The sequence below is a fragment of the Caldicoprobacter algeriensis genome (assembly GCF_023838525.1).
GTDB lineage: Bacteria > Bacillota > Clostridia > Caldicoprobacterales > Caldicoprobacteraceae > Caldicoprobacter > Caldicoprobacter algeriensis.
In genome coordinates this window covers 1-111,117 of sequence record NZ_JAHUQD010000008.1, presented here as the reverse complement: position 1 = coordinate 111,117, position 111,117 = coordinate 1, and the positions used below count along the sequence as shown (strand labels likewise).

122 protein-coding genes are annotated in these 111,117 nt (G+C 45.8%); 110 read left to right on the top strand and 12 right to left on the bottom strand.

Features of this window, described 5'->3' with window-relative positions; genetic code table 11:
- Window positions 1-211 precede the first annotated feature (211 nt).
- The 81 genes from hslV (at window position 212) to KVG29_RS06450 (ending at window position 69,780) form a co-directional block, all read left to right on the top strand.
- Window positions 212-742 carry an ATP-dependent protease subunit HslV gene (hslV, locus tag KVG29_RS06850; protein ID WP_252227491.1) on the top strand — a complete coding sequence of 177 codons (531 nt, stop codon included), beginning with the start codon at window positions 212-214 and terminating at the stop codon, window positions 740-742.
- 13 nt (window positions 743-755) lie between these two features.
- Window positions 756-2,141 carry an ATP-dependent protease ATPase subunit HslU gene (gene hslU, locus KVG29_RS06845; protein ID WP_252227490.1) on the top strand — a complete coding sequence of 462 codons (1,386 nt, stop codon included), beginning with the start codon at window positions 756-758 and terminating at the stop codon, window positions 2,139-2,141.
- Window positions 2,142-2,230: 89 nt separating this feature from the next.
- Window positions 2,231-2,962 carry a GTP-sensing pleiotropic transcriptional regulator CodY gene (gene codY, locus KVG29_RS06840; protein ID WP_252227489.1) on the top strand — a complete coding sequence of 244 codons (732 nt, stop codon included), beginning with the start codon at window positions 2,231-2,233 and terminating at the stop codon, window positions 2,960-2,962.
- Between the two features lie 25 nt (window positions 2,963-2,987).
- Entirely contained in the window at window positions 2,988-3,443 is a 456-nt protein-coding gene (locus KVG29_RS06835; RefSeq protein ID WP_252227488.1) for a Fur family transcriptional regulator, read from the top strand.
- A 160-nt stretch (window positions 3,444-3,603) separates the two neighbouring features.
- On the top strand, window positions 3,604-6,030 hold the full coding sequence (locus KVG29_RS06830) for a sugar phosphate nucleotidyltransferase (RefSeq protein WP_252227487.1): 2,427 nt from the start codon (window positions 3,604-3,606) through the stop codon (window positions 6,028-6,030).
- Window positions 6,031-6,188: 158 nt separating this feature from the next.
- Entirely contained in the window at window positions 6,189-7,850 is a 1,662-nt protein-coding gene (locus KVG29_RS06825; RefSeq protein WP_252227486.1) for a ribonuclease J, read from the top strand.
- A gap of 36 nt (window positions 7,851-7,886) precedes the next feature.
- Window positions 7,887-8,261, top strand: coding sequence for a YlbF/YmcA family competence regulator (locus KVG29_RS06820; protein ID WP_252227485.1), 375 nt, complete (start codon window positions 7,887-7,889; stop codon window positions 8,259-8,261).
- Complete coding sequence (locus KVG29_RS06815; RefSeq protein ID WP_252227484.1) at window positions 8,258-8,740, top strand: QueT transporter family protein; 483 nt, start codon at window positions 8,258-8,260, stop codon at window positions 8,738-8,740. Before KVG29_RS06820 ends, KVG29_RS06815 begins: the two co-directional genes overlap by 4 nt.
- A 92-nt stretch (window positions 8,741-8,832) precedes the next feature.
- A complete protein-coding gene (gene mltG, locus KVG29_RS06810) occupies window positions 8,833-10,035 on the top strand; it encodes an endolytic transglycosylase MltG (RefSeq protein WP_252227483.1) in 1,203 nt (400 codons plus the stop codon).
- 180 nt (window positions 10,036-10,215) lie between these two features.
- On the top strand, window positions 10,216-11,466 hold the full coding sequence (locus KVG29_RS06805) for a peptidase U32 family protein (RefSeq protein WP_276576435.1): 1,251 nt from the start codon (window positions 10,216-10,218) through the stop codon (window positions 11,464-11,466).
- Between the two features lie 150 nt (window positions 11,467-11,616).
- Window positions 11,617-12,336, top strand: a complete 720-nt coding sequence (sigK, locus tag KVG29_RS06800; protein WP_252227482.1) for an RNA polymerase sporulation sigma factor SigK — start codon at window positions 11,617-11,619, stop codon at window positions 12,334-12,336.
- A gap of 59 nt (window positions 12,337-12,395) precedes the next feature.
- Entirely contained in the window at window positions 12,396-12,920 is a 525-nt protein-coding gene (locus tag KVG29_RS06795; protein WP_252227481.1) for a YqeG family HAD IIIA-type phosphatase, read from the top strand.
- On the top strand, window positions 12,917-13,774 hold the full coding sequence (gene aroE / locus KVG29_RS06790; RefSeq protein WP_252227480.1) for a shikimate dehydrogenase: 858 nt from the start codon (window positions 12,917-12,919) through the stop codon (window positions 13,772-13,774). Before KVG29_RS06795 ends, aroE begins: the two co-directional genes overlap by 4 nt.
- A gap of 100 nt (window positions 13,775-13,874) precedes the next feature.
- Complete coding sequence (gene gspE / locus KVG29_RS06785; RefSeq protein WP_252227479.1) at window positions 13,875-15,569, top strand: type II secretion system ATPase GspE; 1,695 nt, start codon at window positions 13,875-13,877, stop codon at window positions 15,567-15,569.
- A gap of 73 nt (window positions 15,570-15,642) precedes the next feature.
- Window positions 15,643-16,698 carry a type IV pilus twitching motility protein PilT gene (locus KVG29_RS06780; protein ID WP_252227499.1) on the top strand — a complete coding sequence of 352 codons (1,056 nt, stop codon included), beginning with the start codon at window positions 15,643-15,645 and terminating at the stop codon, window positions 16,696-16,698.
- 77 nt (window positions 16,699-16,775) lie between these two features.
- Window positions 16,776-17,954: a type II secretion system F family protein gene (locus tag KVG29_RS06775; protein ID WP_252227478.1), complete on the top strand. Its 1,179-nt coding sequence runs from the start codon at window positions 16,776-16,778 to the stop codon at window positions 17,952-17,954.
- Window positions 17,955-17,987: 33 nt separating this feature from the next.
- Window positions 17,988-18,347 carry a type II secretion system protein gene (locus KVG29_RS06770; RefSeq protein WP_252227477.1) on the top strand — a complete coding sequence of 120 codons (360 nt, stop codon included), beginning with the start codon at window positions 17,988-17,990 and terminating at the stop codon, window positions 18,345-18,347.
- A gap of 232 nt (window positions 18,348-18,579) precedes the next feature.
- Entirely contained in the window at window positions 18,580-19,338 is a 759-nt protein-coding gene (locus KVG29_RS06765) for a prepilin peptidase (RefSeq protein WP_252227476.1), read from the top strand.
- A gap of 7 nt (window positions 19,339-19,345) precedes the next feature.
- On the top strand, window positions 19,346-19,828 hold the full coding sequence (locus tag KVG29_RS06760; RefSeq protein ID WP_252227475.1) for a prepilin-type N-terminal cleavage/methylation domain-containing protein: 483 nt from the start codon (window positions 19,346-19,348) through the stop codon (window positions 19,826-19,828).
- On the top strand, window positions 19,825-20,592 hold the full coding sequence (locus KVG29_RS06755; protein WP_252227474.1) for a type IV pilus modification PilV family protein: 768 nt from the start codon (window positions 19,825-19,827) through the stop codon (window positions 20,590-20,592). Before KVG29_RS06760 ends, KVG29_RS06755 begins: the two co-directional genes overlap by 4 nt.
- A 35-nt stretch (window positions 20,593-20,627) precedes the next feature.
- Window positions 20,628-21,083, top strand: a complete 456-nt coding sequence (locus KVG29_RS06750; RefSeq protein ID WP_252227473.1) for a prepilin-type N-terminal cleavage/methylation domain-containing protein — start codon at window positions 20,628-20,630, stop codon at window positions 21,081-21,083.
- Between the two features lie 11 nt (window positions 21,084-21,094).
- On the top strand, window positions 21,095-22,417 hold the full coding sequence (locus KVG29_RS06745; RefSeq protein ID WP_252227472.1) for a DUF7305 domain-containing protein: 1,323 nt from the start codon (window positions 21,095-21,097) through the stop codon (window positions 22,415-22,417).
- Window positions 22,418-23,389: a type IV pilus biogenesis protein PilM gene (gene pilM / locus KVG29_RS06740; protein ID WP_252227471.1), complete on the top strand. Its 972-nt coding sequence runs from the start codon at window positions 22,418-22,420 to the stop codon at window positions 23,387-23,389.
- Window positions 23,390-23,393: 4 nt separating this feature from the next.
- On the top strand, window positions 23,394-23,924 hold the full coding sequence (locus KVG29_RS06735; protein WP_252227470.1) for a PilN domain-containing protein: 531 nt from the start codon (window positions 23,394-23,396) through the stop codon (window positions 23,922-23,924).
- Window positions 23,925-23,954: 30 nt separating this feature from the next.
- Window positions 23,955-24,566 (top strand): hypothetical protein, encoded by a 612-nt coding sequence (locus KVG29_RS06730; RefSeq protein WP_252227469.1) that lies wholly within the window; start codon window positions 23,955-23,957, stop codon window positions 24,564-24,566.
- A 113-nt stretch (window positions 24,567-24,679) separates the two neighbouring features.
- Window positions 24,680-25,012 carry a late competence development ComFB family protein gene (locus KVG29_RS06725; protein ID WP_338084625.1) on the top strand — a complete coding sequence of 111 codons (333 nt, stop codon included), beginning with the start codon at window positions 24,680-24,682 and terminating at the stop codon, window positions 25,010-25,012.
- Window positions 24,984-25,532, top strand: coding sequence for a shikimate kinase (locus KVG29_RS06720; protein WP_252227468.1), 549 nt, complete (start codon window positions 24,984-24,986; stop codon window positions 25,530-25,532). Before KVG29_RS06725 ends, KVG29_RS06720 begins: the two co-directional genes overlap by 29 nt.
- Complete coding sequence (locus KVG29_RS06715) at window positions 25,516-26,406, top strand: TIM barrel protein (RefSeq protein WP_252227467.1); 891 nt, start codon at window positions 25,516-25,518, stop codon at window positions 26,404-26,406. Before KVG29_RS06720 ends, KVG29_RS06715 begins: the two co-directional genes overlap by 17 nt.
- A gap of 46 nt (window positions 26,407-26,452) precedes the next feature.
- Entirely contained in the window at window positions 26,453-26,917 is a 465-nt protein-coding gene (gene aroQ / locus KVG29_RS06710; protein ID WP_252227466.1) for a type II 3-dehydroquinate dehydratase, read from the top strand.
- Entirely contained in the window at window positions 26,914-27,315 is a 402-nt protein-coding gene (locus tag KVG29_RS06705) for an aminopeptidase P family N-terminal domain-containing protein (protein WP_252227465.1), read from the top strand. Before aroQ ends, KVG29_RS06705 begins: the two co-directional genes overlap by 4 nt.
- Window positions 27,316-27,338: 23 nt before the next feature.
- The gene (efp, locus tag KVG29_RS06700) at window positions 27,339-27,896 is read left to right on the top strand and encodes an elongation factor P (RefSeq protein WP_252227497.1); all 558 of its coding nucleotides are present in this window, start codon (window positions 27,339-27,341) and stop codon (window positions 27,894-27,896) included.
- Between the two features lie 73 nt (window positions 27,897-27,969).
- Entirely contained in the window at window positions 27,970-28,386 is a 417-nt protein-coding gene (locus KVG29_RS06695; RefSeq protein WP_252227464.1) for a CD1247 N-terminal domain-containing protein, read from the top strand.
- A gap of 105 nt (window positions 28,387-28,491) precedes the next feature.
- Window positions 28,492-29,484 carry a stage III sporulation protein AA gene (gene spoIIIAA / locus KVG29_RS06690; RefSeq protein WP_252227463.1) on the top strand — a complete coding sequence of 331 codons (993 nt, stop codon included), beginning with the start codon at window positions 28,492-28,494 and terminating at the stop codon, window positions 29,482-29,484.
- A 19-nt stretch (window positions 29,485-29,503) separates the two neighbouring features.
- Window positions 29,504-30,028 carry a hypothetical protein gene (locus tag KVG29_RS06685; RefSeq protein WP_252227462.1) on the top strand — a complete coding sequence of 175 codons (525 nt, stop codon included), beginning with the start codon at window positions 29,504-29,506 and terminating at the stop codon, window positions 30,026-30,028.
- Between the two features lie 21 nt (window positions 30,029-30,049).
- Window positions 30,050-30,247: a stage III sporulation protein AC gene (spoIIIAC, locus tag KVG29_RS06680; RefSeq protein ID WP_025746493.1), complete on the top strand. Its 198-nt coding sequence runs from the start codon at window positions 30,050-30,052 to the stop codon at window positions 30,245-30,247.
- A gap of 12 nt (window positions 30,248-30,259) precedes the next feature.
- Window positions 30,260-30,652 (top strand): stage III sporulation protein AD, encoded by a 393-nt coding sequence (spoIIIAD, locus tag KVG29_RS06675; RefSeq protein WP_252227461.1) that lies wholly within the window; start codon window positions 30,260-30,262, stop codon window positions 30,650-30,652.
- A gap of 13 nt (window positions 30,653-30,665) precedes the next feature.
- Window positions 30,666-31,859 (top strand): stage III sporulation protein AE, encoded by a 1,194-nt coding sequence (spoIIIAE, locus tag KVG29_RS06670; RefSeq protein ID WP_252227460.1) that lies wholly within the window; start codon window positions 30,666-30,668, stop codon window positions 31,857-31,859.
- A 108-nt stretch (window positions 31,860-31,967) separates the two neighbouring features.
- Window positions 31,968-32,633 carry a stage III sporulation protein AF gene (spoIIIAF, locus tag KVG29_RS06665; protein WP_252227459.1) on the top strand — a complete coding sequence of 222 codons (666 nt, stop codon included), beginning with the start codon at window positions 31,968-31,970 and terminating at the stop codon, window positions 32,631-32,633.
- Window positions 32,630-33,232, top strand: a complete 603-nt coding sequence (locus KVG29_RS06660) for a hypothetical protein (protein ID WP_252227458.1) — start codon at window positions 32,630-32,632, stop codon at window positions 33,230-33,232. The genes spoIIIAF and KVG29_RS06660 overlap by 4 nt, the downstream gene beginning before the upstream one ends.
- Window positions 33,233-33,237: 5 nt before the next feature.
- On the top strand, window positions 33,238-33,807 hold the full coding sequence (locus KVG29_RS06655) for a SpoIIIAH-like family protein (protein WP_252227457.1): 570 nt from the start codon (window positions 33,238-33,240) through the stop codon (window positions 33,805-33,807).
- 71 nt (window positions 33,808-33,878) lie between these two features.
- Window positions 33,879-34,274: an Asp23/Gls24 family envelope stress response protein gene (locus KVG29_RS06650; RefSeq protein WP_252227456.1), complete on the top strand. Its 396-nt coding sequence runs from the start codon at window positions 33,879-33,881 to the stop codon at window positions 34,272-34,274.
- Window positions 34,275-34,416: 142 nt separating this feature from the next.
- Window positions 34,417-34,968, top strand: coding sequence for an alkaline shock response membrane anchor protein AmaP (amaP, locus tag KVG29_RS06645; protein WP_252227455.1), 552 nt, complete (start codon window positions 34,417-34,419; stop codon window positions 34,966-34,968).
- Between the two features lie 13 nt (window positions 34,969-34,981).
- The gene (locus KVG29_RS06640; RefSeq protein ID WP_252227454.1) at window positions 34,982-35,206 is read left to right on the top strand and encodes a DUF2273 domain-containing protein; all 225 of its coding nucleotides are present in this window, start codon (window positions 34,982-34,984) and stop codon (window positions 35,204-35,206) included.
- 46 nt (window positions 35,207-35,252) lie between these two features.
- Window positions 35,253-35,804 carry a transcription antitermination factor NusB gene (gene nusB, locus KVG29_RS06635; protein ID WP_252227453.1) on the top strand — a complete coding sequence of 184 codons (552 nt, stop codon included), beginning with the start codon at window positions 35,253-35,255 and terminating at the stop codon, window positions 35,802-35,804.
- Entirely contained in the window at window positions 35,801-36,778 is a 978-nt protein-coding gene (locus tag KVG29_RS06630) for a tRNA (adenosine(37)-N6)-threonylcarbamoyltransferase complex transferase subunit TsaD (RefSeq protein ID WP_252227452.1), read from the top strand. The genes nusB and KVG29_RS06630 overlap by 4 nt, the downstream gene beginning before the upstream one ends.
- A 274-nt stretch (window positions 36,779-37,052) precedes the next feature.
- Window positions 37,053-37,904, top strand: a complete 852-nt coding sequence (folD, locus tag KVG29_RS06625; RefSeq protein WP_252227451.1) for a bifunctional methylenetetrahydrofolate dehydrogenase/methenyltetrahydrofolate cyclohydrolase FolD — start codon at window positions 37,053-37,055, stop codon at window positions 37,902-37,904.
- Window positions 37,892-39,115 (top strand): exodeoxyribonuclease VII large subunit, encoded by a 1,224-nt coding sequence (gene xseA, locus KVG29_RS06620; protein ID WP_252227450.1) that lies wholly within the window; start codon window positions 37,892-37,894, stop codon window positions 39,113-39,115. The genes folD and xseA overlap by 13 nt, the downstream gene beginning before the upstream one ends.
- A complete protein-coding gene (gene xseB / locus KVG29_RS06615) occupies window positions 39,112-39,372 on the top strand; it encodes an exodeoxyribonuclease VII small subunit (protein WP_252227449.1) in 261 nt (86 codons plus the stop codon). The genes xseA and xseB overlap by 4 nt, the downstream gene beginning before the upstream one ends.
- Complete coding sequence (locus KVG29_RS06610; protein ID WP_252227448.1) at window positions 39,369-40,259, top strand: polyprenyl synthetase family protein; 891 nt, start codon at window positions 39,369-39,371, stop codon at window positions 40,257-40,259. Before xseB ends, KVG29_RS06610 begins: the two co-directional genes overlap by 4 nt.
- A gap of 10 nt (window positions 40,260-40,269) precedes the next feature.
- Window positions 40,270-40,713: a divergent PAP2 family protein gene (locus KVG29_RS06605; protein WP_252227447.1), complete on the top strand. Its 444-nt coding sequence runs from the start codon at window positions 40,270-40,272 to the stop codon at window positions 40,711-40,713.
- 92 nt (window positions 40,714-40,805) lie between these two features.
- A complete protein-coding gene (locus KVG29_RS06600) occupies window positions 40,806-41,081 on the top strand; it encodes a hypothetical protein (protein WP_252227446.1) in 276 nt (91 codons plus the stop codon).
- Between the two features lie 300 nt (window positions 41,082-41,381).
- On the top strand, window positions 41,382-42,086 hold the full coding sequence (locus KVG29_RS06595; protein WP_252227445.1) for a CNNM metal transporter family protein: 705 nt from the start codon (window positions 41,382-41,384) through the stop codon (window positions 42,084-42,086).
- A 15-nt stretch (window positions 42,087-42,101) separates the two neighbouring features.
- Window positions 42,102-43,985, top strand: coding sequence for a 1-deoxy-D-xylulose-5-phosphate synthase (gene dxs, locus KVG29_RS06590; RefSeq protein WP_420840536.1), 1,884 nt, complete (start codon window positions 42,102-42,104; stop codon window positions 43,983-43,985).
- A complete protein-coding gene (locus tag KVG29_RS06585; protein ID WP_252227443.1) occupies window positions 43,972-44,796 on the top strand; it encodes a TlyA family RNA methyltransferase in 825 nt (274 codons plus the stop codon). Before dxs ends, KVG29_RS06585 begins: the two co-directional genes overlap by 14 nt.
- Window positions 44,797-44,807: 11 nt before the next feature.
- Window positions 44,808-45,695 carry an NAD(+)/NADH kinase gene (locus KVG29_RS06580; protein WP_252227442.1) on the top strand — a complete coding sequence of 296 codons (888 nt, stop codon included), beginning with the start codon at window positions 44,808-44,810 and terminating at the stop codon, window positions 45,693-45,695.
- Entirely contained in the window at window positions 45,692-46,150 is a 459-nt protein-coding gene (locus tag KVG29_RS06575; protein WP_252227441.1) for an arginine repressor, read from the top strand. Before KVG29_RS06580 ends, KVG29_RS06575 begins: the two co-directional genes overlap by 4 nt.
- Window positions 46,151-46,196: 46 nt before the next feature.
- Window positions 46,197-47,945, top strand: coding sequence for a DNA repair protein RecN (gene recN / locus KVG29_RS06570; protein WP_252227440.1), 1,749 nt, complete (start codon window positions 46,197-46,199; stop codon window positions 47,943-47,945).
- A 135-nt stretch (window positions 47,946-48,080) separates the two neighbouring features.
- Entirely contained in the window at window positions 48,081-49,379 is a 1,299-nt protein-coding gene (spoIVB, locus tag KVG29_RS06565) for a SpoIVB peptidase (RefSeq protein WP_252227439.1), read from the top strand.
- Between the two features lie 157 nt (window positions 49,380-49,536).
- Window positions 49,537-50,376 carry a sporulation transcription factor Spo0A gene (gene spo0A / locus KVG29_RS06560; RefSeq protein WP_252227438.1) on the top strand — a complete coding sequence of 280 codons (840 nt, stop codon included), beginning with the start codon at window positions 49,537-49,539 and terminating at the stop codon, window positions 50,374-50,376.
- 192 nt (window positions 50,377-50,568) lie between these two features.
- Window positions 50,569-51,687 carry a putative cytokinetic ring protein SteA gene (steA, locus tag KVG29_RS06555; RefSeq protein WP_252227437.1) on the top strand — a complete coding sequence of 373 codons (1,119 nt, stop codon included), beginning with the start codon at window positions 50,569-50,571 and terminating at the stop codon, window positions 51,685-51,687.
- An 11-nt stretch (window positions 51,688-51,698) separates the two neighbouring features.
- On the top strand, window positions 51,699-52,535 hold the full coding sequence (locus KVG29_RS06550; RefSeq protein ID WP_252227436.1) for a copper transporter: 837 nt from the start codon (window positions 51,699-51,701) through the stop codon (window positions 52,533-52,535).
- A gap of 42 nt (window positions 52,536-52,577) precedes the next feature.
- A complete protein-coding gene (locus tag KVG29_RS06545) occupies window positions 52,578-53,285 on the top strand; it encodes a glycosyltransferase family 2 protein (protein ID WP_252227435.1) in 708 nt (235 codons plus the stop codon).
- Window positions 53,272-54,117, top strand: a complete 846-nt coding sequence (locus KVG29_RS06540) for a hypothetical protein (protein WP_252227434.1) — start codon at window positions 53,272-53,274, stop codon at window positions 54,115-54,117. Before KVG29_RS06545 ends, KVG29_RS06540 begins: the two co-directional genes overlap by 14 nt.
- Window positions 54,089-55,189, top strand: a complete 1,101-nt coding sequence (locus KVG29_RS06535; protein WP_252227433.1) for a DUF3866 family protein — start codon at window positions 54,089-54,091, stop codon at window positions 55,187-55,189. Before KVG29_RS06540 ends, KVG29_RS06535 begins: the two co-directional genes overlap by 29 nt.
- 98 nt (window positions 55,190-55,287) lie before the next feature.
- The gene (gene spoIIM, locus KVG29_RS06530) at window positions 55,288-55,962 is read left to right on the top strand and encodes a stage II sporulation protein M (protein WP_252227432.1); all 675 of its coding nucleotides are present in this window, start codon (window positions 55,288-55,290) and stop codon (window positions 55,960-55,962) included.
- 95 nt (window positions 55,963-56,057) lie between these two features.
- Complete coding sequence (locus KVG29_RS06525; RefSeq protein WP_420840535.1) at window positions 56,058-56,870, top strand: purine-nucleoside phosphorylase; 813 nt, start codon at window positions 56,058-56,060, stop codon at window positions 56,868-56,870.
- A gap of 145 nt (window positions 56,871-57,015) precedes the next feature.
- Window positions 57,016-58,203, top strand: coding sequence for a D-alanyl-D-alanine carboxypeptidase family protein (locus KVG29_RS06520; protein ID WP_252227430.1), 1,188 nt, complete (start codon window positions 57,016-57,018; stop codon window positions 58,201-58,203).
- Between the two features lie 249 nt (window positions 58,204-58,452).
- Window positions 58,453-59,097: a site-2 protease family protein gene (locus tag KVG29_RS06515; protein ID WP_252227429.1), complete on the top strand. Its 645-nt coding sequence runs from the start codon at window positions 58,453-58,455 to the stop codon at window positions 59,095-59,097.
- Between the two features lie 26 nt (window positions 59,098-59,123).
- Window positions 59,124-59,867 carry a segregation and condensation protein A gene (locus KVG29_RS06510; protein ID WP_252227428.1) on the top strand — a complete coding sequence of 248 codons (744 nt, stop codon included), beginning with the start codon at window positions 59,124-59,126 and terminating at the stop codon, window positions 59,865-59,867.
- Window positions 59,849-60,370, top strand: coding sequence for an SMC-Scp complex subunit ScpB (gene scpB / locus KVG29_RS06505; RefSeq protein WP_252227427.1), 522 nt, complete (start codon window positions 59,849-59,851; stop codon window positions 60,368-60,370). The genes KVG29_RS06510 and scpB overlap by 19 nt, the downstream gene beginning before the upstream one ends.
- A gap of 54 nt (window positions 60,371-60,424) precedes the next feature.
- Entirely contained in the window at window positions 60,425-61,036 is a 612-nt protein-coding gene (locus KVG29_RS06500) for a DUF2953 domain-containing protein (RefSeq protein ID WP_252227426.1), read from the top strand.
- A 15-nt stretch (window positions 61,037-61,051) separates the two neighbouring features.
- A complete protein-coding gene (ytfJ, locus tag KVG29_RS06495; RefSeq protein WP_252227496.1) occupies window positions 61,052-61,501 on the top strand; it encodes a GerW family sporulation protein in 450 nt (149 codons plus the stop codon).
- Between the two features lie 118 nt (window positions 61,502-61,619).
- Window positions 61,620-62,342 (top strand): pseudouridine synthase, encoded by a 723-nt coding sequence (locus KVG29_RS06490; RefSeq protein ID WP_338084623.1) that lies wholly within the window; start codon window positions 61,620-61,622, stop codon window positions 62,340-62,342.
- The gene (locus tag KVG29_RS06485; RefSeq protein WP_252227425.1) at window positions 62,339-62,746 is read left to right on the top strand and encodes a GNAT family N-acetyltransferase; all 408 of its coding nucleotides are present in this window, start codon (window positions 62,339-62,341) and stop codon (window positions 62,744-62,746) included. The genes KVG29_RS06490 and KVG29_RS06485 overlap by 4 nt, the downstream gene beginning before the upstream one ends.
- A gap of 97 nt (window positions 62,747-62,843) precedes the next feature.
- The gene (gene speE, locus KVG29_RS06480; RefSeq protein WP_252227424.1) at window positions 62,844-63,680 is read left to right on the top strand and encodes a polyamine aminopropyltransferase; all 837 of its coding nucleotides are present in this window, start codon (window positions 62,844-62,846) and stop codon (window positions 63,678-63,680) included.
- Between the two features lie 88 nt (window positions 63,681-63,768).
- Window positions 63,769-64,626 (top strand): agmatinase, encoded by an 858-nt coding sequence (gene speB, locus KVG29_RS06475; RefSeq protein WP_252227494.1) that lies wholly within the window; start codon window positions 63,769-63,771, stop codon window positions 64,624-64,626.
- Window positions 64,627-64,745: 119 nt separating this feature from the next.
- Window positions 64,746-66,296, top strand: coding sequence for an acyl-CoA carboxylase subunit beta (locus tag KVG29_RS06470; RefSeq protein WP_252227423.1), 1,551 nt, complete (start codon window positions 64,746-64,748; stop codon window positions 66,294-66,296).
- Window positions 66,297-66,321: 25 nt separating this feature from the next.
- Complete coding sequence (locus tag KVG29_RS06465) at window positions 66,322-66,696, top strand: OadG family protein (protein WP_252227422.1); 375 nt, start codon at window positions 66,322-66,324, stop codon at window positions 66,694-66,696.
- A gap of 29 nt (window positions 66,697-66,725) precedes the next feature.
- Window positions 66,726-67,157 (top strand): biotin/lipoyl-containing protein, encoded by a 432-nt coding sequence (locus tag KVG29_RS06460; RefSeq protein ID WP_252227421.1) that lies wholly within the window; start codon window positions 66,726-66,728, stop codon window positions 67,155-67,157.
- A 23-nt stretch (window positions 67,158-67,180) separates the two neighbouring features.
- On the top strand, window positions 67,181-68,350 hold the full coding sequence (locus tag KVG29_RS06455) for a sodium ion-translocating decarboxylase subunit beta (RefSeq protein WP_252227420.1): 1,170 nt from the start codon (window positions 67,181-67,183) through the stop codon (window positions 68,348-68,350).
- A gap of 32 nt (window positions 68,351-68,382) precedes the next feature.
- Complete coding sequence (locus KVG29_RS06450) at window positions 68,383-69,780, top strand: oxaloacetate decarboxylase subunit alpha (RefSeq protein WP_252227419.1); 1,398 nt, start codon at window positions 68,383-68,385, stop codon at window positions 69,778-69,780.
- Between the two features lie 158 nt (window positions 69,781-69,938).
- On the opposite strand, the gene KVG29_RS06445 is transcribed toward KVG29_RS06450, so the two are convergent.
- Window positions 69,939-70,577, bottom strand: coding sequence for a hypothetical protein (locus KVG29_RS06445; RefSeq protein ID WP_252227418.1), 639 nt, complete (start codon window positions 70,575-70,577; stop codon window positions 69,939-69,941).
- A gap of 310 nt (window positions 70,578-70,887) precedes the next feature.
- On the opposite strand from KVG29_RS06445, the gene surE reads away from it, so the two are divergent.
- The 10 genes from surE (at window position 70,888) to KVG29_RS06395 (ending at window position 78,834) form a co-directional block, all read left to right on the top strand.
- Window positions 70,888-71,658: a 5'/3'-nucleotidase SurE gene (gene surE, locus KVG29_RS06440; protein WP_252227417.1), complete on the top strand. Its 771-nt coding sequence runs from the start codon at window positions 70,888-70,890 to the stop codon at window positions 71,656-71,658.
- Between the two features lie 47 nt (window positions 71,659-71,705).
- Entirely contained in the window at window positions 71,706-71,882 is a 177-nt protein-coding gene (locus tag KVG29_RS06435; RefSeq protein WP_252227493.1) for a YpmA family protein, read from the top strand.
- 81 nt (window positions 71,883-71,963) lie between these two features.
- Complete coding sequence (locus KVG29_RS06430) at window positions 71,964-72,830, top strand: MurR/RpiR family transcriptional regulator (protein WP_252227416.1); 867 nt, start codon at window positions 71,964-71,966, stop codon at window positions 72,828-72,830.
- Between the two features lie 13 nt (window positions 72,831-72,843).
- Entirely contained in the window at window positions 72,844-73,452 is a 609-nt protein-coding gene (locus KVG29_RS06425) for a histidine phosphatase family protein (RefSeq protein WP_252227415.1), read from the top strand.
- A gap of 97 nt (window positions 73,453-73,549) precedes the next feature.
- Window positions 73,550-73,963: a HutP family protein gene (locus KVG29_RS06420; protein WP_025746545.1), complete on the top strand. Its 414-nt coding sequence runs from the start codon at window positions 73,550-73,552 to the stop codon at window positions 73,961-73,963.
- A 16-nt stretch (window positions 73,964-73,979) separates the two neighbouring features.
- Entirely contained in the window at window positions 73,980-74,342 is a 363-nt protein-coding gene (gene aroH, locus KVG29_RS06415; RefSeq protein ID WP_252227414.1) for a chorismate mutase, read from the top strand.
- Between the two features lie 19 nt (window positions 74,343-74,361).
- Window positions 74,362-75,042 (top strand): (d)CMP kinase, encoded by a 681-nt coding sequence (cmk, locus tag KVG29_RS06410; protein WP_252227413.1) that lies wholly within the window; start codon window positions 74,362-74,364, stop codon window positions 75,040-75,042.
- A gap of 21 nt (window positions 75,043-75,063) precedes the next feature.
- Window positions 75,064-75,645 (top strand): lysophospholipid acyltransferase family protein, encoded by a 582-nt coding sequence (locus tag KVG29_RS06405; RefSeq protein WP_252227412.1) that lies wholly within the window; start codon window positions 75,064-75,066, stop codon window positions 75,643-75,645.
- 27 nt (window positions 75,646-75,672) lie between these two features.
- On the top strand, window positions 75,673-77,856 hold the full coding sequence (locus KVG29_RS06400; protein WP_252227411.1) for a bifunctional 4-hydroxy-3-methylbut-2-enyl diphosphate reductase/30S ribosomal protein S1: 2,184 nt from the start codon (window positions 75,673-75,675) through the stop codon (window positions 77,854-77,856).
- A gap of 204 nt (window positions 77,857-78,060) precedes the next feature.
- On the top strand, window positions 78,061-78,834 hold the full coding sequence (locus tag KVG29_RS06395) for a CheR family methyltransferase (protein ID WP_252227410.1): 774 nt from the start codon (window positions 78,061-78,063) through the stop codon (window positions 78,832-78,834).
- A 3-nt stretch (window positions 78,835-78,837) separates the two neighbouring features.
- On the opposite strand, the gene KVG29_RS06390 is transcribed toward KVG29_RS06395, so the two are convergent.
- Entirely contained in the window at window positions 78,838-79,857 is a 1,020-nt protein-coding gene (locus tag KVG29_RS06390; RefSeq protein WP_420840534.1) for a protein-glutamate methylesterase/protein-glutamine glutaminase, read from the bottom strand.
- A 297-nt stretch (window positions 79,858-80,154) separates the two neighbouring features.
- Between KVG29_RS06390 and KVG29_RS06385 the strand changes: the two genes are divergently transcribed.
- From KVG29_RS06385 to KVG29_RS06370, 4 genes are all read left to right on the top strand, one after another.
- Entirely contained in the window at window positions 80,155-80,391 is a 237-nt protein-coding gene (locus tag KVG29_RS06385; RefSeq protein WP_025746552.1) for a hypothetical protein, read from the top strand.
- Window positions 80,392-80,518: 127 nt separating this feature from the next.
- Window positions 80,519-81,259 carry a L,D-transpeptidase family protein gene (locus KVG29_RS06380; RefSeq protein WP_252227408.1) on the top strand — a complete coding sequence of 247 codons (741 nt, stop codon included), beginning with the start codon at window positions 80,519-80,521 and terminating at the stop codon, window positions 81,257-81,259.
- 51 nt (window positions 81,260-81,310) lie between these two features.
- Window positions 81,311-82,306: a lipoate--protein ligase gene (locus KVG29_RS06375; RefSeq protein WP_252227407.1), complete on the top strand. Its 996-nt coding sequence runs from the start codon at window positions 81,311-81,313 to the stop codon at window positions 82,304-82,306.
- Between the two features lie 14 nt (window positions 82,307-82,320).
- Window positions 82,321-83,034, top strand: a complete 714-nt coding sequence (locus tag KVG29_RS06370) for a tetratricopeptide repeat protein (protein ID WP_252227406.1) — start codon at window positions 82,321-82,323, stop codon at window positions 83,032-83,034.
- On the opposite strand, the gene KVG29_RS06365 is transcribed toward KVG29_RS06370, so the two are convergent.
- Entirely contained in the window at window positions 83,013-85,529 is a 2,517-nt protein-coding gene (locus KVG29_RS06365; RefSeq protein ID WP_252227405.1) for a transglycosylase domain-containing protein, read from the bottom strand. The genes KVG29_RS06370 and KVG29_RS06365 overlap by 22 nt on opposite strands.
- 99 nt (window positions 85,530-85,628) lie before the next feature.
- Window positions 85,629-86,006 carry an adenosylmethionine decarboxylase gene (speD, locus tag KVG29_RS06360; RefSeq protein ID WP_252227404.1) on the bottom strand — a complete coding sequence of 126 codons (378 nt, stop codon included), beginning with the start codon at window positions 86,004-86,006 and terminating at the stop codon, window positions 85,629-85,631.
- A 314-nt stretch (window positions 86,007-86,320) separates the two neighbouring features.
- Between speD and ftsH the strand changes: the two genes are divergently transcribed.
- From ftsH to spoVAE, 14 genes are all read left to right on the top strand, one after another.
- Window positions 86,321-88,123 (top strand): ATP-dependent zinc metalloprotease FtsH, encoded by a 1,803-nt coding sequence (gene ftsH, locus KVG29_RS06355; RefSeq protein ID WP_252227403.1) that lies wholly within the window; start codon window positions 86,321-86,323, stop codon window positions 88,121-88,123.
- An 80-nt stretch (window positions 88,124-88,203) separates the two neighbouring features.
- Complete coding sequence (locus KVG29_RS06350) at window positions 88,204-88,635, top strand: hypothetical protein (protein WP_252227402.1); 432 nt, start codon at window positions 88,204-88,206, stop codon at window positions 88,633-88,635.
- A gap of 136 nt (window positions 88,636-88,771) precedes the next feature.
- Window positions 88,772-89,317 (top strand): 50S ribosomal protein L25, encoded by a 546-nt coding sequence (locus tag KVG29_RS06345; protein WP_252227401.1) that lies wholly within the window; start codon window positions 88,772-88,774, stop codon window positions 89,315-89,317.
- Window positions 89,318-89,400: 83 nt separating this feature from the next.
- A complete protein-coding gene (locus KVG29_RS06340; protein ID WP_252227400.1) occupies window positions 89,401-89,625 on the top strand; it encodes a hypothetical protein in 225 nt (74 codons plus the stop codon).
- A 148-nt stretch (window positions 89,626-89,773) separates the two neighbouring features.
- Window positions 89,774-90,124: an anti-sigma F factor antagonist gene (gene spoIIAA, locus KVG29_RS06335; protein ID WP_252227399.1), complete on the top strand. Its 351-nt coding sequence runs from the start codon at window positions 89,774-89,776 to the stop codon at window positions 90,122-90,124.
- Window positions 90,124-90,573 carry an anti-sigma F factor gene (gene spoIIAB / locus KVG29_RS06330; protein ID WP_420840533.1) on the top strand — a complete coding sequence of 150 codons (450 nt, stop codon included), beginning with the start codon at window positions 90,124-90,126 and terminating at the stop codon, window positions 90,571-90,573. The genes spoIIAA and spoIIAB overlap by 1 nt, the downstream gene beginning before the upstream one ends.
- On the top strand, window positions 90,573-91,337 hold the full coding sequence (gene sigF, locus KVG29_RS06325; RefSeq protein ID WP_252227398.1) for an RNA polymerase sporulation sigma factor SigF: 765 nt from the start codon (window positions 90,573-90,575) through the stop codon (window positions 91,335-91,337). Before spoIIAB ends, sigF begins: the two co-directional genes overlap by 1 nt.
- A gap of 106 nt (window positions 91,338-91,443) precedes the next feature.
- Window positions 91,444-91,611, top strand: a complete 168-nt coding sequence (locus KVG29_RS06320) for a hypothetical protein (RefSeq protein WP_252227397.1) — start codon at window positions 91,444-91,446, stop codon at window positions 91,609-91,611.
- Window positions 91,612-91,639: 28 nt separating this feature from the next.
- On the top strand, window positions 91,640-92,260 hold the full coding sequence (locus KVG29_RS06315) for a stage V sporulation protein AA (RefSeq protein ID WP_252227396.1): 621 nt from the start codon (window positions 91,640-91,642) through the stop codon (window positions 92,258-92,260).
- The gene (locus tag KVG29_RS06310; RefSeq protein WP_252227395.1) at window positions 92,257-92,682 is read left to right on the top strand and encodes a stage V sporulation protein AB; all 426 of its coding nucleotides are present in this window, start codon (window positions 92,257-92,259) and stop codon (window positions 92,680-92,682) included. Before KVG29_RS06315 ends, KVG29_RS06310 begins: the two co-directional genes overlap by 4 nt.
- Before the next feature lie 58 nt (window positions 92,683-92,740).
- Window positions 92,741-92,887: a hypothetical protein gene (locus KVG29_RS06305; protein WP_252227394.1), complete on the top strand. Its 147-nt coding sequence runs from the start codon at window positions 92,741-92,743 to the stop codon at window positions 92,885-92,887.
- A gap of 47 nt (window positions 92,888-92,934) precedes the next feature.
- On the top strand, window positions 92,935-93,387 hold the full coding sequence (gene spoVAC / locus KVG29_RS06300; RefSeq protein WP_252227393.1) for a stage V sporulation protein AC: 453 nt from the start codon (window positions 92,935-92,937) through the stop codon (window positions 93,385-93,387).
- Between the two features lie 9 nt (window positions 93,388-93,396).
- The gene (gene spoVAD, locus KVG29_RS06295; RefSeq protein WP_252227392.1) at window positions 93,397-94,413 is read left to right on the top strand and encodes a stage V sporulation protein AD; all 1,017 of its coding nucleotides are present in this window, start codon (window positions 93,397-93,399) and stop codon (window positions 94,411-94,413) included.
- A 3-nt stretch (window positions 94,414-94,416) separates the two neighbouring features.
- Complete coding sequence (spoVAE, locus tag KVG29_RS06290) at window positions 94,417-94,773, top strand: stage V sporulation protein AE (RefSeq protein ID WP_252227391.1); 357 nt, start codon at window positions 94,417-94,419, stop codon at window positions 94,771-94,773.
- 14 nt (window positions 94,774-94,787) lie between these two features.
- Here the strand turns inward: spoVAE and KVG29_RS06285 are convergent, their stop codons facing one another.
- Complete coding sequence (locus KVG29_RS06285) at window positions 94,788-97,697, bottom strand: transglycosylase domain-containing protein (protein WP_252227390.1); 2,910 nt, start codon at window positions 97,695-97,697, stop codon at window positions 94,788-94,790.
- A gap of 204 nt (window positions 97,698-97,901) precedes the next feature.
- On the opposite strand from KVG29_RS06285, the gene yunB reads away from it, so the two are divergent.
- Window positions 97,902-98,564: a sporulation protein YunB gene (gene yunB, locus KVG29_RS06280; RefSeq protein WP_252227389.1), complete on the top strand. Its 663-nt coding sequence runs from the start codon at window positions 97,902-97,904 to the stop codon at window positions 98,562-98,564.
- A gap of 273 nt (window positions 98,565-98,837) precedes the next feature.
- Here yunB and KVG29_RS06275 read toward each other — a convergent pair whose 3' ends face one another.
- The 7 genes from KVG29_RS06275 to KVG29_RS06245 all read right to left on the bottom strand — a co-directional run bounded on the left by KVG29_RS06275 (window position 98,838) and on the right by KVG29_RS06245 (window position 110,850).
- Window positions 98,838-99,932: an IS30 family transposase gene (locus KVG29_RS06275; RefSeq protein WP_252227388.1), complete on the bottom strand. Its 1,095-nt coding sequence runs from the start codon at window positions 99,930-99,932 to the stop codon at window positions 98,838-98,840.
- A 405-nt stretch (window positions 99,933-100,337) separates the two neighbouring features.
- The gene (locus KVG29_RS06270) at window positions 100,338-102,605 is read right to left on the bottom strand and encodes a helix-turn-helix domain-containing protein (RefSeq protein WP_252227387.1); all 2,268 of its coding nucleotides are present in this window, start codon (window positions 102,603-102,605) and stop codon (window positions 100,338-100,340) included.
- A gap of 707 nt (window positions 102,606-103,312) precedes the next feature.
- A complete protein-coding gene (locus KVG29_RS06265) occupies window positions 103,313-104,575 on the bottom strand; it encodes an FAD-dependent oxidoreductase (protein WP_252227386.1) in 1,263 nt (420 codons plus the stop codon).
- 78 nt (window positions 104,576-104,653) lie between these two features.
- Window positions 104,654-106,207, bottom strand: coding sequence for an extracellular solute-binding protein (locus tag KVG29_RS06260; RefSeq protein WP_252227385.1), 1,554 nt, complete (start codon window positions 106,205-106,207; stop codon window positions 104,654-104,656).
- A gap of 26 nt (window positions 106,208-106,233) precedes the next feature.
- Entirely contained in the window at window positions 106,234-107,070 is an 837-nt protein-coding gene (locus tag KVG29_RS06255) for a carbohydrate ABC transporter permease (RefSeq protein ID WP_276576436.1), read from the bottom strand.
- Window positions 107,071-107,445: 375 nt separating this feature from the next.
- Window positions 107,446-108,405: an ABC transporter permease gene (locus KVG29_RS06250; RefSeq protein ID WP_252227383.1), complete on the bottom strand. Its 960-nt coding sequence runs from the start codon at window positions 108,403-108,405 to the stop codon at window positions 107,446-107,448.
- A 243-nt stretch (window positions 108,406-108,648) separates the two neighbouring features.
- Window positions 108,649-110,850 (bottom strand): glycoside hydrolase family 3 C-terminal domain-containing protein, encoded by a 2,202-nt coding sequence (locus tag KVG29_RS06245; protein ID WP_252227382.1) that lies wholly within the window; start codon window positions 110,848-110,850, stop codon window positions 108,649-108,651.
- Window positions 110,851-111,117 lie beyond the last annotated feature (267 nt).

Below are 111,117 nucleotides of genomic sequence, written 5' to 3'. Positions count from 1 at the left end.
GAGGGGGGAAGTATACCTAAAAACCGGAGTTTATGGGCTTTTCAAATTCCAAAATTGTAACAAAATGGAAAAACATTAATTCCATATTCAAAAAAATTTACACTGGAAATTAGATGCGAAATTTCTGGATTCTGTCAGAATACATTGAAATTTTTGAAAAATTATGATAATATTTGTATGTTTAGTAAAGAGGGAAGGGGAAGCTGTTGTTATGCTTAGAGGGACTACAATTATCGCAGTGCGAAGAGGCGACAAAGGCGCCATTGGCGGCGATGGCCAGGTAACGCTGGGACAGAGCACCATCATGAAGCAAGGTGCGCGCAAGATACGCAGGTTGTACCACAACAGGGTAGTGGTGGGATTTGCCGGATCAGTGGCAGACGCGTTTACATTGAGCGAGAAGTTCGAAACCAAGCTGGAGGAGTATTCTGGTAACTTGCAGAGAGCGGCCGTAGAACTGGCCAAAGAGTGGCGTGCCGATAAAGTGCTAAGGAAGCTCGATGCAATGCTGATTGCCATAGATTCAAAGGATTTGCTCATAATTTCAGGTACCGGTGAGGTCATCGAGCCCGACGATCAAATTGCTGCCATAGGGTCGGGGGGTAATTATGCTTTAGCAGCTGCCAGAGCGCTTGTCAACAATACCCAGCTTGAGCCGGTGGAGATAGTCAGGAAGTCGCTGGAGATCGCTTCTTCGATTTGCGTTTACACCAACGACAATATCTATGTAGAAGAGGTATAGGAGGGGGAGACCGTTGGCTGAATATTACACTCCGAGAGAGATAGTCGAGCAGCTTGACAAGTACATAATCGGGCAGGGCAAGGCCAAAAAGGCTGTTGCCATAGCTTTGAGGAACCGGTATCGCCGGAGCAAACTCGACCCAAAATTGAGGGACGAGATCACGCCGAAGAACATAATCCTGATGGGGCCTACCGGTGTGGGTAAAACGGAAATTGCGCGGCGTTTGGCCAGGCTTGTGAATGCGCCCTTCATAAAGGTGGAAGCTACTAAATACACCGAGGTAGGGTATGTGGGCCGAGACGTGGAATCGATGGTTAGAGACCTAGTTGAAGAGGCCATCCGCATGGTCAAAAACCAGAAAATGGAAATGGTTAAGGAAAGGGCGGCTCAGGCCGCCGAGAATCGCATACTGGACATACTCCTCCCTCCTAAAAGGAAGAGGGCCCAGAATCCACTGGGCATGCTGTTTCCAGTGGATCATCCAACGGTTGAGGAGCATGAAGAGGCCGACGATTCCATGGCGCACACCAGAGAAAGGCTGAGGGAAAAGTTGCGCAGCGGTGCTCTGGAGGATAGCCCTATAGAGATCGAAGTGGAGGACTCCACGTTTGCCAGTTTCGGATTCATTCCCGGTATGGGCAATGAAGAGGTGCTCATACAGATACAGGATGTATTCGGCAATCTGTTTCCCAAAAAGCGTAAGAAGAAAAAGACCACCGTCCGAGAGGCACGGCGTATATTTGAACAGGAAGAGGCGCAAAAGCTAGTTGACATGGACGAGGTTGTGGAGGAGGCCATTCAGGCTGTAGAACAGCACGGGATAATATTCATCGATGAGATCGACAAGATCGCCGGGCGTGAGACCGGGGTAGGCCCCGATGTCTCCCGTGAAGGGGTGCAGAGGGATATACTGCCGATTGTAGAGGGTACCACGGTGATGACCAAATATGGCCCGGTGAAGACTGACCACATACTGTTTATTGCGGCTGGAGCCTTCCATGTATCCAAGGTGTCCGACCTCATACCCGAGCTGCAGGGCCGCTTCCCCATAAGGGTGGAACTGGAAGCTTTGACAAAAGAGGATTTCAAGCGCATACTCACTCAGACCGAGAATGCCATCATCAAGCAGCAGATCGCGCTTCTCAAAGTAGAGGGTGTGGAACTTGAATTTACTGAGGATGCCATCGACGAGATAGCCGACATCGCCTATATAATGAATCAGACCAGCGAGAACATAGGCGCACGGCGTCTGTATACCGTGGTTGAAAAGTTGATGGAGGATATATCCTTTAACGCAGATAGCCTGGCGGGGCAAAAGGTTGTGATAGACAGGGAATACGTGAGAAACCGACTCCAGGATATAGTAAAGCAGAATGACCTTCACAAGTTCATACTGTAGATGCCTTATTGCTGTGTGGCAAGGCTTTGTAAGGGGAAAAGGATTTTGTGAGGCGGCATTTACTTATTCGGCAGAAAGTGGGGCTAGATATGTCAGATAGTTTGCTGGAGCGAATAAGAAGATTCAATCAGATATTTCAGAGCAGCGAGGCCTGTGGGATAGATTTGACGTATTTATGTGAGATGCTGAGCGAGCTGCTTGAAAGCAGCGTACTGCTGCTGGATGAGGGTGGCCGTGTTATAGGTTGTGCACCTGCGCGTTCAGGTGAGAACACTGCCCAGAGGATGCATGTTTCGGCTGATTACAATAACAGCTTACTGTGGATTCGCAGCACCATGGCAAATGTTGTGGAGGATACTCAGGAAGGCAAACAAAAGCTCACCATTGTTCCGATATACTGCAGGGGCAAGAGGTTGGGAACTCTTATTTTCCGGCGTCCCGACCTCAAAGAATTTGTGGATGATGACCTGGTGCTGGCCGAGTACGGCGCTACCGTGGTCGGGTTGGAGATAATGCGCTTGAAGATGGAGCATATGGCGGAGGAGGTGCGAAAGAGGTCGATGGCCGAAATGGCCATAGGCACCCTTTCCTACTCCGAACGCGAAGCTGTGGAGCAGGTATTCAAGGAGCTGGATGGTACTGAGGGCCTGCTGGTGACCAGCAGGATAGCTGACCGGGCGGGGATTACGCGCTCTGTCATAGTAAACGCCTTGAGGAAACTTGAAAGTGCCGGAATAATCGAATCCCGGTCGTTGGGGATGAAGGGCACTTATATCAAGGTGCTCAACGACAAGTTCTTATCGCAGCTACATAAGGCATAAATAACTTTAAGAAAGAAGTGAATTTATGTCCAACGACGATATGAACAGGATCAAAGAAATTCTTAAGGAAAAAGGATATAAATTGACTCCGCAACGCAGGGCTACCCTTGAGGTGATCATGAATAACAAGGGCAAGCACATGAGCACAGAGGAGATCTACTTTAATGTGAAGAAGATATGCCCTGAAATCGGTTTGGCTACCGTATACCGTACCATGCTCTTGTTCGAGGAGCTGGGAATACTCTATAAGCACAACTTTGATGATGGCAAAAATCGCTATGAGCTGAGTACCATGAACGACGATCACCACCATCATCACCTTGTGTGTTTAAGCTGTGGTCAAGTGATAGAGGTAGAAGAAGACCTGCTGGATTCGCTGGAGGAGAAAATCGAGGAAAAGCATAGATTTAAGATTGTCAATCACAACGTGAAATTTTTTGGTTATTGTTCAAAATGCAGGCATGATGAAGGCTCCGTTTAAATGGAGCCTTTGCCATTTTTGGATTATAGTTGGAGCCCGGCCAGATGTTGCAAAAGCGATTTTCCAGTTTAAGGGTTTGAATAAGCCGTTCGGCTAATACGCATACTAAAAATACGCTTCTACACAGCACTGTTTGACAATAGCTAGAAAGGATGATACGGTGAAAGGGATTATTATGGCTGGAGGCTCTGGCTCTCGCCTGCGACCTCTCACCTGTGATTTGCCCAAACCGATGGTACCTGTGATGGCCAAGCCTGTCATGACATACAGCATAGAGCTGTTAAAAAAATATGGCATTAAAGATATAGGGATAACCCTTCAATATCTTCCGCAGGTAATAGAGGATTATTTTCAAGATGGTTCTACGTTTGGGGTCAAGCTCCATTATTTTGTGGAAGAAACTCCGCTTGGGACAGCAGGCAGCGTAAAAAATGCTGAAAAATTTTTGGATGAAACCTTTGTCGTGATCAGCGGAGACGCCCTGACCGATATTAACATAAGTAAGGCAATAAACTTCCATAGGGAGAAAAAGGCCATAGCCACCCTTGTCCTCAAGAAGGTGCAAGTGCCTTTGGAATACGGCGTGGTGATCATCGATGAGAGCGGAGCAGTCACTCGCTTTCTAGAAAAACCCAACTGGAGTGAAGTCTTCAGCGATACCGTAAATACCGGGATATACATTTTAGAGCCTGAGGTCCTTACCTATTTCAAGGCGGGGCAAAAGTTTGACTTCAGCCAGGACCTGTTTCCACTGCTTCTTGAAAAAGGCAAGCCTATGTATGGTTATATAACCGACGAGTACTGGTGCGATATAGGAAACCTTCAAACCTATCTTCAGGCCCATTACGATATGCTGTCTGGCAAGGTTAGATTCCCTATACCCGGCCAGAAGATAGGCGAGAATATATGGGTGGGAGAAAATGTTGATATAGCTCCTGAGGCCAGGCTGGAAGGCCCCTGCTATATCGGAGACTACACCCGTATTAGAGAAGGGGCTTACGTTGGGCCGTTTACTGTGATCGGACGCTATAATGACATCGGGCCCCATACCAGCATAAAGAGGAGCGTGCTGTGGGATTACAATACCTTGAGCAGGTGCGTTGAGATACGCGGTGCTGCCGTGTGCAACAAGGTAGACATAAGGGAAAGGGTATCGATATACGAAGGGGCAGTAGTTGGCAATGGTTGTACTTTAAAGCCCAGGGTTAGCGTCAAGCCTGACGTGAAGATATGGCCAGAGAAGGTAATCGAGCATGGAACTACGGTACAGTCCAATGTGATATGGGGTACGCGATTCAGCAAGACCTTGTTCGGGAAAAACGGCATAACGGGAAAGCTCAACGTAGATCTGGACCCGCGCTTTGCTGTGCGGTTGGGTGCGGCTCTGGGAGCTGAGCTTAAGCCCAACAAGCGTGTGGCGATAAGCTGCGATGATAATACCGGCAGTGCCATGTTAAAATACGGCATAATATCTGGTTTGTTGTCTTCGGGAGTAGAGGTGCTGGACCTGGGAATGCTCACAACCCCCATTTTGAGGTATATGGTACCATATTTCGGCTTGGAGGGAGGGATACACGTCTTTGAAGACAAGAAGGTGGATGGCAATGTGGGCATTCATTTTATCGACAGGGACGGGGGCAACTTTTCGCCAGCTTTTGAGCGCCAGATTGAGAATGCATTTGTGAGGGAGGATTTCCAAAGGGTTGCAGCAGATAAAATACCTAAAGTGCAAAACTTCTTCAACGTTCCACTGTTTTACGCCAAGGCCCTCGAAAAATTGGTGGATGCGGATGTCATAAGGAATTACGGCTTCAAGGTGCTATTTTCCACTCCTAGCAGACTGGTTGCCTCAATTGCCGAGACCATATTCAGCGATGTGGGTTGTGAGCTTCATATAGCCAAGGATGACATACCACTTGAACTTGAAAAAGCGGAGCGGGGACAGTATAGCCTGGCATGCCATGTGGACAGCAACGGTGAAGAGCTGGAACTGTATGACGAGAAGGGCAAGCGGGTCTCACGAGAGATGTGCGGTGCTTTAAGGGTTTTTTTGTGTTTAAACGCAAACGATAAGAAAGAAGTGGTAGTGCCTTATACAGCTCCTACCGCCATTGAAACAATGGTACAGTCGCTTCAAGGAAAGGTCATACGCACCAAGACAAGCCGGTATGCCCTAATGAACGAGGTAATAAAGCGGGAAGGGAATGGCAGCGGGGTATTTTTGCTGTACGCCGATGCTATTGCCATGCTGCTCAAACTCCTGGAGGTTTTAGCTAAAGAGCACAAGATGTTGTCCGAGCTTACCAGTGCCATACCAAGATTTTATATGAAAGAAAAGGTCATAGAATGCCCATGGGAGGAGAAGGGAAAAGTGATGCGCTGGCTTATACAGGAAGAGACCAAAGGGAACAACGTGGTTGAGCTCTTTGAGGGGGTAAAGGTGCATCACAAGAACGGCTGGGCTCTGGTGCTGCCAGATTCTGAAGAAGCAGTGTGTAGGATTTACAGCGAAGGTGTGTCGGAGGAATACGCTGAAGAATTGACAAAGTTTTATGAGGACAAGATCAACTGCGCCAAAAAGCAATGATGGACAACATGAGCTCAATGAATAGGAAGCTGACTCATCCCCAGAGTTGGCTTCCTCCTTTTTTGAGTTGCACAGCCAATGTAAATACTGTATAATTGAAATTATGATAGCAATGTTCGGTAAAAAATATAAAAATTGAAGGAGGATAAAGGGTATTTGTGGCGTCAAAGAATCTACTGAAGATTATACCACTGGGTGGGGTAAACGAGATAGGCAAAAACATGACTGTTTTTGAGTACGGCAATGATATCATAGTTGTGGACTGCGGGGTCAGCTTCCCTGAAGATGATATGCTGGGCGTCGATCTTGTCATACCCGATATATCCTATTTATTGAAAAATAAGGACAAAGTAAGAGGTTTTATTCTCACGCACGGGCATGAGGACCACATTGGTGCATTGCCCTATGTGCTCAGAGAGATGAACGTTCCGGTTTACGGTACCCGTTTAACCCTTGGGCTGGTTGATATTAAGCTAAAGGAACACGGCATCAATAAGGCGATTTTTCAGACGGTCAAGGCCAATGATACGTTAAAGCTGGGCGCTTTCACCGTGGAGTTTATCAAGACCAGCCACAGCATAGCTGATTCGGTAGCTCTGGCCATACATACCCCGGTGGGGGTGGTGGTACATACCGGCGACTTTAAGATAGACTATACTCCAATAGATGGCCAGGTCATAGATTTAGCCAAGTTTGCCTTATTGGGCAAAAAAGGTGTACTTGCCCTCCTGGCTGACAGCACAAATGTGGAAAGGCCAGGCTATACCATGTCCGAAAAGACGGTGGGTCAGACCTTTGAGTCCATCTTTGCCGACGCACCGGGCAGGATCATAGTGGCTACTTTTGCGTCCAACATACACAGGATTCAGCAGATCGTCAACGCGGCTATCAAGTACGGGCGAAAGGTGTGTATATCTGGCCGTAGCATGGCCAACGTGGTAGCAGTCGCTATGGAGCTGGGCTACCTCAATATACCTAAAAAGACGTTTATAGAAGTGGACAAGGTTGACAGCTATCCCAACGATAAAGTGGTTATAATTACTACCGGTACCCAGGGTGAGCCCATGTCTGCATTGACGCGTATGGCTGCTGCCGAGCATAAAAAGCTGGAAATCATACCTGGGGACCTGGTCATAATATCGGCAACGCCCATACCCGGCAATGAAAAGCTGGTGTATAAGGTGATAAACCAGCTGTTTCAAAGAGGAGCCAATGTCATATATGAGTCTCTGGCCGATGTCCACGTGTCAGGTCATGCCTGCCAGGAGGAGCTCAAGTTGATACATACCTTGGTGAAGCCCAAGTTCTTTATCCCGGTGCACGGCGAATTTCGTCACCTAAAGCAGCATGCGCTGTTGGCAGAGTCTCTTGGTATGCCTGGAGATAACATATTCCTGGTGGATATAGGCACTGTGCTTGAGCTTACCCATAACTCCTGCAGAGTGGCGGGAACGGTCACTGCAGGGAGGGTATTGGTGGATGGATTGGGCGTTGGAGATGTAGGCAATATCGTTTTGCGCGACAGAAAACACCTGTCACAGGATGGCCTTATCGTTGTGGTGGTCACCATTTCAAGGGAGACCGGCGGCGTCATTGCTGGGCCTGACATCATATCCAGAGGTTTTGTCTACGTGAGGGAATCTGAGGGGCTTATAGAGCAGGCACGGCAGGTGGTGAAAGAGACGCTGGACAAATGCGAGCAGCAGAACATCACCGATTGGGCTACTTTGAAAACCAATATAAGGGATGAGCTGAGGAATTTCCTTTATGAGAAAACCAAGAGAAATCCGATGATACTGCCTATCATCATGGAGATATGAGGATTTTATAATCCATGAGGATGGGAGGGTGTTGACATGAATGTATACGATAAGGCGCATGAATTGGCCAGGGCGCTTTCGGCAAGCAAGGAGTACAGGGACTACAAGGCCGCAAAGGAAAAGATTTATCAGGATGAAGCGAATAAAAAGATGCTGAAGGACTTTAAAAAACGGCAGTTTCAGCTGCAGGCAGTATTTTTGAGCGGCAAGCAGCCCGATGAGCAGGAGCTCGATAGGTTCAAGAAGCTTTCGGAGCTCATACAGCACTCACCCGATATAAGCAATTTTTTGCAGGCCGAGTATCGTTTGAATACGCTTATGTCGGATATATACAAGATATTGAGCGAAGCTGTGGATATGGACCTGGATTTTATGCGGGAAGATGAGAAAGAAGGGGATAAAGAGAAGTGAAGCGGTTTAAAATTTCTGCTCATTTTATTGCAAGGGCGGGTATCATTGCAGCCGTATATACGGTATTGACGTTAGCCCTTCAGGGGATATCCTATGGGCCCGTTCAATTCAGGATAGCCGAGGCTTTGACGGTGCTTCCGTTTGCGGATGTGGCTGCCATCCCTGGAGTTGCACTGGGGTGCCTGTTTGCCAATCTGGGCAGCCCATTGGGATTGGTGGATATTTTGGGTGGCAGCTCCATCACGTTGATATCGGCATACCTGACGCATAAAGCGCCCAACCGCTATGTGGCTTTGCTGCCCCCTATAGTTTTGAATGCCATCGGTGTACCCATTTATCTGGCGCCAGCCGTTGGACTGCCCTACTGGCTGGTTGCCCTGCAGGTGGGATTGGGGCAGCTTGTCGTAATAGGTGTGCTGGGCCTTCCCGTATTGTCGCTCTATCAAAGAATAATGAGCAGGTTTCCTATCAAAGATTAACACAATTTTAATATTTTATTAACCTCCTCCACCTTGTCAAAAGATATATAAACCTATATAATTAAGATGACAATACAGGTGGAGGTTGGAAGATGTCTCAAATTGCGGTTACCCGAGACCAAAAGAACAAAAAGGGTATGCATCCTTTTGTAAAATACCTTTTGAGGAATTTATTGATATATTTCATCAGCCTGGGGATAGTAATAGGTACTGTTTTGTGGGCAGTACGCCAAGTTCAGCTGTTGTTGTTTGAACCGGTGGATGTTAAGGACAAGACTAGTGTAACAGTGGATATACCAATGGGGACTTCTGTCCGTGGCATTGCTGAAATACTCCATGAGAAGGGCCTAATTCGCAATACCGGGGTTTTTAGATTTTACGTTGAGCTTACCGATAAGGCCTCAAAACTCAAAGCGGGACGGTATATGCTTTCCAGGAGCATGACCCCTCAGCAGATTCTGGATGAGCTGATAACAGGCGAGGCGGCGGTGGACACAGTCAAGGTTACCATTCCAGAAGGGTTTAGCATACGCGATATAGCAAATTACCTGCAGAATTTTGAGAAGGACGGCCAAAAGGTTTTTCAATTTACGGCCGAGCAGTTCATTGATGCCGCTAAGCAGTTTGATAAGTTTGCAGAAGATTATACCTTCTTGTATGAGATACCCGAGGCCAGAAGAAGCGGGGAATATCCTCTGGAGGGTTACTTGTTCCCCGACACCTATATAGTCTATGTTGACTCTACCCCCGACGATATCATAAGAAAGATGCTGTCGACCTTTGAAAGGAAAGTGTATTTTGCCGAATTTCGAAACGTCCCTCTTCTTACAAGGATAGAGGAGCTGGGGATGACTCTGGATCAGGTCATCACTCTGGCTTCCGTAGTTCAGGAAGAGGCCGCTGTAAAGGATGAATTCTATAAGATCTCTGCGGTGTTTCACAACAGGTTGAATATCGATATGCCCCTTCAGTCCTGCGCGACGGTGCAGTATGCTCTGGGAAGTTCCGAAAGGAAGCCATTCCTGACTAATGAGGAGATATCAGTAGACTCGCCTTACAACACATATAAGCACAAGGGGTTGCCTGTGGGGCCCATCGCTTCACCAGGGCAGCTGGCTGTAGAAGCGGTGCTGTATCCAGAGGAGGAGTTCATGAATCCCGAAAAGCCCGTGCTGTTCTTTGTGTACGCCGGAGATAACCGGCACGAGTTTAGTTACACGGCGGAGGAGCATGCTAAAGCTAAACAGAAGTATGAGAGGCGGTGGAAGGAAAGCCAGAATCAAAATCAGGAATAGCGCGAGTATATGGAGCTCACTCTAATGAGTGGGCTCTGTTAATTTGAGGTATTAATTTATGGAAAGACCAATTCGTATGTGCTCTTGCTTGAGAAGCTGTGCATCAAGACGGGATTTTTGTTTTTTGCAAAGCAGGAGCTGATTGGGATTTTGCACAAGAATTTGTCATTTTAAGAAAGGATGGGAACCAAGGTGAAAATACCCGAGCTTTTGGCACCGGCAGGTGACCTGGAAAGGTTAAAGATTGCGGTGGCGTATGGTGCCGATGCCGTGTATATAGGCGGTAAAAGGTTCAGCCTGAGAGCATTTGCCGACAATTTTGAACGGGATGAAATAAGGGAAGGCGTGGAATATGCCCATAGATATGGGCGCAGGGTATATGTCGCATTGAACATATTTGCTCACAACGAAGATTTAAACGGCATTGATGATTACATTCGCTTCCTTGCAGATGTTGGGGTGGATGCGGTTATAGTCTCGGATCCGGGGATCTTGTCCATAGTAAAGGACGTAGCGCCTGACATGGCGATACACCTGAGCACGCAGGCAAATACCACAAACTGGCGGAGCGCTGTTTTCTGGCATAAGCAGGGGGTAAAGAGAATAATAATGGCGAGGGAGCTCAGTCTAGATGAAATAAAGGAAATAAGGGATAAAATTCCCGATACCCTTGAGCTGGAGGTATTCGTTCACGGCGCCATGTGCATTTCCTACTCCGGCAGATGTTTGATCAGCAACTACCTTGCCGGGAGGGATTCGAACAGAGGAACGTGTGCCCACCCGTGCCGTTGGAAGTATTACCTTATGGAGGAGAAAAGGCCGGGGGAGTACTTGCCGGTTATGGAGGATGAGAGAGGGACTTATATACTCAACTCTAAGGACCTGTGCATGCTGGGCCACATCCGAGAACTGATAGATGCAGGGGTTGATGGCTTTAAAATTGAAGGAAGGATGAAGAGCAGCTATTATGTCGCCGTTACTGTAAAGGCTTATCGCCAAGAACTGGATAAATACAAGAGAGACCCAGAAGGTTATCGCTTTGATCCGCAGGCTCTTGAAGAGGTGAAAAAGGCCAGCCATCGTCCCTTTACTACAGGGTTTTATTTTGGCAAACCTTCATCCGATGCGCAAGAGTATTCAAGCAGCCATTACATCAGGGAATACGACTTTGTAGGGCTGGTGCTGGGTTATGATGAACAGAGGAGTATGGCTCTGGTTGAACAGCGCAATCCCTTCAAAAAGGGGGATAAGGCTGAAATTCTCCGCCCTCATGGGGAACCATTAAGCTATACCATTGATCAAATATTTGATATTGATGGGCAGCCTATAGATAGCGCTCCGCATCCCCAGCAGAAGGTGTATATTCCCATGTCGTATCGGCTTGAGAGGTATTCCATGCTGAGGAGAAAAAAGGAACATAAAGAGGCATAAAGTATTGTCATCCTGTATAAATGCAGGCGAAACGATAAAAAGTTGCTGGGCGGTCAGAAAAGATACAAGCACATTCCCCGTTGCAGTTACATATTATATAAGGTGACCTGTTTTCTCTGGAGGGTGTAACTGCATTTCAGGGGGTGTTATATGGTGTTATCCCTCATTGGGGGTCTACTTTATCTGTTACGTTATGCCTATCTGCTTGTATCCCACATATCGGGTGGCGGTTCTTTTCCCCGGCCATTAAGCCCTGAGGAAGAGGAATATTATCTGAAAAAATTTATGGAAGATGGAGATGAGAAGGCCAGAAATATTCTCATAGAACACAATCTCAGATTGGTAGCGCATATTGTAAAGAAATACAGCAATTCTAGCAAGGATGTGGATGACCTCATCTCGATAGGAACCATTGGACTCATAAAAGCCATATCCACTTTCGATTCAAGCAAGAAGACCAGGCTTGCCACCTATGCAGCCCGCTGCATTGAAAACGAAATTCTTATGGCTATCCGTGCGGATAAAAAGACAAAGGGAGAGGTATCGCTTCAAGAACCCATAGGCATGGACAAAGAGGGAAATGAAATATCGCTTATGGATGTCCTGGGTACTGATCCTGATTCGGTGATAGACGAGGTTGAACTAAAAATGCAGATCAGAAACCTGTACAAGAAGATGAATGCGGTATTGAAAAAGAGAGAGAGAATGGTCATTGAAATGAGATATGGCCTGCTCAACGGTAAACACAGAACGCAGAGGGAAATAGCCCAGATGCTAGGCATTTCAAGGTCGTACGTATCCAGGATTGAGAAAAGGGCTTTATCGAAACTGAGCAAGGAATTTGGTGTTGGGGGCTGTCATTCAAGTTGACAGCCTTTTAACTTTTTTATTAATATTACATTATAAAGTACGGTTTTGCTATCGGATATATGGGCCATGATACTATTTTAGAAGGGATTGGGATGTTTAGAAGGCTTAAACCTGATCAGATGGTAGAGTGTGTTTGCAATGTAAGGCTGGAGGAGTTAATAAGACGGGGAATTTTCAATATAATCATAGACCTGGATAATACTCTGATTCCCTGGGGCGAAGACCAGATTATTCCTGAGGTTTATCAGTGGGTTAAGGCCGGCCACGAGATGGGTTTTAAGTTCTGCATTGTATCTAACAGCAGCTTCAAAAGAATACGCTATTTTGCCTCAAAATTCGGAATGCTGGTCGCTCCCAAAAGAGGCAAGCCCCTGTCTCGGGCTTTTAAAAGTGCTATGGTGAAGTTAGATGGCAATCAACATAATACCGCAGTAATAGGCGATCAGATTTTTACCGATATCCTTGGGGGAAACAGGCTCAACCTCTACACCATTCTGGTTGAGCCTATATCAAAGAAGGAGTTTATAGGAACCAGGGTCATGAGGTTTCTGGAAAAAACTGTTGCAAAGAGGAGGAAGCCATGAACATATCTCCGCACACAAAGCTGGTGGGGCTCATCGGCCATCCGGTAGAGCATTCGCTGTCGCCCAAACTGCACAATGCCCTGTACGAAAAATATGGGCTTGATTATGTGTACCTGGCCTTCGATATCGCCCCTGATGATATTGCCAGGGCGGTAGAGGCGCTCAAAACGCTGTCATTCAGAGGGTTTAATGTGACCATTCCGCATAAAGAAAGAATCATCTGGTTTTTGGATGCGCTAGATACCGAAGCTGCAATTATCGGAGCGGTAAACACTGTGAAAGTAGAAAATGGGAAGCTTATAGGTTACAACACCGACGGGATGGGTTTTGTAGATTCTCTCAAGCGCCGGGGAATAGTGCTTAAGGATAAAGTTGTACTGGTGCTGGGGGCAGGTGGCTCGGCAAGGGCAATATGCGTATATCTGCTCAAAGAAGGCGTAAGGAAGCTTTATATTCACAATCGGACTAGGGAAAGGGCTTCTGAACTCATCAAGCACCTGGAGCGATTTTTTCCAGGCGTTTGTTTGAATTGCATTGCTCAAGAGAATATAAGGGATATACACCCCGACCTGGTGGTTAACACCACGCCGCTGGGCATGTGGCCTCACACTCACATCATGCCCATAGAAGATTATGATTTTTCACCCAGCATGACCGTTGTGGATATCATCTACAACCCTGTTGAAACCGCTTTTTTGAGAAAGGCGCGGCAGGCCGGGTCCCTTACAATAAACGGCCTTGATATGCTGGTGGGCCAGGCCATAAAAGCAATCGATATTTGGACCGGTGTGAAGATGGATTACGATGAAGCCATCAGCATTTTGAGAAACGATAAAAATAAATTATTGTTGTAAAATGACAATTTGCGGTATATAATTTAAGTACAAATATATATAGGGAAGATTTACTATATTTTGAGACTTATTTACTATTAATATTTAGGTGGAACGGTTTATGGGGGTTTACAGAAAAAGGCTGGGAGAGTTGCTACTTGAAAAAGGCATAATAACGCAGGAGCAGCTAAAAAATGCGCTTGCTATGCAAAAGTCCACCGGTAAAAAGCTGGGTGAAATACTCATCTCTCAAAATTTGATTTCAGAGGCCAAGATGGCCGAAGTTTTACAGGAACAGCTGGGCATTCCATTTGTCGATTTGAACAAAGTAGCGTTGGACCCAAAGCTTACCGAATATGTCCCCTTCATTCTTGCAAAAAGGCATTCCCTTATCCCTATAAAGCTGGAAGATGGAAAGCTGTACATAGCCATGGAGGATCCGCTGGATTTTGCGGCCATTGATGATGTAAAGCGCGTATCCAGGATGGATGTGGTGCCAGTCATTTCGTTTGGTGAAGCCATCAAGAATGCCGTGCACAGGCTGTACAGCATGGAGTATGCCGAACGAGCTGTTCAGGATTACACAAAAGAGGTAAAGCTGGAGCAGCTTGCACAGGAAGTACAAAACAGCCCGCTGGATGATGATGTCAGTAATGCTCCGGTGGTAAGGCTGGTGAATTCCATTATCCAGCAGGCAGTCAACATGGAGGCCAGCGATATCCACGTCGAACCGCTGGATAACGAGACACGGATTAGATTTCGAATTGATGGGATGCTGCAGAAAATACTCACCATACCCAAATATGTCCATCCGGCTTTGGTTACTCGCATAAAGATCATGGGCAATATGGACATCGCTGAAAGAAGGCTTCCGCAGGATGGTCGCGTGGATATGCGCGTCTCCGAGAGGGACATAGATGTGCGGATCTCTACCATGCCTACTATTCACGGCGAAAAGGTAGTTTTGAGGATTTTGGATCAAACCAATTTTCTTCTTTCTAGGGAAAAATTAGGATTTACAGAGGAGAATCTGGAGAAGTTTGACCAGCTGCTCAAAAATCCACACGGCATCATACTTGTTACAGGCCCAACCGGCAGCGGTAAATCAACCACACTTTATGCCATGCTAAATGAGCTTAACGATGAATCGGTAAACATCATAACTATAGAGGACCCGGTGGAATACCGTATGGAGGGGATAAACCAGATTCAGGTTAACCCAAAAGCGGGTTTGACCTTTGCCACAGGCCTTCGCTCTATCGTTCGCCAGGATCCTGATATAATTATGGTTGGAGAGATTCGCGACAGTGAAACCGCCGAGATTGCTATTCGTTCGGCCATTACCGGGCATCTGGTGCTGAGCACGCTGCATACCAATGACGCCGTCAGCGCAATTTCTAGGTTAATGGACATGGGCATAGAGCCCTATCTTATATCCGCTTCTCTTGTGGGGGTTATATCCCAGAGGCTTTTGAGAAGGGTGTGCAGCAACTGTAGGGTTCCCCATGATATTGAACCCCATCAACTGGCTGCATTGGGGCTTAATAGCTTGTCTGGGATGACGCTGTACAAAGGGGAAGGGTGCAGTGCTTGCAACTATACTGGGTACAGAGGACGGATACCCGCTCATGAGATTCTCGTGGTGTCAAAAGCACATCGCCAGCTGATAACACAAAAGGCCTCAATTGACGAAATCAGAGATCTGTCCATAAAAATGGGAATGAGCACTTTGAAGGATGAGTGCATAAAGCTGATGCTTAAAGGCTTGACGACGGTTGATGAGGTTATACGCGTATCTTATAGCCAGGATGGCTGACACAATGGTTTTTGGCACCTCATCATCTGTACCATTAGCTTCTAGAAACGCCACGGAAGGGGTACATGGACTTATGGATATATACGACATACTCAGGAAAGCAGTTGAACTCAAGTGCTCCGATGTGCACATATCCGTCGGCATGCCTCCTGCCGTTCGACTCAACGGAAGCCTTATGCGGATATCTGATGAGCCTTTAACTTCCGATCAAACCCAGCAGTTTGCAAGAGCGCTTTTGAATGACGAGCAATGGAAGGTTTTTCAGGAAAGGGGTGAGATTGATTTCTCGCTTTCCATAGCAGGAGTGCACAGGTTTCGCGTAAACGCGTATAAACAGAGAGGCAGTTGCAGCCTGGCCATAAGGTTGGTCAACTCAAGGATTCCCAGCTTTGAGGAACTGGGATTGCCGCCGGTGGTACAGGAGTTTGCCTACAAGAAAAGTGGGCTGGTATTGGTAACCGGACCTACAGGCAGCGGCAAATCCACCACTTTGGCTGCAATAGTTAACAAGATAAACATGGAAAGGGCTGTTCATATCATTACTCTGGAGGAGCCCATAGAGTATCTGCATCGACACCAAAAAAGCATAGTCAATCAGAGGGAGGTGGGCAGCGACACCAAGAGCTTTGCTGCAGGGTTGAGAGCGGTATTGCGTCAGGACCCAGATGTTATCTTGATAGGAGAGATGCGGGACCTGGAGACCATATCCATAGCCCTTACAGCTGCCGAGACTGGTCATCTGGTGCTGTCCACACTGCACACCATCGGAGCGGCCAAGACCATAGACAGGATCATAGACGTCTTCCCGCCGCATCAGCAACAGCAGGTCAGGTTTCAGCTATCGACGGTGCTGGAAGGGGTCATCAGCCAGCAGCTTATTCCGCAGAAAGATGGCTCGGGTAGGGTAGCAGCTGTGGAGGTCATGGTGGTCACGCCCGCCATACGCAATCTGATTCGCGAAGGCAAAACCTATCAGATAACCAACGTCATTCAGACGGGTGCCAGGTTGGGCATGAGGACAATGGACCAGGCGTTGCTGGAGCTGTATAGCAAAGGGGTTATATCAAAGGAGGATGCGCTGGTTTATTCGGTGGATATGGAGCACATGAAAGCTTTGATAAACGGTTAATGCTGTTGCTGTAACTAAGGGTTCCTATGAGGAAGGGGTGATATAGTATTGCCAGGTATAAATACATAGCCAAAAACATGCAAGGGGCTACAACCAGCGGGACGCTTGAGGCTTCTACCAGAATGGATGTCTACCGCCTGCTCAGAGAGAGGGATTATTACCCTATTAAGGTAGAAAAGGTGCTTCAAGTCAAGGATATAAAGGACTTGAGCATCAGAACGAAAATTGCCTCAAAGGATATTGCCGTGCTGTGCAAGCAGTTTTCTACTATGCTTGGGGCGGGTATTCCCATAGTGAGGTGCCTGGACATACTCTCGAAACAGCTATCCAACAGGGTTTTGCGCAGGCTATTTGCCGAGATGTATGCCGAGGTGCGCACCGGCAGGACGCTTACCGAGGCGCTTGTACGTCGAAGCCAGTACTTCCCATCTCTGTTTATAAGCATGATTGAAGCCGGCGAAACCAGCGGAACGCTGGATGTGGTTTTAAACAACTTGGCACAACACTATGAGAAGGATTACAAGCTAAGGCAAAAGGTAAAAAATGCAATGACATATCCTGTCATAGTGCTCATAGTAGCGGTAGCGGTGGTGTATTTCCTGCTTACCGTTGTTGTTCCTACGTTCATAAGCATTTTCAACCGGGGAGATATGGCGCTTCCTCTGCCGACGCGTATGCTTCTGTCTTTGAGCGACTTTGCGACCAGATACGGCATGATTGTATTGTTATGCATCGTATTGATGGTTTTTATCCTTTATATAGTTCTTTCAAGGGGTAAAGGACGTTTAAAGTGGCATGAATTTTTGCTAAAAATGCCTGTAATGGGCACTGTGATAACCTATGTGATTTCAAGTCGGTTTTCTGCAACGCTGGGTATACTGCTCAGGACTGGGATCCCGCTTGTCCAGGCATTGGACATAGTCAAGAAAGTTGTAGGAAACGAGGTAGCGCAGAAAGGGCTGCAGCAGGTGCAGGACATGGCCAGAATGGGAGGAGGTATATCAATACCTCTTGAACAGCTCAAACTGTTTCCTCTCATGTTGATACAGATGCTGAAAATTGGTGAGGAGTCGGGAACGCTGGATGAGATGCTTCTCAAGACGGCAGAGTTTTACGAAGGCGAGCTGGAGGCCAGCTTAGTCAGGTTGACCACTCTACTTGAACCAATGCTTATAGTGTTGCTGGGCGGCGTGGTTGCATTCATAGTGCTGTCCATAGCCTTGCCCATGTTCCAAATGACCAATATTTTGGGTTAAATAAACTTATTAAATTGAAAGGAGAGGAGAAATATGTTTAAGAGGTTTAGGAAAAACAAGAAAGGTTTTACTCTTATTGAGTTGGTTGTGGTGATAGCCATACTGGGCGTTCTGGCATTGCTTATAACGCCAAATGTGGTGAATAGGATTGATGAGGCTGAAAAGGCTGTGGATAAGGCAAATTTGGAGATGATACAAAAGGCAATTGAGATGTATTATATTGAATATGGAGAATATCCTCAAGTTGACAATTTTGCTGACTTGCAACCTTATTTGACTCAAGATAGTGAAGAAAACAAATATATTAAATTATTAGATGAATGGCCAGAGTTGAAATCGATCACAGGTGTAACTTATGATAAGAAAACTGGAAAGCTTACATATCAAGACTGAGTTCAAGAAATATAAGGTAGCACTGAATAAAAAATGCTCAAGTGTTAAAAATGACTTTACCTTTTTAGCACAACTATGAATGTAGTATGTTTGCAGTCTATTGGGATGGGGGAGAAGCTGAAAGTTAGATATTAGTAATTTAGTAATTTAGTAATTTAATAATTTAATATAAATTAGATGCTTTTAGCAAAGTTCTCCCCATCATAATCCCTTTTATAAAAGAGGAAACAAAATGGATCTGCTAATCATAATACTTGGCCTTTTAATAGGTAGCTTTCTTAATGTATGTATATATAGGATACCGTGCGGTGAATCAATAATATACCCGGGTTCTAGATGCACGCTGTGCGGTACAAAATTAAAGCCCCTGGAGCTCGTTCCTGTATTTAGCTTTGTATTTCTAAAGGGTAGATGTCAGCACTGTGGCCAGCCCATATCATGGCGCTATCCTGCCGTAGAGCTCCTGACAGTCCTGCTTATCTGGCTGGTATACAGGCGGTACGGTATAGGCCTTGCTGCCATATACTACGCATTGCTGACCTGCATACTTATAGTGGCGGCTTTCATCGATATGGAGCATCAAATAATTCCAGACGGGTTGGTATTGATAGGATGCGTTACAGGGCTTGCATTTAACCTGATGGGGATCAGCATAAATTTTTTAGACGGGCTATACGGTCTTATTATAGGTGCAGGCTCTCTTCTGCTGGTGGCTGTTTTTTCGCTTTTTGTCTTCCGTAAGGAAGGAATTGGCGGAGGGGACATAAAGTTTATGGCTACCATTGGCTTATATCTGGGCTGGCGCCTTACTGTTTTTGCGCTAATATTATCGGTATATATCGGAGGAGTAGTAAGCTTGCTTTTGTTGATTTTTAAGATAAAAAGAAGGGGAGATTACATTCCCTATGGACCATTTATAGCTATAGGGTCGTTCATTGCTATGCTTTATGGGGAAAGCATCATAAACTGGTATATATTATCTTTTTGGTGATAAACCGATGATGAAGATGTGGGGAAACAGCGGTTTGACTCTTATAGAGTTTATTATAGTAATAAGCATCATTGGAATGATTCTGGCTGTTGTATCTCCCAATATCAAACCACCTATAGAAGAGGCGGTGCTGGAGGCTGAAGCGCAGCGTATTGCGCAGGAGATTCGACTAACCCAGCAACTGGCCATTACTAGAGGGATGGATTATTGTTTTGAGATACATGTTAATGAAAAGTATTACAGGATAAGGCCGAGGACCCCTATGCCGATTGAAGGAGTATATAAAAAGGAATATTTAAATGAGAGGATTAACGTCATTGAGTGCAATTTTTCTTCTCCATACAGCGGTGAGTATTCTGCGCTAAAAGTTTTAACCTATGCCCCTACAGGGATTCCAAGTCAAACTGGAACCATAGAGCTTTATGTAAACAGCGGGAAGAAAAAGACAATTAGGGTGGCGGTGGGTACAGGAAGGGTGAAAATTGAGTGACAAAATCGGAGGGGCTAACATTTATAGAAATACTGGTAGCTATATTTATATTAGCGCTTATTGCGGGTTCTCTTTTGACAGCCTATGGCTTCTCTTTTAAGCATAATAACGAAGCCGAATTGCTGCTAAAGGCTACTTTTGTTGCTCAAACAAAAATGGAGATGTTGCAGTCCATGGACGCCCTTTCTGCATATTATGAAGGCAGCGGACAAGTTGAGCAAGATAGTTCTGGCTATTACATTCAGACGCTGTGCCAACCATACATTTCTGAAGATTGCCACCTGTTTAGTATAGTCCTTAAGGATAAATCCGATGCAGAGTCGGGATATATGCTGTATGCCGTGCCTCCTGAAGGAAAAGATGTGCTCTTGCTAAACAAAATATCGGAAGACACTGCTGTAAGCTTATCCATAGCAGGCAATAGTTATTCCATGGGTATATATGGATCAGAGCAGTCCTTTATAGAAGGTTTGCTTCCCGACGATACAAAAAAGATAATGGTCGTTATCAACGCGATCGGCTATTCTGGTAATTACCGTGTGACGTTTAGTTTTAATACCGGTGGAAGAGAAATGGAAGCTAAAGTGTACGACACCAGTGAAAATTCAAGCAGATTAACAGTTTTGGGTATTAATGAACAGCGCTATCACAATTTTGCATATAGAAATTATTCCATGGTGCGAGCGCAGATCAGGGTGTTTGACACTGAGACAGGTGTACAGCCCAAAGTGGTTCTTGAGAGCGTACTCCAACTAGAAAATTAAAAGGAGCTGTGTCATCTGGAGAGGAGCCGTATAATATGCTTAGGGACGATGGGTATTCTCTTATCGAACTATTGGTAGCGCTGGCGTTATTGTCAGTGGTCGTATCTATGGGGTATTCGCTGTACATGATGAGCGTAAAGGGTTATGCGAGAAGCATTGACAGAATCGATATTCAGCAAAATGTGAGGCTTGCGGCTTCGTATATTCAAAAAAAGCTTTTAAATGCTTCAGAAGACGAGGTAACAGTAGAAAAGAAAGACGATGGCCCTGACATTCTCATTATAGGAAATGAGTATTTTGACCTTAAGGGTACCACACTGCGTGTAAATCATGAGTGGCCTAGCTCTGCAAGCTTCAATCCCATGGCTGAAGGTATTACTCGGTTTGAGGTTGATAAGAACGGAAAAAGGGTTACGGTATCAATCTCAGGTGGAGAGGTTGGAAAGGATAATTTTTTTCCTGTTACTTTTGAAGTGTTCCTTAGAAGATAGGAGGTTGCTTAGTGTTTGCAACACTGAAAAGACTATCTTTTAAGCTGCAAAATATTTTATCGATTGCATCATTTAACTGTCTGAATTGTTATAAAGCTTCAAGCGGTTCAGCTTTAATTTTGGCTGTATTAACCCTAATGGTAGTCTTTACCTTGGGCGTATCCCTTGTATCGGTTGCAGTCAACAATTATTATATGGATCAGACAGAGCATGACTATCAGGCAGCCTATTATATAGCAGAGGGTGTACTGCGCCATCAGATTGAAGCCATGAGACTGCACATGGAAGAGCTATATACTTCTAGGAACTATGATGATGCAGAAAGTTTCTTTAGGGCTTTTACTGAGGGGCTCCCCGTTAGCACGCCTGAATTTAAAGCTGATTTCAACAGGCAGGTTGATGCTTACGTGAGTGTGTCGTCCGGAAATCGCCAAGGTGATACCATGACATTTACCATTAAAGCTGAAGGTACTGTAGGCAAGATAAGCAGAAGGTTGAAGGGCAGTGTAAAGATACGTTATGTAAGACAAAGCACAATATTTAGTTATTCATTGTTTTCAAATGGTACAATTGAGGTAAACAATAATGCAGAAGTGTACGGGAATATAGCAACAAATACAACCACATCGGGGGGAGTTTTGTTAGGTAATAATTCCAAAATAAATGGAGACATTTATATCGGTCCGGATGGGAATCCTTCAAAGGTGGTTGAAAAGAAGAACAATAGCGTTTTAAATGGACAGATAAAGGTGAGCGATGAAACTACTCAACTCCTTCCTATTGTGCTGCCTTCTGATTTGGAAGATAAGGGTGATTTGATAGTCAAGAATAATGATGAGCGATATGTTAGTGACGGGGGAAGGTTTAACAGAATAGAAATTAACAACAATGGGAAACTGATTGTTTATCTTGATGGCGATACGGTTGTCCGTACTACAACAATGTCTATTGGAAATAATGCTGTTATTGAACTACAGGGGCCAGGGAGGTTGCTGTTATATATAGATAGGGATTTTGACATGGGTAATAATGCAGTTATAAATAATAATGGAAAGCCAAATGAGCTAATTGTTTTATATAGCGGAGATAAAATTACGGTAGCTAACAATGCCTTTTTTAAAGGTGGAATATATGCTCCTTCTGCTACGGTATATATTGGGAACAATGCCAAGGTTACTGGAAGTATTGTAGCAGAAAAGGTAATCCTAGGTCAAAATGCCGAGATGGTTTTCGATAGTGTGGTAAAAGATAGCTATCCAATGCCAATACAGGGTTATGAAACTCTGGGAGCAGGTGAGGAATTATTTACTGTTATCTCTTACGGTGAAGAGTAGATGATATTTATTCGTGGTGAGGTAATGCTTATGCTAAAACCAAACAACAGCATCTTAGGCGTAGATATAGGTTCCAGACTTATCAAAATAGTACAGGTTACGCAAAATGAAACTTCCGGTGAGAAAATAAAGCTTTTGAAATGGGGCTGCATTGAAGCGTCGGATATAGATGACGAATCGGGTGGAAACAGGCAGAGCGAGTCTTATCTTGCACAGGCCATCAAGGATTGCTATAAGCAATATGGGTTTAGTACCAAAAAAGTGAGCTTGTGTTTGTCGGATTCGTCTATCATTTTCAGAGATATAGGGCTTCCGGAGATGAAGGATGAAGAGATAAAGGAAAATATAAAGTATGAGATGGCTGAGTACTTTTCAATAGATCCCGATAAATATGCCATCGCCTACAGGATACTGAAAAGGGATGGAAACGAGGGCAGGACGGTGCTGCGAGTGTTGGGCGTGGCGGCTCCTTTGGATCTGGTGGCAAGGTATATGCGAATTCTTAAAAAGGCTGGATTAAAGCCCGAATACGTCGATATCAATGTAAATGCCTATTTGAAGGCAACAAAGCTTTTAAGCGAGATAGGGGATATATCGTCAAGTCGTGGAGTGTGTATCATGGATTACGGGTACAGTACACTGACCATATCCGTGTTTGAGAGGGGAGCACCTTTTGTCACCAGGACGGTAGATAAAAGCTGGGAAGCGGAAAATTTTGATGCAGTTGCGGCAGCTTTAAATCAAGTACTCGATTATTATTACAGCCGAAACTATACTTCGCGTATTGAGAAGGTATGGGTTGTGGGAGGTGGCAGCCTTATAAAGGATCTGTGTCAATATCTATCATTCCAGACCGGTACGGATGTAAGGAGGGTAACTCCTCAGATGCTCAAGATAGAGTATGATAACGGCCAAGATTTTCCAGTAGGCATTTACTTTAAATCCATAGGTACCGCCATAAGAGAGGGCTGAGAGCATGAACGATATAAATTTGCTCAAGGATTTCTATCGCCCCAGGAAAACCATTAGAATTACATTGTTCATATTTGTTGCAGCCGCGGTTGCCGCTTTATTCTCATACTTTGGCATCGTCGAACCCTTGAGAGAAAAGCATGAGCTGGATCTTATGGCATCGAATTTCTCGCAGATGAACGGCGAGTATGAAGCAATTGAAAAGGAATATACCGAACTTTCTAAACGCATGGAGGAGCTAAAAGAAAAAGCCAGCGGTATCAATCCCTTGATAGCCAGGCGGCAGTGGAGTGAGGTCTTCACACTCCTTGAACAGGCAATACCGCAGGGTGCGGCTTTGCGCAGCCTTTCATATGATGGAGATGCTGTGGTGCTGGAAGGTATCGCAACCGACGATGTCGAAATTGCTCGATTTATAGTAAATCTTAAAAAAACCGGTCTGTTTTCAACCGTCAGCCTTAAGAGGATTGATGGTGATGAAGGCGGACAGCTATTTCTCATGAACTGTAAATTCAATCCTTTGGACCGCAAGTGACGGTGAATACGGTAGAAGGGTGATCGAAAATTGATACAGCTTACGAAACGGGAAAAGGTGTTCATTGCGATATTCATCGTAGTGTCGGTTGTAGCAGTATATTATGTATATTTTTATCAACCGCTAATAAGGGATATAGAAGTTATGTCGGCCGAGATAGAGGCGGTCCAGGACCTACCTGTGCTGAGCAAGTCAAAGCAGGAGCAGCTGACAGGCCTTAAGCGGGAATATGAAACGCTGTCAAAGCGGGTATCAGAAACGCTGGAGAGCCTGCGATCGCCCGATGATCAGCCCGGTCTTGTGGTGCATCTGTATCGGATTTTTTCGTCACGCACAGTCAGGGATCATATCGAGTTTGGCGATTTAGAGCAGTATACCGATTTTTCTGTGATGCCCGTCAGCGTGACTTTGAGTACCAGTTACAGTGATTTTAAGGATATATTGAGGCAGCTTGAACAATCTCCTTATAAAAACCATATTCAGGCTTTAACGGTACAGGCACTGGATGGAGGCAGTACCGTCACCGTTAATATGTCCATCAAGTTCTATTTCAAGCCTATGCCGGCTGGACAAGAGCTGAACTATCCCTTTATGGATGGTTTATACGGTAGGCCCAATCCATTTCAATTGCCCGGGCAATAACTCTACTTTGAAGAAATGGCAAGGACATATGGCTCAGATTTCTATATGGCCAATTCAGATGAATATGTGGTATAATTGTGGCAGCAAACTGTTTTTGAGGGGATTGGAGCGGTATGGCGGAGAATTCAAATGAGCTGACAAGGCCCAAAAATTATATGGAAGACGTGGTGTTTAAACACCTGGATAGCATCATCGCCAGCACAGACTGCTGCAGATGCCAGCGCTGTCGCATGGATATAGCGGCCTATGCACTGAATCAGCTTCCAAGCAAATACGTGGTTACTCGCGAGGGCGAGGTGTATTCAAAGCTGCTCGAGCTTCAGCAGCAGTTTGAAACCGATGTCATCATTGCGATTGTCAAGGCCATTGAGGTGGTAAGGAAAAATCCGCGGCATAACGAGGAGCTTGTGGAGAAAAATGGAGGCAAGGAGTGGCGAATGCAATAACATCATATTAATTGGCTTTATGGGCACCGGCAAGACCACGGTAGGGAAGCTGCTGGCGCAGCGTATCGGATACCGCTTTGTTGATACTGATCAGGTAATCGAGCAAGAAGTAGGGCTTTCAATACCCGAGATATTCTTAAAGTATGGGGAACAGCACTTTCGCCAGCTGGAAAAGCAGGTGATCCGCAAGGTTCTTACCCGAACCGGTATCGTGCTTGCAACCGGTGGCGGGGCGGTGATGGATCCCGCCAATTTTTCGTTTTTAATGGAAAATGGGTGCGTTATCGCGCTGGATGCCAGTGAAAATACCCTGTGGGAAAGGCTTAAAGCTGCGAAAGACCGACCAATGCTTTTTTCTGATAATCCACGGGAGAAAATGAAAAGCCTGCTTGAAATGCGCCGTCCCGTCTATTATAAAGCCCATTTTGTGGTACCTGTGGACGGGAAATCACCACAGGAGGTGGTGGACGACATCATCGCTATAATAGAGCCACAGGGAGGGGATGAGCATACTGAATGATGTTATAAGATTTGGGCCAGCTGGGAATTCTGATTCATTCTATGAGCAGGGGTACAAATCCAGCGTGGACATGCCCAAATGGCTTCACGACATGGGCCTTACAGCCTATGAATATACCTGTACCCACGGGGTGAACATCGGTGAGGACACTGCCAGGGCTATCGGAGAAGAGGCCCGAAAATGGGACATAGCGTTGAGCGTCCATGCGCCTTACTACATAAATCTAGTGACGAAGGATAAGGATAAAAGGGCGAAAACCAAGCGGTATATAATGGATTCGCTTAGAGTGGCGCACTGGATGGGCGCAAAGCGTGTGGTCTTTCACCCAGGTTCATGCTCAAAGATGGACAGGAGAGCAGCGCTTGACATAGCGATTGACTTTCTTAAGGAGATTATCGACGAAGCCAGAGAATTTATCGAAGAGGGGATACACCTTTGTCCCGAGACTATGGGTAAGGTAAACCAGCTTGGGACGGTTGATGAGGTACTTGAGATGTGTCTGCTTCATGAGTCTTTCATACCTACGCTGGATTTTGGCCATATAAATGCCATGGGGCGCGGAAGCATCAGGTCGCGAGAGGATTACCTGAATATCATAAACAGGGTAAAAGAGGTTTTGAGTGAGGACAGGGCCAGATACTTTCACTGCCACTTCAGCAGGATAGAGTATTCAAATGGCGGGGAGAAAAGGCACTGGACCTTAAAGGATACGGAATATGGTCCTGAATTTGAACCGCTGGCCGAGGTGCTGGTATTACTTGATTTAAAACCCATAATAATATGTGAATCCAGGGGAACCATGGCGGAAGATGCTGCGCAGCTTAAAGAGATTACCGACCAAAAAATCCATCTATTCAACGTTGGTATTTTGTGATAATATATTGAAGTGGAATTTTTGGTTTGGGCAGGGGTGCACTTTAATGAAGGTTTTGGTGATAAACGGCCCAAATTTAAATCTTTTGGGCCAGCGTGAGCCTTCCGTGTATGGGAATACCAGCCTGGACTGCCTGGTAAGCATATTAAAGGAGCACGGCAGGGAGCTGGGGGTACAGGTGGATCACGTCCAGTCCAACAACGAAGGGGACATTATAGATGCTCTTCACAATGCCAGGGGCAGATATGATGGTGTGATCCTCAACCCCGGCGCGTACACCCATTACAGCTATGCTATACGCGATGCAGTGGCTGCTGTGAAGCTGCCGGTCATAGAGGTACATATATCCAACGTATATGCCAGGGAAGAGTTTCGCTCACGATCGGTGATAGCACCGGTGTGCATAGGACAAATCAGCGGTTTGGGTGTGGAAGGATATCTGTTGGCTTTGGATTATTTTGGTAAATGTTTTAAGCAGGTTGGACAAACTGGTGGGGATGATAACACATGAAGACGCCGGTGGGCAGGTTGCTGGACCGAATGGAGAACCATGATGGAGGTGTAAATGCAGCCCTGATCACCAACCCTGAAGATGTGGAGTACTATTCCGGCTTTAGGGGAAAGGGTGCTGTGCTTTTCGTGCATTCGCTGGTGCGTTACCTTATCGTTATCGATTCTGACGATAACCAGCAGTGTACGACAGAGTGTTCGGGATTTAAGGTTTTCAGTGCATCCTGGGATGAAGCCGTCAGTTTTCTTTCGGAATTGTGCAGCAAATTAGGAGTCCATAGTATATGGTTTGAAGAAAAGCATATTAATAAAGAAGAATACAAATTGCTAAAGGAGTCGTTAAATGGCGTGGAGCTAATACCGGGTGATGATTTTATCTCTCGAAAAAACTATTCTTAGGAAGGGAAGTGGTGATTATGGATATGATTGCAGCAGGCGATTTTAGAAAAGGCGTAACCATTGAACTGGATGGGCAGGTATATACCATTGTCGATTTTCAGCACGTAAAGCCTGGAAAGGGCGCTGCATTTGTGCGTACCAAAATTAAGAACATAGTGACGGGTAACGTACTTGAGCGCACATTTAACCCTACCGAGAGAGTGCCCAGAGCTCATATAGAGACCAAAGAAATGCAGTATCTGTATAACGATGGCAACCTGTACTATTTTATGGATACCGAAACCTATGAACAGATACCTTTAAATAGGGATCAAGTGGAAGACGCCATGAAGTATATAAAGGAAAACATGATCGTCACCATCAAGTTTTATAAAGGAGTACCTTTTACGGTAGAGCCACCCAACTTTGTGGAGCTTAAAGTTATCGATACCGAGCCGGGCGTAAGAGGAGATACGGTGACGGGTGGTAGCAAACCGGCGACTTTGGAAACCGGGGCTGTTATTCAGGTCCCGCTGTTTGTCAATACTGGAGACGTGATCAGGGTTGATACCAGAAACGACGAGTATATAGAAAGGGTTTAAGGGGAATAGTATAAAGTGAAATCATGCGTTTCAAGCCGGGATAGTCATAATAATTTTAAAGGGAGGAAACTAAATGAACAACAGTTTAGGAGAAAAGATGTCCTACATCAAAGGGTTGGCAGAAGGATTGGGGCTGCAAAAAGAAGATACAAAGGAAGCTAAGATACTTATAAACATCATTGACCTGCTGGAGGACGTGGTTGATGCCATCGATGCGCTTGAAGCTTCTCAGGCAGAGCAGGATGACTATCTTGATGCACTCAATGAAGATTTGACGGATATACAAAATGACATATACGGTGAAGATGAGGACGAGGATATGGATGAAGAGACCAACTATGTGGAAGTGACCTGTCCTCACTGCCATGAAACCGTATACTTTGACGAGGAGATGTTTGAAGAAGAGGATGACATCATCTGTCCCAACTGCAAAAAGCCAATATATGAAGAAGGGGAAGAGGAGTACGCCGAAGACGAAAGTGAGGAATGAACTATTAAACAGAAGCTGGTGCAAAACGCACCGGCTTTTTTATTTTTGGTGATATTCTTTTCCTGCCTGACATAGATATTTATTAAAAGGGAGGACGAGTTGTATATGGAATACAGCAGATGGCCTTCCGGCGTTTCGTGGAAACGGGTAATACTCGATGCGCTGCCCGAAAACATTCAGAGGGTAATAGATGGAATCCCACAGAATATTGCCGAAAGCCTGGAGGAGATACGGATACGGGAAGGACGGCCGATTGTCATACATGGCCGGGGTAAGAGCTATTATTTGGGGACCGATGGGGGGCTGCTTTCCTCACCTGAAAAGGCCTATTATGTAACCCATAGGGATGTCCAAAGCATACTGCAGCGCATATCCAATTATTCCATATATGCAGTGGAGGAGGAATTGCGTAGCGGATATATAACTTTGAGGGGTGGGTATAGGGTAGGTTTGGCAGGCAAAGCTGTGGTGGAAGGAGGCAAGATAAAGACATTAAAATATATCAATTCTTTTAACATTCGTATATCCAGGGAAATTATAGGGGTTGCTGACAGAATCATGCGCTATTTGGTTTCGGGAACAGAGGTGTACCATACCCTTGTGCTGTCTCCACCCCAAATGGGCAAGACCACTCTGATCCGCGATATTGCCAGGCAGCTAAGCGATGGTTTTCCAGGCTTTAGAGGCATAAAAGTTGGGATCGTGGACGAGCGTTCTGAAATAGCAGGGTGCTTCCAGGGCATTCCACAGAACAACGTCGGGCTTCAAACCGATGTACTGGATGCCTGCCCTAAGGCCGAGGGTATTATGATGCTCATTCGTTCCATGTCTCCTGCCGTGATAATAACAGACGAAATTGGCAAACCCGAGGACGTGGAGGCAATTGAAGAGGCTCTTAATGCAGGTATAAAGATAATTACAACGGCCCACAGCAGCGATATAGGGGACGCACAGCGCCGGCCCATTCTCTCAAAGATTTTGGATAAGAAGATATTCCAAAGAATTATTGTACTGGGGAATTCTCTGGGGGTGGGAACGATTGAAAAGATATATGACGGTCACACTTTAAATAATCTGCTGGATAGGCCAATTCGTTGAGAGGGGGTAATTGGGCAGTATGGTTTTTGTCAAGATATTATCCAGCCTTGTAATAGTGATGTGCTGTTCGTTTCTGGGGCTGCAGGCCGCAAATGCATATGCATTGAGGGTCAAGGAGCTCAGGATGCTGCGGATGGCCTTTGCGCAGCTCGAGAGCGAGGTTATAAACTACGCTACCTTTTTGCCCGAAGCAGTGGAGAGGGTGGCCGCTCTTTTGCATGGGGGAGTAAAGGAGTTTTTTTGTGACTTCAGCCGCAGGTTACAAAAAAGAAGCGGTGACACCGCTGCCGAGGCATGGGAGAAGGCCTTAAACTGCTGGAAAAAACATCTGCATATAACGATGGAGGATACTCAAATTCTCTTGACCTTTGGAAAGGTGCTAGGCGTAAGTGACAGAGAGAGCCAGCAGAGGTATTTTCAGATAATTCAGAGTCAACTGGGAAACCAGGAGCAGAAGGCCGAGGAGGCCTGCTTGAAATACCAGACCATGTACAAGAATTTAGGGGTGTTAGGCGGGTTGGCCCTAGCCATCATACTGCTGTAACAGGGGGGAGTGTACACCACGATGAGCGTCGATATAATCTTTAAAATAGCTGCCATAGGCATATTGATCTCGGTGCTGAACCACGTGCTCAACAGAGCAGGACGGGAAGAAATATCCATGATGGTCACTTTAGCGGGTATAGTGGTGGTTCTGCTTATGGTGATAGACATGATCAGCAAGCTGTTCAACAACGTCAAGAGCATATTCCAGCTTTACTGAGGAGTGCAGACAATGGATGTAGAGGTTTTTCAGCTGGTGGGATTAGGGATAGTGGCAGCCATTCTGGCCCTGGTATTGAAGCAGCACAAGCCTGAACTGAGCCTGTTTATAGCAATTGCTGCAGGGGTCATAATACTGCTCATGATGACGGGAAGGCTTGTGGCCGTAGTTGCCGTGCTGGATGACATGGCCCGGCGGGCCAACCTGGATCAGGCGCACCTGTCTGTGGTGCTTAAGGCCATAGGCATTGCTTATATTACCGAGTTTGGTGCCCAGGTATGTAAGGATGCGGGGGAAAATTCCATAGCTTCCAAGATAGAGCTGGGCGGTAAAATCATAATACTGAGTTTGACCCTTCCCATCCTTGTGGGATTGATTGAAGTGATATTGCAAGTTCTCACTTGAGGGGATTAAAGACATGAAAGCCTGCTGTATCTTTTTGCTGTTTTTGTTGTGCCTGCCGGTGACGGCATTTGCACAACCTGATACTTATATCGGTTCAGAGGATATAAGAGAACAAATGCAGTTGGCCATAGACCGGCAATTGGAAGGGCTAAACGTTGAAAGATGGGACGAGTTCATAAAAAAGATTCAGCAGCAAGGCAACCCGGCCTTCCAGGAGGGCAATGCCCGTGACCTGATAAAAAAAATATTAACAGGCGAATTCAGCTTGAACCTCAAGGACTTCTGGGTTCATATAACCAGCATCTTTTACAGAGAGGTTATGGCAAATTTAGGCTTGATGGCAAAGATAATTGCTCTGGCTGTGGTCTGCGGCGTACTTAAAAACATGCAGGATTCATTTCAGAGCGTTTCGGCGGCTGAAGTGGCTTATTTTGTATGCTACATGGTGGTGATGCTGCTGGTCATACACAGCATCATGTCGGCGCTGGAGATTGGAAGGAGAGCCGTCGACGCCATGGCCTTATTTACCCAGAGCTTTTTCCCTGTACTGCTGGCATTGCTGGTTTCGGTAGGAGGGATCACCTCCTCTGCGCTTTTGAACCCCACCATAGGCTTATTGGTGGGTTTCATGGGCATGGTGCTCGAGCATGTCATGTTTCCTTTGATACTTGCTTCGGTGGTCGTCATTATGATAAACCACATCAGCGACAAGGTTCAGCTCAATCGCTTGAGCTCGCTGCTAAAAAACGTTTGCGAATGGGCCCTGGGTATCATATTTACCGTATTTGTAGGTGCCATGACCGTTCAAGGGGTGATGGCGGCGTCGATTGATGGGATATCCATCAGGACGGCCAAATTCGCCGTCGATACCTTTGTGCCTGTCGTAGGTAAAATGTTTGCACAGGCCGTCGACATGGTTGTGGGTTGTTCGTTGCTGATAAAAAACGCGGTGGGCCTCATGGGGTTGCTGGTCATAGCGTCCATATGCCTGTATCCGGTGCTCAAGATACTGTGCGTCATGGCGATATACAAGCTTGCCAGCGCAGTCCTGGAGCCGGTGACCGACAAGCGCATTGCGGATTGCCTAAACGACATTGGCAACATGATGATAATAATTGCGATAACAGTAGCCGGGATGGCCATTGTATTTTTCCTGGTAATAACCTTGGTTATAGGGATTGGAAATGCTGCTACCATGATGAGGTAGCTTTGTGGCTAGGCTTTCGTGCAAGATGGTGATTACGAGGGGTTTTCAGGTATTGGAATAGGAGCAAAAGTGTGATTATGTTGCATTTTTAAGGAGGTGGTAGGGGGTGTGAACCCTTCAATTGGCAAGTGGATCATCAATCTGGCCGTGATAAGCATGCTGGGCGTGGCGGTAGACCTGTTGCTTCCAAGCGGCAGCATGAAGAGGTATGTCAGGTTTTTGATAGGCATAACAATCTTGACTGCAATGTTAAAGCCGATCTTTCAAGTGTTTGGCCAGTTGCCAAATTTAGAGAGATATACTGCTCAGGCTTTTGCAACCATGGATTTTGCCGATGTGAGCTATCAGGTAAAATGGCTAGAAGGTCAGCAACAGCGTGAAATGAGGAATTATTTTGTAGAGAGTATGGAATCGCATATGGAACAGCAAATCAAACAGTTCAAAGGCTATGACCACGTAAAAGTGGATGTGGAAATGGATGAGAAATTTCATGATGAAAGCCAACTACCGGATATTCTTAAGGTGTATGTGGACGTCGGCATTTCCGCAGATAGCCATATTGAACCTGTGCGCATCAATATAGACACAAAGGATGTCGATATTTCGCATGCTGATAAGCTTACCAAGGCATCAAAAGACGAACAGGAGATAAAAGCGCTTTTATCCAGCATATACGGCATTGACCAAAGCAGGATAGAGGTACACTTTCAAGACAATTTGCACAACAGTCTAAGCAATAATGAACAGAAGGTTCAGGAGGGAGAATTGCCGTGAAACAACCTGGATTTTTAAAGAACGTAGCAGAAAAGCTCAAGAATTTAAAAAACGTGGAGATAGTAATTGCTTTATTCTTTGTGGCAGTGGTGCTCAGCGTATACGCATCAAGCTTCAACAGGGCGTCTCCTTCCGTGCCTGCCCCTGACGACGGAGCCAACAGAGGAGTACAGTGGGTGGAGCAGGATGAATATGAGGACCAGCAGGAGCTCAAGCTGCAGAAAAAGCTGTCGGCCATCAAAGGAGTGGGAAAGGTAGAGGTCATGATCACGTATAAATCGAGCAAGGAGATCGTCACCGCCATGAATACCACTCAATCGGAGACGGTGACCGAGGAGCAGGACAGCAACGGGGGAACGCGAAGGGTATCCCAGCGGGATGTGAACAGCCAGACCGTCACGATCGGTGAGGTAGGTAATGCCAAACCGCTGGTCATCAAGGAGATGGAACCGGAGATTAAAGGTGTAATAGTCATTGCCGAGGGCGCAAGGGACATACGCGTAAAGCTTGACCTTATAAGAGCAGTTCAAACAGCCCTGGGGGTCAGCCCCCAGCAGGTTGAAGTGTTTGAAATGGAAACAAATAAAGTGAAGGAGTGATGGAGATGCTGGTGGTAAAGAGAAAGAGCGTGGTTATGGGAATTCTTATCGTATTGTTGATCATCACGGGTTATCTAAATCTCGTCTACAATCAAAGCGTGCTGAATGGGCAGGATGTACAGGAAGCGGTAAGTCAACAGGGTGAAGAGGATGGGATAGCGGTCAAGGACAAAGAAGGTTCATCGGAAGAAGAGGACGATACGGCCGAAGTGGCAGCCGTCAGTTCAGCTAATTTCTTTGCAAGCTACAGGCTGGAGCGGGAAAATACCCGCAAGGAGGAGATAGAGTACATACGTGAGATATTGGATAACCCGGCATCGGACCCCGAGATGAAGAAGGAAGCTCAGACACAGCTGCTTGAAATAACCAAAAACATGGAGAAAGAGCTGGCCATAGAGGCTTTGATTAAAGCCAAAGGTTTTAAGGATGTGGTGGTAATTCTCCACAAGGATTCAGTGAACGTCATTGTAGATAAGTCCGAGCTGAAACAGGAGGAAGTTGCGCAGATTTTGGATATAGTGCGGCGAGAATCCGGCCATAAACCCGAAAACATAAAAATTATACCCAAAATATAAGGAAGAAGTTTGTAAAATAGCGCCTCTTCTGCTATAATAACATTGTGTAAAATGTGTAGGAGGTGAGTGACGTGTCAGAGGTTACGCAGAATAAGTCTGAAGAATACGGAAAAGTGACGTTTGCGGATGAAGTGGTGGCCATCATCGCGGGACTGGCTGCTACCGAGGTGAAAGGCGTTGCGGCCATGAGCGGTAGCGTGGCAGGGGGCATAGCCGAAAAGCTAGGGCGCAAGAATTTGACCAAGGGAGTAAAGGTGGAGGTAGGAGAAAAAGAGGCCGCTATTGACCTGTATATCATTGTCGATTACGGCGTTAGGATACCCGAGGTGGCCTGGAATATTCAAGAAAACGTGAAAAAAGCAGTGGAGACCATGACGGGATTGTCGGTAGTAGAGGTCAATGTTCACGTTCAGGGCGTCAATTTCGATAGGGAAATCAAGGAAGAGGATGTGAACAAGAAACAATAGAATACATAAATCCTAACCCTCTGATCCTGTCAGAGGGTTAATTTTAGCAAAGCTTTGGCAAGTAAGTTGGAGCGTTTGATGGTTGAAAAGTTTTTGTAAAGAGGTATGGAAAGACACAACTGTTAAATGAGGAGGAAAACATATGAAGATGAGCTGGCTCGAGAGGGCTTTGTTGGTGGTGTATACCCTTGCCATTGCAGTGGTCTCATTGGTGCTGATGGCCATAGCGGTGGGAGTTATACCATTTACTCGTGCAGTTGAATACATAAATAATATTCAATATGATTGGGACTTTGCGCTCGCGCTTTTCCTCATCTCTCTTGTCTTTTTGCTGGCAAGCCTGAAACTTCTGTTTTTAAAGCGAAAACGTATCATCCTCGCAGGCACGCTCATTAAGAATACAGAACTGGGTATGATAAGAGTATCGATAAATACGCTGGACACGCTGGTACAAAAAGCCGTAAGGGGATTTGGCGAAGTAAAAGACGTCAGAAGCTTGGTTGCTGCCGAATCCGACGGCATAAGGGTGCGCCTTAACATGCAGCTTATGCCGGATGTCAATATTCCCGAGATAAGCCAGGCCATACAGAAAAAGGTTAAGGAGTATGTTGAAGCTACTGCCGGCATTGTAGTAAAAGAGGTATATGTTTATATAGACAACCTTGCTGCCCTTCAGCGTTCGAGGGTAGAATAGGGAGGGAGCCCCTGTGGAACGAGAAGATATGTACGCTTTTTTTAAGTCTAACAAGGGGAAAATTGTAGGAGTGTTGGCCGGCCTGCTTTTCGGGATACTTGTGCTGGCGGTAGGGTTCTGGCGATCGGTCTTTTTGGCGATGTGCATAGCTGTTGGATATTTTATAGGAAGCGTGTACGACGGGGGCAGCAAGCTGCGCATGTTTTTGAGGAAGATGTTTTTCAACGATTTGACATAAGATGCGTATTGTGATTTAAAATATAGCAGCATTTGGGAGGAAAAACATGGCTAGAAAAGATGCAAGGGAAGTGGCCATGAAGCTTTTATATCAGAAAGATCTGTCGGGAGAAGCAGACTTCGATTCCTTGCTGAGGATGGAGCCACACTATTCTATACATGAAAAGGACAAGGAATACATATTGAGCCTATTAAATTTGTTTGAAAGCCATGCCCAGGAAATCGATGGCCATATAAAGTCCTTCTCTAAAGGATGGGAATTTAACAGGATTGCCAGGGTGGACCTGGCCATACTGAGGCTGGCGCTGTGCGAAATCCTATACCGCCCTGATATTCCTGTAAGCGTTTCCATAAACGAGGCTGTGGAGCTGGCCAAAAAGTTCAGCAGCGATAAATCCGGGAAGTTCGTCAATGGGGTGTTGGGCGGTTTCATTCGCTCTAAGCGGATTGCATCGGAGGAGCATATGGTGCCAGAGGGTCAAACCGCATCAGAGGGGAAGATTACAACAGATAAGCAAACTGCATCAGAAGAGAAAATCGCAACACAGGAGCAAATTGCGTCAGATGAAAAGGTTAAAGCGGAGGAGAAGCCACAGTGAAATACATCCTTGGCATGGATACCAGCTGTTATACCACATCTGTTGCGCTGGTAGATTTGGACGGAAATGTCCTGTTAAGCAGGCAGACTCCTCTGGAAGTGGAGCTGGGGCAGAGAGGCCTGCAGCAGTCAAAGGCGTTGTTTCAGCATCTACATCGTTTGCCTGATATGGCTAACGAGGTTACAAGGGTTATCGATCCCAAAAATGAACTGGCAGCCGTATGTGCCACCTGCAGACCGCGCCCGGTAGAAGGTTCCTACATGCCAGTTTTCATGGTGTCCCACCTTGCAGGACAGGCTTTTGCAAACATGCTTGGCATTCCTTATTACGCTGTCAGCCATCAGGAAAGCCACATCCAGGCAGGGGCCTTTTCGGCTGGAGGGCCATGCAGCCAGCGCTTTTTAGCTATACATCTATCGGGTGGTACGTCAGAGCTGCTTAAGGTGACCGATACAGGCACAGGCTTTGAAATCGAAATACTGGGGGCAACCCAGGACCTCCACGCTGGCCAGTTTGTCGACAGGGTAGGGGTAGCAATGGGGCTTCAGTTTCCGGCAGGGGCCTATTTGGAGGAGCTGGCACGAAGAGGAAAGGACGGATATGTCACCATCCCTTTTTCTGTTAAAGGGCTGACGATAAGCTTTTCGGGGCCAGAGGCGCATGCGCACAGGCTGCTTGCTCGGGGGATCGACAAGGAAGATGTGGCCATAGCGGTGTACAACTGCCTTGTGAGCACCCTTGAGAGATGGATACTGAACGCTATGGACACCCCTGGTATGGATGTAAAGGATGTGCTTCTGGTTGGAGGCGTGGCATCAAGCGCCATACTTCGTCAAAAGCTAGTTGATAGGCTGAAAAAGCGGGACGAATCCATACGCCTTTACTTCGCGGCTCCATTGTTTTCAAGGGATAATGCGGTGGGCACTGCTCTTTTAGGCTTGAAGCTTTACAGAGCGCATCATTTATGTAAATGATGCAAAGTAGTAAGATGCACGATTAAAGCCTGCCATTTGAATTTTTCTAAACCTTTAGAAAATTGCCTCTTTTAATTGATACAGGCGTCTGTAAGTATGCTAAAATGGAAAAGCACAGGCGGCAATTATAAGCCACAATAATTAAAAACAGCTTATTAAAAAAGAATGTACAAGATTGGCTTAAGGCAGATGGTAAGGCATAAAGATTTTGGCAGACAAAAAGCTCTAAAAATTTATACAGTAAAAGAAGGCGGTTTGCGGGAGGAGGATAATATTGGAAGCCAGAGTAATTGATGGAAAGGATTTGTCCAATCGGTTGAGGGAGGATATAAAGTCAAAGGTAGAGAGGTTAAAGCAAAAGGGTATAACTCCAGGGTTGGCCGTTATACTTGTGGGGAATGACCCGGCTTCTGCGGTGTATGTACGCAACAAGGAAAGGGCCTGCAATCAGGTGGGAATATACTCGCGGGTGATCAAGCTGGATGAGAATACGTCCCAGGAGGCCTTGCTGGAATACATATACAGGCTAAACGCTGACGAAACGATACACGGCATACTTGTACAGCTGCCCTTGCCGCCACAGATAGATCCCAATGCAGTCATAAACGCTATTGATCCTGCCAAGGATGTTGATGGTTTTCACCCGGTCAATATGGGGCGGCTGGTGATAGGGGAAGAGTGTTTTGAACCCTGTACTCCAAAAGGCATCATTAGGCTTATACAGGAGACCGGGCAGCCCATAGCTGGCAAGCACGCCGTAGTAATAGGGAGGAGCAATATAGTCGGAAAGCCAGTGGCCTTGATGCTACTTCGACATAACGCCACCGTTACGCTTTGCCATTCAAAAACCGTCAATCTGAGGGAAATAGCCCGTCAAGCGGATATACTGGTGGCTGCGGTGGGAAGGCCCAACCTAGTGGACAGCAGCTTTATAAAACAAGGGGCTATAGTAATAGACGTGGGGATAAACAGGGTGGACGATAAGCTGGTGGGTGATGTCAATTTCCAGGATGCCTGCCAGGTGGCGGGGTGGATCACGCCTGTGCCGGGTGGAGTTGGGCCAATGACCATTACTATGCTTTTGGAAAACACGGTTTCGGCAGCGGAGAGAAAATGGGTAGGGTGATCTTTTCAGTCCATCAAATAAACGAATATGTACGCGGTTTGCTGGGGCGAGACCCCATACTGCAGGATGTGTGGGTGCGTGGGGAGATTTCCAATCTGAAAATTCACTCCTCAGGGCATATATATTTTACCCTGAAGGACGAACAGGACAGGATACGCTGCGTGCTGTTTAGGCAAAATCAAAGGGATATGGCCTTTATACCATCTGATGGCATGAGAGTGTTGGTAAGGGGCCAGGTATCGCTTTACTGCAAGGATGGACAATACCAGATATACGTGATGGACATTGAAAAGGACGGCATAGGTGAGCTGTATCTAGCTTTCGAAGCCCTAAAGCAGCGGTTGAAGGCTGAAGGGCTTTTTGATGCGCAACATAAAAAGCCCATTCCTCCTTTTCCCAGAAAAATAGCGGTTATCACCTCACCTACGGGGGCGGCGGTTCGAGATATAATAAAGGTGGTGCGGCGCAGATGTCCATGTGTGGATATACTGGTGGTTCCCGTGCTGGTGCAAGGTTCTGCGGCTCCCGCCCAGATAGAGGCCGCCCTGGACTATGTCAATACGAGAGACGATATCGATACCATCATTTTAGGCAGAGGGGGAGGCTCGCTGGAGGAGCTGTGGGCTTTCAATGAAGAGGTTGTGGCCCGGGCAATCTGGCGCTCAAGGATTCCGGTGATATCGGCCGTGGGGCACGAGACCGATTTTACCATAGCCGATTTTGTGGCAGACCTGAGGGCACCTACTCCTTCGGCCGCTGCCGAGATGGCAGTACCGATGCTCCAGCATTTGCAGGAGATGCTGGCCGGGCTAAATGTCCGGCTGATGGAAGCCATGCGCAATATGCTGCTGCACAAGAGAAAAAGCCTGGAGCATCTACAGTTGAGCTACGTGCTTCGATATCCCGACAGGATTATGCAGCAGCGCAGGCAGCAGCTGGATCAGGCTTATACAAGGCTTTGTGTTGCCTTCAACGATATATTATCCAAGAAAAGGGAGAGGCTTTCACGGTTGGCGGCAGCGTTGGATGCATTGAGCCCTCTAGCCGTTTTGGGACGTGGCTATGCCGTTGTGACTTTGATGCCATCTGAGAGGGTGGTGTATTCCGTAACGTCGCTGAAACAGGGCGATGGCATTACGGTACATTTTAAGGATGGGTGCGCTGATTGCAGGGTAGAGAAAATAGAGGGTGGGGTGTATGGGGTAAGATGAGCCGGGAATGTGATAGGGCTGTATCGGAATTGACGTTTGAAGAGGCGCTGAGGGAGCTGGAAATCGTAGTATCACGCCTTGAATCAAACGATTTATCGCTGGATGAGGCCATTGAACTGTTTAAACGAGGGATCAGCCTTTCTGCTCACTGCAACGCAAAGCTGGAGAGGGCTGAGGGAATGGTAAAACTGCTTATACAAAATCAGGGGAAAATCGAAGAGGTGCCTTTTATGCCTGTAGAGGGAGATGAGGTATGAATTTTGATGAGATATACAGCAATAAACTGGCGCTGGTGGAAGATGCTTTAAAGAAATTGATTGTGCGGCACGAGGACTGCCCGCCGACTTTGTTCAAGGCCATGAATTACAGCTTGTTTGCTGGTGGAAAACGTATAAGACCCGTGCTGTTGCTTTCGGCCCATGAATTGGTTGGAGGAAACGTCGAGGAATCCATGGCAGTGGCCTGCGGCCTGGAGATGATTCACACTTATTCTCTGATACACGATGACCTGCCGGCCATGGACGACGATGACCTGCGCAGGGGTATGCCAACCAATCACAAGGTTTTCGGAGAGGGAATAGCCATACTGGCAGGCGATGCCCTGCTCAACCTGGCTTATGAGGTTTTCTTGGAAAACGCCATGAAATATCCTCACAAGCTGGAGCGGCATGTAAGGGCAGCTTTTGTGATAGCTAGGGCTGCCGGGCTTCACGGTATGATAGGGGGACAGGTAGCTGACATTGAACAGGAGGGAAAAGACATTCACCCCGATATGCTTCGCTATATTCATACCCATAAGACCGGTGCGCTGATTGAAGCTGCCGTCAGGGCGGGGGTGATAATTGAGCCCATCGAAAGGGATGTTGAGGATGCCGTTGCAAAGTACGGACAAAAGCTTGGACTGGCATTTCAAATAGTAGATGATATCTTGGATGTTACAGGGGATGCAGCCAGTATGGGGAAAAATCCGAGCAGGGATGAGGTGCGCAAAAAAGCCACCTTTCCAGCTTTGTATGGCCTGGAGGAATCGCGGCGTATGGCACGGGACTTGATTGAAGAAGCGGTAAGCCATCTGGAACGTTTTGGTAAAGATGCTTATTTTCTAAAAGAGATTGCCTATTATGTACTGAAACGCCAGAAATAGGAGGTACTGGATGGAACAGCTTAAGCAACTTGTCGCTAACTCCGTTTTATGGGTGAGCTTTCTGGCGTGGTTTATTGCCCAGGCGTCCAAGGTGATATTGACGGTATTGGCCCATAAAAAATTGGACTTGCGCAGGTTTGTGGGTTCGGGCGGCATGCCCAGCTCCCATACTGCTCTTGTGGTTTCGCTGGCTACTGCACTTGGAGAAATAAACGGATATGATTCCCATATATTTGCGCTATCCCTTGTGTTTGCTTTCGTGGTCATGTATGATGCGGCCGGGGTAAGAAGGGCAGCCGGAAAGCAGGCTGCCGTGCTCAACGAGATAGTGGAAAGATTGCAGGAAGGCAAGGACGTTCCGCAGGAGAAGTTAAAGGAGCTCATCGGCCATACGCCCATAGAAGTCATTGTGGGCGCCGTTTTAGGCTTTGTGATAGCTAAACTGTTGGTCTAAAATTTGAATTTATGAAGGTGTTATGGTATAATACTATTTCAGAAAACAAACTCATGCGTGGTGGTGCAGTATTCTAGTCAGCCCGGCCAATTTTGAAGACGGGCCTAAAAATCCGTCAAGGGCACATCGATGAAGTTCCTGGTGCTGGCTCTCGACGCCCAGTCGGGGGTTGGTGCTGGGAGTTAAGGAAGGTGGGCGATCCGCAAAGGCATGCGGGCGTTGACCCACCTTCCGCGGAGACCCAAGCTGGTGGCAACCATCGGTTGCTACTACTTGGGCGTGAACCTGTATCGCGGCGAAAAGCTGTGTACAGTGTAGCCCGCCTTGAGTGGTATGGGTGGATTACAGGTCAGGTTCCTGCGCAATAGGGCCCATTGTGCGGGGACTATTGCTGTATGAAACCCATGCTGCAAAAGAGGCTAGAAATTGGCTGTGGCTGTTGGGGAAAGCCCCTAGACTGCTACATGGTGCGTTGGGGATTACAGTGTGGTCTAAGTGGTGATCCAGTTTTACCGTTGGCGACACGGTAAGGCGGGGTTTAAAGGGAAACCGCTTCTTCGGCGACGGGAAGTACCCTGCCGGGAAATCCTACTGGACCTTAAGCCGCAAAGTCTACCCAATGCATCACCACCACGATACCTATAATTAAATAGGAGCGTGTGTGGCGCTTGTCAAAGGATGATGGTGGCCCTTATAAAAGTAGTAACGGCAAAGGCAAAGCGAAAAAGGATACAAAAATAAAAATCAAGGGCAAAAATAACGGTAAAAATGGCAAAAACGGTAAAAAGCGCAATAACGGATGGCCAGTTAAGGTTTTCATCTTGACCTTTGTTATTGCGTGTGCTTTCAGCTTTTTTTCTGAAGTTACAATTCGAAGGATAGACGATTTGATACTGGCCGTATTCATATTGTTGTTCATTGTATCCATAGGCGTAGTTTTTGATATAATAGGCATTGCAGTGGCATCAGCATCTGAGGTACCGTTTGTATCAATGGCATCCAAAAAGGTGCGCGGTGCCAGAGAGGCTATACGCCTTATAAGGAATGCGGATCAGGTCAGCAGCTTTTGTAACGATGTGGTGGGCGATATATGCGGAATTATCAGCGGTGCCGCAGGAAGCGTTTTGATCATGAAAATCGCATGGACAAACTCGGTATCATTGGAAGAGAGCCTGTTGAGCATAATAATAAGTAGTTTGATTGCTGCTATCACGGTGGCGGGCAAGGCACTGGGCAAAAGCTTTGCCATCACCAATTCCAACAAGGTGGTATACTATACTGCATACTTCTTGTCGTTATTCAACAGAGACGAAAGGCTGAGCGGCAAGAAAAGCTCTCAAAGCAATGCATTTATGAAAGCGAGAGAGAATTAGATGGATAGATACCCTCTGTTGAAGCGCATTGATTCACCAAAGGATTTGAAATGTTTAAATATAGATGAATTAAAGCAGCTGGCGGGAGAGATAAGGCAATTCCTGCTGGATAAAGTGTCCAAGACGGGGGGGCACTTGGCTTCAAATCTTGGCGTGGTGGAGCTGACCATAGCACTTCACTACGTATTCAACAGCCCCTTTGACAAGATCATTTGGGATGTGGGACATCAGGCATATGTGCACAAGATACTGACGGGGAGAAGAGAGCAGTTCGATTCATTGCGCCAGTTTGGGGGCTTGAGCGGTTTCCCAAAGCGCAGCGAAAGCGTGCATGATGTGTTTGATACAGGGCACAGCAGCACCTCTATATCGGCTGCACTGGGCATGGCACGTGCCAGAGATTTAAAGAATGAAAAGTACAGCGTGGTAGCGGTAATTGGCGATGGTGCGCTGACGGGCGGCATGGCCTTTGAGGCCCTAAACGACGCCGGCCATTCCAAGACCAACCTTATAGTTGTGTTGAACGACAACGAGATGTCCATATCTGAAAATGTAGGCGCTTTGGCTGCTTATCTATCAAAGCTCAGATCAAATCCCAGGTACACCAGGGTTAAAAAGGGGATAGATTCGCTGGTTCGCAAAATTCCATGGGTGGGGCAGCATTCTGCCAATTTGATTGAAAGATTTAAGAACAGCTTTAAGTATCTCGTGATCTCGGGGATGTTCTTCGAGCAGATGGGATTTACCTATATAGGCCCTATTGACGGTCACAACCTGGCAGCGCTAATTGATGTAATGAAGAGGGCTACCATGGTGGAGGGACCTGTATTTATCCATGTGGTCACTAAGAAGGGCAAGGGTTATGATTTTGCCGAGAAAAACCCTGAGCTGTTTCATGGGGTTCCTCCTTTTGATATACACAGCGGCGAAATAAGTGCAAAAGGTGAGGTTACCTTTTCTCAGGCTTTTGGCCAGCACCTGGTGGAAATGGCACAGCAGGACCCAAGGATTGTGGCCATTACGGCGGCCATGCCGGAAGGCACGGGCCTGGTTGAGTTTAAAAAGCGATTTCCAAATCGCTTTTTTGATGTGGGTATCGCTGAACAGCACGCCGTCACAATGGCTGCTGGATTGGCGGCTAACGGCTTTAGGCCATATGTGGCCATCTACTCTACTTTTTTGCAGCGTGCCTATGACCAGATACTTCACGATGTGTGTCTCCAGAATCTTCCAGTGGTGCTGGCAGTCGATAGAGCCGGCATAGTAGGCGAGGACGGTGAAACCCATCACGGGGTGTTTGATATAAGCTACATGCGGCATATACCCAACATTACTGTGATGGCTCCCAAGAATATAGATGAGCTTAAAGAGATGCTGGACTATTCCTTGACGATGGAAGGGCCTGTGGCCATTCGTTATCCCAAAGGCAACACAGGGATAGACAATATATTTCCTGCAAAGCCGCTTGAGGGATTAAAATGGGAAACTATGGTAAACGGAAGCGATTGTTGCATATTTAGCTTTGGCAGGATGCTAAAGGTGGCTTTGGAAGTTGCCAGCATCCTCAGAAGGGACGGTATAAGTGCTCGTGTGATAAATGCCAGGATTATCAAGCCGCTGGATGAGCAGCTGCTTATGGATATCTCAAACCGCATAAACAAATGGATTACGCTGGAGGATACCATCCTTCAGGGAGGGTTTGGGAGCAGCATAAACGAGTTTGTTGCAGCCCATCAGCTCCCTGTATCTGTAATGAATCTGGGCGTAGGTGATCGCTTTGTACCCCACGGTTCGGTGGAGCGTTTGCTCAGCGAGCTGGGGCTTGATTCCAATAGTGTAGCGTTTAAGGTAAAAAAATTTTTGAGCGGATATAGAAAGAGGGCGTATGTCAACTTCTAAAGAGCGATTGGATGTGCTGCTTGTCAGGAAAAATTTGATAGAGAGCCGTGAGAAGGCAAAAGCTGCTATAATGGCGGGGCTTGTATATGTTTGTGGTAAAAAGGTGGATAAGCCTGGCACCCTGGTAAGGGTTGATGAAGAGGTCATCATCAAAGGGGATCCAATTCCTTATGTCAGCCGTGGCGGCTTGAAGCTTGAAAAGGCCCTCAAGACTTTTAACATATCCGTTGATGGGAAGGTATTTATGGACGTGGGGGCCTCAACGGGTGGGTTTACCCATTGCCTTCTTCTAAACGGCGCTAAAAAGGTCTATGCAATAGATGTGGGGTACGGGCAGCTGGCCTGGCAATTGAGGCAGGACCAGCGTGTGGTGGTGATGGAGCGAACCAACATCCGGTACGTTACCGCTGATATGTTTGATGAGCCGATACAGGGCGCCACAATAGATGTGTCGTTTATATCCTTAAAGCTTGTGCTCCCCGTAGTCAAGGATATAGTCCAGAATGGCGGCGACATCATAGCCCTCATCAAGCCGCAGTTCGAGGCGGGAAGGGAAAAGGTGGGCAAAAAGGGAATAGTGAAGGACCCCCGCGTTCATGCCGAGGTCCTTTTGGGATTTATAGAGATGTGCCAGCAGCTTGAAGTTACGCTTTACGACATTACCTATTCCCCCATTACCGGTCCGGAGGGCAACATCGAGTTTTTAGCGCACGTACGCAAAGATACTGCCTCCCCGCTCATACATGTGACTCCGCAGAAGGTGGAACGGGTAGTTGAAGAAGCGCATAGGGAGTTCTTGCGTGGTCAGTGAGGAGGTGTCGCGTGAAAAACATCGGTATTATACCCAATTTTTCAAAGGACCCAGAAGGAGTTCAAACCAGTGCCATCGTATCAAAGATAGAGCAAAAGGGGATGCAACCCCTCGTTTTGCCCGAAGTTTATCAGGTTATAAATGCTGGAAAGGCTGTCGAAAAAGAGAACTTTTACAGCAGTTCGGATTACATATTTGTGTTGGGTGGGGACGGTACCCTGCTGAGAGCAGCCAGGCAGGCTTGCAAGTATGGCCTGCCTGTTTTGGGTATAAATATGGGACGGCTGGGTTTTCTCACCGAGGTAGAGGTTTCGGATACAGACCAGGTACTTGACTCCATTCTGGCAGGCGACTATTACATTGAACGGCGCATGATGCTCAAGGCAAAGCTGGTGCGCCAGGGGATGGAAGTATGTGAACTGGTAGCTTTAAATGATATAGCCATTGCCAAAGCCTCTTTTGCTCGGATCATTCACCTAAAGGTCTTCATCAACGACGAGTTTGTGGGATATTACCCCGCAGATGGGGTTTTGGTGTCCAGCCCTACCGGTTCAACGGCCTACTCGCTGTCTGCTGGTGGTCCTATAATCAATCCGGCGATGGAGTGCCTCCTGCTCACGCCTATATGCCCTCATGCTTTGAGCGCAAGAGCCATCGTCACCGACAGCAAGGACGAGATCCGTATTGTGGTGGCTGATAAAAGCCGCGATGTCTTGCTGACAGTTGACGGGCAGGAGGGAGTGCCGGTATACAAGGGGGATAACATAGTTATAACTAAAGCCGAGGTGGAGACCAAGCTTGTACGTATACGGCGGCGTAGCTTTTTTAACCTACTGAGGGACAAGATGGCAGAGCGGTTGTCCGATTTGCCAGAGACAGGAGGGGGGATAGAGGAATGAAGCTACAGCGCCATGCCAAGATATTGGAACTTATACAGCAAAAAGACATTGAGACACAGGAGGAACTGGCGGAAGAGCTCAGGAACCACGGATTTGACGTCACTCAGGCTACCGTATCTCGGGATATCAAGGAATTGCGGCTCATAAAAGTTCTCACCCCTGCGGGGACTTACAAGTACGCCACCATGAGCAAAATGGATTCCCAAAACTGGGAAAAGCTGATACGCGTCTTTGCTGAGTCGGTTACCTCCATAGACTGTGCTAACAACCTGATCGTGGTCAAAACGCTTTCGGGCAATGCGCAGGCTGCAGCGGCGGCCATTGATGCGCTCAACTGGCCAGAGATTTTGGGGTGCGTAGCCGGGGATGACACCATCCTTGTGGTGGTGAGAGATGCCGAAAAAGCAAAGGATGTGATGGAGCGTTTCAAAAAGTTGAGCCGCTATACAAGTTGAGGGTATAGCTGCATGTTGTTTCGATGACAGGTGTGGGGGTGCCTTCATGCTTAGTCACTTGTCCATACAAAACGTAGCTCTCATTGATAACCTTATAATCGAATTCTGTGAGGGGTTCAACGTCCTTACCGGTGAGACAGGTGCTGGGAAGTCCATCATAGTTGATGCCATAGGTTTGATGCTGGGCGAGAGGGCTGACAGAGAGCTCATTCAGACAGGGAAGGATCATGCGCAGGTGGAGGGCTTGTTTTGTTTAAAACACCCCGAAAAGGTAGCACCTATCCTTGAGCAGTATGGTATTCCAATCGAAAATGACGGTACTTTGCTGCTGATGCGCCAGCTTTCGCGCAGCGGCCGAAATGTATGCCGTATAAACGGCCAGATGGTGACCCTTTCCATCTTGAAGGAGATAGGGCAGTACTTGGTGGATATACATGGCCAGCATCAGCATCAATCGCTGCTGAATCCCGATTACCACATCGAAATTTTGGATCGCTTGGGCGGGGATGTCATAGCTCTGCTCAAACAGCAGGTGGGACAGCTGTATTCCCAGTGGAAGGCTGTAAGGCGTGAGATGGAGGATCTCATAAACCTCGAAAGAGACGGGGAACGCATGAAGGACCTTTTAAGCTACCAGATAAACGAGATTGCGGCGGCCAACCTTAAAGTGGGAGAGGATACCGAGCTTCTGAATGAACGCTCTTTGCTGCAGAATGCCGAAAAGATTATGAGTGTGATTCACGAGGCCTATGACGTCTTGTATTCGGGCAGCACCACAGGAGAGGCGGTATTTGACCAGCTGGCCAGCGTGAGGGACCGGTTTGCCCAGATAGCCCAGTTCAACGAGGTCTTTGCACGTATAGCGCAGGATATTGAAAACATATATTACCAGTTAGAGGACATCATAGACAGGATAAGGAATTACAGGGACAGCTTTGAGTATGACCCTGACAAGCTCGATGAGATTGAGTCTCGCCTGTCGTTGATACATTCTTTGAAGAGAAAATATGGCTCTACTATTGAAGAGATCCTGGTGCTTAAGGAAAAACTTAAGCAGCAGCTGCTTACCATTGAAAGCAGCCAGGAAAAGCTGGAGCAACTGAAGCTGCAGGAGCACAAAATCTATGGTAATTTGGTAAAGGTCTGCACTGAGCTTTCCCGTAAAAGAAGGGAAGTGGCAAAGGTGTTTGAACAACAGCTGGTGTCCCAGCTTAAGGAATTGGGGATGGAGAAGACCAGGTTCAAAGTAGACATATCGAGCCCCGATGTCGGCAGCATTGATGAAGGCCAGCTTGAAGCATCAGTTTCAAACTACATTACCTCCCAGGGATTTGACAGGGTCGAATTTTTGATATCGCCCAATCCTGGAGAGCCGCTTAAGCCGCTGGCAAAAATCATATCAGGCGGTGAGATGTCCAGGGTGATGCTGGCATTCAAGACGGTACTGACTGAAAAGGACGACATACCGACCCTGATCTTTGATGAGATAGATACAGGGATAAGTGGGCGGATAGCCAGCGTGGTGGCCGAAAAGATAAATGAGCTGTCGCGTTCTCATCAGGTGATATGCATAACACACCTGCCTCAGATTGCCGTCATGGCAGATAAGCACTACAGGATTGAGAAAAAGGTTTGTGATGGGCGCACTGTGACGCATGTACACCTATTGGACGACCAGGAGCGCCAGATGGAAATAGCCAAATTGATAGGAGGAGCGGAGGTCAGCCAGATAGGACTGGAACATGCACAGGAGCTAATCGATGCAGCGCGCAAGGTCAAACAAGCGATAAACTGACAGAAAAAGGGCGAAATGCCCTTTATTTTTTTGCCTTTTTTTGCACTGCGACGCTCTGAATAATTCGTTTTTTTTGAGGTTAACTTAAGTTTATGAGTCTCAATTCAACAAATAGGACAGGAGAATGTGACAGCTATGGAGAGATGTAGAACTAAAAAACTGATAGGAATATTTCTGGCATTGATATTTTTGTTCATAAACTATTCTCCCTGGATTCAGAACTTGAGGAATATACCTTCTGAGCTTCAAATTTTTGAGGGCGATGCCCACATACTCAACATCGGGTTGCCGCTTATAGTAAAGATTGAGAGCGACAACGTCAATGTTCTAAAATTCAACGGCAATTCCCTGAAGGACCAGCCAAATTATAACATGGCGCGGCCTTTAGCTATACAAACGGTAAACGAAGGCAGCGCTGAACTCATATTTAAGCTCTTTGGCATCATTCCCATCAAGCAGATGAAGGTGAAAGTGGAGCCGGTCAAAAGGGTATTTCCTGGTGGTAACTCTATAGGCGTCTCCATGTATACCCAGGGAGCGTTGGTGGTTGGCATATCCGAGGTCATGGACCCTGAGGGGTTCACCCATTATCCGGCAAGCGAAGCCGGTTTGAGGCCGGGAGATGTAATTGAAAAGGTCAACGGCATCATGGTAGAAAATGCAGATCACCTTTCAAGGCTGGTAAACCAGGTGAAGGAAAAGGGACTTGAGCTGGAAGTGAGAAGGGGTAATACAATATTTAAGACATATATAGTGCCGGTTAGGGATATGCACGATTCTAAGTACAGGCTTGGTATCTGGGTGCGCGACAGCACTGCCGGGGTTGGTACACTTACATTTTACGACCCTGATACTGGATGCTTTGGCGCTCTGGGACACGCTATTACAGATATCGACACCGGCGTTTTGCTGTCGGTAAAAAATGGCGAAATAGTGCAGTCCACTATAATAGATGTCAAGCAGGGCAGGCGTGGTGAACCGGGAGAACTCAAGGGCGTGTTTTCAAGCAAGCAGAGAGCCATAGGCAATATACTGCGCAATACCCAGTACGGGATATACGGGAAGATGTACCGCCCTTTGCCAGAGTTTTATTACGATAAACCACTGCCGGTATGTTCTCAGTATGACGTAAAGGTGGGGAAGGCCAGCATATTGACCACGGTGGATGAGGAAGGCGTAAAGGAGTTTGAGATTCGAATAGTTAGGGTAAACGTTCAACAACATCCCAGCTCCAAGGGGATGGTCATTGAGATTACTGACCCCGAGCTGCTTGTCCGAACAGGAGGAATTGTACAGGGAATGAGTGGCAGCCCAATTATTCAGGATGGGAGGATCGTGGGCGCTATTACCCATGTATTTGTGAACGATCCCAGGAAGGGATACGGTATATTCATAGAGTGGATGCTTGAGGAATGTCAGAAAATTATCGATTGATGTAAAAGTTTAGAGTTTTTTGACGAAGGTAGTCCTGGCAAAAAAAGTGGTAAACCGACAATTGTTTTTTTAAGGCCTGGGCAGGAAATTTTATGCATGTGTCGAATAAAAATTAAGTATGAGAGCGTCGGAGTTTGTATATGGGGGGTATTTTAAAATGAAAAATAGTATAAAGATCCTATTGGCGGATGATAACAGGGAATTCTGTGATATTATCAGCAAGTATTTAGAAAAACAGGATGATATGGAAGTTGTGGGAATAGCAAACGATGGGATAGAGGTTCTTGATATGGTTCCCAAGATAAAGCCAGATGTAATAGTTCTGGATATCATAATGCCCCATTTAGATGGGCTGGGTGTCTTGGAAAGGCTAAGCAACCACGATTTGGAGCAGCCACCCAAAATCATTGTGTTGTCGGCGGTTGGACAGGATAAGATTACCCAGCGCGCCATTGCACTGGGAGCAGATTACTATATGGTTAAGCCTTTTGATATGGAAGTGTTTGTGAGAAGGATCCGCGAGGTGGTACTGGGCTTCTCGCCCGACGTGGGAGCACCGGTATTTTCAGTCAGTCAGTCGGTGCAGAGTTTCCAGACTTCTATCCTTCCATTAAACAGGCATACCTTCGAGAGGGAATCTTCACTTGAAGCCGATGTTACAAACATCATTCACGAAATAGGGGTGCCGGCTCACATTAAAGGGTATCATTACTTGAGGGAGGCTATACTGCTGGTGATAAACAACATGGATCTTCTAGGAGGGATTACCAAGGAGCTTTATCCCATGATTGCCGAGAAATTCAATACTACCCCCAGCAGAGTGGAAAGGGCTATACGCCATGCTATCGAGGTGGCTTGGAACAGAGGCCGTGTAGAGACCATAAACAGGATATTTGGATATACCGTCCATGATGAAAAGGGCAAGCCCACCAACGGGGAGTTCATTGCCATGATAGCTGACCGCTTAAGGCTGCAGATAAAATCGTCGGCTCACTGATTTGATAAAGTGGCATTAAAAGGTATTTGATGGATGCCATGCAAACAGCATAAATTCATACCTCTTGATATCGATGGCAGCGATTTTTCGCTGCTTTATTTTTTTATGTTTATGTATATTTAATGTGGTAATGCAAACCATATATGTATGGATATTGATTTTTGAATGGTACAAGCCAAGGGTGTTGAGCTTATGATAAAAGGTCGGGCAAAAAAGGATAGGCGCACCAAAAACCTCATTGGACGGCTTATGCCGGGCGATATAGCAGTGATATACCATCAGGACCTGGATGAGGTCGCGGCCTTGCATCTGGTGGAAAGAAGGGTAAAGGCCGTCATAAATGGAGCTTTGTCCATAAGTGGGCGATATCCCAACCAGGGGCCCAAAATCCTTTCAGAGGCAGGTATACCCATTATCGACAACGTCGGCCGGGAAGCCTTTGAGTATATACAGGATGAGGATTATCTAGAGATAGATGAGAAAGGCCTGTGGGTAAACCACAGGTATTTGTGCGACGTCAAGTTCCTGGATAAGGATGAAGTGGAGAAGAAGATGAAGGAGGCCAGCGAAAACATATGGGGTGTACTCCGTGAGTTCATAGATAACACTTTGGATTACGCTGAAAAGGAAAAGGATATGGTGATTGGCCCTGTAAAGGTGCCACCCATCAAGGCTAGGATGGAAAAGCGCCATGTGCTCATAGTGTCAAGAGGTAGAAACTATATTGAGGATTTAAAGGCTATACGCTCATATATCGATGAGGTACGTCCCGTGATGATTGGGGTGGATGGTGGAGGAGACGCATTGCTGGAGTTTGGCTACAAGCCCGACATAATAATAGGCGATATGGACAGCGTCAGCGATCGCTGTTTGAAAAGCTGTGGGGAAATAGTTGTACATGCCTATCCCGATGGGCGTTGCCCTGGCATGGAACGAATCCGAGCCTTGGGGCTGGAAGCAGTCACGTTTCCATTTCCGGGTACAAGCGAGGACGTAGCCATGATACTGGCTTATGAGAATAAAGCCGAGTTGATAGTCATGGTGGGCAGCCATAATAGCATGATCGACTTTCTGGAAAAGGGGAGAAAAGGAATGGCCAGCACTCTGCTGGTGAGGATGAAGGTGGGATACAAAGTGGTTGATGCCAAAGGTGTGAGCGAGCTCTATAAAAACCGTATCCAGCCCGGATATATAGCTGCTATATTTGCCGCGGCCATGTTTCCCATCCTGCTCATAGCGCGCATGTCACCGCAGATTCAAGATTTATATCAGCTGATAGCGCTTCGGATAAAGCTATTACTCGGTCTGTAGGTGGAGAGGCCATGTTGCATCTTAAGTACTACATCATCCTGCTAATCGGAATATTTCTTGCGCTGGGACTGGGAATTTTGATTGGCGTAACGCTTGAAAACAATAACGTGTTGGAAAATCAACAGGAACTCATCATCCGTCAAATAGAAAGTGAATTTGAGGCTTTAAGAAACGAGGCCGACATGCTTAAAAAAACCTTGGCCGTGTTAGAAAAACAGAAAGCTCAGGCAGACTCTACCTGTGAATATTTATTCTCTCGGCTTATAGAGGAGAGGTTGCACGGCCTTAAGGTTTCGATTATAAACCTGGGTCAGGACAATATTTCCCCTGACTTGATACAGCTTTTGAAGCTGGCCGGAGCGTCGGTTGAGTCTAGCATAACTGTTCGTACTGATTTGTATGCAAGGCAGGATTTGAGCACAGCGCTGGAAGCTTTTTTGCGGAATGGTCAGGACGGCATGGAGAGAAACGATTTTCACAGCATAGTTGCCGGCGAGCTAGTTTCAAGTCTTGTTGAGGGGGCGTTTACGCCGCTATCCGTTCGATTAAAGGAGATACACCTAATTCAAGCTTCCAGCAACCTCAAGCAAAGCAGCGATGTGATCATATTGAGTGGTAACGGAAAGAATAAACAGGCACAATCTTCGCAAGAAAACAGTTTTGATATTGTGCTCATTCAGACCGCGCTCAATATGGGACTGCCCGTTGTGGCGGTAGAGCCATCCTCGGTGGAGGAGAGCGCTATTTCAGAATACGAGGAGCTGGGAGTTTCAACCGTCAGGGATATCGACACGGTTTACGGCAAGCTGGCGTTGATATCGATACTGGAAGCCAATAAGCCCGAGTAAGATAGCAGAACCTATCCTGTCATCTGAAGGAGGGAGTATCAGATGGACTACCGGGATGTGGGGGTCGTCATTCCGGCATATAACGAGGAACAGCGCATTGGCAGCACTTTAAGGGCGCTAAGGAGCCTTCCCCGGGTTCGTGAGATTGTGGTGGTGGATGACGGATCAACCGATAATACGGCCCAGGTGGCGCTGAGGGAAGGCGCAAGCCTCATAAAGCTGGTGCGAAACCATGGCAAGGGATATGCTTTATGTCAGGGATTAAAGGCCGTATCCAGTCCCATTGTGCTGGTTTTGGATGCCGACCTGGGGCAGAGTGCCATTGAAGCGGCAAAGCTGATACAGCCCATCAGGGAAGGCAAGGCTGACGTGGCAATTGCGCGATTTCCTAGCCTGCCCGGCAGACACGGCTTTGGGCTGGTAAAGGGCCTATCCAGAATCGGTATACGGCTTTTGACGGGAAAGGATTTGAATGCTGTGCTTTCGGGCCAGCGCGCTTTCAGGAAAGAGGCCATAAAACCGGAGTTTTTCAAATACAGGAGGTTTGGCATAGAATTTGGGATGACAGTGGATTTGCTCAACCATGGTCTCAGGATATGCGAGGTGGATGTTGAGATGACCCATCGCGTCACAGGGCTCAATCTTGCAGGGATACTGCACAGGGCAAGGCAATTTAAGGATATATTTGTTGTTCTGATGGCCAAGCTGTGGGAAAAGGCGGGGATGAAAAAGGTCTATGAGGTTAATTGATCAAACCGTGTTGCTGGTGCTGTCCTGCTTTGCTGTGCGGTTTTTTATGCCTCGCATCTTTAAAATGCTGAAAACCAGGGGAATGATTGTAAAAAATTATAGGGGGCAGCCTGTTGTCACATCCATGGGCTTGACCTTCATCTTTCCATGCGCCTTGGGCATCATCCCCTTTATGGTTGCAGGAATTGAGCCGGAACATATGGCTTTTTTAATAGTTGTCACCTCGCTGGTATTGGCCGGCTTTATAGACGATGTGCTGGGGGATGCAACCATAAAGGGCATAAAGGGTCATGTGGCTGAACTCATTAAGGGCAGGATATCTACAGGGGGAGTCAAGCTCATAATAACGGCATTGGTGGGGATGTTTGTATCCCGCTGCCATCACAAAAGCCTGATAGCCTGGGGAGTTTATGCGCTGTTATTTTCGCTGTTTGTCAATTTCATAAATCTTATGGATTTAAGGCCTGGACGCGCCATAAAAGCATTTCTGCTGTCTGTTATTCTCCTTATGATTTTGGGGGGATTCTCAAATGTTTGGATATTAATTCCAATTTTGGCTGCTCTACCCTTTCATATGAAAGGCGAGATGGAGGAGAAGTACATGCTGGGAGATACGGGAGCCAATCTTTTAGGAGGGATAGCCGGTTTTTACGCCATCAAAGCTGTAACATTGGCACCGGCAGCTGTGATGGCGGTGATGCTGCTGTCAATTCATGTGATAGCCGAGTACCGCTCTTTATCGAGATTCATAGAGTCCATTCCCGCACTGCGGTTCATCGATCAATTGTGGAGGTTGAAAACAGATGGGGATACGAGCATGGATAGAGCTTAAAAGAGGAGTGGTAAAGGAAATACTGGAGCGCAATGAGAGCGGTACAGCCGTTGTCAGGCTGGAGATCGATCACCCCTGTAAGTTGGCAGTGGTGTACGTGCCATTGACGGGATCAGTTGATGTAGGAGATGAAGTACTGGTCAACACCACCGCCTGCAGTCTGGGCCTGGGTACAGGGGGCTATCACTTTGTGGTGTGCAACCTCAATATGAAGAATAACGCTTTTGTTAGCAGAGGCCACGGCATGAAGTTGAAATATACGCCTCTTCAGATACAGCTTCTCTTGTCCGAGGAGGAGAAAAGCCCACATCATCTCTATTACAGTCAGCCGATTGATTTTCGGGGCAAACTGGTGTATGTCGGAGAGCTGCACAGCATGCTGCCTCCGCTATGCGCCTACTTAAAGTACTTTTCTGGTGGTAGCATATCTATTGCGTATATAATGACAGATCACGGGGCGCTGCCTATAGCCTTTAGCCGAAACGTCGGCCTGCTCAAAAAGAAAGGGTTACTGGATGTTACCGCCACCTCAGGCAATGCCTTTGGTGGGGACTATGAGTGCGTAAACATATACACTGCCCTGAAGGCTGCTCTCAATGTGGCCAATTGCGATGTGGCCATTGTGGCCATGGGGCCCGGCATATTGGGGACCGGCACCACATTTGGGTTCAGTGGCCTGGAGCTGGGGTTATATGTCAACCTGGTGGCGGCCTCAGGAGGGCATGTGGTGTACATACCGCGAGTGGGGTTTGGCGATGCTAGAGAAAGGCATGTTGGAATAAGCCACCATTCTCTAACGGTGCTTAGGGACATTATCCAATACCCTCTTCCCCTTGTGCTGCCTTTGATGGATAAATCAAGGCAAAGAAGAGTTGTAAAGCAGCTTAAAAACAACGGGCTGCTTGCCAAGTACAGGACGATCTTTTTAAGCGGCAAGGATATAAGGAGAGCTTTGGAGCATTACGGTCTTGCTCTCACTACAATGGGCAGGGGTATCGATGAGGAACCCTATTTTTTTTACGCCTTAGGGGCAGTAGCGCGCTACGGTTTGACGGAGGTCCTCAAAATATGACATGGTAATATAGGTAAAGACAGGTTATAAATTCCCCTTAAGGCTCATAGTTATCAAGTAGGACAAATATTATAAAAGGCCTCGGGGGGATACCTCCATTGAACGCTTTGAAGATAAAAACCAATATAATGCTTCATATAAGGGAGAACATAGCCCTTTACCTGCTTGTGGTGTTTGTCTTTATTACAGGGGTGGCTGCCGGCGGATTTACGGTCAGCTCTATCAGCGCTGAGCAGCGGGTGTATCTGGCTGATTACCTGCAGGGGTATTCGTATATTCTTGGTAATCAGTCTCATGTGGATAGGTCGATGATATTCATAAAGGCTGTGTTGCAGAACCTCCAGACTGCTTTTTTCATCTGGTTGTTTGGGCTGACTTACTTAAGCACTCCCTTGGTGCTGATAACGGTGGGGGTCAGAGGTTTTTTTCTTGGCTTTACTGTGGCTTTTTTGATTGACTACTATGCCCTGAACGGATTGTTCATGGTGCTGACGTGTATTTTACCGCAGTCGTTTATCCATATACCTTGCCTTATGGTTATGGGCGTATTGGCTCTGCAATTTGGAATAGAGAGGTTCAAAATAAGAAAGTTGCCCCACTTAAAGCAGATGAGGCTGCGGAGAATAGCGCCTTACACCTTCAAGTTTGTGCTCATCATCATAGCTTTTTTTATAAGCAGCTTGTTTGAGGCTTTTGTGGTGCCCCTGGTCTTCAAATTTTTGTTTGCTAATATGTTCAAAGTGAAGGATTTTATAACCTTTTTATCGAAATAGATAAAATAGTACTTAACCAGCCGACATAAGAAGGATTGATGGGTATCATAATATTTGACATGGCAGCATTGGAACCAAACAAATGATATTGAGGGGTGAAATGTGTGTACAAAAATGCCGCTGAGCTCATTCAAAAGAGGATTGGTGTACGGCCTACGGTGGGGTTGATACTGGGGTCGGGTCTGGGAGATGTGGTCGATACCATAGAGGGCCCTATCTTTATCGATTATAAGGACATACCCGGCTTTCCAAAGACGACTGTGCCGGGGCACAAAGGCCGATTTGTGGTTGGACGATGTCAGGGGAAAGAGATAATAGTGGCCCAAGGGCGGTTTCATTATTACGAGGGCTATGATATGGAACAGGTGGTTTTGCCGGTCCGCGCCATGAAGATTCTGGGGGTACAGACGCTTATTATTACCAACTCGGCAGGAGGAATAAACCCCGATTTTTCGCCCGGCGATCTGATGGTCATAAGGGACCACATAAACATGTCGGGCGTCAATCCATTGAGGGGGAGAAATATGGATGACCTTGGCCCGCGATTCCCAGATATGACCTATGCTTATGACCCAAACTTGAGGCGCCTTGTTATGGATACTGCAAAGGAGATGGGGCTGAAAGTCAGGGAAGGGGTTTATGCCATGATGCCAGGCCCTAGCTATGAGACCCCGGCTGAGATACGCATGCTGCAGAGGCTGGGTGCCGATGCGGTTGGTATGTCCACTGTACCCGAGGTCATAGCCGCTGTCCATGCCGGCGTAAAGGTGGTGGGCATCTCATGCATCACTAACATGGCTGCAGGGCTATTGGACAAGCCTTTAACCCATGAAGAGGTCATTGAGACGGCCGGGCGGGTGGCCAGGGATTTTGCCAGGCTCTTGCTGGGCTTTATTGCGAAAATGTGACTGCTGTAATCTATCAATGCATGTTAATGCAACAGCTTCGCCAAAACAGATATAAGCCGATTTGACGGGCGCTTTTTGATGTGCATAACCCTACTATTCGATGGAAAACCTAATCCTAGATGATGAGATTATAGGAGGGATCACATTGAGCACATTAAAAAGCGCCATTCTTTGCTGGCTGTTGACGATAATTTTTGTTATTATGCCTTTCTGGGTGGTTGCAGCTGCACAACCGGTAACTGAGCTCCCCTTTCCTATACAGTCCAAAGCAGCACTACTTATGGATTATGAGACGGGCACCGTGCTGTATGAAAAAAATGCTCACGAGAAGCTTCCTGTGGCCAGCATAACCAAAATAATGACCCTTCTATTGGCCATGGAAGCCATTGAGGACGGCAGGCTAAAGCTGGATGATCCCGTACATGTCAGCGAATATGCGGCCAGCATGGGTGGGTCTACCGTATTTTTAGCGCCGGGCGAGACGTTTCCGGTATCCACCATATTGGAAAGCATAATAGTAGCATCGGCCAACGATGGCAGCGTCGCTCTTGCTGAAAAAATATACGGCAGCCACGAGCTGTTCGTACAGAAGATGAACGAACGGACCCAGCAATTGGGAATGAAAAACACCCATTTTGTCAACTGCACTGGCTTGCCTGCAGAAAACCATTATACCACCGCATATGACGTTGCTCTGATGAGCAGGGAACTGTTGAAGTACCCTCTGTTTTTCAAGTGGAGTACAATCTGGCTGGATTACATGAGGGACGGCCAGACCATGCTGGTCAATACCAACAAGCTGATCAGGTTTTATGAAGGCTGTGACGGCGTGAAGACGGGCTATACTGAAGAGGCCGGGCACTGCATTTCAGCCACTGCAAAGCGTGGGAACTTGAGGCTTATAGCTGTTATACTGGGGGCACCCACATCTCAGGTCAGGTTCAGTGAAGCCAGCAAGCTTTTAGATTACGGCTTTGCGAATTACGATTCGGTTCTGGTGGTGAAGAAGGGCCAGATTGTCCAAAACGAGATACCTGTAATGGGAGGAAAGACCAGCAAGATAATGGGACTGGCGGCCGATAACTTGTCATTGCTGCTCAGCAAGGGCGATTCAAAGGAGTTTACGAAGGACGTACAGATTCCGGCTCTCTTGAGGGCTCCCATCAATCAGGGACAAAAGATAGGGGTACTGACGGTGAAGAGGGACGGCAAAGAGGTTGGAAAAGTGGACATCGTGGCAGGAGAATCGGTGGAGGTTGCCGGCGTGTTTGATTATTTCAGCAGGATATTTAACAACTGGCTTAAGAGACCGGTAAACGAAAAAAACAGGTGATGCCCCAGCTGACCTATTGACAGTTAGATTTTACTTGAAAATTGCTGGCATAATGCCGCTGGCAGATTGAAATGGATCGGCAAAGAATATAAACGCCGGTCCATTTTTTATTTGATTTAAAAAGAAAAAATCCAGCTGAAAGGGTTTTATAACGGTGCCTAATAATGTACAATAAAATCATGGAATAGTTGTCTCTATGTTTTGTTTTAAAAACTTTTAAAGGCGATTATTATGTGAGAAAATGGAGGGTTGTCTGAATTGTACATGAACTGGATTGACGTACTTTTAAGCCTGCCGGCTGTGTTTTTGGCCATATCCTTCCATGAGTTTGCCCATGCCCTTACAGCCTATTGGCTGGGGGACCCCACTCCTAAAAATCAGGGGAGGCTTACCTTATATCCTTTGGCCCACGTGGATTGGCTGGGCCTAATATTATTTGCTCTATTCAGGTTTGGCTGGGCCAAGCCGGTACAGGTCAATCCTGCAAACTTCAAAGACCGAAAGTGGGGCAGCATCATCGTGTCTTTTTCGGGGCCACTGGCCAATATGCTGCTGTCTCTTGTCGCCCTGGTAATTTTGGTGGCAGCAAAGCTGTCTATTTCCTCTTACAGAGGCATTCTGTTGGGAATTATTGACCGTGTGGTGCAGCTGAATATAATATTTGCCATTTTGAATTTAATACCCATACCCCCTTTTGACGGGTATCACATTATAAAAGGGCTATTTTGTCGCAGAAATGTCAGGTTTTTCTGGAATTATGAGTACTACGGTATGTTCATACTGTTTGCTTTTGTATTGCTGGGGGGGTTTAATCTAATTGTGCGCATTCCTGCCCAATACATTTACCAGCAATTGATGTATCTGCAAAGCTTTTTGCTTTCTTTATTGCAATAAACGGTAAGGAAAGGGGTAATAAGGGTTTGGGTTATCAGGTAAAGCTTGAGGTTTTTGAAGGGCCGCTAGATCTTTTGCTGCACCTTATCTCCAAGGCCAAAATCAACATAGAGGACATATCGATATCAGAGATAACCGCACAGTACATGGATTACCTCAACCAGATGCAGGCACTGGATATCGACATTGCAAGCGAATTCATGGTCATGGCTGCTACTTTGCTTCATATAAAGTCCTGTAAGCTGCTTCCCAAGCCTGCGCAGCAGTCAGAGGAGCAGGAGCCTGACCCACAGCAACAGTTGATTCAGAGGTTGAAGGAATACAAGAAGTACAAAGACGCCGGTGAATGGCTGCATGAAAGGTATATGGTGTATTCCAACATGTACAGCAAGCTGCCAGAAGAGGTGGTAGATACAGGCGAGGATATAAAGTTCTCAAATGTGACCAAGCAGGACATTGCACAGGCGATGATGGACCTGCTGAAGAGGAAGAACGCCTCTCAGCAGGCCCAACCTGTTGTCCGTAACATTAAGCCTGAGACCATATCGCTTCAGGACAGAATAAGGCAACTGACGGCCGTACTGGTAAGGCGTGGGAAGGTGCTGTTTTCCCAGCTGGTCAGCAATAAGTTTTCCAGGCTGTATATTATCGTAACCTTTTTGGCGCTGCTGGAGATGATAAACAGGGGATGGATCAAGGTACAACAATCCAGGCCATTTTCTGATATACTCATTCAAAGGAAGGGATTGAGATGGAAGAACAACAGATGATGGCTGCAGCAGAAGCAATTCTGTTCATTGCAGGGGATCCCGTACCTGTAAGGAGCATTGCCGAGGTACTAGACATAGACGTCGATACCGCCGAGCGGCTGATGGAGAAGATAGCGGAAGCCTACACTTCGCAGCATTGGGGACTGCAGCTCATAAGGATCAACGACGCATATCAACTGGTTACCCGCCCTGAGTACGGTGAGTATATTCGCAGGTTTACCGGTGCGGCCAAGGAACAGTCGCTTTCCAGAGCATGTCTTGAAACGCTGGCCATCATCGCCTACAACCAGCCTGTGACAAAAGCGGATATCGAGCAGTTGAGGGGGGTAAAGTGCGACCATGCCATTGCGGTGCTGCTGGAGAAGAATCTGATCCGCGAGGTGGGGAGGCTTGACGCGCCAGGGAAACCCAAGCTGTACGGAACCACAGAGCTGTTTTTGAAAAGCTTTGGGCTGTCGAGCATCGATGACTTACCGCCTCTCAAGCCGCAGCAGGCCACATGACCCTATTCCTTGCCCCGTGTATTTTTTTTGTGAAGCGTGAGAAACTAGAAAAAAATGCATGGGGTGCAGGTGGCCGTGGCTTTATACGTTTGGATAATTTTGGCCGTGTTAATTTTGCTTGTTTTGATCAGCATGGTTACGGTACGTATAGAGATTGGCTTGAGGATAAAGAATTGTGGCAGCGGGTCATTTATAATTGTACAGGCTTTAGGGGGTCTTGTGCGCAGAAAGGTCTCCCTTGCCATGAAGCCAGATTCTAAACACCCGTTTTTTTTGAATATGAGAGAACCATCTGTCCAGGATGAGACAGCCATATCTCCTCAGGAAATTATAAGCCTGGTAAGGAAAGGATTGAGAATCGTACAGCAAAATGCCCAATATTTCAAAACCGTTAAGGATAAGGTTAAGGTAGAGGATTTTGAAGTGATGGCCAGGCTGGGTACTGGCGATGCTGCCCATACGGCGCTGCTGTGCGGCAGCCTTCTTTCGCTCCTGCACATAGCGCTTTTTCATCTGCAAAACAAATATTATCTCGAAAAAAAGAGAGTCAATGTCACACCGGTGTTTGACAGGGAGGATTTTGAACTGAACTTCAATTGCATAATAGCCCTTAAATTGAGATATATTATAATTGCTGGAATGCAAAAAAAACAGCTGAAAAAATAAAGGGCGGTGAAAAAATTGTCAGGACATCCAATTGAAAACATCATGAAGACTACCATGGAAAACATCAAGGAGATGATAGATGTAAATACTATTGTGGGTGATGCTGTAGAGACGGCAGATGGCAATGTCATCATACCGATATCCAAGGTTTCCTTCGGCTTTGTGGCAGGCGGTGGAGAATACAAGGATGGAGGTAAGGAACAAAAGCAGGGCAGGGGTGGTGGAGAGGGGGAGCCTTCGGCATCCATTCCTTTTGCAGGTGGTACCGGAGCGGGCGTGTCGGTCAACCCGGTGGCGTTTTTGGTGGTGGGGGGTGGCAAGGTCAAGCTTTTGCCGGCCCGTTTTCGCACTTCCGCTGACCGCATTATTGAGATGATCCCCCAGCTGGTGGAAGACATACAAAACCTGGTTGGCCCTAAAAAGGAAAATGGGCAGAATCCCCCTGCACAACAAAATGTGCAATAGGCGGCCAAAAGCCGCCTTTATTTTATGTTCCCTTTGGTGTATACTATAACTTGTATTTCAAATAAGAAGAGGTAAACCGCGTCTTGGTATATGTGTCCGTATTGAAAGGAGATGTCCTGTGCGCCTGCAAAAGTACATGGCTCACTGTGGAGTGGCTTCGCGCAGAAAATGTGAGGAAATGATAAAGCAGGGCCGGGTTACCGTTAATGGTCAAGTGGTGACTCAGCTTGGAGTAAAGGTGGACCCACAAAAGGATGAAGTAAGGGTGGACGGCAAGGCCATTTCCCTGGAACAAAAACGGGTATACATCCTTCTCTACAAACCGCGGGGGTATGTGACCACGGTGAAAGATACCCACGGAAGGCCCACCGTTGTGTCGCTGGTGGGGAATCAGCCCGCCAGGGTGTATCCGGTAGGGAGGTTGGATTTTGACACCGAGGGGGTGCTACTTCTTACCAACGACGGGGAGCTGGCTAACAGGCTTATGCACCCGCGGTATGGCGTGGAAAAGGAGTATTATGCGGTGGTGGACGGCCGCCCTTCCAAATTACAAATTCAAGCGTTTATAGATGGGATTGACATAGGCGATGCCATTGCGCATGCCCATAAGGTAAGGTTGCTCTGGCAGAAGGGCAACAGTTCGGCATTCAAGGTGGTATTGAAGGAGGGGAGAAACAGGCAGATAAGGCGGATGTTTGAAGCCATCGGCTGCCCAGTTAAATTTTTAAGGAGGGAACGACTGGGCAATCTGGTGCTGGGCGATTTAAAGCCCGGGCAGTGGCGATACCTTGATGAGGGCGAGGTAATGCAACTTAAAAAGCTGGCGGAGGCGGAAACATGATAACCTTTAGGAAGATTGAGCCTCAAGACCTGGACAAGATATACTTAAATGAGGTTTTGCGGTCTTTGATTACCATATCGAGCCAGGGCGAGGGGTTTGCTGTCGTGATTGAAGAAGATGGGGCCATAAAGGGAGGCGTAAGCGGCTACAGGCAGGGTGAAGACGCGTTTATACAGAGCGTTGTGGTGCTGCCTGGCCTGGAGGAAGATTCTTTGCTTGACGGCTTGGTCCGTTCACTTGTGTACATACTCGAGAGGGATGGCGTTCAGAGGCTTTTTGCCATGGGCGACGAAAACTGGTACCTCTACGAAAGGATAGGGTTTAAGCGCTTTGACAGTCAAGATTCGGATTACTGCCTAGTTTTGGATATCCCGTCTTTTTTTGAGCGAAAGACCTGCAGGTGAAATGGTCTGCAGCAATTTTTTCTATACAAAAGGGCGAGTTTTTGATATAATTCTATATCAAATTTATCAATATTAAAAAATCTGGGAGGATGAAAGGATGGAACTGTGGTACACTGAAAAGCAAACACCCAATGTTGGAATTACGTGTAAAACTATAAGCACACTGGTAGTAGAAAAGACCAACTATCAAGAACTGGCCATCATAGATACAGTACAGTATGGGCGGATGCTGGTACTGGACGGCATGGTTCAGACGACAGTGAAGGATGAGTTTGTGTACCATGAGATGATCACCCACATACCCCTGTTCACTCACCCCAATCCCAAGACGGTGGCTGTTATTGGAGGCGGAGACGGAGGAACGGTACGTGAGGCGCTCAAGCACCCTTCGGTTGAAAGAGTATACCTGGTTGAAATCGATGAGAGGGTGGTTGAAAACAGCAAAAAGTACCTCCCGGAGATCAGCTGTGGTCTATCTGATCCAAGGTGCGAGGTGCTGTTCCAAGACGGAATTGAGTTTATAGCACAGCACGAAAATTCCTTTGACGTTGTGCTGGTGGATTCGACTGAACCCATTGGGCCAGCTACTGGATTGTTTTCTAAAGATTTTTATTCATCGATATACAGGGCCTTGAAGGAAGATGGACTTTTTGTGGCCCAAACCGAGTCCCCATTTTTCAACGCCCAACTTATTCGCAGCGTGTATGCCAGCATAAAGCAGATCTTCCCAGTAACACGTCTTTACCTGGCTTCCATTCCTACTTATCCCAGCGGGCTGTGGAGCTTTACCCTTGGCTCAAAACGGTATGACCCCTTAGAGGTGGATGAAGAGAAAATTTTGGAAATTGACACCAAGTATTATTCTCCTGAAATCCATAAATCGGTCTTCAAGCTACCGCGCTTTGTCAAAAATCTGTTAGAAAGCTGTGAATGATTTTTCCAGGATTGACATAAGCGTTTATCATCGTTATCATTTTAAGAGGTATTTACTTGGTTCGCGTTACGGAAAGGAAATGGTGCAGATGCTAAAAGAGTACAGGTGGAGCAATCGATTCATGGGCAGTAGGGAATGCTATGATGAGAGCGATGTGATAATGGTGGGGGCACCCATGGACTATAGCGTCAGCTATAGGCCGGGTGCCCGGTTTGCCCCTCAAAAGATTAGGGAGGTTTCATATGCCATTGAAGAGTACAGCCCGTATATGGACAGGGACCTCTCGGAAGTAAGATTTTTTGATGCAGGGGACCTTGAGCTTCCCATGGGAAATATCGTATCCAGCCTGGAAATTATTCAGCAAGCTGCCAGTGAGATACTGGAAGATGGTAAAAAGCCCATATTTCTAGGTGGCGACCACCTCATCACTTATCCGGTGGTTAAGGAGGTTTACGAAAAATATGGAGACCAGCTCAGGCTTCTGCATTTCGATGCTCATGCTGACCTGCGGGAAGAGTACCTGGGTGAGAGAAACTCTCATGCCTCGGTGATCAGGCTGTGCAGCCAATTCCTTCCATCAAAGAACATATTTCAATTTGGCATTCGCTCTGGAACGCGCGAAGAATTCAAGTGGGCAGGGGAAAACCTCAATTTTTATCCATTTGAGGTTTTGCAACCCTTGAAAGAGGTTATAGATGTATTAAAGCCTTATCCCGTATATATTACGCTGGACATAGATGTAGTCGACCCTGCGTATGCCTGGGGGACGGGCACTCCCGAACCCGGGGGATGTATGCCCCATGAGATCTTTCAGGCGTTTAGAGCGATGAAGGGCTTAAACATCGTTGGTATGGATCTGGTAGAGGTAAATCCGGTATACGACACGGCGGATGTAACCTCCATATTGGCTGCAAAGATAATACGAGAGGCTATTCTGATAATTTAAAAATTTAAATAAAAAATTTTTTAGAAAAAAGAAGGAAAAAGGATGTTGATGTAGAATTAAAAGAAGTTGGGTCAGGAGTTTTACTTTTTAAAATTTTAAAACGATCTGGAGGGTGTTGGATGAGTACATACGACAAAATAAGGCTTATGCAGGACCGGAAGCTGGCCATCCGCCAGGGCGGTGGCCCAGAGAGGATTCAAAAGCAGCACGAGAGCGGCAAACTGACTGCTCGCGAGAGGATTGAACGGCTGGTGGACCCAGGCAGTTTTGTCGAGATCGATGCGTTTGTGGAGCATCGCTCGGTGGAGTTTGGCCTGGATAAGATGAAGATGCCTGCCGATGGAGTGGTGACAGGCTATGCCACCATCGATGGTAGGCCCGTATATTTGTATTCTCAAGACTTTACCGTGATGGGCGGTTCGCTGGGCGAGATGCACGCCAAGAAGATCACCAAGATAATGGACATGGCCATGAAGACGGGCTGTCCCATCATATGCATCAACGACTCGGGTGGGGCAAGGATCCAGGAAGGCATAGACGCCTTAAGCGGCTATGGTGAGATCTTTTTCCGCAATACCATGGCCTCCGGCGTTGTGCCGCAAATTTCGATAATAGTAGGGCCGTGTGCCGGTGGGGCGGTCTATTCTCCAGCGCTTACCGACTTTGTGTTCATGGTGGATAAGATAAGCAAGATGTTTATAACCGGTCCGCAGGTGGTTGAGGCGGCAACGGGTGAAAAGGTATCGGCGGAGGATTTGGGCGGCGCTTTGACCCACAACAAGATTAGCGGCGTTGCGCACTTCATAAGTGCTACCGAGGATGAGTGCTTTGCTTCGGTGAGGAAGCTTTTGAGCTATCTGCCGCTCAATAATATGGAGGACCCGCCGCTTTATGAGTGCCAGGACGACCCCAACAGGCTGGCACCTGAACTTAATGACATCATTCCTGATAGTCCCAACAAGGCTTATGATGTGAAGGATGTAATCAAGCAGGTAGTGGACTACGGCGAGTTTTTCGAGGTCCAGGCGCTGTATGCTCCCAATATCGTTGTGGGGTTTGCGCGCCTCAATGGCAGGTCGGTAGGCATTGTGGCCAATCAGCCCAGTGAGCTGGCGGGATGCCTGGATGTAAATGCATCCGATAAGGCGGCACGATTTGTGCGCTTCTGCGACGCATTCAACATCCCGCTCATAACCTTTACCGATGTACCGGGATATCTGCCGGGTGTGGACCAAGAACACGGTGGCATCATACGGCATGGGGCAAAGCTCCTTTATGCATATTCCGAGGCAACTGTTCCAAAGATCAACGTGATTTTGCGCAAGGCATATGGCGGCGCGTATATAGCCATGAGCAGCAAGCATCTGGGGGCTGATATAGTAATGGCATGGCCTACGGCCGAGATTGCTGTGATGGGGCCTGAGGGTGCTGCCAACATCATATTCAAGAAGGATATAGAAAACGCATCTGATCCGATTCAGGCCAGACAGCAAAAGATTGAAGAGTACCGTGAGCGCTTTGCCAATCCATATGTGGCTGCTGCCCGCGGCTATGTCGATGACATAATTGAGCCTGAGGCTACAAGGCCAAGGCTTATAAGCGCTCTTCAGATGTTAGAAGGCAAGCGCGAAAACAGGCCACCCAAAAAGCATGGTAATATACCTGTCTGATCAGATTGAAATGAGGTGGGTAAAATTGAACATTGTTTTGGAAAGCTTAAAAGTGATGTTTCTTGGTATGGGAACCGTATTTGTTGCCTTGATTGGTCTGGTATTCATAATCAAAGCCTTGCATAGGCTTACCGATAAAAATGCACGTTTGCAAGGTGCAACTAAGCCTGAGCAGGTTTTTGAACCTGCACAGAAGAGCGACGCGGTTAATAATGCTGTTCAACTTCAGTGGAAGGATGAAGAGGATGAGGAGTTGATAGCGGTTATAGCTGCTGCTGTTGCAGCTTCCCTTCATCGTTCCACCCACGATATCGTTGTCAGATCCATAAGGCGCGTTCCTTCCATAACGCCCATATGGAACAGGGTTGGTCGTCAAGAACAAATCGCAACGAGGCTTTAAAAAATAATCATTTTAAGGAGGAAGTAAAGATGAGAAAGTTTATCATAACTGTTAATGGAAAATCCTATGAGGTTGAAGTGGAAGAATTGACAGTCCAAACTGGAAGTGCTGCTGTACAGCTTGCGCCTGTAACTCCGGCGGCACCGGCATCTCAACCTGCTGCTCAGCTGGCACCTCAAGCTGCTGCGGCTCCTAAGCAGGAAAAGGCTGCTGAGCAAAAGTCAAGTGCGCAGCCCATACCCAGTGGAGCCGAGCTGGTAAAGGCGCCTATGCCGGGTACCATACTGGACGTAAAGGTGAATGTGGGAGACGAGGTAAAGAGAGGGCAGGTATTGTTGATACTTGAGGCCATGAAGATGGAGAATGAGATCATGGCGCCCAGAGATGGTAAAGTTGTTTCCATCCAGGTAAGTAAAGGAGCGTCGGTAAACGCAGAGGATGTGCTGGTGGCGTTGCAGTAAAATACATCTTAGGAGGTAAAGCAATGGACAAACCATTTGTTGAAGTAATATTGGATTTTATTCGAGACTCGGGCTTTGCTGTCATAACATGGCAGCAGGCCTTGATGTTACTTATATCCTGGTTTCTGATTTATCTGGCCATAAAGAAGAAATATGAACCTTTATTGCTTTTGCCCATAGCGTTTGGAATGATGCTTGCCAATTTACCCTTAGCAGGGTTGACTGCCGAACCGCAGTATGAGATGGTGAACGGTCAGATGAAGCTAAAACAGATAGGAGGGCTTTTGTATTACCTGTATCAGGGCGTAAAGCTAGGCGTGTACCCTCCACTCATATTCCTTGGCATTGGGGCCATGACTGATTTTGGGCCGTTGATTGCCAATCCCAGTAGCCTGTTGCTGGGGGCAGCTGCACAGCTAGGAATATTTGCTGCTTTTTTTCTAGCAAGGTTGCTTGGGTTTGACAACAACGCTGCTGCTTCAATAGGCATAATCGGTGGAGCTGACGGTCCTACAGCCATATTTCTGACCTCAAAATTGAAGCCGGAGCTTTTGGGGCCGATTGCCATCGCTGCCTATTCGTATATGGCTTTGATACCTATGATTCAACCGCCCATCATGCGGGCACTTACCACCAAGAAGGAGCGCCAGGTAGTGATGAAACAGCTCAGGCCGGTATCCAAGCTGGAGAAGATTTTATTCCCCATTGTGGTAACTGTTGTGGGTTCACTGCTTGTACCTTCTGCGGCGCCTTTACTTGGGATGCTCATGCTGGGCAACCTCTTCAGGGAGAGCTTTGTGGTAGACCGGCTCAGCAAGACGGCGCAGAATGAGCTGATAAACATAATCACCATATTCCTGGGTGTTACGGTGGGGGCAACGGCTACCGCTGAAAGGTTTTTGTCTCCCGATACACTCAAGATTATTGCGTTGGGACTTGCAGCGTTTGCATTTAGCACGGCAGGCGGTGTATTGTTTGGCAAGGTTATGTATTGGGCAACAAAAGGTAAAGTCAATCCGTTAATAGGGTCAGCTGGGGTGTCGGCTGTGCCCATGGCTGCTCGCGTATCTCAAGTGGTGGGCCAACAGGAGAATCCGTCCAACTTCCTTTTGATGCATGCCATGGGGCCCAATGTAGCCGGCGTTATCGGTTCGGCCATTGCGGCAGGAGTGCTTCTCAACCTGTTTGGTTGATAGTTTAAACTTTTGAATAGGAGGCTATTCATATGGCGAAGGTAATGATAACCGAAACTGCTTTCAGGGATGCGCATCAATCATTGATTGCTACCAGGATGACCACTGAAGAGATGCTGCCTGTAGCAGAGATGATGGATGAAGTGGGATATTACTCCCTTGAGATGTGGGGCGGAGCAACCTTCGATGCCTGTTTGAGGTTTTTAAATGAAGACCCGTGGGAGAGGCTCCGCAAGATACGAAAAAGGGTAAAAAAGACCAAACTGCAGATGCTGCTGAGGGGGCAGAATCTGCTGGGATACAAACATTATCCCGATGATGTGGTCAGGGAATTCGTCAAGAGGGCAGTGGGCAACGGGATAGATATCATTCGTATATTTGACGCATTAAATGACGTAAGAAATCTCGAGACAGCCATTCGAGCCACCATCGATGAAGGCGCTCACGCACAGGCTACCGTTGTGTACACAATTAGCCCCATACACGATATACAGCACTATATAGATACCGCCAAAACTTTGGAGCAGATGGGAGCCCATTCTCTGTGTATAAAGGATATGGCCGGGCTTTTGACGCCTTACAGGGCATACGAGCTGGTTACCGAGCTTAAAAAAGCCGTAAAGATACCCATCCAGGTTCACTCCCATTACACCAGCGGTTTGGCATCCATGACTTATCTAAAAGCCATAGAGGCAGGGGCTGATGTGGTGGATTGCGCCATTTCGCCAATGGCTCTTGGCACTTCCCAGCCGGCCACCGAGCCTCTGGTGGCTGCCCTCAAGGATACGCCGTACGATACCGGGCTTGACCTTGACCTGCTCAGCAAGATAGCCGATTACTTCAGGCCTTTGCGCGAGAAATACATCAGCGAGGGCTTGCTCAATCCAAAGGTGCTATCGGTAGACGTAAATACCCTGCTTTATCAGGTGCCCGGTGGAATGCTCTCTAACCTGGTATCTCAGCTCAAACAGCAAAACAGGCTGGATAAATACGAAGAGGTCCTCAAAGAGGTGCCCAGGGTACGCGAAGATTTAGGCTATCCGCCGCTGGTAACCCCGACCAGCCAGATGGTGGGAACCCAGGCGGTGTTCAATGTCGTACTCGGCGAGCGCTATAAGATGGTGCCTGCCGAGGTAAAAGCCTATGTAAGGGGTGAGTACGGCAGACCTCCAGGAGAGATAAAGGAGGAGGTACGCCGAAAGATCATAGGCGACGAGCAGCCCATCACTTATCGTCCGGCCGATGCTCTGGAGCCGGCGCTGGGCAAGTATCGTGAGGAGATAAAGGCGTATATGGAACAAGAAGAGGATGTGCTCACTTATGCCATGTTCCCGCAGGTGGCCTTGAACTTCTTCAAGTACCGCCAGGCACAGAAATACAAGATTGACAGTACCTTGCTCGATGAGGAAAACAAGGTGCATCCCGTTTAATTGAAGTGAACCTAGAACGAAGGTGGGTTGGAGAGGGTGGTGAGCAGGCGAGGCAAAGGCCTGTGGCTTGCTTATCACCTTTTCGTTTTACTTCCCGTGCTTTGCTTCTTAAATTTGTAAAACCAGTTTTGTTTATGTATTCCATGTGTGGTTTGTATTTAGCATTTGTGATGGAGATATATGACGTTAGGGCAGTTGCTGGTATACCTTAATACTCTCACACGGCTGCCGGGTTTTATCCTTTTTCCGCATTTGAGGCATGTGTAATTTCGTTTATAAAGGATGTCTTCGCTTATCTCCACATTGAGGTGGCCATATTTTTTCCAGCTTTTCCAGCCGGTCTTACACAGCAGGTGGCGTCTGTCGTAATCGGCGTACACCCAGCGCAGTATCCTGTGAAAGTGCAGGGGATACCGGGTGTACTTTACGTACTGGATGGGCAGGCCAAGGCTTAAGGCATATTTCTGGAAGGTGTTTTCTATTGCCCCCTGCAGGGGGTCCTTGATCTTTGTGCTGTTTATGTTAAATCCCTCCTGCTTCAGCTTATGCCTTACCGTTTCAAACATGTATCCCTGGCAGATCTGTATCTCCTCGCGCTTGCTCACGTTTAGCTTTGATATGAGCGAATATACTATCTCCTCGCATTTGTCTATGTATGCCTTTTTTTCAAAGGCGCCTTCATAATAAAATTCAACGGGAATGAAGTCAAAGACGAGTTCGTTGGTCTCCACGCGCATGGCGCCAATGCAGGTACCCCCTATCAGGCTTCCACTCCCGGCGTCGTCGATTTGTACCAAACACATTCACTCCTTGGCGTTTTATATTTAACAATATTAAAATTTTCCCTCTGCTTACTTTCCTTAAAATTGTTCTGAGTTTTGTACGTTGGTCATCACCCGAAGATATTTTACCATATTTTTAGCAACTCATCTTCATTTTATAGTAGAAATATGGAGTTTTTTTGCGCATGCTCCGATAAAATCGTGTAAATGCTCGGAGATGGTAGTAAAATACTAAGAGGAAGCTCAGAAACAAAGCGTGTTGAGCGGTGCCTGCATTTGGTGGTATAATAGTGTAGACAAAAGAGGATGTAGAAGGAGATGAAGTATGAGGATTTTGGTGTGCAACGATGACGGTATTTCTTCGAAAGGAATTATTCAGCTGGCACAAAGCATGAGCAGGATTGGGGAAGTGGTGGTAGCCGCTCCCGATGAAGAGAGGAGTGCGACAGGCCATGCTATAACGCTACATAAGCCCCTCAGGATAGAGCCGGTAAAGCTTCCTGATGTGGATGTTGAGGCCTATTCTATCAACGGTACCCCGGCTGACTGCGTAAAAATCGGGGTGGATGTCATTATGAAGCGAAAAGTAGACTTGGTCATATCTGGCATCAACAGAGGACCCAACCTGGGCACTGATGTCATATATTCAGGTACTGTGTCGGCAGCCATTGAAGGATGTATCCTTGGCATCCCGTCGGTTGCCATATCGCTGGTATCGTACGAATCCAATGACTTTTCGTATGCCGGTGAGGTAGCGGTTGAGGTAACCCAAAAGCTGCTTCAACACGGATTGCCCAGAGGGGCTTTGCTCAACGTAAACGTGCCGGCGTTGCCAAAAGAGGAGATAAAAGGGATAAAGGTTGTGCGGCTGGGCATACGGCGATATGCCGAGACATATATCAAGCGACTGGATCCGCGAGGCAAGCCGTATTACTGGCTTACGGGCGAGGCTATGGAAACTTCTCAAGAAGATATGCAGCTGGATACCGATATAGCTGCTGTAAGTCAAAATTATATTGCGATTACGCCAATTCACCTGGATTTGACGCTGTATCCTTTTATGGACACAGTGGCAAGCTGGTTTAAAGGGCAATGATTGAGGAGTTTAAAAGGAAGGTGGGATGTTTGATGGAAAATGAGAGCATGCCATCCCATGCCGTAAGGGCGGTTTTGGACATAAAGAATTTCCCTGACCTCTATAAGATAGTGGACTTTTTGAACAAAAATCTAAAGGACAGGGGCCTTATTTTCGGGCTCAGCAAAAAGGATGAGGAAACCATGCGCATATCTATATATGAAATTGGCAATATGAATAAATAAAGTCTTAAACTTGCAAATTGAAGATAATGTGTTAAAATATCTTTATAGGCATCCAAGGAACCTTGTTTGAGGAGGATATTAATGGTAGATAATGAAGATTTGCTCCAGAGGATTAGCGAGCGGTACAAAAAGATGAGCAAGGGCCAAAAGCTTATTGCGGATTACATCCTGAACAATTACGACAAAGCCGCTTTCATGACGGCGTCCAAGATAGGCCAGAAGGTGGGGGTAAGCGAGTCCACTGTGGTAAGGTTTGCTAATATGCTAGGCTATGAGGGGTATCCGCAGCTTCAAAAGGCGCTGCAGGAAGTAATTCGCAATAAGCTGACAACGGTGCAGCGAATAGAGATGACCTCCGAGCTTGATGAATCCACCCTCTTAAAGACGGTGTCAAAGATGGACATAAATAATATACGCCTCACCGTTGAGGAGATAGATAAAGAGGTTTTCAACAGGGTGGTGGATAAGATATTTTCAGCGAGAAGTATATATGTGTTGGGTTTAAGAAGCGCTGCGCCTCTGGCTCAATTTATGGGATATTATCTGAGCTTCATATTTGAAAAAGTAAGAGTGGTGACCTCCGGGGTTAACGATATATTGGAGCAGCTCATTCACATTCAGCCGCAGGACCTGCTAATTGGCATAAGCTTTCCCAGGTATGCAAGGCGGACGGTAGAGGCCATGGCATTTGCTAAAAACAAAGGGGCCGAGACGGTAGCCATAACCGATTCGCTGCTGTCGCCTCTTACGTCTTATGCAGACCACATATTGTTGGCAAGAAGCGATATGGCCTCCTTTGTCGATTCGTTGGTGGCGCCCTTGAGCCTTATCAATGCCCTGATTGTGGCTGTGGGCATTCGCAAGAAGGCCGATATCTCATCCGATTTTCAAGAACTTGAGAGGATATGGGACGAATACCAGGTGTATATTGGTAAGGATCGTTCTTAAGGGGAAATATGGCGTGTTTGTTTATATTGTAAGGCACGGGGAAACCGAATGGAACATTGAGGGCAGAACGCAGGGGGCCTGCGACATAGGGCTGACCGATGAAGGGCGCAGACAGGCATTGCGGCTGGCCAGGCGCCTCAAAGGTGTGCCGATTAGGAAAATATACTGCAGCGACTTGAAAAGGGCTTTTGAGACTGCTTCAATCATAGGGAACGAGATTGGTCAGCAGTGGGTGGCCACTCCGCTTCTAAGGGAGGCCTGTTTTGGGGAGTGGGAAGGCCACACCATAGGCGAGATCGAATGCATTTTCCCGGGACAGCTATCCCGATGGTATCGTGACCATACCTTTTGTGCTCCAGGCGGGGAAAGCTTAAGTTGCGTCAGGGAGAGGATAATCAAGTTTATAGACCAAATCAAGTCTTTAGAAATAGCACAGGATGAGGGTATCCTGGTGGTCTCCCACGCTTTGACCTGCAAAGTGCTTATATTGGAGCTTATGGATCTGCCATTATCTTATATCAGGAGAATCAAACAGGACAATACAGGCTTGACTGTGATAAAGGTGTTGCCTGAAGGTAATGTGCTCATTTCGCTCAATGAAACGCACCATGTTGCTGATTGAATGTCACTTGTACTACATGGCTTGTCAGGTTATAATGATAGGTGAAGGGTTTGTGATGGCGAGATAAAAATATAAAGCCGGTGATGGAGGGCATGGGATGAATTTGGTGGGAAGCAAAGAGGTTGCCCGGGCAGCCATAGAGATGTCGTTGACCCGGACCAGGGAAGAAGAAAAGGCGTTAAAGGAACAGCTGCATCGCGAGGGTATAAGCGCTGCTGCGGTTGATTATGGCGGTGAATTCATAACTTCGGTTAACAAGATTGTAGAGCGGGCCGTTGTGGCTGCTAAAAGAGAAGGGGTAATAAGCGAAACGCATCCGGAAGAAGGGGCAGTGGCGGGAGCAACTAGGGAAGCCATTTCGCAGATCATGAACAAGGCCATTGGCCTTAACGTAGGTGGTAAGATAGGGATTGCCAGGTGCGGTGACCACATAAGCGTGGCTTTGTTTTTTGGCATAGGAATGATCCATTTAAACGAGGTGGCTATTGGCCTGGGACATAGGGTGGTATAGTTGAGGTGTTTTTTATATGCACATTAAAGCCATAAGGGGAGCTATAACCGTCGAAGAAAATACGCGCCAGGAGATTCTGGACAAGACAAAAAGGCTGTTGCGTGCTATAATAGATAAAAACGCTTTGCGATATGAAGACATAATCAGCGTTATATTTACGGCTACAAGGGATCTGGACGCGGTATATCCTGCGGTTGCTGCCAGGGAGATGGGCATGACCCAGGTACCGCTTTTATGCTGTCAGGAGATGTATGTGGAGGGTAGCCTGAAAAAGTGTATAAGGGTGCTCATACACGCATATTGGGATGATGACAGAGCTCCGCATCATGTATATCTTGAAAAAGCAGTGGATTTAAGGCCAGATATTACACAAACTTGAGCTTCAGAGGAGTGTCTCGATGAAGACGATTGCCATTGCTATAGACGGCCCTGCAGGGGCGGGTAAAAGCACCATAGCTAAGATCGTTGCCCAGAAGCTGAACATACATTATCTGGATACGGGAGCCATGTACCGTGCGGTGGCTTTAAAGGTGCTGCAGGAAGGTTTGGACCCCTCAAATCATGAACAGGTCATATCAATTCTCCCATCGACTCACATCGGAGTTACATACCAGCACAGGCTTCAACGCGTATATCTGGATGGGCAAGATGTCACCCATCTGCTCAGACAGCCGGAGGTGGCTAAGGCCGCTTCAGAGGTAGCGGTCATTCCCGAGGTGCGCATAAAGCTGGTGGAGCTGCAGCGGAGCATAGCGCAGAATTATTCGGTGGTGGTAGACGGAAGGGATATAGGGACCTTTGTATTGCCCAATGCCGATAGAAAGTTTTATTTGACGGCTACGTTGGAAGAGAGGGCAAGGCGCCGATGGCTGGAGATGCGTGAGAAGGGCTATAACCAAAGCCTGGAGGATGTTAAAAAAGAGCTTGAGGCCCGTGACAGGAACGATATGAACAGGACTTTTGCGCCCTTACGGAAAGCGGAGGATGCTATACTCATAGATACGACGGGGAAATCGATTGAGCAGGTGGCCAATGAGGTATGCCGATATTTGACGGATATATTTGCTGATGGCTTGTAAAAGAAAGGCGGGGTGATACTTTTGTTCTATAAATTGGCACGGGCTATAGTGCGCCCCATAATGTTTTTGCTCTTCAGGCTCAGGGTTGAAGGGATTGAAAACTTTCCGATGGAAGGCAAGACCATCGTGTATTCAAACCATATCTCGCTGCTAGACCCCATACTGATTGGGTGTGTGCTGCCGAGGCAGGTGTTCTTCATGGCCAAAGTGGAACTGTTTAAAATTCCGCTGCTTCGAACCATAATCAGGCATTTGGGGGCTTTCCCAGTAAAGCGGGGTTCGGCAGACCTGTCGGCTATCAAACACTCCCTTCAGGTGCTCAATGAAGGAAAGGTGTTTGGTATCTTTCCTGAAGGCACGAGAAGCAAGACCGGGTTCCTACAAAGCTTTTCACATGGCATAGCTTCCATTGCTCATAAATCCAGGGCGAAGATTTTACCCATTGCCATTGTGGGGCAGTATAGATTATTCAGGCCGATAACGGTCAAGATCGGCAAACCATTGAATTTTGATGATTACTTTGACCAAAAATCCAATACCGAGCTTCTCGAGAAGATGGCTGATGAAATGGAGCAGGCGCTTAAAAGTTTGCTCAGCGCTTAAGCTTAAAATCAGGAGGAGACTTTGGTTTTGAACGTCATAGTGGCAAAAAATGCAGGTTTTTGTTTTGGCGTCAGGCGCGCTGTGGAGGCGGTTTATAAACAGCTTGACAGGCCGGGTAAGGTTTACACTTACGGGCCTATTATTCATAACCCGCAGGTGGTGGAGGAGCTAAAGGCAAAAGGAGTCGTCATTGTAGAGGATTTGGATCATATAGAGGAAGGTACCATTATAATTCGTTCCCATGGCGTGCCGCCGCACGTTTATCAGCAGATGAAAGAGAAAGGGTTGCATGTGGTTGATGCCACATGCCCTTATGTAAAGCGGGTTCACAATCTGGTGAGCAAATATCACAGCAAGGGTTATCAGATTGTCATAGTTGGGGAGAAGGAACATCCCGAAGTAATAGGTATAAACGGCTGGTGCGGCAATTCTGCATTTGTGATTAATGATCCTGAACAGGTGGAGTTCCTGCCTCATATGGCCAAGGCTTGCGTGGTAGCCCAGACCACAACGTCATACCAGAAATGGGATGCAATAGTAGAGCGGCTTCACAGCAAAGTTGATCAGCTTAAAGTTTTCAATACCATATGCAATACGACCGCTGTGAGACAGGCTGAAGCTGAAGCCATCGCTAAGATGGTGGATGTGATGCTGGTCATCGGAGGTAAGAACAGCTCCAATACCCGAAAGCTTTACTCCATATGTAAGGCCCATTGCAAAAAAACCTTTGCTATTGAAACGGCGAAGGATATTGATGTTAATGCAATAGATCCAGGGGATAAGGTAGGCATTACCGCTGGTGCCTCTACTCCTGACTGGATCATCAAGGAGGTAATTGATATGGTGAGTCAATTGAATGAGGAAAAAACAGGTTCGACCTTAAACGAGGAACAACGGGAGAATGCCCAGGTTTCGGGGGGACAAGCTGTCCAGCAGGAAATGCAAAATGAAGCCCTTGAAAGCAGAAATCATGACCTGAAAGGCGGTGCAGATAAATCGGCGCCTGCAATGGAGAATGCGGTACAGCAGGAACAACCAGAGCCGGAGATGCCAGCTATGGAGTATTTTGAAAAGACGGTGGTATCCTTGAGGCCCGGTCAGGTTGTTCAGGGCACGATACTAAAAATAACGCCCGAAGAGGTCATAGTAAATCTGGGCTACAAGTCAGATGGCGTGCTGCCCATCAGTGAATTGACGTTGATTGACCCCTATACGGGGGAAGTCAAATGGCACGAAGGCGACCCTATAGATGTCCAGGTCGTGAAGATCGATGATGGCGAGGGTAACGTTCTCCTTGCACGTAAGCCCCTTGAAAAAAGGCTGGCATGGAACGAGCTTGAAGAGGGTTTCAAAAGTGGCAGAGAGTTTAAAGGTATCTGCACCGAGGTGGTAAAGGGCGGAGTGCTGGCCGATGTGAACGGTATTCAGGTCTTTGTACCTGCTTCGCACCTATCTACCCGGTATACAGAGGATTTAAATTCCCTTGTAGGGACGACCTTGCGGCTTAAGGTTCTGGAAATGGACCGGCGCAGGAACAGGGTAGTGGCATCCCAGAAAGTCATCCTCCAGGAGGAGGAAGAAGCCAGGAAGAGGGCGCTGTGGGATTCCATACAGGAGGGGCAGGTAATTACAGGAACGGTTAAAAAGTTGACTGATTTTGGCGCTTTTGTCGATATAGGTGGGATGGACGGGCTGGTACACGTATCTGATCTGTCATGGGGGCACATAGGTCACCCGCGGGAGGTTGTGCAGGAGAACCAGACCATAACCGTAAAGGTGCTTTCAGTGGATCGAGAAAGGGGAAGGATCGCCCTTGGATACAAGCAGATCCTTCCACAGCCCTGGGACAGCGTAGGGGAAAAATACCATGTAGGGGATGTTGTGGCCGGCAAGGTGGTAAGGCTCACCCATTTTGGGGCTTTTGTGGAGCTTGAGCCGGGCGTTGATGGGCTGGTGCATGTGTCTGAGGTGGCTGACAGGCATATCAACAAGGCGGCCGATGTGTTGCAGGTAGGGCAAGTGGTAAACGTTAAAATACTGGATGTGAAACCCGAACAGCGAAGGATAAGCCTCAGCATAAGAGAAGCGCTTCGCGAGCAGGAGGAAAAAGAAGCAGGCCAGGTGGAACAGGCATATCAGAATGATGAGGGCTTATCGGTTAGCCTGGGAGAGCTCTTTCCGGATAAATTGAAGTCCAAGAAACTTAAATAAAGGCAGCGTAAGCTGCTTTTATTGGTTTTGGATGTATAAAATTTTCGGTTGTGGTAAGACTAAATACTGAACCTCACAAACACATTGAGACCCCCCTTTACAATTTTTGAGCCGCGAAAAACAGCCTTTGGCGGCTTTCTTTTTGTCAAATTGTGTGATAAACTCTATTTAGTCAAGGAACTAGACGGGGTAGGGGGATGGGGCATGAGTTGGACATATGAGGATTTTAAAAGGGCGATTCTGGAGCTAACCGGTATCGATTTATCCAATTACAAGGAAAAGCAGATGAAAAGGCGTATCGATTCATTGATAAGCCGTAACGGCTATGATGGGTACCAGGCATATTACCGGGCTCTTGTTGAAGATAAAGAGAAGCTAGTCCGGTTTTTGAGCTATATAACCATAAACGTCTCTGAGTTTTTTCGAAATCCCAGTCAATGGGCCGTTCTTGAAAAGGAGATAATCCCGGATTTGTTGAAAAAGCACGGCGACATCAAGATTTGGAGTGCAGCCTGTTCTACCGGCGAGGAGCCCTATTCGCTGGTGATGCTCTTGACCAAGTTTCTTCCGCTGGAGCGCATACGCATCCTGGCCACCGATATAGATCAGGAGGCGCTAAACAAAGCCAGGGAGGGCATATACGATGCCAGAAGCTTACAGGCGGTGCCACAGGAATGGGTTGATAAATATTTTAAGCCTCTCAATGGCCTTTCTGCCATTGATTCTCGGATTAAAGCGTGCGTCGACTTTAAACGCCACGACCTGTTGAAGGACCCTTTTCCAGACAATTGTCATCTCATACTGTGCAGGAACGTCATGATATATTTTACAGAAGAAGCCAAGGTGAAGGTCTACAAGAAGCTTCACGATGCGCTTCACCCGGACGGAGTATTGTTTGTGGGCAGTACCGAACAAATCATAATTCCTCAGAGGTATAAATTCCAACCGCTTAAGCCCTTTTTTTACAAGAGAATGTAAAATTCAGCCGGAGCAGAGAGCATTTATCCTGGATGCTATGTTCTCCAAATCAACTATTTCGTCGTGAAGCCCATGCTGTATGATGGCTTTCGGCATTCCGAATATGGTGCAGGTGGAAGCTGATTGTGCTATGACGTAACTGCCGGCCTTTTTGGCCTTTTGTATTCCTACCAGACCGTCATTCCCCATGCCGGTCATTATGATGCACAGGGCCTCAGGGCCGTATATCTTGCCGGCCGTTTCCATGAGCAAGTCCACCGAGGGAGCGTGTATATAGTCAAACATCTCCTTAGGGTAGAGGGAGACCACGTCCCTTTTTTCTATGGCTATGTTCATTCCACCGGGACATATGTAAACGTGGCCTGGCTGCAATACCTGATTGTGCTGGGCTTCAATCACAGACACTGCGGAGATGGAATCAAGGCGCTGTGCCAGGCTTTTTGTAAATATGGGCGGCATGTGCTGTGCTATGACTATTGGGGCGGCGATGCCGGGCTTGATGTTGGGTATGACCTCGGCCAGGGCTTTGGGTCCGCCTGTCGATATCCCTATGCAAACTATGGCATAGCTGCTTTCCGGTGGCCAAGCGCCATGTACAGCCTTATACTCGTTTAGCTGCCTGTTTTGAGCGGCGCCGTATGCGTTGCTTTCAATGGCCATATATATTTTTTTTATCAGGGTATCTTCGCTTATTTGTTCTTTTGATACATAGTCGATAGCACCGTTTTCCAATGCCTTCAGGGTAAGTTCAACTTCTTCGCTTGTTAGGGAACTTACTAGTATTACAGGGGTAGGACAAGTTGCCATGATCTTCTCCACCGCTTCTATGCCGGACATACGGGGCATCATAATATCCATTGTGACTATATCGGGGCGCAGGGCATAGACCTTTTCCACGGCCTCGATGCCGTCCCTGGCCACACCCACCACCTTTATATTGGGGTCTGATTCAATGAGCGAACGAATTCGCATCCGTATAAAGGCTGAATCGTCTGCAATCAATACTTTAATCAAAAAGATCATCTCCTATTGCGTTGTTTTAATGCATATATATTATACCAAAAATGAGGTCATGGTTGAGGCAAAATGGCAGTGGCTATTCTGTCCCTTTCGGATTGACCTGTCCACTTCTTCGGGTTATAATGATATACGAACAGCAGTTGCTCTTTTTGTTTGATGAAAAGTGTTTTGCCTGATGAATATAGCATGGCCGGTTGTATGCAAGGTGGCAAGCTTGAACATTGCAACGCTGTTTAAATGGCCTTTTTAAGATCAGCCGTGCTGTATTCAAATAAAGGTATGGGATGAAGGAGGGCTTTTATGGCTAATATCATGATTAATTTGGGATTGGCAATCCAGGAAAAGGACCTGAGAAGGTTGAGGGAAAGCCTCCAGAAGATGTCGCCCAATGATGAAATTACCATAAGGTTAGAATCTGCATACAGCTACGAGGAGGATATAATCATCAACGAACTGGAAAGGCTGGGAATGGATTACCGTTCCTATGGCGGCAAGGGTAATGACTTCTACGTTATTGTAAGGCGTAGGCTGCACTAAAAGGGCGTGATTTTATACCACGTCCTTGTTGTATATTTTGTAAATAAGATGCCATCCTATCCCCGATACAAAGTAGTCTAAAGCTGCAGGGTAGTTGAATATAATAAGCTTAGCGGGAGGGGATAGGATGATATTAAATAAGCTGGGTAAGGATATAATAGCGCTTTTGTATGTGGTGATCTTCTTCCTTTTATATGTGGCCATGGGAGAGTACAGCTTCAAGCTTGGCCCTGAGCCTGGGGTGCCGGTGGCCGGCCAGGCTGGTAATACCGCCGAACAAGATGAAGGAGAGTATAACATTTTCATTGACCTGACCGAATCTATGCTGTACTTATTTAAAGGGAACAAGCTGGTCAAGAAGTATCCCATAGCCCAGGGGAAGCCTTCTACGCCATCTCCCATTGGGGTATGGGAGATTGTTAGCAAGGCCAGGAATTGGGGTTCAGGGTTTGGTACGCGGTGGATGGGTTTAAACGTGCCCTGGGGTACCTATGGCATTCACGGGACCAACAGGCCGGAGTCTATAGGGCGCAGAGCATCTGCAGGATGCTTCCGCATGAAGAACAGGGACGTTGAGGAGCTGTATGACCTGGTGCCCTACCGCACTAAGGTGGTGGTGTACGGTGGACCCTTTGGCAACCTTGGCAGCCAGCTTGTAAGGCTGGAGCCAGGGGCACGAAACTCCCATGTGCTGGAGGTGCAGAAAAGGCTGAAGCTTTTGGGTTACTATCAAGGAAGTTTGGACGGCATATACGGAGAAGGAATGAAGTACGCCCTTTTAAAGTTTAAAAAGGAGCGTGGATTGCCTGTAAACCACTATGTGGACTGGGCTACCTACAAGGCGCTGGGGATTATCCCATTTGAGTAAGAGGAATTGGATGAATTTGAGGTTAGAAGACGTGACGGAGGTACAAAAGACATGTTAACCAAGGTGATTATAACCGAAACCGTTGATCCGTGGTGGAATCTGGCAATAGAGGAGCACCTGCTTGAAAGGGTACAGCCAGATGAGTGCGTGCTGTATCTATGGCAGAACCAAAACACCGTAGTGATTGGCAAAAACCAAAATCCCTGGAAAGAATGCAGGGTCGACCTGCTGGAAAAAGAAGGGGGTAAATTGGCCAGGCGCATCTCTGGGGGAGGAGCGGTGTTTCACGATTTGGGTAACCTGAACTTTTCTTTTCTGATGGACAGGGAAAAGTTTCATATTCCATCTCAACTGGAGGTCATTTTATCGGCTGTTCGAAAGCTGGGCGTAGATGCCCAGTTTAGCGGGCGCAACGATTTGGTGGTGGATGGCAAGAAATTTTCGGGTAACGCCTTTTGTTACCGCAAGCATTCGGCCCTGCATCACGGGACGATACTGGTATCTCTGGATTACGATAAGATGGTGAGGTACCTGCAGGTGCCCCAGCAAAAGATTCAGAGCAAGGGCATTGAGTCGGTGCGCTCCAGGGTGGTCAACCTGGTCGATATAAATCCCGGCATTACGGTAGAAGATGTCAAGGAGTCGGTGGTGGAGTGCTTCAGGCAGCTTTACGGGGAGGGAGGTCCTGTCCTGTATGCTGATGAAGTCATTGACAGACAAGAGGTTGAAAGGCTGTACCGCAAGTATTCATCGTGGGAATGGCGATACGGCGAAACACCCCGGTTCAATATGACTATAGATACCCGTTTCAGCTGGGGTGGCATAGAATTATGCTTTTTGCTTGAAAAGGGCACTATACAAAACGTCACAGTATATTCCGACGCGATGGACGAAGCGTTTATTGAGATGATACCTCAAGCCCTTAAAGGGTGCGCCTTTAATTCTCAAGCTATGGCTCAGGCGCTGTCGGATATAAATGCAAATGAAGGCCAGAGAAGGCAAATGCTGGACGATATAGTCCGATGGATACTAAACAAAGGTTTTTAGGCAGGTGATTTTTGATGGGTTTGATAGGGAACATATATGGCCTTTTGGGATACTATTGCCATGTGAGGGACAAGCTGGATAAGGCCATGCGCTTTTATGAAAAGGGTATGGCGCATGATATGACCAAGCCATCCTACAAGCTGGCTTACGGGGTTCTGCTTTTGAAAAGCGGCCAGTTCCAGAAAGCCAGAGACATATTCAGCAGCGTACTCATCGATCCCCGCTACAAGGACTCGGTGAAAAACATGGCAAAGCTAAACTTGAGCCTGGCATACTGGAAGCTGGGGGATATAGATACCGCCATCGAGATGCTCAGGGAGCTTCACAGGAAACAAAGGACTTCCAGGATATATGAAACTTTGGGGTATCTGCTCATTGAAAAAGGGAATTCGGATGAAGCGCTTAAGTACAATTTGGAAGCCGTAAAGTACGATGACGAGGACCCCGTCATACTGGATAACCTGGCTCAGACCTACTACATGATGGGCAAGCTGAAGGAGGCCAAGAGGTATTTCGAGAAAGCCGAGTCGCTTAAGGAGGACCAGGTTTCTACGCTTTATTATCTAGGGTGTATCTATCAACAGGAAGGCAACCTTCAGGCTGCCAAAGAAAAGCTTGAAAAGGCATTTGAATGCAATATAAACCCTTTGAGCACCATAAGCAGGGAGGCAATACAGCAAAAGATGGAGGAGATAAATCGTTCGCTTCAGTCTAGCAACCTCAAGTGAACGGTTTTCTTTCTGCTCTGCTGCGGGGCCATATTGACCCTGTCGGTATTTTCTGATGTACTTTCTGGTTGTGGCGCGCTATTAGGTTCAGCAGATGATGGCACCTTAATCGAAAGGTGAGCGGTGGGAGTGCCCTGCAGCGGTTGGCCCTCCATTTCCAATTCGGGGTGTATTGGGACTATAAAGTAAGTGTATTCTTTGCCGCGGTTTACCAAGGTATCGACCCACTCTACCGTATCGAAGGTTCCCGTTTTTACCTGGTGGATGAGCAAGGGAATATTTTTATCCTTTTCTAATCTATAAATGTTGTAAGCAGCAAAGGTATCTTGCGGTTTAAATGAGATGACCGGCAAGCCAGCATCATTTAACGTTACTTTGAAATCGGAAGGTGCCTGTGGGGGCACCCAGTAGTCAGATTGCTGAGTGGGTGCGGTTTCAGGGGTAAAGTATTCGGTTATAACATAAGCAGGCGGCGTAAGGGGTGATGCCAGAAGCGCCTTTCTTTGTTCTTTCAGTGCCTTGGCGTCCAGCTTGACCTCTATAATATTGGCAGGTCTTCTAAAGTCAGGTGCCTTTTTATCCTGATATATGTATCTAAATATTGCTTTTGCGACCTCGGCAGGATATTTCCCGCCTACCGCATCTGGAGGCAGATAGTGCTGTTTGTCCACATTGTCATATCCCATCCAGACTGTAATGACGTACTGCGGGTTATATGCCACAATCCAGGCGTCCTTTACACCGTCTATTCCTGCAAATTGTGCGGTATCTGGAAGTTCCACTGTGCCCGTCTTGGCTGCCAGGGGTATATTCAAGTCTTTGAGTCTGGTGGCTGTTCCGCTTTCGACGGCTGAGCGCAATATATCGTTTAAAATAAAGGCACTTTCTTCGCTCATTATCTGCTTTTTTACAGGTTTTGATTGATATACCGTTATGCCGTAAGAATTTTCTATACGGCGTATGGTGGTGTAATCCTTGTATCTTCCATTGTCAGCCAGAGCAGCGTATGCCCGCGCAAGCTGTATAGGCGTTACGCCTTTATAAAATCCGCCCAGGGCAATGGGAAGGCTGTATCTGTCCTGTTCTGCAAAGGGTATTCCAAATTTCTCGGCAAAAGAAATCCCGTTTTGAATACCTATATCTTTGAGTATGCGTACGGCAGGAACATTTATTGAATCGGCCAAGGCCTCTCTGACTGTTACCCACCCGCGGTATCTGCCACCGAAATTTGAGGGTTTGTAATCGCCAAACTGCGTTTCGGCATCCAAGACAAAGGTAGCAGGAGTGTAGCCAAAATATTCAATGGCAGGGCCATATACCAGCAAGGGCTTTATGGTTGAGCCGGGCTGTTTTGGCATTTGAATTGCTCTGTTTAACCCTTTTTGTATGATGCTTCCATTGAGATATTCTCTGCCGCCGATGATGGTACGAATCTCCCCTGATGGTACGTCAAGTATCACCAGAGCGCTTTCACAGGGGATACCGCTTGCAGGGCATCGGGGGAACAGTTGGTCATCGGAATACACTTCTTCCACATATTTCTGTAGCTCTCTGTCAAGAGTTGTGTATATCCTGTATCCCTGCGTCAGCAAGGCTTCTTCAGATATCCCGAGAATATCAGCGGCCTCCTCCAGAACCATATCCATAAAAAAGCGATGGGGATAGCTTCGGGGCGATGGTTTGGCAAACACCAGCTTTTCTGCCTTGGCTTTTTCGCCTTCTTTAGGGGAAAGGTATCCATATTTGACCATGAGGTTTATTACCAGGTCTTTCCGTTTTAGCGATTCCTCCATGTTGTTAAACGGAGAATATTTTGACGGGCTTTTAGGAATGCCTGCCAGCAAGGCCGCTTCAGCCACCGTTAAGTCCTTTGCCGACTTACCGAAATACAGCCTTGAAGCCGCTTCTATTCCATAGGTTCCTTTGCCGAAATATATCAGGTTAAGATACATCTGGAGTATCTGATCTTTGGAATACAGCCTTTCCAGCCTGTAGGCCAGGTATATCTCTTGGAGCTTTCTGTGGATGGTCTTTTTTTGCGTGAGAAAGGCGTTGCGCACCACCTGCTGGGTGATGGTGCTTGCGCCTTCTGCATATCTGCCTTGTTTAATGTTTTGAAACAGGGCCCCGAATAAACGCTTTATGTCAAAACCATGATGTCTATAGAAGCGTATATCCTCTACGGCGATAAATGCGTTTTTAACGTGGTCGGGGATTTCTGATAATGAGACTTTTATCCTGTTTTCTAAGCCATATATGCTGGTAATGAAGTCATCGTTCATATCGTATATAAACGATGATTGTTCGATGTTTTCTATTTTGCTCAGGTCAATGCCCTTCAGTTGACTGATTATGATGCTGAAGTATACGGCTGCTGACATGAGTCCAGTTATGGCAAAGCTCAACAGGCCTATAGCTATGGATCGATAGAGTGAGCGGCGATTCTTTTTTCTCTTTCTGCTCATCCGTGAAGGTATCGGTTCGTGCTGGTTCATAGGGAATAACCTCCTGCCACAGCCTCAATCTCATCTTGATTATTCCCTATAAACCGGAAAATTAAACTAAATTAAAAAGGCTCCTTGTTGGAGCCCTTGTTAACTGTTAAAATCTTTTACAATATGCATTTCACCCAGTCCGCGCTCTACGTTCATCTCGTAAATTCGGTTAGCCTCTAGTTTTTGGGCGATGATGGAGGCAGCTTTCTTAGGGTCAATGCGTTTGCCGCAGGTAAAAACATCGATGCTGGCATACCCGTGTTCGGGGAAGGTGTGGATGGCCAAGTGGGACTCGGAAACTATTACCACTCCTGACACGCCCTGAGGTGCAAACTGGTGAAACGTTACTTCCCTCACTTCAGCACCCGCTTGCAGCGCAGCGTCAGTCATCATTTTTTCAACGAATTTGATGTCGTTCAATAGTTCCCGATTGCATTCCCAAAGTTCCAAAATGCAGTGCCTCGAATAGGTATCCATCAGCAAAACCCCCTTTATATAAAATTTTTAAGTATCCACTTACGGGGGTAGGTTAGTACAACTGATGTCCTAGTCCCCGTATAAAGGACAGGCTCAGCAGATGTCCCAACCCTTTGATAAATGGATACTTTCTTTAGCAAAACCTTTGCATGCTGCACTATACTTTAGCATAAATCGAAAAAAAAATCAATTACTATTCTCCAAATTTTTGAGTAAATTTAATAGGTTTTTTGAACTTGCAATGATATATATAATGATATATACTCTTATATATAAGAGGTCTGGCATTCCTACAAAGTGTACAACCTCTATACATGAGACGAACGGGGGTGAGAAGGGTGCACAGTGCGAAAAAGAGGATGTGGATACTGGCGTCCATATTGTTGCTGGCAGTCATCGGGTATTATATATACCTCTATTTTGAGCCAGATCCCCAGCGAATTTCGTACAACGAATTCATAAGGGCGGTGGATAAGGGAAAGGTAGCCAAAGTCTATCTTGATGATAGAGACCTGCTCAGGGGTGAGTTCAAGGGTGGTACCGAATTTATAACCGATAATCCACGAAAAGAAGGGTTTAAGGAGGAACTGCTCAAAAAGGGCATCGCCGTGGACGAGATGGCCCGTCAATCTCAAATAAGAGATACAGGGAGTTTCCTCATCACCATGGGTGTGTTTGGAGGCTTTTTGTATTTTCTGTCGACTAAAACGGTGAAGCAAGCGCAGGGGGGTATGGGAAAGATATCATCGATCTCGGTATACCCCGAGGACGACAAAAAGGTTACTTTTGATGACGTGGCTGGAATCGATGAAGCCAGAGAGAGCATGAAGGATGTGATAGATTTTATAAGAAATCCTGAGAAGTATGCGCGGTACGGGGCAAGGTTACCGAGGGGTATTATACTCTACGGTCCGCCTGGAACGGGTAAAACCTTGCTTGCGAAGGCCGTAGCCGGGGAAGCCGGGGTACCCTTCTATGCCGTATCAGGTTCCGATTTTGTGCAGGTGTACGTAGGCGTAGGGGCGGGAAGGATCCGTGACCTGTTTAAGAAAGCGAGGGAGAGCGGCAAGTGTGTGATATTTATAGATGAGATTGATGCCCTGGGCAAAAAGAGGGATAGGGGTATCGATGGAGGGGGCAATGATGAACGCGATCAGACTTTAAACGCTCTTTTGGCCGAAATGTCGGGCTTTAAGGATAACGAAGGTATTGTGGTCATAGGTGCCACCAATCGCCTGGATGTATTGGATCCAGCATTGCTTCGGCCGGGGAGATTTGACAGGCATATTGAGGTTGGGCTACCCGATGTAAAAGGACGGTATGAGATCCTGAAGCTTCACAGCAGAGGCAAGCCCCTTTCAAGCGACGTCGACCTTTACAAGGTGGCGCAGCAGACGGTATACTTCAGCGGAGCCAAGCTGGAGAGCCTGATGAATGAGGCGGCTATACTGGCGGCAAAGAGGGACAGCGGGTACATCGAACAGTCGGATATAGACAAGGCATTTTATATTGTCATGGCCGGCCTGGAGAAAAAGGACAGGAGCACTATAGACAGGTTTGACCGTGAGATTACCGCATTCCATGAAGCGGGGCATGCGCTGGTGACCAAGTTGATAGCACCAGAACACAGCGTTTCAAGGGTTACCATAATACCCAGTACCAAAGGGATGGGCGGGTTCAGCATGAACATCCCTCCCGACAGGATGTATTACAGGAAGAGGGATATGGAAAACACCATTAAAATAGCCCTGGCTGGCCGAGCGGCCGAAGAGATAGTATTTGGCCAGGACAACGTCACCACCGGTGCTTCCAATGACCTGGAAAGGGCTACAGAGGTGCTGCTCGACATGATAAGGCGCTTCGGTATGGGCAAAAGTACAGGGCTTCTCAACTATGACGTTCTCTACAGCAACGGCATACGGCAGGTCTCAGACGAGGTGCTTACACAGTGCAGTGAGACCATGAACATTTTCTATGAAGAAGTAAAAGGTCTGCTCATTATGCATAGGGATACACTTGAGGCCATAGCAACAGCCCTGCTGGAGAAGGAAACCCTCGACGAAGACGCGCTTGATCAGATCATAATGGAGCGCGACAAAGGGCGAGAGACGGCATAAAATTAGAACCATTTGAGAGCCTCCCTCATATATTGTATAGCGAAAAGGTATAATTTGATAAATATGGGGGAGGCGGTACCTTGAACTACAACGATCATTTGTGGATACCTGAATGCATGTACCCAGTGGAATACCACCACAGGTACGGGTATATGGTTCCCTGGATGGAGCCCGAAGTTTATGACGACATGGTGTATCCCGTTATGTATCCTGAGATATACTACAAAATATATCCTTATGTGTGCAGGATATGTGACGAGATGGATGACCCTTACGTTCTCTATCCCAGCCAAGCTCAGATAGAGGACATGATAAACAGGTGTTATGACCTATGCGTAAAAGAGATGCCGGAACTGGAGGAGTATGCAGGGGCCAAAATGCAGGAGAAGCTGGATGCCGAAAACCTCCAGTTTGAACGTCGACGGACTCCCATATTGAGGGATTTGATTGCCATCATACTCCTGTCTGAACTCTTCCGCAGGCGAAGGAGATTTTTTCCACGTAGGTGGTAACGGTTATTATTGAATTTCAAAGCTTGAAGCGGCAGGAATTCCTGCTGCTTTTTATTTTATATGCCAACGTTTAAATAAAGCTTAAATGGATATAATATGGAAAAAGCGCCATTTTATGAGGAGAAAGGGTGATTGGGTGAACAACAGAGTATTGAAGGTATTGCCCAGGGGACAGGACAAAAGCGCCAGGCAATTGAGGCGGCAGGGTTTTGTACCTGCTATTTATTATGGCGGCAATCAAGCGCCACGTCAGCTTGTAGCCAGCAGGAGAGAATTAAACTCTTTGATGCGTCAGCTTGGCGAGTCTGCTCTTTTTGAGATAGCCATGGAAGAGGATGTAAGAACCGTAATATTGAAAGAGGTTCAACGGGATCCGGTCACCCGGGAGGTCATTCACATAGATCTGCAGGATTTAGCGCATAACGAAAAAGTGGGCATGAACATACCCATAAGGCTTGTGGGAGCCGATGAGCTGGAAAGCAAGGGAAGGGTTTTGCAGCGACAGGCCGAAACCGTCAATGTGGAAGGCTATGCGCATTTGCTGCCGTCCCACATCGATGTTTACGTTGGCGATATGGAACCAGGAGACGTCATAAAAGTATGCGATTTGAGGGTGGATGGTGATATAGCTATACTGGACCCACTGGACAGGATCGTTGCAATCGTGCTAACGCCTGAATAAACTCGCGAGGTTATTGAATTTTGTATCTTTTTGTTGTAAACTGGTAAAGGAAAATACATAAGGGAGAGGGTTTGGAGGAAGCTATGAAGTACGTATACGCTATTCTAACCGTTGTTGAAAACAATCCTATAATGCAAACCTATGTAAGCGATAAGCCCATGACTGGCAGGCAGCTGCTGGACGAGGTCATACTCACCGAAGAAGAGAAGAGAAAGTACAAGGACTGGACCGATGCAAGAAAGATAATCGAGGACATGAACAAGACGCAGTCAATCAGGGTGGAAATACAGGAGGTAGAGGTTCCGTAACACAAAAATCCCTTCGACAAATACCGAAGGGATTTTTGTGTGTTTTTAATATAGAATACAAAAATAGCCAATATTCGCTGAAGGAGAATTGAAGCAAATGAAGAATATATAAGTGTATTTATGCCTGTAAGCTGGAGGGGGGATTTTCTTGCAGGTCTCGAGCCGTAAAACCAAACACACGCTTGTGGTCAAAGTAGAAGGGGAACTGGACCATCATACTGCCGATACAGTACGTGAGCGGCTGGATAGCATACTTGAGGATCCAAGTATAAAGTACATCGTATTTGATTTGAGCCAGCTAAAGTTCATGGATAGTTCAGGTATTGGGGTGTTTATTGGGAGGTATAAAGTGGTTTCACAGCGAGGCGGCACGGTTTCGGTGGCTCATGTCACACCCCAGATTAATAAGGTGTTGGAGGTGTCGGGCCTTTACAGGATAATAAAGAAATACAACAGCCTTGAAGAAGCGCTGGCCGACATAGGGGGGTGTGATGAATAGTGGAAGTCATAAACGAGATGCGCTTGGAATTCCCAAGCAAATCACAGAATGAATCATTTGCCAGGGTTACTGTTGCTGCCTTTGCAGCTCAGCTTGATCCCACATTAGAGGAGATTGCTGATATAAAGACCGCCGTGTCGGAGGCTGTGACTAATGCTATCATTCACGGTTATGAGAACACAATAGGTATTGTAACCGTAATAGCAAAGCTCTATGAAGGAAAAATCGAGATCGAAGTCATAGACAAGGGTAAGGGAATAGAGGATATAGAGAAGGCGAGGCAACCGCTTTATACCTCAAAGCCTGAGTTGGAACGCTCTGGGATGGGGTTTACCGTCATGGAAACTTTTATGGATGAAGTAGAGGTGATTTCCGCTCCGGGCCAGGGTACACGGGTTAAACTGGTAAAATACCTAAAGAGTACTGGTGGAGAGCTGGGGAGAGAATGATGGATACGTTTGAAGCCTTTGACCGGGAAAAAGGGAAGGAAACGGTTTCGCAAAATGAAATACTGAATCTGATAGTCAGGGCTCAGGATGGGGATGAACAGGCAAAAGAGGAGCTTGTGAAGAGAAATATCGCTCTTGTAAAGAGCATCGTAAAGCGTTTTTTGAACAGGGGCTATGAATACGAGGACCTGTTTCAGATAGGGGTCATTGGGCTTATCAAGGCCATAAATAACTATGACCCCAAGTTCAATGTGCAATTTTCCACTTATGCCGTTCCCATGATAATGGGTGAGATTAAACGCTTCCTGAGGGATGATGGCCCCATAAAGGTGAGCAGGTCATTGAAAGAGCTGGCAAGCAAGGCTCAGACGGTCAAGGAGCAGCTTAAGAATAGGCTGTGCCGAGAACCCACCATCAATGAGATTGCGAGCGAAATGGGTGTTTCGCCAGAAGAAATAGTCCATGCAATGGAAGCAAACCGTATCCCTTCATCCATATACGATATCATATATGAAGATGATGACAATCCTATATTGCTGATCGATAAAATCCATCAGGATACCAGTCAAATGGGAAAGCTTATAGACCGTATTATGTTGAAGGAAATGCTCGCAAAGTTGGATAGAAGGGAAAGGGCGATTATCATAATGCGGTATTTTCAGGATAGAACCCAGAGCGACATTGCAAACGAATTGGGCATATCCCAGGTACAGGTTTCAAGGATTGAAAAAAAGGTCCTTTTGAAAATGAGGAAGATGCTATGAAGATGTCCGGTTGGCCGGACGTTTATTTTTTTTTGGATAAAAAGGCAGGTTGAGCGCATAATAAAGGTAAAGTGGAATTTAAGATAATTGTTAGGAGGGATGGCGAATGAGAGCCAGGGTTAAAGGCATGGCCGTTGCTATGGTCTCTATTTTGCTTTTGGCAGCAGTTGCGGTTTCTATATGGTTAGTGTTCTACAAAGGCATAAAGCAGGATAAAACTTATTCAGGGGCTCGATTCGTCTATGAGGAGGTAGAGGATAGAACCACCGTTTGAGGTTAAAGAATAAAGGAAGAACCGAATTATGGGGCAGATAAATCAAAGTAATTTTGTTTTTTTTCAATTTAAACCGAATATCGTAAAGAAGAGCGGAAAACCTGTATATCTTACAGATGCAATAGACATCTTTTGCTCTCAACACGTGGAAGAGGCCATAAGAGATATCGTGATATTGCCGGCCCACCACGACAGAAATCATATTGTAACTGCTATTGAGGTCATAAGGCTTATCAATGAAAGCACGGGAATCTCTGACATACATGTGATTGGTGATGGAAAAGCACTTATAGAATACAAGGAGCAGAAGCCTTCAAATGCCTTAATTGAGTGGCTCAGGCTGGTGGCGACGGCTTTACTGCTGATGATTGGCTCAGGGCTGGCCATAATGTATTTTCATGCCGATGTTAACATGCATCAGGTGCACAGCGCCCTGCATTATATCATTACCGGAGAAAAGAGCGCGCGGCCGCTTCTTATAAGTATCCCGTATTCCATAGGTATAGGTATAGGCATAGCTGTGTTCTTTGACGTTTTTTCTATTGGCAAAAAGAAGAAAAAACCGGGGCCTCTGGAGTTGGAAGTATATACTTACGAAAAGGAGATCTCTTCCTATAGAAAGGACGAGGAGGAGAACGAGGGAGATTGAAGTGGGAATCAATGTTGCTTGAGGTGCTTATTGGTTTGGCCGGTGGATTGGTGGTGGGCGGAGGGTTATCAACGCTTTTTATAGCCCTGGGTATTGCACCCAGGCTTGTCTCTCTAAGCGGTAAAAAGAAGTATATGTTTCTCGTTAAACTGTCAATTTTGGCGGGGACGTTTTTGTCTTCGCTGGTATATGTGATGGACCTGAGATTTTCTATAGGGAAATTTGCGCTCTCTGTTATAGCCATATTTATGGGCATATTTGTTGGGATGCTGGCTTCGGCGCTGGCAGAAGTACTAGACGTTCTATATATAGTTGCAAGCTATGCCGAAATAATAAAATTTATATATATTCTGGTTTTTGCCATAATAATAGGTAAAATAGCGGGTTCGCTCATTTACTGGTTAGCACCAGGATTTTACTAAAAAGGATTATAATGGATAAATACGGCTTAGGTGTATAAAGTTTGAGGGTGTGAAAGCGATGAAATATTATCATCAGATAAAGAAAATGGGACCAGAAATGAAAAACATTGAAGAAAAAGAGGAAAGGCATGACCTGATAAAGAAGCTGTCATATAGTAGGGACTCGAAAAACAAAAAGAATAATTCAATGATGACGGTGGAATAAATTAAATTAGCGGCTTAAAAAAACAGGTTGAAAGGGGTTTTGAGAAGGTGGATGTCAAACAGCAAAAACTAAACAAGGAGTACCAGATATATGTTCAACGAAAGATGCCCAAGTCAAACCTTTTGAGGGACTGTATATTGGCATTTTTGGTAGGGGGACTCATATGTACAATAGGCCAGGCTGTAAACAATTTTGGGAAAAGCTATTTCAATTTGAATACCGAAGAGGCTTCGGCTTTTACCGCAATAGTGATGATTTTTATAGGTGCGCTGCTGACGGGACTGGGAGTTTACGACGATATAGGAAAGTATGGTGGTGCTGGGTCGGTAGTGCCCATTACCGGATTTGCCAACTCCATAGTATCGCCTGCTATGGAATTCAAAAAGGAAGGATACGTGTTTGGAGTTGGATCCAAGCTGTTTTCCATAGCCGGCCCTGTTTTGGTGTACGGTATTACCGCATCAGTACTGGTTGGATTAATATACTTCTTTGTAAAGTGAGGGAATTATATGGCAAAGCATCGATTGGGCGGTCAAACCATAAAGCTTGAGAATCCTCCTTGTATCCTTTCCAGGGCTACAATAGTAGGGAAAAAAGAGGGGCAGGGACCGCTGGGAGAATATTTCGATGTGGTTCTGGAAGACAGTCTATGGGGCGAAAAGACATGGGAAAAGGCAGAATGTCGCATGTATCAGGAAGCGGCCAAAATGGCAATTACCAGGGCTGGAAAGCAGCCACAGGACATAAACTATTTATTTGGTGGCGACCTGCTCAATCAAATTATAACCGCAAACTTGGCGGCCAGGAGTCTGGGGATACCCTTCTTCGGACTGTATGGAGCTTGTTCGACCTTGACGGAATCCATGTCTTTGGGTGCTATGGTTATTAGTGCAGGATACGCTGATCTTGTGCTGTGTGTTACTTCCAGCCATTTCTGCACTGCTGAGAGGCAGTACCGGTTTCCGCTGGAGATGGGAACTCAACGTCCCCCCACCGCACAGTGGACTGTAACAGGAGCAGGTGCCTTTTTGCTGTCCAACCATATGAAACCCCCTTATATTACCCATATAACCACTGGCAAGGTTATAGATTATGGCATAACCGACACCAATAACATGGGGGCCGCGATGGCTCCAGCAGCGGCGGCTACTATAAAAGCGCACTTCGAAGATACCCAGCAGGGGCCCGATGCGTATGACCTAATTGTGACGGGGGACTTGGGCAGGTTTGGAAGGGAGCTGACCATTGACCTTTTGAAGAAAGAAGGCTATGACATAAGCGATCGATTAATCGATTGTGGATGCGAGATATACAGCAAAGATCAGGATGTGCATGCAGGTGGCAGTGGGTGTGGATGCTCTGCAGTGGTTTTTGGTGCTTATATTCTAAGAAAGATGGAGGAAGGCGTATACAAGCGGATTTTGCTCTTGTCAACAGGTGCTCTTCTCAGTACCACCAGTTGCCAGCAGGGCGAGTCCATACCAGGCATTGCACATGCTGTAACCATCGATATGGATAGGGGATGAACTATGGAGTATTTGAGAGCTTTTCTAGTTGGTGGTTTGATCTGCGTCATCGCACAGATAATTATTGATAAAACAAGCTTAACGCCAGCCAGGGTTCTCGTCTGCTTTGTAACGGCAGGTGTCATATTAACGGCTATAGGCATATACGAGCCCATTGTGAAGTTTGGCGGAGCAGGCGCAACCGTTCCACTCCCTGGATTTGGTTACGCCCTTGCTAAAGGTGCTATAAAAGGAGTAGAAGAGATGGGAGCGATGGGCGCTTTTGTGGGCGGTGTGAGGGCGGCTGCTGGAGGAATTACTGCGGCAGTGGTATTCGGCTATCTGGCGGCTGTGCTGTTTAACCCAAGGATGAAAAGGTAGCAAGGAGGGGCGCTTCAATCCAGTGCCCCTCTTTTGCTGTTATGCCTGTGTTTATTCCTGCTGTTGCCAGTACCGTCGCCGGGAAAGTAATTTTGCAGAAAAGGTAGCTGCGGATTTTGAGTTGCGGTTTCCTGCTCAATCTGCCTGTCTATTGAATCGAAAATCGCTCTTGAAAGCTCGGTCAAATAAGCCATTTTCTGTTCTATCGGCTTTGGATCAAACGGTGGCAGTTGCGTCAATGGCTGTTCACCTTCTGCCGGAGGCTCAATCATTGTCTGATTAAGGCTGTTGAGCAATGCTTCAATGGCCTTTTCCAGGGCATTGCGTGCCTCATCGTCCAATCTATCTTTATACTTCGGATCGGACATCCTGGATCGCACGGAATTTATGAGTTCCTGAGCTCGCCTGTACAGGTCTTCCCATAACTTCTGAGAATTGTACCACTCCTGCGTATGCAGCGGGCAGAAGTATTGCCTGTCTTCGGGATTATTGTAGTCAAGTGCTGAAAAGTCTGCCATATCTTTGAACGTACCGGGCAGATACTTTTGCAGTTCTTCATCGCTCAACTGTCTGAGAGGCGAATCCTCTGGCAATACAACCACCGATTTTTTAATCACGTGTTCTCTTGGACAGTACGGTGAGGCGAGTTTACCCGAATATTCGCATATCTCGACCTCCTGATGTACATCGCATTTCTCTTTTGGAACCGCCTCTACCGGGAACCACTCGGTTACCAGCTTATGCCCGCTGGTATCGTTCTCGCACAGCGTGCCGTTGGGCAGTTTACCAGATACCCCGCAGACTGTAACGCGTACCACCCCTTCCGGTGGCTTATCATAAAACGGCCTGTTTTCTAGATCCTTGTGGATAGGTTCCATTACCGCTCTCCATAGAGGAGCGGCATAACGGCCACCTTGTACATTATCTTTAAGAGGTTTCCAAAGGTCATGACCTATCCACACGGTTGCGGTGTAATAAGGGGTAAATCCGGCAAAGTATACCCCTTTAAAATCATTCAAGGTACCTGTTTTGCCTGCAATGTGCATCGGCTTGGAAAACTTGGCCCTGCTGCCGGTACCGCTGTTTACCACAGTCTCCATCCAGTCTGTCAGGATAAAAGCGGTGCTCTCCTTGAATACCACTCTCTTTACCTGAATGTTGTCTTTGTTCAGAATCTCATTTCCGTCTCTGTCCAGTATCTTTGTAAATGATACAGGAGTTTGATATATTCCTCTATTGGCTATGGCGGCATATGCTGCTGCCATTTCAACCATGTTTATACCATTTTGTCCAAGCGCAAGGTTGGTCACCAATTTTTCGTTTATATACTGAGGACTGGTTATACCTAGTTCTAGCAGCTTTTCAGCTGAATAATCAGAACCTACGCGTTCCTGCACTATTCTGGCGGCTGCTACATTTATGGAATTTTTTATAGCTGTACGCACGTCCACAAGTCCTTTAAATCCGCCGTCATAATTGCGTGGATAACCCCTCCCATTCCATTGGTTTTCTAACCCTTTTATGGGGACAGGAACATCTTCCAGTATGATCCCGCCAGGATAGCCAGCTTCAATAAACGGCCCATATACAGACAAGGGTTTTATTGCCGAACCCACAGCCAGTGCCTGTGTAACACGGTTGGTCCAGAAACGGCCTTGAGGGGGAGTCTTTCCGCCTACAATGGCACGTATCTCGCCTGTGGTATGATCTATTACCACCGCTGCCGCCTGAGGCTGCTGTATCTCGTTACCCTGGCTATCCTTTATAACCTTATCTTTAGAGTTGGCCAGCGGTGGAAGATCCTTGTAGTTGTATACTGCTTCTTCAACAATTTTTTGCACCTCGGGGTCAACTGTGGTGTATATCCTGAGCCCGCCTTCCTGGATTAGCTTCATGGCCTTCTGACGGCCTTCGTCGCCCGTCCAGCCGTAATGCTCCATCAGCCTGTCCCGAACGTCTAGTATTACGTATTCCACAAAATAAGGCATGGGATAGAGGAAGTTACGGTTGGACTTTTCTATAACCTTGAAGCCTTGCTCTTCGGGAGACTTAGTGGGGTCAAGTTTTGCTTCCTCATATTGTTCCTTGGTGATAAAGCCGTTTTCATACATGAGGCGCAGCACTAAGTTGGTGCGGTTGTAGGTTATCTCAGGCTTTCTATTGGGATCATACAAATTTTTCCTGGGGTCGTAATAATATGGGTTTCTTAATATTCCCGCTAGAACGGCGCACTCCCTCAACGTTAAGTCCTTAAGTTCCTTCCCAAAATAATCCTGCGCCGCTGTCTTGACACCATAGTTCCCGCTGCCAAAGTAACTGGTATTGAGATAAGCCTCAAGTATCTGTTCCTTGCTGTATTTCTGTTCAAGCTGAATGGCCAGGTAGGCCTCCTGGATCTTGCGCTTGTAGGAGCGTTCGGGTGTCAGCAGGGTGTTCTTTATGAGCTGCTGGGTAATGGTGCTGGCACCCTGTATTGACTCGTTACGCAGGTTATTTATGATGGCTCCTATCAGGCGTTTGAAATCAATGCCGTGATGGGAGTAAAAACGCACGTCCTCAACGGCGATGACGGCATCCTGCAGCATCTTAGGAATTTCGTCTAGTGGAGCCCATACGCGGTTTTCAAGGCCGTAGTATGGAGTGATCAGGTTACCGTATCTGTCATATATAAACGAGGTTTCGCTCTGGTTTTCGATGCGCTCCAAGTCGAGGGTTGGAGTGGCATCAAGGTATCCTTTTGCTATGCCCAGGAAGGCGCCAAACCCTGCAAAGCTCAACAGTATGAATAGCACCAAAAACATCTTTAAGGTGGTAACAAACACCGATAATACAAAATTAGGCGGGTTGGTCTTTTTCTTAAAATAGTCTTTTATTTTATGGATGCCCTTTTTTTGGTCCTTGTTTTCTTTATCGTTTATTTTCATTGTCAACCTCCCATACAAGGCAAATATTTAATGTAACTCGGCTTTTTATATTATAGCATAATCTTTATAAAAATCCTATTAAAATTCTGGGTGCGCATTTTTAACACTGTGTTACAAACTATTTATTCAATATTGCAAATTGCATGGATTTGAGTAACAATTCATCAATACGGTTCATAAACTGTAGGGGAGGTGTGTACCTTCATGAGGCGCGAAAGAGGGGTATATAAAATCTTCATTGTTATATTTATAGTGCTTGCGGTGGTGTCGATCATATTTTTGATCATAGATAGAGGGATAAAGCCTACGGTCATAGCCATGTCGGAAGCCCAGGTGAAATATATAGCCATAAAAGCCATGAATAACGCCGTTAAGAAGGTGCTTAATACTGATATAAAGTATACCGACCTCATAAATGTGATGACCGACAGAAACGGCAAAATATCGCTGATACAGGCCAACACCATCAAGATGAACGCCTTGGCCAGCGAGACGTCGAGCCTTGCCCAGGAGGAGATTCGCTCAATGGGAGCGGAGGGTATATACATACCTCTTGGCTCGATATTCAACAGCAAAATATTGGCTGGCTTAGGTCCAAGGGTCAAAGTCACCATTATACCCATAGGGTCAGTGGCCATAGATTTTGCCACCGAATTTGAAAACGCGGGCATAAACCAGACCCGCCACAAGATTTACATGGTGATGGAGGCCAACGTCCGCATAGTCGTTCCGTTGGGCAGCGATACTGCCAGCGTAAAGACAAGGGTCCCCATTACCGAAACCATAATCGTTGGAGATGTGCCCGATTACTATATAAACGTGGAAGACGGGAAAGAGGATATTTTAAACTTGGTACCGGGGCCGTAAAATTTATCAAAAAATATGCAATTCTAAATTGCAATATTAAATGCAACACTTTTTTAAAGGAAAGTATGATATAGATATCCAAATTTTTACTGTTTAAAATGTAAAACCTTATGTTGTCAAGGAAAGGGTGGAGATTTTCGAGCGTAAGCGAGAAAATACTACCCGACCTTGACAACATAAAACAAATGATATAATTGTTTCCAGGCCATTTGGCATACCTGGCCAAATGGCCTTAACTGTAAACTATCATTGTGTCTTCTTCAAACTACCACATTAGCCTACTTGAACAAACTGTCTCTCTAATACTTTGCCTTTTTCCTTGCAGATATTTAATAGCTCTCTGTAAAAACATTGCTCTGCCGTACTGTAATCTAGTATTTTCCTCGGATATTGATTCATCCATTTCTCTATCTCCTTAACTTCTGATGATGGTATGTTTTTTATCGCTTTGCCCTTGGGAATAAAACGCCTTATAATCCCGTTTTGCCTCTCATTGCTTCCCCTCTCCCATGATGAATAAGGATGGGTAAAATATGCTTCGCTTTTCAGACTCTCTAGAATAGTTGATAGCTCACTAAACTCTGAACCGTTGTCGGCTGTTATACTCTTAAACACCTCCCCAAACAGTTCCCCATAGCAGGCTTTAAGCTCCATAAACACTTTCTTTACCGCTTCACTATTCCTTGATTCTAGAAGAAATATGTGCTCGTACCTGGTTTTCCTTTCAGTCAATGTCAAAAGTACTGCATCATTAGAACGTTTGCCTACTACAGTATCTATTTCCCAGTGCCCAAATTCCTCACGTGTCTCTACTTCCTTTGGCCTTAAATCTATGCTTTTGCCCATAATCCGTTTAGGCTCTCTTTTCTTCGTCTTATCCCTGGGTTTTAGCCTCGGTTTGAGTAACAAATCAATATTGCGTACTCTAAGCAGTCCCCTGTCTATATAGTTATACAGAGTTTTAGTACAAACAATAGGCTTATCTTTCCAACTAGGATCCTTCTTACAGTACCCCACTATAGTATCTGGAGCCCATGGCTTTTCTTGGAGCATCTTTTCCTCCGCAAATCTGATGAAGTCCTTAACAAGCGGTAGTTTGAGTTTAGCACCACAATTTTTTCGTCTTTTTTCATATACTGCCTGCCCTGCTTCGGGGAAGTATGCTTCATAAGTAGACAAGTCAGATTTAAGCTGAGTAACGGTACCACGTTTAATTTCCCTGCTAATAGTACTTGGAGCTCTGCCTAGTTGTTTTGCAATGTAGCGTATACTTTTGCCTTCTTTGTACAAGGCAGCAATTTTCCCTCTTTCATAGACACTTAGGTGTTTAAAAGAGCGACATTTCGTGGTACAATTATGTTGAGCCATAGTGAGACCCCCTTGTATGTTTAGTGATTTTGGATATCTATATCATACAGGATTTCTCACTATGGTTCTACTATTTTTTAGGTGTTGCATTTAATTTTACAACGAACCAAATATTAGAGTAGCTTTATAAGGAACATCTTTGTACGACAATATAGGATTGTTTTCATAACGTTTTATAACTGGGCTGGATTTCAAAATCGGTGTTAATTGATTGCTCATTTTTATTTCTCTCTCCTCTTCAGATACTTGTGTTTATCGTTCCTAAACCTAAAAAATATAGATAATTTTCTATACTTCAATAACCGTTTTAATTGTCCCATTTTTACGGGTAAATGCAATAATCTACATATTCATTACTCCTGAGTCAATTATACACCGGCGGTGACACAATGAACCACTAAAAATCTATTTACGTTTGATAGCCCTAAACTGTCCAGGAGATATTTGTTCATACTTCTTAAACACTCTCATAAAGCTTTGAAGGCTTAAACCTATGTTTTCAGCTATCTCATTCATAGTCATATCAGTAAACTCCAAAAGTTGTTTTGCTCTTTCTATGCGTTTTAACGTAAGATACTCTGTAAAGGTCATACCAACTTCTTCTTTAAATACTCTGCTTAAATATGAATCACTTGTGTACAATTTCTCAGCTACAACGCTCAAGCTAATTTCTGGATCACTGAAATGTTCATCTATATAATTCTTGCACTTAATTACTATATCCTTGCTTTCTTCTTTATGCTTGTACTCTAAAAAAGTAATTATATCCCGGCATAAGCATTCCATCCATTGCCTTATATCCTTCAATGTTTCCAAACTATCTAATTCACCATACAAAAAACGTCCCTCGAATAATTCTGATTCTGTATACCCCATATCATATATAGATATCATTATATAGCCCACTAACTGAATAAAAAATTGTCTTATATAATTACAAGACTTATTCTTAAGGTATGTTACTATATCATCTAATATTATACTAACTCTTTTAACATCCATTGCTTTTATATACATAACTAATTCCTTTTCCTTATCATATGGATAACTATTAACACCTTCAGAAGCCGGCTCCACATCTTCTATAAAGATAACCGAATGCTTTCCGTACAGCAAACGATACTTTATAGCCTCCATAGCTTCTAAATAAGATTTACCTAACTCATCAGTCTTGTGATACAGTCGACTAACACCTATACTTATAGTGAATCCCATGTACTTTTTTATGCTATCCATTATCTCGAAACATAAATACCTAACAGTACGCTTATAATCCAAATAATATTTAGCTTGAGGAAGATTCACCACAAAAACTACCGTATAATCCTCAGATGTTGCAAAACCATTATATTCTGTATTAATTATCTCTTCAACTACATTTTTTACACCAAATAAAAACACCTCTTTATCTATATTGCTCATATTCTTCATATCGTCAATTTCCGCAGCCAGCGTAACAAAATTATCAAATTTTATGTTTATGCCATAAGAACTAAGATCGTCTGCTATATTATTACCTATGACGTTTCTGCCTTTTAATATATCTAATAATATTTTATCTTTTACCACAGGCCAGATATTTTTCCATCGTTTTTCTAGATCCTTATTGCGACGTTGTAAAGTAGAAAGATAATCATTTATAACTGCATACTCATCAACTTTTCGATTTATATAATCGTTGCCTTGCCAAGATAAAATAATAGATTTTACCGGTTTATATAGTCGCTTACTTATTAAAAGCGAAGTAACAATACCTATTACAATAAAAAACATTGTCACAACTACTATACCACGTTTAATAAGCATACTACCAGCCATTAACGACTGTATAGGAGTTACTATAACATATTTCCAACCGGGTATACTGGAAGGCAAAAAAGAAATTATGCTGGGTTCACCATCTATATTATCTCTGAATTCATTCCCCTCTTCTTTACTCAATATTTGAGAGATACAAGAATATACACTTAGATCCTTACCTATGAACTGCTTGTTTGCAGCTGCAATAACAACACCATTGGAATCCAATAGATATAATCTTGGACTTTCATAATTATTTTCATAGTGCTCCATCATTGAACTCAGTAAATATAAATCAATATCAACTATAAAAGCTGCTTTCTTGTAAGCTGATAAAAGGGGTAACTGTCTCACATATGAGATAACCGGTATAACACGTCCTGACCGCTTCGATTTAGTCCATCTTGGACCTAACCATAATACATTAGCATTATTATTTTTTAACTGAAAAACCACATCTTCGTTCTTAAAGCTTTTTTCATCGAATCGCCCATTAGATGTAATAAAAACTTTATCATGTTTATAATATATCATAGCATCATCTATGACACTGCTATTTGCTGTCAAATGCATGACAAATTGATTGATATTCATAAGTTTTTTCTGGGTCAGATAATCACCAGTAGAAGAAGGCAAATTTACCCCATCAAAAGTTTCTATAACCAATCCATTCTGGATAAAAGAAGTATCTATTTCACTTAACATACCGTCTATCTTTTCCTTATATACGTCCAGAAGCGTTTTATTGAATTTTATAGCCTCTTGTTGTATAGATAAAACAGAAATATTATAAGCAAAAATGCCAAATGCTAGCACAGGTACAACTACAAGCACTAAAAATGAAATGAACAGACGGTAATAAGCCCTGCCCATTTAATACTCCTCCAATTTATAGAATTCATATTTTTAATTATAATACATATTCATCACTATGACAAAGAGTGTAAATTTGATTTTTAAAATTTCCGTCAACAGGGCTTAGCCTATTGTATATTTGTAGCTTAATTCGAAAATTTGTAAAAATATTACCCAAACAAAAATAGAGACTAGTATAAGCTTATTAACTGCGTATAATATAACAAGATAAGTCTCCTACATCCATTTCTATATAAAAATGCATAGCGCTCCGAAGCAAAACCATAACTTAAAAATATTAATTGTTAGTTGCAAAATAAAATTCCCCAAAATTGCAACGAAAAATTTCCAGCTTTTTTGCCAAGCAGGATAAGGTTTTAGTAATTGTATTTGAAAATCATGTCAAGGACAAAGCCCATAAGGGTGAGCGTTAGCAAATCCTTGACATGATTGAAAAATACAATTATAATGCTATAAACTGCTGGCAAATTTTCCAGCACCCATTTTGCAAAAGTGGGGAATTTTCATTTGCAAAAAACAAATATTATTGCTCCAGAGCGCATATTGTCAGTCCAGAACCTAGAAACCATATGTTGGTCTATTAGTCTCTCAGTTAATACAAGCTGAAAAATTTATACTGAAAAGTTCAAAACATTGCAAATATTACATTTTACATATTAACTCATACATCATCTATTTTATTCAATATACCATACACATACTCATTATAATCGTATAGCCCCATCGGTTTTCAATTGCATTATCAACTTTTGAGCATCCACCTCAGAGGGCCATATACCTTCCTTTATAGCCATGGCGGCCGCCGTACCAGCTGCCTGCCCCATGGCTGTACATGTAGGCATTATCCTTAAAGACGAATGGGCTTCATGTGTGCTAGAAATAGGTCGACCTGCCACCAGCAGGTTATCTACCTTTAACGGTAAAAGGCACCTATAGGGTATACCGTAATAGTCTCCTTCAGCCAACGACCTCAATACAGTGCCTGAACCTGCTGGATTGTGTATATCAATATTATAAGCGCAATAGCATATAGAATCATCAAATTTACGCCCACTCAAGACGTCCTCCTGAGTTAATACATATTTGCCAATTATACGGCGCGATTCGCGTACACCAATCTGAGGAGCTGATACTTGGAAATAAGCGTTTTCAAAGCCGGGCACATATTTTTTAAGGAAATAAAACATCTCCCAGCATTGTTCCCTAACTTCCAACTCAGCTTGCGTTAATTGCTCGGCGTCGGTGGCATCCTTCATTACTATACGCGTTGTGTTAAAATGCACTACATCAGCCTGAATAGTGTCAAAAAAGAGCACATCCTCACGGGGATTATGTATTTCTCCTCTAGCAACAGCATCTTTATAAAGCCGGTTTATCTCATCCCTAGATGGCATTCGCGAATGATCCACATTGGCTACCCGGAAACACATGGTCATGGGCTGAGCAAAGCCATCTTCATCTCTACCCTTTTTACAAGGTACACCAGCCATATAAGCTACATCAGCATCACCTGTGCAATCTATAAATATTTTCCCTTTTATTTCATACACACCAGATTTATTAGCTACTCGAACGCTTTCTATAATGTTAGCATCGTTTTTGATTACACCTTCTACAAATGTATGTAGTAATATTTCAACACCAGCTTTTTGTACCATGCGGTTTAATACCAGTTTCATAATCTCAGCATCAAATACAGATTTATTTTTAAGTCCGCCCAGTTTATCCAGTTCATCCAATATTTCCTGAAATATACCAAATATAAGTTGATTTTCATGAGTATATGGTCGTTTAGCTTTGAAATAACTCATAAATGGATTAACCAGCCCAGCCGTAGCCATACCACCTAAAAAGCCATACCGTTCTATCAGTAATACATTTTCCACTCCCAAACGTTTAGCAGCAATTGCAGCAGCTACACCAGTTAGGCCTCCACCAGCCACTATGATATCATAGCATTGTTTCATAATAAATCCCTCCTATGTGCATTCTATACAATTATTATACATAAAAGGGATGGTAGAAAACCACCCCTTTATTAACAATTAATTCAATCGGCCATCTGCCTTCAAGCCTTCAATGATCTCTTCGGAGATTTCCTGGGCATGATAGACTTCATTAGCCGCCTTAACATATTCATCCCACTTATCAAGAGGTTCCTCTCCAATTATAAACTTCAACAGCATTTCTTGTTCATAGCGATTTAAATCAGCTCCATACTGCTTCCATATCGGTCCTGGGGTAAAGGCTTCAGCGACATTAAGTAATACTGGATTTTCCATAGCCGCATCTTCGAGATTTTCAGCATATTTGCTATATTTGGCATACCAAAAATCTGGATCCCATATATGCCGCATTTTCCCATATACTGCTACCCATTCGGCTTTGCCTTCTTCAGTAAACTCAATTTTGCCGTCCTTGCGTACAAAATGAATACCTTCTATGCCATACTGTGAAACCTCATATCCCTTACCATCAATGAGATAATCTAAGAACTGTATAAGCCGCTTGGGATCCTTGGCTTTAGCTGAGATCATAAAAACTCCATCCATAACACGGCTATCATCTTTTAAATATGCATAACCTTCCGGTCCTTTAGGTGGATTAGTACGAACCCATTTAGCATTTGGATCAATTTCTTGTATCTTGTGTTGAACATCCAGCCGGAATGGCAGATTCCATATATCGTACACCATACCCGCTCTACCTTCCAATGCTTTATTAGTTAGTTGTTCTGATTTGTTAGTTATAAATTCAGGATCAATTAATCCTTCCTGATAAAGCTTGTTAATCCACGCCAATGCATCTTTCATTCTGGGATGTTGTGTAACTCTCAATATCTCATTACCTTCCTTTATATAAAAATCACTACCAGGCATAACACCAAATGCACCAAATAACGGTGCTAATCCTCCTATCCCATTGCAAGTATAAGTCGCGTTTTTATGCTCCTTAAAAGCTTTTAATACATTATAAAAATCATCTATAGTTTTAAAATTTTCTTCACCCAGTTTATCTTCCCAACCATCTCCCAACCCAAGTTCTTCTATCCAATCAAGCCTTATAAACAATTGGACGGGATTTCGCACGTTTAATAATGGTACACCCCATATTTTACCATCCATTTTAACTAGATTCCAGTTCTCTTCAGGTATAATTTTTTGTAGATTAGGACCGTATTGTAGTAGATCATCTATTGGTATAAACGCTCCCTGCTGTGCTAATGTCTTCCAATCCATACCCCCCATAAATTGTATTAATTCAGGATAGTCACCGCTAGCTACTGCAATTTGTACTTTTTCCGCGTACTCATTAGGAGGCGGAATAATAACATTAAACTTAGTATTGGTGTCTTTCTCAATAATCTGCTTTATAGGATCATTATCGGGAGGCAATTCCCTTATCCATTGATACATCCAATCAAACTCATAAGGGGGCTCTTCTTGTTGAACTGTTGAATCATCTCGTCCTTCAATACTAGCTTCTTTACTATCTTCATGCACAGCCTTTTGATCCTGATTGCGTGAACAACCAGCCAATACTGACAGCAAGAAACTTGCAGCTAATATCAACAACCATAACTTATACCTTTTTTTCATAAAAAACATACCTCCTCTTTTTTATTTTATTCTTTTATTGAACCCAGCAAAATGCCCTGGGTAAAGTACTTCTGTAAAAATGGATATACCATTAATATAGGTACCGTTGCAACAATTATTACAGCCATACGTACAGTCAGTAGAGAAGCCTTAGTAGTTTCTATATCCAAAACAATATTGGAAGATGCGCTAAACAAAATTTGCCTAAGTACCACTTGTAATGGATATAGATTTGAATTGTTAATGTATAATATGGCATTGAAAAAAGCATTCCAGTAACCAACAGCATAGAATAGCGCTATAGTAGCTAACATAGGCGCAGACAATGGCAACATTATCTTAAACAGTATAACAAAATCATTGGCACCGTCTAACTTAACCGATTCTTCTAAACTATCTGGTATAGTAAGGAAATAATTCTTAATTATTATAAGATTAAAAGCACTAACTAAACTCGGTATTATCAACGCCCATATTTTATCAATAAGACGCAAACTCTTCACCACCAAATAAGTAGGTATAAGACCACCATTGAATAGCATAGTAAAAACTATCATAAAGAGTAATATTCCTCTTCCAGGCAGATTTTTGCGTGACAATGGATACGCCGTTAATACCGTAACCAATAAACTCAATAATGTTCCTACAACTGTAACAAATATACTAATTTTATAAGCTTGTGGTATAGTATCAGTTTCAAAAATCTGACCATACGCAGATAAATCCACTTGTTTAGGTATATATAATATGCTTTTACTTACATTAGGCACTTCTACTAATGGAGTAAAAGATACCAATAAAACATATAAAAATGGAAACAACGTTACAGCAGCCACAATTATCAAAACAAGATAAATAAGCATTTGCCAGATTCTTTCTCCTATTACTCGCTTAACCACACAATCCCCTCCAAATTTACCATGTACGCTCTCGAAAAGTCTGAAAGCTTTATTTTAGCTTGTTTGCAGGTTCGGCCTTGGGACTTCACCCCATAATTATTCTGCAAGGTTACCCTACAAAATCAATCGTTGTGCCTATGTTGGGCGCATTTTCAATATATGAGGTAACATTTGCCAATACACTAAAATTAAGCACTTTGTGGTTATCTAAAAAGTAAAAATGTTTTGCCTAGAAGTACAAGTGGTTTTAAAACGTTTGATATAACCTCGTTTGGTAATCATTTCTTCAAAAATATTAAATGCGCCCGCCTATGTTGCTTAACTACTTTTCGAGAGTGTTCACCATATACCAGATTCGCCCATACGTTTTGCTAACCAATTAGATGTTATTACCAATATAAATCCTACCACCGATTTAAAAAGACCAACAGCAGTAGCTAAACTATATCTCATACCTTGCAATCCTACTCTATATACCCATGTATCGATAATATCAGCTACTTCATACACCGATGGATTATACATTATGAACACTTGCTCAAAACCAGCATTTAAAATGTTACCTAATCTCAATATAAGTAAAATTGCTATAGTACTCATAATACCAGGCAAAGTTATATACCAAGTTTGTTGCCATCGATTAGCTCCATCTATTTGAGAAGCTTCATATAATTGCGGATCTATACTAGATAATGCTGCTAAGTATATGATTGAATTCCATCCTACTTCTTTCCAAATACTTGATACCACAAGTACAGTTCTAAACCATTCCTTAGAAGCCATAAAATAAATAGGCTGACCACCAAACATTTTAATAATATTATTAACTATTCCTGTTTGAGGTGAAAGCAAATCAGTGAACATTCCACCTATAACTACCCAGGATATGAAATGGGGCAAATAACTTACAGTCTGGATAGTCCGTCTAAATTTCATGTTCTTCACTTCATTGAGCAACAACGCTAATATTATGGGAGCCGGGAATCCCCATATAAGTTTATAAACGCTAATTATAAAAGTATTCCACAAAATTTCTCCAAAAAACGGTGATTCAAAAGCGTGTTTAAAATATTTGAAGCCTATCCATGGACTACCCAATATACCCTGCATTATGTTATATTCTTTAAAAGCTATAACAGCACCGTACATAGGAATATAATGAAATATGATAAAAAAAGCAATCCCTGGTATAAGCATTAAATACAAATATTTATGCTTACTTATAGTTACGATGAATTTCTTTACAACTATATTAGGTTGCTTTCTCTGTTGTTTAACTGCTGCATAGTGATTTAACAAAGTATTCCCTCCTTTCTTTGCTTTTTATTTTATGTATCTTGCATTGCTACGTCAATAATTACAATTTTACTTCTAAAAATACAAAAGAATTGCCAATATTATAAGCAATCCTATCAAATATATTTAGTAATTATCAATTTTTGATTATTATTTTTTGACTACAGTAATACTTCAGAGCAAACAAAAGTACATCTGCAAAAATTTTGGAAAAAATTAAAAAACGGGTAAAAATTTACCCGTTTTTTAATACTCCAGCTCCATAGGTTCTCCCCTAACCTCAAATTCGCCTACAAGAATGGGGGTCTTTGCAAGGGCTTCGCTTCTTTTATCCGGTTGCCTGCCTCCCACCATGACCCTAAACCTGCCTGGCTCCAAGATGCATCTGCCGTCGTTGTCTATAAGCGCCATCTGCCTAGGAGTCAACGTGAATGTGACAGTTGTGGTCTCACCCGGCTGAAGCTTAATTCGTGAAAAACCTTTGAGCTCATGAATGGGCACATCCACCGATGCCTCCAAGTCTTTTAAATACAGCTGTACCACTTCATCTCCAGCCATGTTGCCGGTATTCTTTACATCTACCGAAATAGTAATGGACTGCCCAGCCTTTATAACTTCTGCACTCAACTTCAAGTTGCTGTATTCAAAAGTTGTGTAGCTCAATCCATACCCAAAGGGATACAATGGCTCATCCTCCATGTATCTATAGGTTCTGCCCTTCATGCTGTAATCGGTAAATGGCGGCATCTGATCCAGGGATTTAACAAAAGTAACCGGAAGCCTCCCACCAGGATTGTAATCACCAAAAAGCACATCTGCAATTGCCGTTCCACCCTCTTCTCCCGGATACCAGGCCTGCAATATAGCCGGCACATTCTCCTGTGCCCAGTTTATGGACACTGGGCTACCACTGAAAAGCACCAGTACAACTGGTTTGCCGGTAGCACATACAGCCTTCAATAACTCTTCCTGCATACCAGGAAGATCAAGGCTGGTTTTATCTCCTCCGGCTGTGGACCTCGCTGCATCCCCTTCCTCGCCTTCCAACTCGGGCGACAGCCCCAAGCATATTATGACCACGTCTGCCCTCTGAGCGGCAGCCAAGGCTTCCGCAAAACCTGCAGTAGCCTCCTGTCCCCAGTAACTAGACTGCGTACTAGTAAGATCACATCCTTCAGCGTAATATACTTTCGTTTGAGGCGAAACCTTCGCACGTATACCCTCCAGAGCGGTCACATATTTAGAAGGCGTACCGTTGTAATTGCCCAGCAACACCTTCTTGCTGTCAGCATTGGGACCAATTACCGCAATCGCTTTCAAATCCTTCCTAAGCGGGAGCAGTCCGCCTTCATTCTTGAGCAATACCATCGACTCTCTTGCCATTTCTAGAGCCAGCCTGCGGTGTTCCTCACAATCATTCACTTCGTAGGATATCTGGGCATAGGGAACCCTCTCCGGTGGATCAAACATCCCAAGCTTAAATCTGGCTTTAAAGAGTCGCTTCACAGCTCTATCGATTGTCTCTTCGGATACAAGTCCCTGCTTTACCGCATTGATCAAGCTTTCAAATACCCTGCCGCAGTTGAGGTCACAGCCGGCATTAACAGCCAGTGCCGCCGATTCCTCTGGAGTATTGGTCACCTTGTGGTGAGCATGAATATCGTAGATGGCTCCGCAGTCAGACACAACGTAGCCGTCAAACCCCCACTCATCCCTTAAAATCTTTTGAAGCAGCGTCGGGCTGGCACAACACGGCTCTCCATTGGTACGATTATACGCGCCCATTATGGATGCTGCCTTACCTTCCTTTACGCATTCCTTAAACGCCGGCAAATATGTCTCCCTCAAATCTTTCTGACTGACTCTGGCATCAAAGGAGTGGCGTAGAGGTTCAGGACCACTATGTACCGCATAATGCTTGGGTGTGGCTATCGCCTTCAAATATTTAGGATGATCACCCTGTATACCCTTTACAAATGCCACGCCCATTCGGCCGGTCAAATAAGGATCCTCGCCGTAGGTTTCCTGACCCCTTCCCCACCTGGGGTCGCGAAATATGTTTATATTAGGAGACCAAAATGTCAACCCTTTGTAAATCCCCCTGTCGCCCTGGCGCACGAACTCGTGGTGCTTGGCCCTAGCCTCATCAGATATGGCACACGCAACCCTGTACAGAAGCTTATCGTTAAACGAAGCTGCCATCCCTATGGCCTGTGGAAATACGGTGGCAATTCCTGCTCTGGCCACGCCATGAAGACATTCATTCCACCAGTTATATTCGGGGATGCCCAGGCGCGGTATGGCGGATGAAGCATATATCATCTGCGAGACTTTTTCCTCAAGCGTGAGGCGTGAAACCAGGTCATCCACCCTTTTTTCTAAAGGCTGATCGGGATCAAGGTAGATCGGAATACCGCCATTTTCGTGTTGTTTTGCATTATCGCTCATTTTCAAACCCTCCCCATCACAAGACGTAATACGAATCGGTTAGAATGTTTTAATATTGTTATTCTTAATATTCGCGATCACAGATAATGTAGAAAAAGCTTAGTTTAAAGCTCAAAAATATTTTATCACATTTTTAGCCTACATTTCGCATGTTAAAAAATGGGATTTATCTTTTTCGTGTAAATGTCAGGACTAAATCCCAACCATTCTAGCATCTTCAATATCTTTGGTGAAGTATCATTTGGCAAATACAGATCACCATTGAAA

What these genes read in the sequence shown, in the direction of transcription:
- amaP (WP_252227455.1), top strand. Translation starts at nt 34,417, where the DNA reads ATGAAGATGAGCTGGCTCGAGAGGGCTTTGTTGGTGGTGTATACCCTT.
- KVG29_RS06805 (WP_276576435.1), top strand. Translation starts at nt 10,216, where the DNA reads ATGGGAACCAAGGTGAAAATACCCGAGCTTTTGGCACCGGCAGGTGAC.
- yunB (WP_252227389.1), top strand. Translation starts at nt 97,902, where the DNA reads ATGAGGCGCGAAAGAGGGGTATATAAAATCTTCATTGTTATATTTATA.
- KVG29_RS06535 (WP_252227433.1), top strand. Translation starts at nt 54,089, where the DNA reads ATGGGGATACGAGCATGGATAGAGCTTAAAAGAGGAGTGGTAAAGGAA.
- efp (WP_252227497.1), top strand. Translation starts at nt 27,339, where the DNA reads ATGATTGCAGCAGGCGATTTTAGAAAAGGCGTAACCATTGAACTGGAT.
- KVG29_RS06265 (WP_252227386.1), bottom strand. Translation starts at nt 104,575, where the DNA reads ATGAAACAATGCTATGATATCATAGTGGCTGGTGGAGGCCTAACTGGT.
- gspE (WP_252227479.1), top strand. Translation starts at nt 13,875, where the DNA reads ATGGGGGTTTACAGAAAAAGGCTGGGAGAGTTGCTACTTGAAAAAGGC.
- surE (WP_252227417.1), top strand. Translation starts at nt 70,888, where the DNA reads ATGAGGATTTTGGTGTGCAACGATGACGGTATTTCTTCGAAAGGAATT.
- KVG29_RS06370 (WP_252227406.1), top strand. Translation starts at nt 82,321, where the DNA reads ATGGGTTTGATAGGGAACATATATGGCCTTTTGGGATACTATTGCCAT.
- KVG29_RS06450 (WP_252227419.1), top strand. Translation starts at nt 68,383, where the DNA reads ATGGCGAAGGTAATGATAACCGAAACTGCTTTCAGGGATGCGCATCAA.
- KVG29_RS06720 (WP_252227468.1), top strand. Translation starts at nt 24,984, where the DNA reads ATGGAGGCAAGGAGTGGCGAATGCAATAACATCATATTAATTGGCTTT.
- KVG29_RS06685 (WP_252227462.1), top strand. Translation starts at nt 29,504, where the DNA reads ATGGTTTTTGTCAAGATATTATCCAGCCTTGTAATAGTGATGTGCTGT.
- spoIIIAC (WP_025746493.1), top strand. Translation starts at nt 30,050, where the DNA reads ATGAGCGTCGATATAATCTTTAAAATAGCTGCCATAGGCATATTGATC.
- KVG29_RS06795 (WP_252227481.1), top strand. Translation starts at nt 12,396, where the DNA reads ATGGGCCATGATACTATTTTAGAAGGGATTGGGATGTTTAGAAGGCTT.
- aroQ (WP_252227466.1), top strand. Translation starts at nt 26,453, where the DNA reads ATGAAGGTTTTGGTGATAAACGGCCCAAATTTAAATCTTTTGGGCCAG.
- pilM (WP_252227471.1), top strand. Translation starts at nt 22,418, where the DNA reads ATGATATTTATTCGTGGTGAGGTAATGCTTATGCTAAAACCAAACAAC.
- spoIIIAA (WP_252227463.1), top strand. Translation starts at nt 28,492, where the DNA reads ATGGAATACAGCAGATGGCCTTCCGGCGTTTCGTGGAAACGGGTAATA.
- KVG29_RS06540 (WP_252227434.1), top strand. Translation starts at nt 53,272, where the DNA reads ATGAGGTTAATTGATCAAACCGTGTTGCTGGTGCTGTCCTGCTTTGCT.
- spoVAD (WP_252227392.1), top strand. Translation starts at nt 93,397, where the DNA reads ATGGCAAAGCATCGATTGGGCGGTCAAACCATAAAGCTTGAGAATCCT.
- KVG29_RS06735 (WP_252227470.1), top strand. Translation starts at nt 23,394, where the DNA reads ATGAACGATATAAATTTGCTCAAGGATTTCTATCGCCCCAGGAAAACC.
- steA (WP_252227437.1), top strand. Translation starts at nt 50,569, where the DNA reads ATGATAAAAGGTCGGGCAAAAAAGGATAGGCGCACCAAAAACCTCATT.
- KVG29_RS06820 (WP_252227485.1), top strand. Translation starts at nt 7,887, where the DNA reads ATGAATGTATACGATAAGGCGCATGAATTGGCCAGGGCGCTTTCGGCA.
- codY (WP_252227489.1), top strand. Translation starts at nt 2,231, where the DNA reads ATGTCAGATAGTTTGCTGGAGCGAATAAGAAGATTCAATCAGATATTT.
- KVG29_RS06435 (WP_252227493.1), top strand. Translation starts at nt 71,706, where the DNA reads ATGCCATCCCATGCCGTAAGGGCGGTTTTGGACATAAAGAATTTCCCT.
- KVG29_RS06485 (WP_252227425.1), top strand. Translation starts at nt 62,339, where the DNA reads ATGATAACCTTTAGGAAGATTGAGCCTCAAGACCTGGACAAGATATAC.
- scpB (WP_252227427.1), top strand. Translation starts at nt 59,849, where the DNA reads ATGGAAGAACAACAGATGATGGCTGCAGCAGAAGCAATTCTGTTCATT.
- KVG29_RS06715 (WP_252227467.1), top strand. Translation starts at nt 25,516, where the DNA reads ATGAGCATACTGAATGATGTTATAAGATTTGGGCCAGCTGGGAATTCT.
- speD (WP_252227404.1), bottom strand. Translation starts at nt 86,006, where the DNA reads ATGGATACCTATTCGAGGCACTGCATTTTGGAACTTTGGGAATGCAAT.
- speE (WP_252227424.1), top strand. Translation starts at nt 62,844, where the DNA reads ATGGAACTGTGGTACACTGAAAAGCAAACACCCAATGTTGGAATTACG.
- KVG29_RS06610 (WP_252227448.1), top strand. Translation starts at nt 39,369, where the DNA reads ATGAATTTTGATGAGATATACAGCAATAAACTGGCGCTGGTGGAAGAT.
- aroE (WP_252227480.1), top strand. Translation starts at nt 12,917, where the DNA reads ATGAACATATCTCCGCACACAAAGCTGGTGGGGCTCATCGGCCATCCG.
- KVG29_RS06395 (WP_252227410.1), top strand. Translation starts at nt 78,061, where the DNA reads ATGAGTTGGACATATGAGGATTTTAAAAGGGCGATTCTGGAGCTAACC.
- KVG29_RS06390 (WP_420840534.1), bottom strand. Translation starts at nt 79,857, where the DNA reads ATGATCTTTTTGATTAAAGTATTGATTGCAGACGATTCAGCCTTTATA.
- KVG29_RS06760 (WP_252227475.1), top strand. Translation starts at nt 19,346, where the DNA reads ATGATGAAGATGTGGGGAAACAGCGGTTTGACTCTTATAGAGTTTATT.
- KVG29_RS06705 (WP_252227465.1), top strand. Translation starts at nt 26,914, where the DNA reads ATGAAGACGCCGGTGGGCAGGTTGCTGGACCGAATGGAGAACCATGAT.
- KVG29_RS06765 (WP_252227476.1), top strand. Translation starts at nt 18,580, where the DNA reads ATGGATCTGCTAATCATAATACTTGGCCTTTTAATAGGTAGCTTTCTT.
- KVG29_RS06605 (WP_252227447.1), top strand. Translation starts at nt 40,270, where the DNA reads ATGGAACAGCTTAAGCAACTTGTCGCTAACTCCGTTTTATGGGTGAGC.
- xseA (WP_252227450.1), top strand. Translation starts at nt 37,892, where the DNA reads ATGGGTAGGGTGATCTTTTCAGTCCATCAAATAAACGAATATGTACGC.
- ftsH (WP_252227403.1), top strand. Translation starts at nt 86,321, where the DNA reads ATGAGACGAACGGGGGTGAGAAGGGTGCACAGTGCGAAAAAGAGGATG.
- xseB (WP_252227449.1), top strand. Translation starts at nt 39,112, where the DNA reads ATGAGCCGGGAATGTGATAGGGCTGTATCGGAATTGACGTTTGAAGAG.
- KVG29_RS06245 (WP_252227382.1), bottom strand. Translation starts at nt 110,850, where the DNA reads ATGAGCGATAATGCAAAACAACACGAAAATGGCGGTATTCCGATCTAC.
- sigK (WP_252227482.1), top strand. Translation starts at nt 11,617, where the DNA reads ATGGTGTTATCCCTCATTGGGGGTCTACTTTATCTGTTACGTTATGCC.
- spoIIIAD (WP_252227461.1), top strand. Translation starts at nt 30,260, where the DNA reads ATGGATGTAGAGGTTTTTCAGCTGGTGGGATTAGGGATAGTGGCAGCC.
- KVG29_RS06320 (WP_252227397.1), top strand. Translation starts at nt 91,444, where the DNA reads ATGAGAGCCAGGGTTAAAGGCATGGCCGTTGCTATGGTCTCTATTTTG.
- spoIIIAE (WP_252227460.1), top strand. Translation starts at nt 30,666, where the DNA reads ATGAAAGCCTGCTGTATCTTTTTGCTGTTTTTGTTGTGCCTGCCGGTG.
- cmk (WP_252227413.1), top strand. Translation starts at nt 74,362, where the DNA reads ATGAAGACGATTGCCATTGCTATAGACGGCCCTGCAGGGGCGGGTAAA.
- spo0A (WP_252227438.1), top strand. Translation starts at nt 49,537, where the DNA reads ATGAAAAATAGTATAAAGATCCTATTGGCGGATGATAACAGGGAATTC.
- KVG29_RS06270 (WP_252227387.1), bottom strand. Translation starts at nt 102,605, where the DNA reads ATGGGCAGGGCTTATTACCGTCTGTTCATTTCATTTTTAGTGCTTGTA.
- KVG29_RS06315 (WP_252227396.1), top strand. Translation starts at nt 91,640, where the DNA reads ATGGGGCAGATAAATCAAAGTAATTTTGTTTTTTTTCAATTTAAACCG.
- KVG29_RS06305 (WP_252227394.1), top strand. Translation starts at nt 92,741, where the DNA reads ATGAAATATTATCATCAGATAAAGAAAATGGGACCAGAAATGAAAAAC.
- spoVAE (WP_252227391.1), top strand. Translation starts at nt 94,417, where the DNA reads ATGGAGTATTTGAGAGCTTTTCTAGTTGGTGGTTTGATCTGCGTCATC.
- KVG29_RS06380 (WP_252227408.1), top strand. Translation starts at nt 80,519, where the DNA reads ATGATATTAAATAAGCTGGGTAAGGATATAATAGCGCTTTTGTATGTG.
- KVG29_RS06585 (WP_252227443.1), top strand. Translation starts at nt 43,972, where the DNA reads ATGTCAACTTCTAAAGAGCGATTGGATGTGCTGCTTGTCAGGAAAAAT.
- KVG29_RS06420 (WP_025746545.1), top strand. Translation starts at nt 73,550, where the DNA reads ATGAATTTGGTGGGAAGCAAAGAGGTTGCCCGGGCAGCCATAGAGATG.
- KVG29_RS06375 (WP_252227407.1), top strand. Translation starts at nt 81,311, where the DNA reads ATGTTAACCAAGGTGATTATAACCGAAACCGTTGATCCGTGGTGGAAT.
- KVG29_RS06255 (WP_276576436.1), bottom strand. Translation starts at nt 107,070, where the DNA reads ATGCTTATTTATCTTGTTTTGATAATTGTGGCTGCTGTAACGTTGTTT.
- KVG29_RS06725 (WP_338084625.1), top strand. Translation starts at nt 24,680, where the DNA reads ATGGCGGAGAATTCAAATGAGCTGACAAGGCCCAAAAATTATATGGAA.
- KVG29_RS06430 (WP_252227416.1), top strand. Translation starts at nt 71,964, where the DNA reads ATGGTAGATAATGAAGATTTGCTCCAGAGGATTAGCGAGCGGTACAAA.
- KVG29_RS06695 (WP_252227464.1), top strand. Translation starts at nt 27,970, where the DNA reads ATGAACAACAGTTTAGGAGAAAAGATGTCCTACATCAAAGGGTTGGCA.
- KVG29_RS06770 (WP_252227477.1), top strand. Translation starts at nt 17,988, where the DNA reads ATGTTTAAGAGGTTTAGGAAAAACAAGAAAGGTTTTACTCTTATTGAG.
- KVG29_RS06835 (WP_252227488.1), top strand. Translation starts at nt 2,988, where the DNA reads ATGTCCAACGACGATATGAACAGGATCAAAGAAATTCTTAAGGAAAAA.
- mltG (WP_252227483.1), top strand. Translation starts at nt 8,833, where the DNA reads ATGTCTCAAATTGCGGTTACCCGAGACCAAAAGAACAAAAAGGGTATG.
- KVG29_RS06550 (WP_252227436.1), top strand. Translation starts at nt 51,699, where the DNA reads ATGTTGCATCTTAAGTACTACATCATCCTGCTAATCGGAATATTTCTT.
- KVG29_RS06780 (WP_252227499.1), top strand. Translation starts at nt 15,643, where the DNA reads ATGGATATATACGACATACTCAGGAAAGCAGTTGAACTCAAGTGCTCC.
- aroH (WP_252227414.1), top strand. Translation starts at nt 73,980, where the DNA reads ATGCACATTAAAGCCATAAGGGGAGCTATAACCGTCGAAGAAAATACG.
- KVG29_RS06285 (WP_252227390.1), bottom strand. Translation starts at nt 97,697, where the DNA reads ATGAAAATAAACGATAAAGAAAACAAGGACCAAAAAAAGGGCATCCAT.
- KVG29_RS06385 (WP_025746552.1), top strand. Translation starts at nt 80,155, where the DNA reads ATGGCTAATATCATGATTAATTTGGGATTGGCAATCCAGGAAAAGGAC.
- hslV (WP_252227491.1), top strand. Translation starts at nt 212, where the DNA reads ATGCTTAGAGGGACTACAATTATCGCAGTGCGAAGAGGCGACAAAGGC.
- KVG29_RS06455 (WP_252227420.1), top strand. Translation starts at nt 67,181, where the DNA reads ATGGACAAACCATTTGTTGAAGTAATATTGGATTTTATTCGAGACTCG.
- speB (WP_252227494.1), top strand. Translation starts at nt 63,769, where the DNA reads ATGCTAAAAGAGTACAGGTGGAGCAATCGATTCATGGGCAGTAGGGAA.
- KVG29_RS06655 (WP_252227457.1), top strand. Translation starts at nt 33,238, where the DNA reads ATGCTGGTGGTAAAGAGAAAGAGCGTGGTTATGGGAATTCTTATCGTA.
- recN (WP_252227440.1), top strand. Translation starts at nt 46,197, where the DNA reads ATGCTTAGTCACTTGTCCATACAAAACGTAGCTCTCATTGATAACCTT.
- KVG29_RS06500 (WP_252227426.1), top strand. Translation starts at nt 60,425, where the DNA reads ATGCATGGGGTGCAGGTGGCCGTGGCTTTATACGTTTGGATAATTTTG.
- KVG29_RS06575 (WP_252227441.1), top strand. Translation starts at nt 45,692, where the DNA reads ATGAAGCTACAGCGCCATGCCAAGATATTGGAACTTATACAGCAAAAA.
- KVG29_RS06750 (WP_252227473.1), top strand. Translation starts at nt 20,628, where the DNA reads ATGCTTAGGGACGATGGGTATTCTCTTATCGAACTATTGGTAGCGCTG.
- spoIVB (WP_252227439.1), top strand. Translation starts at nt 48,081, where the DNA reads ATGGAGAGATGTAGAACTAAAAAACTGATAGGAATATTTCTGGCATTG.
- KVG29_RS06470 (WP_252227423.1), top strand. Translation starts at nt 64,746, where the DNA reads ATGAGTACATACGACAAAATAAGGCTTATGCAGGACCGGAAGCTGGCC.
- nusB (WP_252227453.1), top strand. Translation starts at nt 35,253, where the DNA reads ATGGCTAGAAAAGATGCAAGGGAAGTGGCCATGAAGCTTTTATATCAG.
- KVG29_RS06775 (WP_252227478.1), top strand. Translation starts at nt 16,776, where the DNA reads ATGCAAGGGGCTACAACCAGCGGGACGCTTGAGGCTTCTACCAGAATG.
- KVG29_RS06340 (WP_252227400.1), top strand. Translation starts at nt 89,401, where the DNA reads ATGAAGTACGTATACGCTATTCTAACCGTTGTTGAAAACAATCCTATA.
- KVG29_RS06545 (WP_252227435.1), top strand. Translation starts at nt 52,578, where the DNA reads ATGGACTACCGGGATGTGGGGGTCGTCATTCCGGCATATAACGAGGAA.
- KVG29_RS06275 (WP_252227388.1), bottom strand. Translation starts at nt 99,932, where the DNA reads ATGGCTCAACATAATTGTACCACGAAATGTCGCTCTTTTAAACACCTA.
- KVG29_RS06365 (WP_252227405.1), bottom strand. Translation starts at nt 85,529, where the DNA reads ATGAACCAGCACGAACCGATACCTTCACGGATGAGCAGAAAGAGAAAA.
- sigF (WP_252227398.1), top strand. Translation starts at nt 90,573, where the DNA reads ATGGATACGTTTGAAGCCTTTGACCGGGAAAAAGGGAAGGAAACGGTT.
- KVG29_RS06260 (WP_252227385.1), bottom strand. Translation starts at nt 106,207, where the DNA reads ATGAAAAAAAGGTATAAGTTATGGTTGTTGATATTAGCTGCAAGTTTC.
- KVG29_RS06460 (WP_252227421.1), top strand. Translation starts at nt 66,726, where the DNA reads ATGAGAAAGTTTATCATAACTGTTAATGGAAAATCCTATGAGGTTGAA.